This is a genomic window from Streptomyces sp. NPDC012835, from assembly GCF_042900885.1.
Lineage (GTDB): Bacteria > Actinomycetota > Actinomycetes > Streptomycetales > Streptomycetaceae > Streptomyces.
In genome coordinates this window covers 228,838-344,180 of sequence record NZ_JBIBBW010000008.1, presented here as the reverse complement: position 1 = coordinate 344,180, position 115,343 = coordinate 228,838, and the positions used below count along the sequence as shown (strand labels likewise).

Below are 115,343 nucleotides of genomic sequence, written 5' to 3'. Positions count from 1 at the left end.
GACGGGGCCGGGAGCGCGGCTCAGGAGGTCAGCGCGCGGATCGAGTGGTAGACGTCGAAGACCGCGAGGCACAGCGGTACGAGCGTCAGCAGCACGAAGGCTTCCGCGATCTCCAGGAAGCGGCCCCAGAAGGGGGTCACGCCCTTGCGCGGCACGATCAGCCCGATGGCGGTGATCAGCGCGGCCACGGCGACGACCGCCGTGGTCAGCCAGATCGTACGGATGTCCAGTCCGGTGCCGTCACCCCTGAGCGCGCTGTGCACGAGGGCCGCGGGCGGGTTGAGGCACAGCCCGAGGACGAGCAGCACCAGCGCGCCGAGGCCCGCCGCCAGGGCGCAGCCGACCTGGGCCGTGTAGCGGAAGAGATACGCGCGCATCAGCATGGCGACACCGGTGGCGAGGGCGAGCAACTGTCCCCACACACCGTCGGAGAATCCGAGCACCGCGGCGGCGCCCACCGCCACCAGCGCGCAGCCGCCGACCAGGCCGACCAGCAGCTCGTGGCCGCGCCGGGCGCGGGCGGCGACGCGTTCGGCGTCGATCGGTTCCTGCGGCGCGGGCTCGTCGGACCCGTACCCGCCGACGGCGGAGCGCGGGGGTTCGAAGCCGATGGGCAGCCGGGCGAAGCGGGTGGACAGGCCGGGCAGGAAGGCGAGGGCGCCGACGGCGAGCGGCGCGCAGACCGCGGCGGTCTCGGCGGGCGCCATGCCGGTGACGATCGCGACGAAGGTCACCAGCACGCCGATGGCGGCGGCGAAGACGAACGCGACGAAGGGGCCGTCGCCGCCCGGGGCGGCGACGGTGAGGATCACCGAGGCGACCAGCACGGCGACGCAGGCCAGCAGGAACTGGAGCCGGCCGATGCCCTCCCCCGCTCCCAGCGGCAGCAGTCCGGCGCCGGCCACCGCGACATTGGCCAGTGAGCCGACGCCGAGGGCGACGGCCGAGGCACGGTCGTCGTACACCCGGGCCCGTACGCCCGCGAGCGCGAGCAGCAGGACGCCGGCGACGGCGGCCAGGATGCCGGGCAGGCCGTGCATGTCGTGCCGGGGGTCGGCGGTCCACAGGACGAAGGCGACCAGCGACAGCAGGACCGACCCGCCGAAGAGTCCGGCGCCGCGCGTCAGGCTGTCGGTCCACAGCGTGCGGTCCTCGGCGACGGCGGAGGCGACGGCGTCGGAGACGTCGTCGAAGACCGCCGGCGGCAGCGATTCGGCGAAGGGCCGCAGCGAGAGCAGCTCGCCGTCGAGGATGCGCTGCGCGGCCAGTGACCGGGCGCCGTCGAGCACGGTGCCGTCGCGGCGCACCAGGTGGTAGCCGACCGGGGCGCCCTCGGCGGGGCTCTGTCCCGACAGCCGGAGGATCTCCGGGTAGAGGTCGGCGACCGGAATGTCCTCGGGCAACGCCACGTCGACGCGACTGTCCGGCGCCACGACCGTGATCCGGCAGAACCCGGTCCCGCCGCGGGGCGGGGCGGTCGGGCCCGTGTGCCGGGTCTCGGCGACCGCCGCTGGGGCCGTCATACTCACCTGCTGTTCCCCCTTGTGATTCCTGCGATGTCCGCTTCCTGAATGGCCCACCGTTTTGCGGTAGTTCATCGGCGAGCAAACACGTCGCGCCACCCTACCGCCACGTCCTTTCCCCCCGCGCAAGTAGGATCCCTCCCCGCGGATGGAACCCGTCGCCACGGGGGCGCCGATAGGAACATTTCCATCCGGCGAGGGAATTGGTGAGCAGTGAGTCAGATCGTCGTCAAGCGCCCACCACGGGCCCTACCCGCCGAAGTTCCCGCGGAGCAGGTGCAGTTGCAATCCCCTCCAGAACTGCCGCGCGGGCAGCAGGAGGGGGCGATGATGCAGCTGCTGCCGATGCTGGGCATGGGCGGTTCCGTCGTCTTCTTCTTCATGACGCCGAATCCGATCATGCGGATCATGGGCATGGTGATGATCGCCTCGACGGTCGCCATGGCCGTCGCGATGCTGGTCCGCCACCGGCGGGGCAGCCAGGGGCAGCTCGCCGACATGCGGCGCGACTATCTCAAGTACCTGACGCAGACCAGGCGCGCCGTACTGCGGACGGCGCACCTCCAGCGCGACGCGCAGTTCTATCTGCATCCGTCACCCGAGCAGTTGTGGGCGCTGGTCGCCGAGGGCAGCCGGGTCTGGGAGCGGCGTCCGGGCGACGACGACTTCGGGCAGGTACGGATCGGGCTGGGCAGTCAGCAGCTCGCCACCCCGCTCGTGGCGCCCGAGACCGCGCCCGTGGACGAGCTGGAGCCGCTCACCGCGGGGGCGATGCAGAAGTTCATCACCGCGCACAGCACGATCGACGGGCTGCCGATGGCCGTCTCGCTGCGGGCCTTCTACCACCTGACCGTCAGCGGTGAGCCGGAGTCGGTGCGCTCCACCGCCCGCGCGATGGTGGGCTCGCTGGTCTCGACGCACTCCCCGGAGGATCTGGTCGTCGCCGTGGTCGCCGGACCCGAGGCGGCGCCGCGCTGGGAGTGGGTGAAGTGGCTGCCGCACGCCCAGGCGCGGGGCACGGGGGACGGCGCCGGCACCCGGCGTCTGATCACCACGGACGTGCTGGAGCTGGAGGAGCTGCTCGCCGAGCGGCTGGAGGGCCGGCCCCGCTTCCAGGGCGGCGGTCATCCGCTGCTGGACCAGCCGCACATCGTGCTGGTGCTCGACAGCCGGTCCGTGCCTCCCCTGTCGGTGTTCGCCTCCGCCGAGGGGCTTCAGGGCGTGACGGTCATCGAGGTCGTGCCCGGTGAGGAGCAGGGGGCGCGCGGCGGTCTGTCCGTGGTCGTGCACCCCGAGTCGCTGCGCCTGGAGTCCGGGCACGGCCTGGTGTACGACGGGGTGCCCGACCGGCTCAGCGAGGAGGCCGCCGAGGCGCTCGCCCGGCAGCTCGCCCCGCTCCGGGTGGCCTCGGGCGGTGACGACGACGAACCGCTGCTCGCCAATCTGGACTTCACCGATCTGCTGAACCTGGGTGACGCGGCCTCCGTCGATGTGGCACGTACCTGGCGGCCACGCTCCCAGGCCGAGCGGTTGCGGGTGCCCATCGGGGTCGGCGAGGACGGCGCTCCGGTGATGCTGGACCTGAAGGAGGCCGCGCAGGAGGGCATGGGTCCGCACGGTCTGTGCGTGGGGGCGACCGGTTCCGGAAAGTCGGAGCTGCTGCGCACGCTGGTGCTGGGGCTCGCGGTCACGCACTCCTCGGAGACCCTCAACTTCGTGCTCGCGGACTTCAAGGGCGGCGCGACCTTCGCCGGGATGTCGCAGATGCCGCACGTGGCGGCGGTGATCACCAACCTGGCCGACGATCTGACGCTGGTGGACCGCATGGGCGACTCCATCCGCGGTGAACTCAACCGCCGCCAGGAGATGCTGCGCGACGCGGGCAACTACGCCAACATCCACGACTACGAGAAGGCGCGTGCCGCGGGCGCCCCGCTGCGGCCGATCCCCTCGCTGGTGCTGGTCATCGACGAGTTCAGCGAACTGCTCACCGCGATGCCGGACTTCATCGAGATGTTCGTGCAGATCGGCCGCATCGGGCGGTCGCTGGGCGTGCATCTGCTGCTGGCCTCGCAGCGGTTGGAGGAGGGCCGGCTGCGCGGCCTGGAGACGTATCTGTCGTACCGGGTCGGTCTGCGGACGTTCTCCGCGGCCGAGTCGCGCGCGGCGATCGGGGTCCCCGACGCGTACCAGCTGCCCAACGTCCCCGGTTCCGGGTATCTGAAGTTCGGTACGGACGAGATGGTCCGGTTCAAGGCGGCGTACGTCTCCGGGGTGTACCGGACCGGGGCGCACCAGGCCGCGGGGGTAGGCGGGCCGCTGCCGGTGGACCGCAGGCCCGTGCCCTTCACGGCCGCTCCGGTGCCCGTGCGGTACGTCGAGCCGGCCGCCGGGCCGCGCGTGCCCGAGGGGCGCCCGGCGGAGGACGACGCGCTGGCCGATTCCGTGCTCGACGTGATCGTGCGGCGGCTCGAAGGGCGCGGCGCGGAGGCCCATCAGGTGTGGCTGCCCCCGCTGGACAACCCGCCGGCCATGGACGAACTGCTGCCGGGGCTGGCGGGGGTGCCCGGGCGTGGGCTGACCCAGCCAGGCTTCGAGGGGGCGGGGCGGCTGGTCGTACCGCTGGGTGTGGTCGACAAGCCCTTCGAGCAGCGGCGCGACACGCTCTACCGGGACTTCTCCGGAGCGGCGGGCCATATGCAGATCGTCGGCGGCCCGCAGTCGGGCAAGTCCACCCTGCTGCGGACCATCGTGTCGGCGTTCGCGCTGACGCACACTCCGCAGGAGGTGCAGTTCTACGGTCTCGACTTCGGCGGTGGCGGCCTCTCCTCGATCGCCGGGCTGCCGCACGTCGGCGGGATGGCCTCACGCCTCGATCCGGAGCGGGTACGGCGTACGGTCGCCGAGGTCTACGGCGTACTGGCGCGGCGCGAGGAGTACTTCCGTACGTCGGGCATCGACTCCATCGCCACGTACCGCAGGCTGCGGGCGCGCGGGGACATCTCGATGACCGAGCAGCCGTGGGGCGATGTGTTCCTGCTCGTCGACGGCTGGGGCAACTTCCGTACGGACTACGAGGGTCTGGAACAGGCCGTCGTGGACATGGCGTCGCGGGGGCTGGGTTACGGCATCCATGTGATCCTCACCGCCTCGCGCTCGATGGAGGTCCGCGCGAACCTCAAGGACCATCTGATGAACCGGCTGGAGCTGCGGCTCGGCGACACCATGGACTCGGAGCTGGACCGCAAGGTCGCCGTCAATGTCCCGGCGGGGGTGCCGGGACGCGGTCTGACCCCGGAGAAGCTGCACTTCATGGCGGCGGTGCCGAGGATCGACAGCATCAACTCCGACAGCGACCTGTCGGAGGCCACGGCCGCGATGACCCAGGAGGTGTCCCGGCACTGGACCGCCCCCGGTGCCCCCGCCGTACGGCTGCTGCCGCGCGAGCTGCCGGCCTCCGATCTGCCGGGCGGCGCGGCCTTCCCACAGCGCGGCGTCGCGTTCGGTATCGACGAGAACAACCTGGAGCCGGTCTTCCTCAACTTCGACCAGGACCCGTTCCTGCTGGTCTTCGGCGAGAGCGAGTCCGGCAAGTCCAATCTGCTGCGGCTGCTCATCAAGCAGCTGACCGAGCGGTACGACGGCGACACCTGCAAGCTGTTCGTCATCGACAACCGGCGCGCACTGCTGGACGCCACCCCGGCCTCGCACCTGGCCGAGTACATCCCCATGTCCAACAACATGGAACACCACATGGACGCCCTGGCCGACCTGATGCGGCGCCGTACGCCGTCGGAGACGGTCACGGCGCAGGAGTTGCGCGACCGCAGCTGGTGGCGCGGGCCGACGGTGTACGTCGTCATCGACGACTACGACCTGGTCTCCACCTCCAGCGGCAATCCGCTGTCGGGCCTCACGGAACTCCTCCCCTTCGCCCGTGACGTCGGGGTCCGCTTCATCATCGCCCGCAACACGGCAGGCGCGAGCCGGTCCGCGTACGAGTCGTTCATGCAGCGCATGCAGGAACTGGGCGCTCAGGCGCTCATCCTGTCGGGCGACCCGAACGAGGGCGCCATCTTCGGCAACGCCCGCCCGCGCCCGATGCCGGCCGGCCGGGGAGTCTTCATCTCGCGGCGCCGGGGCAACCCGCTGGTGCAGACGGGGCTCCTGCCGGCCGATGACCACTGATATCGAAGACCGGCACAGGTCGTAGAAATCGTAGGAGTTGTGGAGTGTGTGCGGTGACATGGTCGCCGCACACACTCCACAGCTGTTCAGGGCCTGTTGCCGCGATGGGCCGCTTCACAGAAGCAGCCGAGCCGAGGGCCAGGCAGGTCCCCCGTGATCCCACATCCTTCTTCCACGGCCCCCGCGTTGACACCACGGACCGGACGGGCGCTCGTGGGTGGCGGCGCCGCACTGTCCGTCCTGCTGCTGCTGCTGACCGGATGTGCCACGTCTCAGGAGTACACGGTTCCGGACGCTCTCTGCGGACGAGAGGTCTCTCCTGGCCTGGTGGGCCCGTTGCTGCCGCCCGGGGAAGAGATAACCGCCAGGCTGTCCTTGGAGGACGGGGAGATCGACTCACTGAGAAACTTGAAGGGTGGGCACCTCCCGCGCGTGCCCACCCTGTATCAAGCGTCGTCCGTACCCGCATGACCTACATGAAGTTGGCAGCGGCCTTCTTGTCGCCGCCGTGATAGGTGGGACCGGCCTGCTCCACCGCGGCCGCGATGTCCGTGAGATTCTTCTGAATCTCGGTGGCGTCCTTGTTCCACTGCTTCTGGCCCGCGTTGTACGCCTCCCGCGCCTCGCCCTCCCAGAGTTCGGAGATCGATGCGATCTTGGCCGCGATGGCGTCCAGGCTGTTCTGGAGCTTGCCGGCCTGCGTCCGGATCGAGCCGGCCGCTTCGGTGAGGGACGAATACTTGACGATCATGGTGCCGTCGTCGGTCATGGATTCCTCCATTGATCTTCAGGTGAGTGTCTGCGTGCCTGCTGTGTGCATGCGTGCGTGCTGTATGCATGCGTGCCTGCTGTATGCGTTTCTGCCGTGTGAGCGCCTGCCGAGTGCGTGCGCGGATCGGTCGTGGCGTACGGCCGACCCCGACCGCTCAGTAACCGCTGAGGTTCGACGTCCTGCGCTCCGCGTTCGCGTCACCGGAGTAACCGTCGACCACGTCGATTCCACGGAGGGCCGCCTCGACCTCCTTCTCGGTGTTGCCGGAGATCGTACGAGCCGCCTCGATCGCCTCCTGGTACTTGAGCAGCTGCTTGCCCAGGCTCACCATCCGCTCGTTGATGGCGGTCTGCTTCCTGTTGAACTCACCGGCACCGATGCCCTTCCAGGCACCTTCCAGGCTGTCGATGGTCCCCTGAAGCGCCCTCAGCTGCCCTTTGACGCTCTCGAAGTTCTCGGTGAGCTCGTTCTGCAACTTGGCAAGGCTGACTCCATTGACCTTCTGCACTGCCATACGATGAATTTCCCCTCTTGAGATCGGTGAGCGAATGTCTCACCGGGCTGTTCGCGGGACTCGACGATCGGTGCGAACACCGAGGAGTCCCAAGTGCGGGAGGATCCCGCAGAATCCCCGCGAGATCCGGCTTGGTCAGGCGCTACGACGCCTGCGTACGACGGCGAACGCCACGCCGGCCAGGACCGCCACAACGGCCACGCCGCCGATGATCAGGCCCGTGCTGCTGCCACCGGCGTCGTCGGCGGAGCCGGCGGCAGCCGCCTTGTCGCCGTCACCGGACTTGCCGTCCGGGGCCTCGTCCGGGGACTTGGAGGATGCCGAGGAGGCGGGAGAGGGAGTGGACGAGTCCGAGAGGCCGGGGGTCTTCTCATCGGTCAGCGGGTTGATGTCGGGGTCGCCCGGGTCACCCTTGCCGTGCAGGATGTTGACGCCCGGACGGATCAGACCGTTGCCGAGATAGCTACTGCGCTCGCTTTCCTTCCAGGTGCGGCTGGCCGTGTCGAAGAGAACGCGAAGTACCTGATTGGCTGTCCAGTCGCGGTGAGCTGACCAGAGAAGGGCGGCGGAGGCGGAGGCGATGGCGGTTGCGGCGCTGGTGCCGTCACCATCACAGTAGCTCTGGAATTTCTCGTCGCACCAGCGTGGAATATCACTTCCAGGCGAGGCGATGTCTACGCTGCCGCCATACCGAGAATAATCGGCCACATTCCCCTTCTTGTCTGCGGAAGCGACTCCGACGACCTGGGGATATGCGGCCGGATACTCCTTCTTGTTACCTTCTTTAGCATTGTTTCCTACACTGGCAAAGAAGAGTTTGCCCTTGCTCTCAGCATATTTTACCGCCGCCCGCTCCTCCGTAGAGGAATATTCACTACCAAACGACATGCTGATGATTTGGGCATCACTGTCAGCCGCAGCACGGATGGCATCCTCGGCGTCACCCGCCTTAACCGGATTCTCATTCTGGAATTCCGTATTCGAGATCCGCATAGGAATGATCTTCACGCCGGGGGCAAGCCCCTGCAAACCACCACCCTTGCCTGTGCCAGCGATCAACTCTGCCATCGTCGTGCCATGGCCCTTGTAGTCTTCCGTTTCCTTACCGATGCCTGTGGCATCCAGCCCTTTCAGGACTTGTCCCTTGAGTGAAGAAGTAGACGGGTTGACTCCGGTATCGATGACGGCAACTTTGATGCCCTCGCCTGTGGTGACCTCCCACATCTCCTCAGCGCGCATCACATCCAGGTACCACTGCCTCGAGCGCACGTCGCCCTCAGCCACAGCCGCAGGAGCCATACCCGCGACCAGTACGCTCCAGGCCCCGACCGCGGCCAGCGTTCCAAGCGTCCTTCGCCGCACAACGTGAGGCCTCTTGGTGTTCACAGCCTGCCCCGTTTCCGCCGTCATCCCGACTTCCGTACCTTCCCTGTACTTACTCGACAACTGGCGGCACGGCACCACGCCGTCGCCCCGTCCACGTCTTTTCGTCTTCAGTCAGGTAATCGGGCCTCGAAGACTCCGTGGACTCCTGCTCATCTTTTGCGGAACCGCTTCGGCCGGGACCGCGAACAAGCCCTGCGCCACCCTGCGTAAAACCGCCTCCCCGAGACCGCGAGCCCGAAGCAGTCCCACGAGGCGTACCCACCACGCCATTCGAACTGGCCGAACCTCGCCCGCCAGCTCGAACCGAACCCTTCGCAGGGTTTGCGCCGACAACTCCTGACTGGCCAGCTCTTCCCCCGGCCGACCGGCTCGGAGATACGCCTTCTCCGCCAACGACAGTCCCCCGCGGGAGACGGGAACTGGAAGACCCACCGGCAGCACGCGGGCTACCGCCCACCACACCTTCCGCGCGCCCTCCGCGTGGTGCCACCGAGCCACCCGCGCCCGGGCGTCCTGACACGGAACTTCCAGAAGCCGCAGCCCCGCTCCCCTGTCCCCCGGGCCGTCCTACCGCCCTCGACACACCGGACGAGCCCTCAGATCGCGGCGCTTCACCTTGGAAAGGGCTCACCCCGTTACCGGGATAGGACGGTGTGAATCCGGTCCCCGCTGCGGGACTTGTCGGGCCACCAGAAGCGATCGGTCCAGCTCCGGAGCCCTCACGCGGCACAGACGGGGCCGCAACACTGTTGATCTCCAACGACGCATTACGGTCAGGGAGAGCTGCGGAATTACTCGCGGAAGCTCGCCCCGTCCCGCTGTCTGCTGTGCTGACGGTCACGTTACGGTCGGGGCCGGACGCCGATTCGAATCCTTCAGAACGGGATGCCTCACCGATACCACTGGTCCGGTGTGCGACGCTCTGCGGAGTGCCGCCCCCCGACAAGTGCGCGCCTGACGGCGCAGTTTGCCGATTGAGGCCCAATTCATGGTCTGTGGTCGGCCGGGGCACGTTCGGCTTCAGCACTCCATCGAACACCGGCGGTTCCTGCGACGCGAGTCTCTCCTCCGAGACCGCGTAGAACGACGCCAACCGGTACATCTGGTTGATGGCTTCCTGCCGGTCCTTCTCGACCTTCACCGCTGCCGTGTAGTCCGCGTTCCCGTCGATGCGGCCAGGAAGCGGGATGTCCTCGACCTTCTTCTTGATCATCCGACCGTCGCGGGCCGGCATCGAACTGCGGACCGACGCCAAACCCGTGCCGGCCACCGTGATCTGCGTTCCCGCCACATCGGCGAAGTCGGCGAGGCTCACCGCGTGCTTGGTGAGTCTCGTTCCGAAATCCTTGAAAGCGGCGCCCGACTCGCCCTGCCACTCGACCTCGTCGATATAGCCCTTGAGTTCACGTGCGGCTTCCTTGAGGGCGTCCCGCGCCTTCCAGAGCGCGCTTCCCGCGTTCTCCAGGTCCGTGTGGTTCGCGCTGTCGACCAGGTCGATCATCGCGTTCAGCTCACGGCCTTCGAAGCTTGTGCTCCCGAACGGCCCGGCTCCGCCGCCGGCGGACGCTCCCGGAGCCATCGAGGCCGAGATCCGGGAGATCTCGGTCTGACTCATCTGAATCTGAACGCGAGCCTCGTCGTCGGTCAGCGCGGGCTTTTCCCCACCGCTCATCACTTCACCCCCGGGTCGAACGTTCCACCGGCCGTATCGCTCGTACCGCGGCGCTCCGACCTCTCGTGTTCCTGGTCGATACGCGCCTGGATCTGCGCGTACCGCCGACGCACGTCCTCCTCAACGTTGTTGAAGCCGACCGCCGCCGCGTGTACGCCGATGCTCAGGACTTCGATCTGGTCACCGAGCGTCCTGGACAGGGACACCAGCGCCTCATGGACGCGGTTGTACTGCGAGTAGAGGCCGTCCGCCTCCGCGAAGGGGGCGTTCCGTCCGCTGAAGGAGGAGCGGGAGATCGTCTGGGCCGCCACCTTCGTGTTGCCGGCGGCGCCGCCCTCCAGATCGCTCAGCAATACGTCCACATGTGATCGAAACTTCTTCAGCGCCGCGATCTGGAGCTTGAGATCGCCGCTCCCCGCGCCGCTCCCGTTCCCCGATCCAGGATCCGCCATCCCCGTACCTCCCCGTTTACCACCTGTACAACGCGACCGTGACGACACGCACATCACTGGTCACATACATGTCACTCTATCCACTGGTACTGACAGCCCCAAAAGTCTTATTGGTCAAGGGGCTTTGGGTCATACCGATCCGTGGGATGCTATCCGGTTGCTCTCTTTGCCGGGCCTATCCGTCCCATTCCCCCCACGGATCCCGCTCAGGACCCGCTGACGATCTGGTACGCGCTCCCCCGAGCCGATGCCCGTCGTCAGCCGTTCGTTTGGACCGCCGACCGCCTCGTCCTGCGGCGGGCGTCCCGGAGGGCTGTCGCGCAGCCCGCTATGGCCGCCACGAGGACCACGCCGCCAACGACGGTGTACGTCGCGAGGCGCGCGGTGCGTTCCTGGGGGGATTCGCCGAGATGGACCTCGGCCGGAGTCGGTGCTTCCGCCTCGGTCATCCCCTCGTGGGCCACCGGCTGTTCGATCGGCTTGTCGTCCTCCGTGAGGGCGCGTACCGGGTCGATGACGCCCCAGCCGACGAGGCGGTCGTGGCCCGCGACGGAGCGTTCGGCGGTCTGTTGCATCTGGGCGACGATCTGCTTCGGCGTCCAGTCGGGATGCTTGGCCTTGACGAGGGCGGCGACACCCGCGACGTAAGGGGCGGCGAAACTGGTGCCGTTGTCGGCGCAGTGCCCGCCGAGCGGCACGGTGGAGACCATGTCGACGCCGGGCGCGGCGATGCCGACGAAGTCGCCGGACTGGGAGAAGACCGCGCGTTCGTTGTTGCGGTCGGAGGCGGCCACGGCGAGTACCCCGTCGTAGGAGGCCGGGTACGTCTTCTTGACGTTGCCGCCCAGGCCGTCGTTGCCCGCCGAGGCGACGATCACGACGCCGGCGTCCAGGGCGTCGTCCACCGCCTGCTTGAGCGCCGGAAGGGGTTCGACGGCGTTCGCGGTGTCCTGCGAGATGTTGATGACGTCGGCGTCGGCCTGTACGGCGTAGTTGATGGCCTCGACGAGTTTCTCGACGGTGCCGTGCCCCTGTGCGTCGTTCTGCTGGATGGGGATGATGGTGGCGTCCGGCGCGAGGCCGACGAAACCGGTGCCGCTGACGGGACGGGCGGCGATGATCCCGGCGACCTTGGTGCCGTGGCCCACGGTGTCCGAGGTGCCGTTCTCCTTGCCGCGCTCCAGCTTGTCGCCGTTGTCGTCCTTGAGGTCCTCGGGCAGGAAGTTGCGCCCGCTCTTGGTGTCGACGGCCTTGGTGAGCTGCGGGTTCTTGATGTCGACTCCGGTGTCGATGACCGCGACCCGCACCCCCTTTCCGGTGGACCGGGTGCGCAGTTCGTCCAGCAGGACGCGCTGGAGGGACCACGGGCGGCCCTCGTACTTCTTCGAGGGGTAGGTGCACTGCGTGGACGAGTCGGCCGCCGCCAGGGGCACCGGCAGACCGATGAGGGTCAGGGCGGTGGCCGCGGTGGTGGCCGCCGCGGAGGTCAGCAGGCGCGGGAAGCGCTGGGGACGGTACGTGGATGTCATCAGGCCGCGCCCCCTCACGAACCCTGCGGCTGGCGGGCCGAACCCGTCGACAGCCGCGGTCCCGTCGGCAGGAAGGAGGACCACGCGGCCGGGATGGGCGACGGGGTGACGTCCTGGTAGCCGAGCCGGTTCTGGGCCTGCTGGTCCTCCTGCTGCTGCTTCTCTCTCGCCTTGGCCGACGCGGGGGCGCCGATACCGGAGTCGTCCACCGACGTGTCGCCGTTCGCCTGCATGGCGTAGCGCAGTCCGGTGTCGGTGACCAGGAAGACGAACCCCGAACCGGTCGTGGAGCCCTTGAACTGACGGAACAGCTGCCCGGAGCCGGGGGTGACGTACGTGCTGCTCGATCCCGTGGGCAGGGTCGCGGGGAAGTCGGTGCCGGCCCAGGTGCTGAGGGTGGTGGCGCCGCTGTCCTTGTCCACCTTCCGCAGCACGTTGCACACGGTGTTGCGGCTGCCCGCCTCGGTGCCGGCCGTGTTGACGGGCTTGGGGGCGTTCGCCGGCCAGTCGTTCTCGCTTCCGAACGGACGGCCGGGGCGGATCGCGCTGGGGTTGACGGACCTGGCCACGCCGTCCTGCCCGAGGTCGATCAGGTCCTTGCTGCTCAGCAGCAGCTTCGCGGTGAAGTCGGATACGGGGGCGACCCGGCCGGGCAGGACGACGTAGATCTGCTTCTTGGTCCCGTCGGCGGCGGAGAGGATCATCCCGACCTTGTTCACCTCGGGAGCCAGCTCCCCGGGGACTCCGGCGGCCTCCCCCGGAATTCCGTCGATCGTGGGGAAGCTGATGGGATCGCCCTTGTGCAGGGTGTCCAGCCAGGCGGCCGAGACGCGCTGGGGCTTTCGGCCCTGGCCCACCAGCTGGCGCAGCAGCGATTCGTCCTTCGCGACCTCGTACGCCTTGCCGTCGGCGTCGACGACGTAGCGGGTGCGGTCGGGCGCCGGGCCCTCCACGTACATCAGCTCGCCGCCGCGCAGCCGGTCGGCGCCGTCGGTCTTCGCCTGATCGCGTTCGGCGAGGACGAACGCGGCCTTCTGTATGGAGCCGCCGCCCTCCACGGGCCGTTCGCAGACCGCCCAGCGCTTGGCAGCGGCAGCCTCCTTGGCGTCGGGCAGCCGGTCGGGCGCGTAGGGGATGCCGATGGTCGCGCCGTGCGGGATCTCGCCGTTGTCGAGGACGGACTCGCTGACGGTGACGACCTTGCTGTGGGCCCCGTCGAGAAGCAGTTTGGCCGAGGCCATGTTGAGGACGGGATGGAGCTGGGTCTTGCCGTTCGTCTCCAGCACCACGTAGCGGGTGGTGGACTTGCTGGCGATGATGACGTTCTCTTTGGGCTTGTCCCAGTCCTTGGGTGCCACCGGCTTGAACATCCCCCAGGCTCCGAAGCCCGCGAGGATGACCACACCGACGATCGCGCCGGGCAGCACCGCGCGCAGCGGGCGGGGCGCTCCCTCTTCGGAACCGGTCGCGTTCGGTTGTACGAACTGTGCGATCAGCCTTCGCTTCGCGAAGGTGTACGCGTTGAGTTCGTCCCGTCGTGATGCCATCTGTCCGCTGTTCCCTCTCCCCGTGGGCCGACAAGATTGCCACACTCGCCGAGCGGGCCCGCTGTCGTACCGGCCCCCTACTATGCATGCTGGGGTTCGCGACACACTGCTCAGGTAGGGTGAACGCCCCGTCAACAGCCATGGCTGTTCGGTCATTACGGTATGAGGGGGGCAAGGCGGCGATGAGTACGGCGACGCGTGAGCGCGAGCGGCGGAGCACGGCGCGGGTCCCCGGCGCTTCCCGGAAGCGACGCGGCGATGTACCGGCGGCGGGTTCCGGTGGTGTCCCGGCGGCGGCCCCCGCGAAGACCTCGCTGCGGCCCCTGTCGACGACCGGCCGGCTGGGGCCCTTCCCGTTGCGGCAGTTGGTCCTGGTCGAGGTGGCGCTGGCACTGGCACTGGTCGGCGCGGCGCTCGGCGGGCTCTGGCTCGTACCGACGCTGATCGTCGCGTGCGCGCTCGTGCTGCTCGCGGTGGTACGGCGCCGGGGCCACGCGATGCAGGACTGGATGTCCTCGGCCCTGGCCCTGCGCGCGCGCAAGCGTGCTCTCGAGCCGGCCGCGGCGGACGTGGATCCGTCGCTGGCACCCGTCGCGGAGAGTGTGCCGGGCCTGCGCCCGTTCACCCATGTCGACCGGGACCGGCGCACGGTGGGGATGCTGGGCGACGGAAGTTTCCTGACCGCCGTGGTGCGGGTCGAGGCCAGCGGTGACGGGCTGCGCCCGGTGTCCGGGGCGCGCTCGCTGCCGCTGTCGCTGCTGGGCGCTTCGCTGCGGGTGGACGACATCACGCTGGAGTCCGTCCAGTTGGTGCAGCAGGTGCGTTCGGCCCCGGCGCCGCATCTGCCCGAGCAGTCGGTGGCCCGCCTCTCGTACGCGCCGCTCCAGGAGACGACGGGCGCGCCCGCGCTGCGGCTCACCTGGATCGCGGTGAAGCTGGACCCCGAGCTGTGCCGGGAAGCTGTCGAGGCGCGCGGCGGCGGTGTCGAGGGCGCTCAGCGCTGTCTGGTGCGCGCCGCGGACCATGTGGCGAGCCGGATCACCGGAGCCGGCTTCCGGGCCGTGGTGCTGGACCAGCAGGAGCTGAACTCGGCCATGGCGACGTCCGCCTGCGCCAGCCCCGCGCTCTCCGCGCGGGCCGCCCGGCCGGAGGCGGCCACACGGGCGCGCACCGCGGAGACGACCCGGGTCTGGCGGTGCGACGACCGCTGGCACACCACGTACGCGGTGGGCCGTTGGCCGGAGCTGGGCCGCGCCGCCACCCCGCTCCCCCGGCTGGTGGCCCTGCTGACCTCGGCCCCGGCGTATGCCACCACCTTCAGTGTGACGCTGCGCCCCGGCGCGCACCGGGGGTCGATGAAGGTCGCCGGCCATGTGCGGATAACCGGCGGCAGCGATACGGAACTGGTGCGGGTGCGCCGCACATTGGAGGCCGCCGCACGCACGGCGAAGGTCGGCCTGGTGCGGCTGGACCGTGAACAACTGCCGGGTGTGCTGGCGACCCTGCCGCTGGGAGGTGCGCGATGACCGTGGGAATCGGCACGGCGCGTGGGCTGCGCGGACCGCGCCACGCGGGACACACCATGGCCGTCGACCATCTCGGGGCGCTGGCCCTGCCGGTGGGCGACGACGGCGTGGTGCTCGGCGACGACGCCGAGGGCCGTCAGCAGTTGGTCGGCTTCCACCGCTCGACTCCGTACGACGTCCTGCTCATCGGCGGCCTGTGGTCGGCCCAGGTGCTGGCGCTGCGCGCGGCGGGTACGGGTGCGCGGGTGGCGGTCGAGACCGGGCGGCCGCAGGCTTGGACGACGCTGGCGCAGGCCGCGGGCGCGGGTCTGGAGTGCATCACCCTGCACGAGGTGGGGCGCGTCCCCCCGATGGGCGCCACGGTCGGCAGCCCGGTGGTGGTGATCCGGGACTGCGGCATGCGTCCGCCGCGCGGCCGTGTGGTCTCCGCGCCCTGGCAGTCGGTGATGACCCTGCTGCCGTATCTGAGTCCGGTGGCGCCGCGGCTGATGCGGGACTCCACGCTGGTGGGGGTGCAGCGGATATCGCCCCAGGAGGCGGAGCAGACCAGCCGCATTCTGGGGCTGTCCCGGGCCGAGAGCGAGGCCCTGCCCACGCTCGCGGACGGAGTCACCCTGTGGTGCGCCGGGCGGGAACGGCATTGGGTGATGACGAGTCCCACGGATGCCGAGACCGGTCTGCTGGGCGTGGCACGCCGGATGGACTGAGGGACGGACCCGGGCTCCGCGTTTCGGGAGGGCTCCATTTCGGGGAATGGGCTGTCCTGAGGGCTGTCCCGTCATGCCTGGTGGATCAGCGCGCGGCGTCATATGCGGTGCATCGCACGGCGGAGGAGCGTCCGCATACTGAACGTACGCGGATGTTCCGGCAACGCGGCGAGATGGCGTAGCTGTTGTCGCACGCCCGCCGGGCATGACGGGACAGCCCTTAGGATGCCGAAGTGGCTTTGACCGGCATCCAGCGGACTTGCCCCTGTGCCCGTCGCGGAGAATCCACCTTCATCCCGGCCGTTACGAAAGGAATCTTCACCCATGGGGAGCGCACAGGAGAAGGACGAGCTGTACGCCCTCGACATTTCTGGTGTCGAGTGGCACGGTGCCCCCGGCACCAGCCCGGACGAGGAGCGGGTCGAGATCGCCTATCTGCCCGAGGGCGCTGTGGCCATGCGGTCCTCGCTGGACCACGACACGGTGCTGCGCTACACGGAGGCCGAGTGGCGGGCGTTCGTACTCGGGGCGCGTGACGGCGAGTTCGACTTGCAGTGATCCACCGGACGGACGGGGAAGGGGCGCGCTCATGAGGAGCGCGCCCCTTTCGTTCGCGTGAACATATGGTGTTCGGTCTCGTCCGCGCCGCGGCGTCGTGGTGTACTCCGGGATGACGGGCGGTTCGCCGGCGTCGGCCACCCGGCCGAGACCGGATCGTTGGGTGGCGCCCACAGGGCGAACCGATGACCGAATTCCGCAGCGGAATATACGAATTCGACTCCTTCGCCCCGCATACGGGGCCGCTCACGGCCCGCTTGCGCGCGGTCACCGCGCGGCCGGACGGACATCGCGGGCAGTCCGCCCTGACGTGGTGGCGCCGGCGGCGATTAGGGTGGGTGCGGGCGCGGAAGTACGGGACCTACGGGCACGCCGGCCGCGCCGCAAGGGGAAGAGCCGGGCTGACCGGACGGACGGATTCGGTCGCCCCCACCCACCACGGCACAAGGGTGCTCGACCACACCAGGAGGCAAAGTGAACGGCGATCGGGACGAGATCCGGGGAGGCTGGAACAGGCCGGTCGCGGACGATCAGTCCGACGCGGAGCCCGAGATGACGGGTGAGTTCACCATCGACTACACCCCGCCCGCCTGGTACACGCAGAACGCGCCGGGGGACACGTCCGGTGGCGGCGCTTCCGCCGCGCCCACCAACTCGCCCCCGCCGCCGGACGGTACGCCCGTCGCCGTGCCGGGGCTGCCCGCGGGCCCCGGCTACGACCCGAACTGGGCCCGGGGCCGGGCGCCGCAGCCTCCACAACCGGCCTCGCACCCGGCTCCGGAACCGCCCGCCGCGCCGGCACCGCCGTACGGCGCCCCGCCCGTTGGTGTCCCCACACTCGGTGTCCCCCCGGTGAACCCCGCGCCGGACTCGGCTCCGGAGGCACCGTCGTCCTTCGGCGACGGTGGCGCCGATGTGGAGAGCGGCGCGACGATGCGGTTCTCCCCCGCCGCTCTCAAGCGCGAGTTCGCGGCACGTGACGCGGAGAAGGAGCGGGCGGCGCAGGCGGCCAACGGATACGCGGCCCCCACGGCGGCCGACGCTCCCGAGGGAGTCGACGAGCGCGCGGTGACCCCGGCGGCGACGGGAGCCGAGGGGGCCACGCCGCCCGCCGCGACCCCGGACTCGACGTCTGAAGCCGCCGTCGCCGGCGCCACCGCCGACGGCCGCGGCGAGGAAGAGGTTACGGACCGGCCCGAGGCCGCCGAGGTTTCGGACGGCCCGCAGTCAGGTCACAGCCCCCAGGACGCCGACAAGGACTCCGCCCACGCCGAGGAGGGCTCGGAGCCGGCCGCGTCGAGCGAAGGACCGGCGGCAGTCGTGGTACGGGACGAGGAGGACCGGCCCGAGGACGGCAACGCGGCGGCAGCCCCGGAGAACGACGCCGCGTCGGCCGACGCGGCGCCCACGGATCCCGCTCCCGCCGACGCGGCACCGGCCGCTGATCCCCCGGCCGCCGATCCCCGGGACGCTCCCCCGGCCGCCGCGTCGGCGCAACCCTGGTCACCGCAGCAGCCCGCGCCCTACGGAGCCGGACTGCCGCCGCTGCCGCCCGCGTTCCAGCCCGCTCCGCCCGCGTCCGCGCCGCAGTGGCCCGCGCCGCCCCAGCAGCAGCACGAGTCGCAGGGCCCGCCGCAGGCCGCCGGACCGGCCCCGTACGCGTGGCCCCCGCACCCCGCCGCGAGCGGGTACGGCTTCCCCCAGCAGCAGGGGCAACCGGCGGCGCCGGAACCCGCCGCGCAGCAACCGCCCGCGCCCCAGCCCCCCGCCGCCGCACAGCCGCAGCCGGCCCCCGGCCCCAACGCCCCCGGCCCGCTCCCCGGTTACGGCTTCCCCCACCAGCAGGGGCAGCCCGGACCGTACCCGGCCGCGCCCCAGGGCGGATACGGCTTCCCGCAGCAGGGGCAGCCGGGCGCCCGGCCCCCCGTACCCCCGGCCGCCGGAACGCCGCACGTCCCCACGCAGCAGGGCCCCCGGAACCCCGACGCCCCGCAGGCTCCGCAGAACCCCCAGGCTCCGCGATTCCATCAGCCCCAGCCCCATCAGCAGCCCGGCGGCGGCCCCGTGGACCCGCGTACCGGCGCCGGCTGGCCCTCGGCGGTCTCGCACGACCACCGGGAGCGCTCCGTACCGGGCGCTCCGCTCGGCTACACAGCGGCCGTCGAGCTGTCCTCGGACCGGCTGCTGCGCAACAACAAGCCGAAGGCCAAGAGCAGCCGTCCCACGTCAGGGGGTTCGCGCTTCCGGATCGGCGGCAAGGCGGCGGAGGCCGAGCGGCAGCGCAAGCTCGACCTGATCCGTACTCCGGTGCTCTCCTGCTACCGGATCGCGGTCATCAGTCTCAAGGGCGGTGTCGGCAAGACCACGACGACCACCGCGCTCGGCTCGACCCTGGCGACCGAGCGGCAGGACAAGATCCTGGCGATCGACGCCAACCCGGACGCCGGTACGCTCGGCCGCCGCGTACGGCGGGAGACCGGGGCCACCATCCGGGATCTGGTCCAGGCGATCCCGCACCTGCACAGCTACATGGACATCAGGCGGTTCACCTCGCAGGCGCCCTCCGGGCTGGAGATCATCGCCAACGACGTGGACCCGGCCGTCTCGACCTCGTTCAACGACGAGGACTACCGGCGGGCCATCGATGTGCTGGGCAAGCAGTATCCGATCATCCTCACGGACTCGGGCACGGGCCTGCTCTACAGCGCGATGCGCGGGGTGCTGGACCTCGCCGATCAGCTGATCATCATCTCGACGCCTTCCGTGGACGGGGCGAGCAGCGCCTCCACAACGCTGGACTGGCTGTCCGCGCACGGGTACGCCGACCTGGTGCAGCGCTCGCTGACGGTCATCTCCGGGGTCCGCGAGACCGGCAAGATGATCAAGGTCGATGACATCGTGCAGCACTTCGAGACGCGCTGCCGCGGTGTGGTCGTGGTGCCCTTCGACGAACACCTGGCGGCCGGCGCCGAGGTGGACCTCGACATGATGCGACCCAAGACGCGCGAGGCGTACTTCCACCTCTCCGCCCTGGTCGCCGAGGACTTCGTACGGGCCCAGCAGGTGCAGGGGCTGTGGACGGCGGACGGCAACCCTCCGCCGCACCTGGCGCCGCCGATGCCCGGCTACCAGGGCCAGCAGATGCCGGGGCAGCCCATGCCGGGGCGGCCGATGCCCGGCCAGCCGATGCCGGGACAGCCGATGCCCGGTCAGCCGATGCCGGGACAGCCCTACCCGCCCCAGCAGTATCAGCAGCCGCAGCACCCCCAGCAGCAGTACCCGTCCTACCCGTACCCGCCGCAGCAGCAGTACCCCGGACCGGCGCAGCAGGGGTCGGCCGCTCAGCAGGGCTGGCAGCAGGCGCCGCCGCCCGGCCCACCGCAGCATCCCCAGCCGCCACAGCCCGCCCAGGGGCAGGGCGGGCACCAGCCGCCGCACCCGGCCGGTCCCGCGCAGGGTCAGCCGGGGCAACCGAATCAGCCGGGCGGACCGGGCGCCGTACCGCCCGGCGAATGGCCGCCGCGGGGGACCCCACCCGTACCGCCAGCGCCTCAGCAGTAGCGCTTCAGAGGTAGAGACCAATGAGGGGCCGCACCGTCTCCACGGTGCGGCCCCTCGGCGCATTACCGCAGACCACACGGGGTTTGAGCGACCGTTGACTGACCGGACACGCGCTGATAGACCTTCGCTTCACCAGATGGCGAACCAGCAGCAGTCCGGCTTCTCCGTGCGAGTGATAACACGAGGTCACCGTCCCATGGTCGAAAGAGTTCACGCGCGCGCCGCGCGACAGCCCGTCCGGCTCCGCCCCCGCCGCCGTCCGCGCGTCCGGCTCCGTCGGCTGCTGCTGGCCGGTGTCGCCTCCGCCGCGCTGGTGGCCGGCTCCGTGCTCCCGCTCGGCCCACTGCTCCCGGCGCCGCAGGAAGCCCGGGCGGCCGACGGCAAGAGCGTCCTCACCGTGGCGGTCAGTCAGAGCGTCGACTCGCTCAGCCCCTTCCTCGCACAGCGGCTGACCAGCACCAGCGTCCACCGGCTGGCATACGAGTACCTGACCAACTACGACCCGGCGGACGCGCACACCGTCCCCGGCTTCGCCACCGCGTGGAAGCCCTCGGCGGACAAGCTCACCTGGACGTACACGATCCGCGAGGACTCCCTGTGGTCCGACGGACGGCGGGCCACGGCCGAGGACGCCGCCTGGACGTTCAACAAGATGATGACGGACCCGGACGCGGCCACCGCCAACGGCAGCTACACCGCCAACTTCGACAGGGTCACGGCGCCCGACGCGACCACCCTGGTCATCGAGTTGAAGAAGCCGCAGGCGACCATGACGGCGCTCGACGTGCCGATCGTGCCGAAGCACATCTGGGAGAAGGTCGGCGACTTCGCCACGTTCAACAACGACAAGACCTTCCCGATCGTCGGGAACGGCCCGTTCATCATCACGGACTACAAGGTCGACCAGTACCTCAAGCTCAAGCCGAACAAGACCTTCTGGCGCGGCGCGCCCAAGTTCGACGAGCTGGTGCTCAAGTACTACAAAGACGGGGACGCGGCCGTCGCCGCCCTCCAGAAGGGTGAGGTCTCCTTCGCCTCGAACCTCACCCCGGCCCAGGCGTCCGCGCTGAAGAACGCCGAGGACATCAAGGTCAACGACGCGCCCGGCCGGCGCTTCTACGCCCTCGCCACCAACCCCGGCGCCCGCTCCAAGGACGGCCGGACATTCGGCGACGGCGCCGCCTCGCTGCGTGATCCGGCCGTACGCAAGGCGCTTTTCCAGGCGGTCGACCGCCGGGCGGTCGTGGAGAAGGTCTTCCAGGGGCACGCCGTCGAGGGCCAGGGCTACATTCCGCCGCGCTTCGAACCGTATTTCTGGCAGCCGTCGGACAGCCAGCGGATCGCCTACGACCCCGCCGGGGCCGCCCGGACGCTCGACAAGGCCGGCTACCGGAAGAACAGCGCGGGCAAGCGTGTGGGCAAGGACGGCAAGCCCCTCGACTTCCGGATCCTCTGTCACGCCACGGACCCCAACGACAAGTCGATCGGCAAATACCTCCAGGAGTGGTGGGGGAAGCTCGGCATCGGGCTGAAGGTCGAGTGCGTCGACAACGTCTCCGACCCCTGGCTGTCGGGCGACTACGACCTGGCCTTCGACGGCTGGTCCGTCAACCCCGACCCCGATTACGCGCTCTCCATCCACACGTGCGACGCGCTCCCGGCCACGCCCAAGGACACGGGGGCCACCGACAACTTCATCTGCGACAAGCGGTACGACGACCTCTACAAGCGGCAGACGGCGGAGTACGACCCGGCCAAGCGGGCGGATCTGGTCAAGCGGATGGAATCACGGCTGTACGACACGGGATACATGAACGTCATGGCGTACCCGAACGCCGTCGAGGCGTACCGCACCGACCAGATCGAGTCGATCACGACCATGCCGGAGGCCGCCGGCAATCTCTGGGGCCAGGACGGCTACTGGAGCTGGTGGTCGGCCGCGCCCGCCGACCGGGCCGCGGGCGACGGGTCCGGCGGTTCCGCGACGGCGGTACTGATCGGGGCCGGAGCCGTCGTGCTGGTCGGCGCCGCCGCCGGGGCCCTCGTCATGAGGCGCCGCCGCTCCACCGCGGAAGACCGTGAATAGCCCATGAGCAACGCGAGCACCCCCGGGGTGGTACGGGACGCGGCCGGCGGCCCGGGGAGTACCGGCCCGGCCGTCCGCGCCGCCGCCGGCACCAGAAGCGCCTATCCGCTCTATGTGGCGGGCAAGCTGGGCGGAGCGGCCGTCTCGCTGCTCGCCGTCCTCGTCACCAGCTTCTTCCTCTTCCGGATCATCCCCGGCGACCCGGTGCGGGCCATGACCCACGGCACTCCCACCTCCGCCGCGCAGATGGCCACGCTGCGCCGACAGTTCGGCCTCGACCTGCCGCTGTGGCAGCAGTTCACCGACTACTGCGCCAAGGCGCTGACCGGCGACCTGGGCATGTCGTACCAGTTCCACGCCCCGGTCGGCGAGCTGATCGCCGAGAAACTGCCCGCCACACTGCTGCTCACCGGGGTCACCGTGGTGATCTACTCGGCGCTCGGCCTCTGGCTCGGCACCCGCTCCGCCTGGCGCGACGGCAGCCTCGGCGACCGGCTCAACACCGGCGTCGCGCTCACCCTGTGGTCCGTTCCGTCGTTCTGGCTCGGCCTGCTGCTGATCATCTTCTTCTCGGTGGGCATCGGCCCGATCCCCGGCATGTTCCCCACCGGGGGCATGTCGTCGGGTGACTCGAACGGCTTCGGCCACCTGCTCGATGTCGCCCATCACATGGTGCTGCCGGTGCTCACCCTGGTCGCGGTCGGCTACGCGCAGACGCTGCTCGTCATGCGGTCCTCACTGCTGGACGAGATGGGCGGCGACTATCTGACGACGGCCCGGGCGAAGGGGCTGCGGGACGACCTCGTACGCCGCAGACACGCCGTGCCCAACGCGATGCTGCCCACGGTCACCATGGTCTTCATCAATCTGGGCCATGTGGCCGCCGGTTCCATCCTGGTCGAGACCGTCTTCTCCTGGCCCGGCCTCGGCGGACTGTTCTACCAGGCGTTGAGCGTGCCCGACCTGCCGCTCGTCCAGGGCCTCTTCGTGGTCTTCGCCGGCGCCATGATCCTGATGAACCTCCTCGCCGACCTGCTCTATCCGCTGCTCGATCCCCGGGTGGGCCGATGACACTGGAGAACACACCACCGACGCCCGCCGTACCGGCCGTCCCCGCGGCCACACCGCCCCCGAGGTCGGCCGCCGGGCTCGCCCGGGCCCGCCGCCGCGCCTCCGCCGTCCGCTTCTGGCAGCGCTACCGCACCCATCGCGGCGGCCTCCTCGGCCTCGCGGGGCTCTCCCTCATCGCGCTGACCGCGCTGCTCGCGCCGCTGCTCGTCGGCAGTGACGTGCTGAGCGTGACCAACGCGCCCGGCACCGCCCTGGAATCCCCGAGCGCGCGGTTCCCCCTCGGCACCGACCAGTTCGGGCGCTCGCTGCTCGCCCTGCTAATCTGGGGCTCACGGGTCTCGCTGACCGTCGGGCTGCTGGCCGCCGCGCTGTCGGTGGCCATCGGCGCGCTGGTCGGCGTCGTCGCGGGACACTACGGCGGCTGGTTCGCCACCGTGATCATGCGCGTCACCGACTGGTTCCTGGTGATGCCGACACTCGTGCTGGCCATCGTGCTGGCCACGGTGATGTCCCGGTCGATCTGGACGGTGATCGTGGCGATCGGCGTCACCAGCTGGCCGACCACCGCACGGCTCGTACGGGCCCAGACCATCGCTGTCGAGTCCCGCCCCTACATCGAACGCGCACGGGCCCTCGGCGGCGGACACCGGCACATCATGACGCGCCACGTGCTGCCCAACGTGATGCCGCTGGTGCTCGCCCAGACCACGCTCGGCATCTCCGCCGCGATCCTGACGGAGGCGACCCTCGCCTTCCTCGGACTCGGCGATCCGACCGTCATCTCGTGGGGCGGCATGCTCCAGGACGCGCGCGAGGCCGGCGCGGTCTCCTCCGGGCACTGGTGGTACCTGGCACCGCCCGGCATCGCCATCGCCTGCGTCGCCCTCGCCTTCACCCTCTGCGGCCGGGCCGTCGAATCCGTGCTCAACCCGAGACTGGGGGCGTCCCGATGAGTCCACTGCTGGAGATCCGGGACCTGCGGGTGACCTACGGCTCCGGCCCCTCGGCCGTCCCCGCCGTACGAGGTCTCGACCTGACCGTGGAGCCCGGCAGCAAGCTGGGCCTCGCCGGAGAGTCCGGCTGCGGCAAGTCCACGCTGGCCCTCGCCCTGCTCCGGCTGCTGCCCCGCTCGGCCACCCTGTCCGGGGAGATCCTCCTCGACGGCGAGGACATCCTCACCATGAAATGGGGCCGGCTGCGGGCCGTACGGTGGGCGGGCGCGTCCATCGTCTTCCAGGGCGCGATGCACTCCCTCAACGCCGTCCACCGCGTCGGCGACCAGATCGCCGAACCCGTACTGCTGCACCGGCGCACCACCCCGGCCGCGGCCCGCCGACGCGCCGCCGAACTGCTGGAGCAGGTCGGCCTGTCGGCCGCCCGCGCCGACGCCTACCCGCACGAACTCTCCGGCGGCCAGCGCCAGCGCGTGATGATCGCCATGGCGCTCGCCTGCGATCCCCGGCTGATCGTCGCCGACGAGCCGACCACCGCCCTCGACGTGATGATCCAGGCACAGATCCTGCGCCTCATCGAGCAGCTCGTCGCCGACCACGACATCAGCCTGCTCATGATCAGCCACGACCTGGCCGTGCTCGCCGACACCTGCGACCGGCTCGCCGTGATGTACGCGGGCCGCGTCGTGGAGGAGGGGCCGGCGCGCCAGGTGTACGACGCGGCGCTCCACCCGTACGGCCGGGCCCTCTCCGCCGCCTTCCCGCGCATCGGCGACCCGGCCTCGCGCCGCGCCCCGCGCGGTCTGCCGGGCGACCCTCCGGACCCGTCGGCGCTGCCGGACGGCTGTACGTTCCACCCGCGCTGCCCGGTCGCCCTCGACATCTGCGCCGACCAGGACCAGACCCTGCGGGACGCGGCGCCCGGCCGCCGCGCGGCCTGCGTGCTGATCGGCGCGTCCGCCCCGGCGGAACCGCTGTCGTGACCGCCACCCCTCTGGAGCCGTCCATGACCCCCCTCCCCCTGCTCTCGGCGGCCGGAGTGCACGTCACCTTCCCCGGCCGGCGCGGCGCCCCGCCCGCCCGCGCCGTCGACGGCGTCGACCTCGACATCGGCGCCGGGGAGATCGTGGCCCTCGTCGGCGAGTCCGGCTGCGGCAAGACCACCCTCGCACGCACCCTGCTCGGACTGGTCCCGCCCACGTCGGGCCGGGTCACCTTCGCCGGGGAGCCGCTGTCGTACCGCTCGCGCGCCCTCAAGTCGTACCGCAAGCGCGTGCAGTTGGTGCTCCAGGACCCCAGTGGCTCCCTCAACCCCCGGCACACCGTGTACGACGCGGTCGCCGAGGGGCTGCGCATCCACGGTCACCCCGGCGACGAACGCGAGGCCGTCGCCTCGGCGCTGTCCCGGGCGGGGCTGCGCCCGCCGGAACGGTTCTTCCTGCGCTACCCGCACGAGCTGTCCGGCGGCCAGCGCCAGCGCGTCGTCATCGCGGGCGCGCTCGTCCTGGACCCCGAACTCCTCGTGGCCGACGAACCGGTGGCCTCCCTCGACGCGTCCGTGCGCGGCGAGATCCTGGCGCTCCTGCTGTCCCTGCGCGACGAACTCGGCCTGTCCGCGCTGGTCGTGACGCACGACCTCGGGCTCGCGTGGAACATCGCGGACCGGGTCGCGGTGATGTACCTGGGGCGGATCGTGGAGACCGGACCGGTCGAGGAGGTACTGACATCCCCGCAGCACCCCTACACCCAGGCGCTGCTGTCGGTGCTCCCGGAATCCCCCGCCACCCCCGTCGTACTCACCGGCGAGCCCCCGGACCCGTCCCGCATCCCGGCCGGCTGCCGCTTCCACGAGCGGTGCCAGGCCCTGGCGTCGGGCGAGGCGGACCGGGCGGGCGTGGCGGAGAGCTGCCGCGGGGTGGCGCCGGCGGTGCTGGGGGGCGGGGTGGGGGCGGGGGTGGCGTGCCACTTGCGGGGGTAGGGGGGCGTGGGGTCGAGGCGGCGCCCGGGTCTTGCGGCCGGCCGGAAAGGGGCGCACGCAGGGGGTGCGTCCGCGGCAATAAAGCGTGATGTGTGGCGCCTCACGCACCCGTCACCCTCACGACCAGCCGCACCCGCCGCCGCCAGGCGGCCCCGGCGGGAACCCCGGACCCCACCCGCACCCCACCACCGGCCCCCGCCGACAACCCGCAACGGCGGCCCCGCCGCCAAAGGCGGCTACGCCTCCGTCAGGGCCCTCGCCCGTTTGACGTCGTCCGCCATCGCTTCCAGCAGTCCCTCGATCGAGTCGAACTTCCGCTGTCCCCGCACATACGCCTGGAAGTCGACCGTCACGTGCAGCCCGTACAGGTCCAGGCCCACGCGGTCGATCGCGTACGCCTCGACGGTCCGTTCCGTGCCCGCGAACTGCGGGTTCGTGCCTACGGAGATCGCCGCCGGCATGCGTTCGCCGTCGGCTGTGAGCCAGCCCGCGTACACGCCGTCCGCCGGGATCGCGGTGTGCGGGAGGGTCTCGACGTTGGCTGTCGGGAAGCCCAGTTCGCGCCCGCGCTGGGCGCCCCGTACCACCACGCCCTCGACGCGGTGCGGCCGACCGAGGATCTCCGCCGCGCCCGCGACATCGCCCTCGGCGACCAGTCTGCGGGTGAGGGTGGACGAGAAGGGTTCGCCGCCGCCGGCCGCGCCGGAGACGTGGAGGTCGATGACCTCGACCTCGTAGTCGTAGGTCGGGCCCAGCTCCGCGAGGACGGCGACATTGCCGGCGGCCCGGTGGCCGAAGCGGAAGTTGGGGCCCTCGATGACGGCGCGGGCGTGCAACTTGTCGACCAGCACCTTGACGATGAAGTCGGCGGGCGAGAGCTTCGAGAAGGCGACGGTGAACGGCAGGATCAGCAGCGCGTCCACACCGAGGTCCGCCATCAGTTCGGCGCGCCGGTGGTGCGGGGCGAGCAGGGGCGGGTGGCTGCCGGGGCGGACGACCTCGCTGGGGTGCGGGTCGAAGGTCACGACGACGGACGGGACACCCAGTTCCCTGGCCCGCTCCACCGCACGGCCGATGATCAGCTGGTGTCCTCGGTGCACCCCGTCGTAGGACCCGATGGTGACGACGCTGCGCCCCCAGTCCTGGGGGATGTCCTCCAAGCCACGCCAGCGCTGCACTGTGACCGCTCCTCGCCCGAACCCATGTACGTGATTTTCCCGTTGCGCAGCTCTAAGACTGCCATGCCCGGCGCTCAACCCCCTCACCGGCACCGGCGAACCCCGCTCGGAGGGTCGGTGAGCCGGGCACGCCCCTCTGTGCACCTGTCGGACACTCCGTGCGCCCGGCTGACGGGGTGAAGGGGAGGGCCGGGGTGGAGAGACCTCTGTCGGAGGGGGATCGTGGAGCGGGCAGGGGGCCTGCCCGCTCCACGGTGGGGTCCGTGCCGGTCAGCCGAAGACCGCGAGGCTTTTCGCCTTGCCGTGCTGTTCCTCGACCAGGGCGACGAAGCGCCCCGCGGGGTCGAACGCGGCGACGGGGCTGGTGGCGAACGCCGGTATGTCGAGCCGTACGCCGTTGATCAGCAGCTTGGCGCGCTTCTCGTCGACGTCCCAGCGTGCGAACGCCGCGGCGGCGGCGTCGGCGACCGGCATGACGGTCAGCTCCTCCTGGAGCTGGTCGAGCGTCTTCGCGGCGTCCAGCGCGTACGGGCCGACACGGGTCCTGCGCAGCGCGGTGAGGTGGCCGCCGACACCGAGCCCGGCGCCCAGGTCACGGGCGATGGCGCGGACGTAGGTGCCGGAGGAGCAGACGACGGAGACGACCAGGTCGAGGACCGGGGTGCCGTCCTCGGCGACGGCCTCGCGGACGTCGTAGAGCCGGAAGGACGAGATGGTCACCGGCCGGGCCGGGATCTCGAACTCCTCGCCGCCGCGTACGCGCGCGTAGGACCGCTTGCCGTCGATCTTGATGGCGCTGACCTTGGAGGGCACCTGCATGATGGGGCCGGTCAGGGCCGCGATGCCGGCGTCGATGGCTTCGCGTGTGACGGCGGAGGCGTCGGTGGCGGAGGTGATCTCGCCCTCGGCGTCGTCCGTGACGGTGTTCTGGCCGAGCCTGATGGTGCCGAGGTACTCCTTCTCGGTCAGCGCGAGGTGGCCGAGGAGCTTCGTGGCCCGTTCCACACCGAGGACGAGGACGCCCGTCGCCATGGGGTCGAGGGTGCCGGCGTGGCCGACGCGGCGGGTCCTGGCGATCCCGCGCATCTTGGCGACGACGTCGTGCGAAGTGAAGCCCGACGGCTTGTCCACGATGACAAGCCCGTCGGGCGTCCTGTTCTGCTGAGTCATTCCGAGGCAGCGCCGTCCGTGCGGTCGGTCTCGCCGTCGGTGTCACCGTCGGTGTCGGAGACGGCTTCGTCGTCCTTGCGGTACGGGTCGGCCCCGGCCGCGTAGGTCTTGCCGGTCGACACCTCCCGTACCTCCGCGTCCTTGGCGCGCGCCTTGTCGAGGAGGTCCTCGATGGTGCGCGCGTTGTCCGGGAGGGCGTCCGGGACGAAGGCCAGGGTCGGCGTGAAACGGACTCCGGTCTGCCGGCCCACTTCGGAGCGGAGGACACCCTTGGCGCTCTCCAGGGCGGCGGCCGAGGCCGCGCGCTCCTCGTCGTCGCCGTAGACCGTGTAGAAGACCGTGGCCTCCCGCAGATCGCCGGTGACGCGGGCGTCCGTGATGGTCACGAAGCCGAGTCGCGGGTCCTTGATACGCCGGTCCAGGGTCTCCGCGACCACGACCTGGATGCGATCGGCCAGCTTGCGGGCCCGCGCGTTGTCGGTCACCGGTCCGTCACTCTTCCTTCTGGGTTTCTTGTCGTGCAGGTCAGTCTTGTCGCCCGGTCAGTCGTCGGCGCCGTACAGCCGCCGCCGTACGGACAGCAGCTCCACCTCGGGCCGGCCGGCCACCACGCGTTCGCAGCGGTCGAGCACGTCCGTGAGGTGTTCCCAGTCGCCGGACACCACCGCGAGGCCGATCTCGGTTCTGCGGTGGAGGTCCTGGTCACCGGTCTCCGCCACGCTGACCGCGAATTTCCGGTGCAGTTCGGCGACGATCGGCCGGACGACAGAGCGTTTCTCCTTCAACGACCGTACGTCGCCGAGGAGCAGATCGAAGGACAGAGTCCCCACATACATGTATGTCCGGATGTCCCGCCGGTACGGGTTCGGATGGCCCGCCGGTGTTCGGCGGAAGCATCAGAACCGTACACGGAACGGCCGGGGCCGATCGACGGAATTTCGTCCCGTCGACCGGCCCCGGACGGCAGATGTACGTCAGCCTCGCGGCTTCTCGCGCATCTCGTACGTCGCGATGACGTCGTCGATCTTGATGTCGTTGAAGTTTCCGAGGTTGATACCGCCCTCGAAGCCTTCGCGGATCTCGGTGACGTCGTCCTTGAAGCGGCGCAGACCCTGGATGTTGAGGTCCTCCGCGATGACCTTGCCGTCGCGGATGAGCCGGGCCTTGGTGTTGCGCTTGACCTCGCCGGAGCGGATGAGGACACCCGCGATGTTGCCCAGCTTGGACGAGCGGAAGATCTCGCGGATCTCCGCCGTGCCCAGCTCGACCTCTTCGTACTCCGGCTTGAGCATGCCCTTGAGGGCCGCTTCGATCTCCTCGATCGCCTGGTAGATGACCGAGTAGTAGCGGACGTCCACGCCTTCGCGGTCGGCCATCTGCGCGGCACGCCCGGCGGCGCGCACGTTGAAGCCGATCACGATGGCGTCGGAGCCCATGGCCAGGTCGATGTCCGACTCGGTCACGGCACCCACACCGCGGTGCAGGACGCGGATGTCGACCTCGTCGCCGACGTCGAGCTGGAGCAGCGAGGACTCGAGGGCCTCCACCGAACCGGACGCGTCGCCCTTGATGATGAGGTTGAGTTCCTGCACCAGACCGGCCTTGAGGGCCTCGTCCAGGTTCTCCAGGGAGAACCGGACACCCCTGCGGGCGAACGCCGCGTTCCGCTCACGAGCGGCGCGCTTCTCGGCGATCTGCCGGGCGGTGCGGTCCTCGTCGACGACCAGGAAGTTGTCGCCGGCGCCGGGGACGTTGGTGAGACCCAGGACCAGGACGGGCGTCGAAGGCGTCGCCACGTCGACGTTGTTGCCGTTGTCGTCGAGCATCGCCCGGACCCGGCCGTACGCGTCACCGGCGACCATCGTGTCACCGACGCGCAGCGTGCCGCGCTGGACGAGCACGGTGGCGACGGCGCCGCGACCGCGGTCGAGGTGGGCCTCGATGGCGATACCCTGCGCGTCCTGCTCCGGGTTGGCCCGGAGGTCGAGCGAGGCGTCCGCGGTGAGGACCACGGCCTCCAGCAGGCTGTCGATGTTCAGGCCCTGCTTGGCGGAGATGTCGACGAACATGGTGTCGCCGCCGTACTCCTCGGCCACCAGCCCGAACTCGGTGAGCTGACCGCGCACCTTGGTCGGGTCGGCGCCCTCGACGTCGATCTTGTTGACCGCGACCACGATCGGCACGTCGGCCGCCTTGGCGTGGTTCAGCGCCTCGATCGTCTGGGGCATCACACCGTCGTTGGCCGCGACCACCAGGATCGCGATGTCGGTGGACTTGGCACCACGGGCACGCATGGCGGTGAACGCCTCGTGACCCGGGGTGTCGATGAAGGTGATCTTGCGCTCTTCACCGTTCACGTCCGTGGCGACCTGGTACGCACCGATGTGCTGCGTGATACCGCCGGCCTCGCCCGCGACGACGTTCGTCTTGCGGATCGCGTCCAGCAGCCTGGTCTTGCCGTGGTCGACGTGACCCATGACGGTCACGACCGGCGGACGGGAGACGAGTGCTTCCTCGCCGCCCTCGTCCTCGCCGAACTCGATGTCGAAGGACTCGAGCAGCTCGCGGTCCTCCTCCTCGGGGCTGACGATCTCGACGACGTAGTTCATCTCGCCGGCGAGGACCTGGAGGGTCTCGTCGGAGACGGACTGCGTGGCCGTGACCATCTCGCCGAGGTTCATCATCACGGCGACGAGCGACGCCGGGTTGGCGTTGATCTTCTCCGCGAAGTCGGTGAGGGACGCACCGCGCGACAGCCGGACCGTCTGGCCCTGGCCGCGCGGCAGCATCACGCCGCCGACCGACGGGGCCTGCATGGCCTCGTACTCCTGGCGCCTCTGCCGCTTCGACTTGCGACCACGACGGGCGGGCCCGCCGGGACGGCCGAAGGCGCCCTGTGTGCCACCGCGGCCACCGGGACCACCCGGACGTCCGCCGAAGCCGGGACGGCCACCGCCGCCACCGAAGCCACCGCCACCGGGACGACCCGGGGCACCGCCGCCACCGCCGGGACGGCCGGCGAAGCCGCCACCGCCACCGCCGGGACGACCCGCGAAGCCGCCGCCACCGGGACGACCGCCACCGGCACCGGCCGGACGGCCGGGACCGCCGGGACCACGGCCACCGCCGGGGCCGCCACCGGGACGCGGGCCGGCCGCGGGACGCTGCGGCATCATGCCCGGGTTGGGACGGTTGCCACCGGGGCCACCGCCGGGACCCGCGGCCCTGGGGGCCTGCGGACGCGGCATGCCGCCGGGGGTCGGACGACCGCCGCCGGACTGACCGCCGGGACCGGCCTGGGGACGGGGACCGCCACCCTGACCCGCGCCCTGCGGACGCGGGCCGCCGGGGGCACCGGGGCCGCCGGGACGGGGGGCGCCGCCGGGACGGGGCGCCTGGGGGCGCGCCATTCCGGTCGAACCGCCCGAGGTGAAGGGGTTGTTGCCCGGACGCGGGCCCGCGGGGCGGGCGCCGGGACGCGGGGCCTGGCCGGGACGCGCGCCGCCGGAGCGGCCGCCCTGACGCTGGTCACCGCGCTGGTCGCCGCGCTGCTCGTTCTGGCGCTGGTCGCCCTGGCCGCCCGTGGGGCGGGCCGAGGGACGCGGGCCGGGGGTGGCACCGGGCCGGGGACCGGCGGCCGGGGCCGACGGGGGCGCGGTGAACTCCGGGACGGACGGCGCCGCGGGCGCCGGCTTGGCCGCCGGGGCGGGCCGGGGGGCCGGTGCCGGACGCGGGCCGGGGGTCGGCGCCGCGGAGGGGGTGCTGCTCCTGGGTGCCTCGGCGGCGGCCGGCTTGGGGGCCGGGGCGCCGGGCTTCGGAGCGGCGGGACGTGCCGCCTGCGCCGGTGAGGGCGCGGCGGGGCGGGCGGGGGTCGCCTTGCGGGGCGCCCCGGGCTTCGCAGCGGGCTTGCCGGCGTTGCCGCCGGGCCCCTGGAGAGCGTCAGTCAATTTGCGTACAACCGGCGCCTCGATGGTCGAGGAAGCCGAACGGACGAATTCACCGAGTTCTTGGAGCTTGGCCATGACGACCTTGCTCTCGACGCCGAACTCCTTGGCGAGTTCGTATACCCGGACCTTAGCCACTTCGCTCCTTTTAGGTCCGGGTTACCGCCGGACCGTCGCTACTTCATGGGCGTACTCATCGCGTACTCATCGAGTGCTCATCGCAATCTCGACCTACTTCCAACTCGCGAGGTACCTGAACCGCACGGGGTTCCGTGCCGTACTTCTTCTTACGACGCTGTGTGCGCCGCGTCTGTCCCGATGGCCGTGCTCGTCCCGAGGGCCCGGCGCACTTCCGCGCTGTCGAGCGGTCCCTGGACCCGGAAGGCCCGTGGGAACGCCCGGCGGCGGACCGCCAGATCGAGACAGTTCAAGGCGGGGTGTGTATACGCACCCCGGCCGGGCAGCGTACCGCGTGGATCGGGAACGCACTGTTCACCGATCAGCACGATGCGCAGCAGATCGCTCTTGGCCGCTCGCTTCCGGCAGCCCACGCAGGTTCGCTCAGGGCAGGCTCGGTCGTTCGTCCGGCCAGACATGTTCAAGTCTACCTCCCCTCGTCGAGCTCACCCCTTCGGGGCAACGTTCGAACGCTTGCAGGGCATGCGAGCGTCCGGAGATCACTGCCGGATCGTTACCGACGAGTACTCTCGTCGCGGTTCTCGCCGGGCTGCTCGGTGTCCGGACGGATGTCGATCCGCCAGCCGGTGAGCCGCGCGGCGAGCCGGGCGTTCTGCCCTTCCTTCCCGATGGCCAGCGACAGCTGGTAGTCCGGGACGGTCACCCGCGCGGAGCGGGCCCCGAGGTCGACCACCTCGACCTTGCTGACCCGCGCGGGGGACAGGGCGTGCGCCACCATGTCGGCCGGGTCGTCCGACCAGTCGACGATGTCGATCTTCTCGCCGTGCAGCTCGGCCATGACATTGCGCACACGCGCGCCCATCGGGCCGATGCAGGCGCCCTTGGCGTTGAGACCGGACCGGGTGGAGCGTACGGCGATCTTGGTGCGGTGACCGGCCTCGCGGGCGATCGCCGTGATCTCGACCGAACCGTCCGCGATCTCCGGGACCTCCAGCTCGAAGAGCTTCTTGACCAGGTTGGGGTGGGTACGGGAGAGCGTCACCGACGGACCGCGCACCCCTCGGGCCACCCGGACGACATAGGTGCGCAGCCGCAGCCCGTGGACGTACTCCTCGCCGGGCACCTGCTCCTGCACCGGCAGGATGGCCTCCAGCTTGTCGTCCAGCTTGACCAGGACGTTCTTCGGGTCCTTGCCCTGCTGGACCAGGCCGGCGACGATGTCGCCCTCCCGGCGGGCGTACTCGCCGAAGGTCACGTCGTTCTCGGCGTCGCGCAGCCGCTGCTGGATGACCTGGCGGGCGGTGGTGGCGGCGATCCGGCCGAAGTCCGACGGGGTGTCGTCGAACTCCTTGGGCTCCTGCCCCTCCTCCAGGTCCGCCGGGTCCTCCTTGGCCCAGACCGTGACATGACCGTTGTCCCGGCCGATGACGGCGCGGGCGCGCCGGTGGCTGCCGTCCGTGCGGTGGTAGGCGATGAGGAGGGCGGATTCGATCGCCTCGACCAGCAGATCGAAGGGAATCTCCTTCTCTTGTGCCAAGCCCTTCAGGAGCTTCACATCGATGTCCACGGCTACGCCTCCTCTTCCTTCTTGTCCTTGCGGTTGAACTCGATCTCCACGCGCGCCTTGGCGATCTGCGCGAACTCGATCCGGCGCGCGGTGGGCTTGCGCCCCTTCACACCCGGTACCTCCAGGTCGAGTCCGGTGTCGTCCACGGCCATGACGCGGGCCACCAGTTCGTCGCCCTCGACCGGCTGGATCCTGGCCAGCCGGGAGACGGCGCGCACATAGTGGCGGTGCTCGGTCAGCGGGCGCTCGGCCCCGGGGGAGGTCACTTCGAGCTGGTACTCGTCCTCGCCCATCGCGTCCGTCTCGTCCAGCTTCTCGGAGAGGGAGCGGCTCAGCTCGGCGCACTCGTCGAGGTCCACGCCCTCGTCGGAGTCCACCACGATCCTCAGTACGCGACGCCTGCCCGCCCGGGACACCTCGATCTCTTCCAGATCCAGGTCCTTCGCGCTGACCAGCGGTTCCAGCAGTCCGCGCAGCCTCTCGCTCTGGGTGGTGCTCATCCGGGTGACTCCTCGGCCGCGTGTGCTGTTGTGGGATCGTCGCGTGTCAGATCGGTGTGGGTCGGATCAAAGGGTATCCGGTCCCGAGGGGTGTTGCCGTCCACGTACGGGTGACCCGCGGGTACGCTCGCCTGCGGTGATCATGGCGAGCCCGAGGAGAGACGCGTGGGGCGCACGGGGACGACACGCAGGCACGCGCTCATGGTGGCGGGCGCGACGGGGGCCGGGCTGCTGACCGCCTGCTCCTCGGACGCCGCCACGGACGGGACGCTGTCGCCGAACGCGGTGGCGCGGGCCGCCCGTGCCCAGAGCGCGCTGCGGCGGCGCTCGGCGGAGACCAGCGAGGCGTTGCTGCGCCAGTACGACGCGGTGCTGGCCCGTCATCCGGGGCACCGGGAGCGGCTGGCCCCGCTGCGGGCGGCGGTCGCGCGCCATGTGTCGGCGCTGGGGCCCGGGAAGCGTGAACGGGAGCCGGGCGAGGAAGCGGAAAAACCTTCCGCCTCGCCCTCCCCCTCCGTCTCCTCCAGCCCGCCCTCATCTCCCACGACTTCCGTCACGCCTTCCCCGTCGTCCACGCTCGCGGGCGCGCCGGCCGTCCCGCCCGAGCCCGCTGAGGCGCTCCGGGCGCTGGCCGCCGCCGAGCGCCGTACGGGCGACGCGCACACCGACGCGCTGGTGACGGCCTCCCCCGAACTGGCCAGGCTGCTGGCCTCGGTGGCCGCGGCGAACGCCGCCCACGCCTATCTGCTGACCGAAGGAGCCCGCTCGTGACCACCCGTGCGCTGGCCGCAGCGCAGGCGGCGCTCGCCGCGGAACACGCCGCCGTGTACGGGTACGGCGTGGTCGGCGGCCGGATCGGCGACGCCCGCCGCTCCGAGGCCACCGCCGCGTACGCGGCCCACCGCGCCCGGCGTGACGCGCTGGCCAGGACCGTACGCGATCTGGGCGGCAGGCCCGGCGCAGCGGCGGCGGCCTACGCCCTGCCGTTCGCGGTGCCGGACGGGCCCGCCGCCGTCCGGCTGGCCGCCGAGTTGGAGGACCGGGTCGCGGGCGTCTACTCCGATCTCGTCCGGGCGGCCGAGGGGCCGCTGCGCCGGGAGGCGGCAGGCGCGCTGCGGGAGGCGGCGGTGCGGGCGGTGCGCTGGCGCGGTGGCGGCGTAGCCTTTCCTGGGCTCGCCGAGCGCGCGTGAGCCCGTGAACGGTGAAGGGGAACGACGCACGTATGGCTTTCGAACCGCCGCGACGACTGGTGCGCTCGCTCTCCGAGAAGTACGGGGAGCCGGCCGCCGCCGAGTGGCTCGGGCGGCTGTCCGGGACCGCTGCCGATGCGGTGGCGCGGCGCGGCCTGGCGGTCGAGCGGGTCGTCGCGCCGGGCGGCAGGAGCGGTCTGCTGCTCCTCGTACGGCGGTCCGACGGCTCCCCCGCCACCCTCAAGATCGCGCCGGCTTTCGCGGGCTCCGCCGCTGAGCGGGCCGCGCTGGCGTGCTGGCGGGGGTGGGGCGCGGCGCTGCTTCTGGACGACGCGCCCGCGGCGCCGGACGACGCCCTGCTGCTGGAGCGGCTGCATCCCGAGATCTCGCTGCGCTCCCTGCCGGAGGCGAAGGCCCTGCTGGAGGCCGCCGACACCGTGCGCAAGCTCTGGGTCGAGCCACCGGCCGGCCACGCCTTCGAAACGGTGGCCGAGCGGACTTCCCGGCAGGCGCTGGCCCTGCGGGGCACGTCGGACGACGAGCCCTTCGCGCCGCTCGTCTCGGCCGCGCTGGCGGCCCGTGACGAGCTGTGCGCCGACGCTTCGGCGGAGGCGCTGCTGCTGCACGGCGCGTTCCGCCAGGGCAAGGTCCTGGCCGGTGACCGCGCGCCCTGGCTCGCGGTGGGCCCCGAGCCGGTGGTGGGCGAGCGCGCCTACGACCTGGCCCGGCTGGCCCGGGACCGGGTGGAGGATCTGGTGGCCTCCGACGCGGGTGCCTCCTCGGCCCGCCGTCGCCTCAACCGGCTGGCCGACTCGCTGGATCTGGACCGGGAGCGGCTGCGCGGCTGGACGCTGTTCCGCGCGGTGGAGTCGGGCGTCAGGGCGTGGCGCGCGGAGCGTGCGCAGAGCGCGGAACTGCTGCTGGAGTACGCGGGCTGGCTGTGACGGACAGCGCGGGGGCGGGGTACGGCGTGCGACGCCGTACCCCGCCCCTCGTTCCGCTGTGTCAGGCGGTCAGGCGCGCGACGGCCTCCGCGACCGTCAGCTCCTCGCGCTCACCGGTACGGCGGTCCTTCAGCTCCACCACGCCGTCGGCGGAGCGGCGGCCGGCGACCAGGATCTTGGGGACCCCGATCAGTTCGGCGTCCGTGAACTTCACGCCCGGCGAGACACCGGGGCGCTCGTCGACCAGCACCCGCAGGCCCGCCCCCGCGAGCTGCTCGGACACGTCGAGCGCCAGCTCCGTCTGGAGCGCCTTGCCCGCCGCGACGACATGGACGTCGGCCGGGGCGATCTCCCGGGGCCAGCACAGGCCCTGCTCGTCGGCGGTCTGTTCGGCGAGCGCGGCGACGGCGCGCGAGACGCCGATGCCGTACGAGCCCATGGTCACGCGGACGGGCTTGCCCTGCTGGCCGAGGACGTCGAGCTGGAAGGTGTCGGCGTACTTGCGGCCGAGCTGGAAGATGTGGCCGATCTCGATGGCGCGGTCGAGCTTGAGCCCCGCCCCGCAGGCCGGGCAGGGGTCGCCCGCCTCGACGACGACCACGTCCAGGTAGTCGTCGACCTCGAAGTCCCGGCCCACGACGACGTTACGGGCGTGCGTGTCGGGCTTGTTGGCGCCGGTGACCCAGGCCGTGCCGGACGCCACGCGCGGGTCGGCGATGTAGCGGATCTTGAGGCCCTGGGGGCCGACGTAGCCCCGTACCAGGTCGGGACGGTCCACGAAGTCCTCGGCCGTGACCAGCTCCACGACCGCCGGCGCGAGGTGCTCCCCGAGCTTGCCGAGGTCCACTTCGCGGTCGCCGGGCACGCCCACGGCGGTGATCTCGCCGTCGACCTTGACGAGCAGGTTCTTCAGCGTGGCGGAGGCGGGGACGCCGAGGTGGGCGGCGAGCGTCTCGATGGTCGGCGTGTCGGGGGTGTCCAGCTCCTCGACCGGTCCGTGCTCGACGGCCTGCGCGGCGGGTGCCGTGAAGGTCACGGCCTCGGTGTTGGCGGCGTAGTCGCAGTTGGGGCAGTCCACGAAGGTGTCCTCGCCCGCCCCGGCCGGGGCCAGGAACTCCTCGGACGCCGAGCCGCCCATCGCGCCGGAGACCGCGGAGACGATCCGGTAGTCGAGGCCGAGGCGGGCGAAGATCTTCTGGTACGCGGCGCGGTGCAGCGCGTACGACTCGGCGAGGCCCTCGTCGGTGGTGTCGAAGGAGTACGAGTCCTTCATCTGGAACTCGCGGCCGCGCAGCACGCCGGAACGGGGGCGGGCCTCGTCGCGGTACTTCGTCTGGATCTGGTAGAGCATCACCGGCAGGTCCTTGTAGGACGTGCACTGGTCCTTGACGACCAGGGTGAAGATCTCCTCGTGGGTCGGGCCGAGCAGGTAGTCGGCGCCCTTGCGGTCCTGGAGGCGGAACAGCAGGTCGCCGTACTCCTCCCAGCGCCCGCTGGCCTCGTACGGCTCCCTGGGCAGCAGCGCGGGCAGCAGCACTTCCTGCGCGCCGATCGCGTCCATCTCCTCGCGGACGACGCGGGAGATGTTGTCGAGGACCTTCTTGCCCAGCGGCAGCCAGCTCCAGAGGCCGGCGGACGTACGGCGGACATATCCGGCGCGGACGAGCAGCTTGTGGCTGAGGGTCTCGGCGTCCGCCGGGTCGTCGCGCAATGTCTTGGCCATCAAACGGGACATGCGCTGGACCTGGGACATGGGGAGCACTCCTGCGTTCTGCGTTCTCTCGGCTGTTGTGTGGAGGTTAGCCGGGGCGCGGGGGCAGGCGGAAATCAGATTCCCGCCGCACCCGCGCCCGGCCTGCGCAGCGGGAGGGGCGCGCCCATCACGGCGTACGGCCGGGGCGCGCTGGGGAAGTGGACGCGGCGGGCGAGATCCTGGTAGCCGAGCGACCGGTACATCCGGCGGGCCGGGCTCTCGATGTCGATGGCGGACAGGATCGAGCGGGGCCGGTCGGCGCTGTCCGTGATCATGGTGATCAGGGCGCGGCCGATGCCGCGCGCCTGGAAGGCGGGGTGGACGTGCAGTTCGGTGATCACGAAGGAGTCGTCCAGCCAGCCGTCGGCGCCGGTGACCCGCAGATACGGTTCGACGACCGTGGACCACCAGTGGGCGCGGTCGTTGGGCATCCCGTACACGAATCCGACGAGCCGGCCCTCCTCGGTGGTCGCGCCGAGGGCGCGGCAGCCGGGCTGGAGGAGGTGGCGCAGGACGATATGGCGGCGTACGTCGATCTCCTCCTCGCTGAGCCCGAAGGCGAGGGCCTGCACGGCGAGCGCCTCGTCCACGCGGGCGGCGAGATCGACGGGGCCCATCCGTACGTCGGGGGTTCCGGGTCTGTCCCCTGGAATGCTCGGCATGGGCGGAACCCTACGACGGGAACGGTCAGAACAGCACGCTCATGAAGGCACCCACTTCGCGGAAGCCGACGCGGTGGTAGGCGGCCCTGGCGGGGGTGTTGTAGTCGTTGACGTACAGGCTCACGACGGGGGCGACATCGGCCAGCGCGTACCGTACGACGGCCGCCATGCCGGACTCGGACAGGCCCTGTCCCCGGAAGGCGGGGTCGACCCACACGCCCTGGATCTGGCACGCCTGCCGGGTGGCGGCGCCGATCTCCGCCTTGAAGAGGACCCGGCCGTCCTCGATGCGCGCGAACGACCTGCCCGCGCCGACCAGTTCCGCCACGCGCGCCTGGTAGAGGAGTCCGCCGTCCCCGGCGAGGGGCGAGACGCCGACCTCCTCGGTGAACATGGCCACGCAGGCGGGCATGATCACTTCCAGTTCGTCCTTGCGGATGCGGCGGACGAAGGGGTCGGGTGCTATCTCGGGGGAGAGCTGTTCCGTGACCATCAGCGGCTGCTGGGCGCGGACCTCGCGCGCCGGGCCCCAGGTGGGCTCCAGCAGCCGCCAGAGCTGGGCGGTGGGCTCGGCGGGGCCGACGATCGAGGAGCAGCGGCGGCCGGTCCTGCGGGCGCGGTCGGCGAAGGCGCGGACGGCTTCGGGGGTGGCGCAGATGGGGACGAGGTTGGCTCCGGCGTAGCAGAGCGAGCGCAGCCGTCCGTCCGCGTACCAGCCCCACATCTCGCCGCCGAGACGCCATGGGTCGAGCCCCGCGGCCTGCACGCGGGCCGTCACAAAGGCGTTGGCGACGGGTTCGCTCTCCAGGATGGCGAGCGCGGCGCCGAGTTCGCTGGGTTCGAGGACCCGGGTGGTGGTCTGCGTCAACACGTGGGGGCCTCACCGTACGGCTGCTGATCTCCGCACTGTACCTGCCGATTCTGTGGTACGCCGCTCGCGGGAGCCCGGACCGGATCCGCCGGGGCCGGGACCGGCCCGGCGCGGGCGGGTGCGGAACGGGGCGGGTCCCGGGGCCGGTGCCCGGAGGGGCGGTGGCCGCGGGACCCTGCTGTCCGTGCCGGGGCCGGGAACGGGGTGGCCGGCCGCCGGACGGGGTGGTCAGCTGACGGAGACCTCGGGCTCGCCGGAGGCGATGCCGTCCTTCTCCATCTGCTCGGCGATCTTCATGGCCTCGTCGATGAGGGTCTCCACGATCTTCGACTCGGGAACGGTCTTGATGACCTCTCCCTTCACGAAGATCTGGCCCTTGCCGTTGCCGGAGGCGACCCCGAGGTCGGCCTCACGCGCCTCGCCCGGACCGTTCACGACACAGCCCATGACGGCCACCCGCAGCGGGACCTCCATGCCTTCGAGGCCCGCGGTGACCTCCTCCGCGAGCTTGTACACGTCCACCTGTGCCCGGCCGCAGGACGGGCACGAGACGATCTCCAGCCTGCGCGGCTTCAGGTTCAGCGACTCCAGGATCTGGATGCCGACCTTGACCTCCTCGGCGGGCGGCGCCGACAGCGAGACCCGGATGGTGTCGCCGATGCCCTCGCTCAGCAGCGCGCCGAACGCGACCGCCGACTTGATCGTGCCCTGGAACGCGGGACCGGCCTCGGTCACGCCAAGGTGCAGCGGATAGTCGGACTGCGCGGCGAGCTGGCGGTACGCGTTCACCATGATCACCGGGTCGTTGTGCTTCACCGAGATCTTGATGTCGCGGAAGCCGTGCTCCTCGAACAGCGACGCCTCCCACAGGGCGGACTCCACGAGCGCCTCGGGCGTCGCCTTTCCGTACTTGCGCAGCAACCGCGCGTCCAGCGATCCGGCGTTCACCCCGATACGAATCGGCGTCCCCGCGTCTCCCGCCGCTTTCGCGATCTCCTTGACCTTGTCGTCGAACTGCTTGATGTTTCCCGGATTCACCCGGACCGCCGCACATCCCGCGTCGATCGCCGCGAAGACGTATTTCGGCTGGAAATGAATATCCGCGATCACCGGGATCTGTGACTTCCGCGCGATCACCGACAGGGCGTCCGCGTCGTCCTGCGTCGGGCACGCCACGCGCACGATCTGACAGCCCGACGCCGTCAGCTCGGCGATCTGCTGCAACGTCGCACCGATGTCCGACGTCCGCGTCGTCGTCATCGACTGCACCGAAACCGGCGCGTCCCCGCCGACCGCCACCGACCCGACCTGGATCTGGCGGCTGACCCTTCGGTCTGCGAGCTTCGTCGGAACGGACGGCATTCCGAGAGAAATTGCGGTCATCTGCTGTGCAACCCCAAGGTGTGGATCGAGGTCCCGAGATCGGCGGGCTCCAGCCTCCGAGATTACGCCACCGTGCGCGAACGGAGCACATCCGCGCGGAAACTCCGGCCAAAGGTGAGCGGCCGGACACGAATGGTGTCCGGCCGCGGCGAACCGGGAGGAGTCAGCGGGAACCGCCCGCCATCAGCTGATCTTGACAGGATTGAAGACGTCGGCGACGAGCACGAGCAGGGTGAAGCAGATGAAGATCCCCGCCACCACATACGCGACCGGCATCAGCTTCGCGACGTCGAAGGGGCCCGGGTCGGGTCGCTTGAAGACCCGGGCGAGCCTGCGCCGCAGCGACTCCCAGAGGGCGCCGGCGATATGACCGCCGTCGAGGGGCAGCAGCGGCAGCATGTTGAAGAGGAAGAGGGAGAGGTTGAAGCCGGCGAGCAGGAACAGCATCATCGCGATCTGGTTCTGCGCCGGGATGTCCAGGGACATCACCTCGCCGCCGATGCGCGCGGCGCCGACCACGCCGACCGGCGAGTCGTCCTTGCGGGGTCCGTCGCCGAACGCGGCGCTCCAGAGATCCGGGATCTTGGAGGGGAGCGCGACGATCGAGTCGACACCGTTCTCGATCATGTCGCCCATCCGGCCGACGGAGTCGCCGAAGGAGAGCGGGACGATCTCGGTGGCGGCAGCGAAGCCGAGGTAGCCGGCGGGCACGTACTTGTCCGGGACGACCTCGCCCTTGGAGTCCTTCTGGGCGACCATGTTCTTCGCGAGGGTGGCGTGCAGCACCTGCTCGGTCCCGTCGCGGTCGACGGTGATGGTGGCCGGGCCGATCGTCCTGCGGATGAGGTCGGAGAGCGTCGACCAGTCGGCGACGCGCTGCCCGTTGAAGGCGACGATCCGGTCGCCCTTCTCCAGCCCGGCGGCCCGCGCGGGCGAGACCGGGTCGCCCTTGTCGCAGGTGTCGCGCTTCTCGCTCTGCGCGATCACGCACTTCTGCACACCGGCGACCTGGGTGGTCTGGGTCTGGAACCCGAAGCTCATCGCCACGCTCATGAAGATCACGGTGGCGAGGATGAGGTTCATGAAGGGGCCGGCGAACATCACGATCACGCGCTTCCACGGCTTGCGCGTGTAGAAGAGACGCTTCTCGTCCCCGGGCTCCAGCTCCTCGAAGGCGGCGGAGCGCGCGTCCTCTATCATTCCGCGCCACGGCGAGGTGGACCGTGCCTCGATCCGGCCGTCCGCGCCGGGCGGGAACATGCCGATCATCCTGATGTAGCCGCCGAGCGGGATCGCCTTGACCCCGTATTCCGTGTCGCCCTTCTTGCGTGACCAGATGGTCGGTCCGAAACCGACCATGTACTGGGGCACGCGGATGCCGAACATCTTGGCCGTGGAGAGATGGCCGAGTTCGTGCCAGGCGATGGAGAAGAGCAGCCCGACGACAAAGACCAGAATGCCGAGGACCGTCAACAGAATCGTCATGCGCGAGCCTCCGCTGGCTGTTCTTCAGTGAATTTCGCTGCCGTCTCGCGGGCCCGGGCCCGCGCCCAGGTCTCTGCTTCCAGGACGTCCGACACGGTGAGCGAGGTTCCCGTCCGAGGAGTGCCGTGTGCGGCGACGACCTCGGTGACCGTATCCATGATGCCGTTGAACGGAAGCCGGCCCGACAGGAACGCGTCGACGCATTCCTCGTTCGCGGCGTTGAACACCGCAGGGGCCGTACCGCCGAGCGCGCCGACGTGCCGGGCGAGTCCCACAGAGGGGAACGCCTCGGTGTCGAGCGGGAAGAACTCCCAGGCCGACGCCTTGGTCCAGTCGAAGGCGGGCGCGGCGGCCGGCACGCGCCGGGGCCAGCCGAGACCGATGGCGATCGGTCCGCGCATGTCGGGCGGGGTCGCCTGGGCCAGGGTCGAGCCGTCGCTGAATTCCACCATCGAGTGAACATACGACTGAGGGTGGACGACCACCTCGATCCGTTCGAAGGGGATGTCGTAGAGAAGATGGGCCTCGATCACTTCGAGGCCCTTGTTGACGAGGGTCGCGGAGTTGACCGTGATCACCGGACCCATGGCCCAGGTGGGGTGCGCGAGGGCCTCCTCGCGGGTGACCGCCGCCAGTTCGGCGCGGGTACGGCCCCGGAAGGGCCCGCCGGAGGCCGTCACCACCAGCTTGCGCACATCGGCGCGGGTCCCGGCGGCCAGCGCCTGGAAGAGCGCGGCGTGCTCGGAGTCGACCGGGATGATCTGGCCGGGCCGCGCGAGGGCCTTCACCAGCGGGCCCCCGACGATCAGCGACTCCTTGTTGGCGAGCGCGAGCGTACGGCCGGCCCGGAGGGCGGCCAGGGTGGGCGCGAGTCCGATGGAGCCGGTGATGCCGTTGAGCACGGTGTGGCAGTCGGAAGCGGCCAGCTCGGTGGCGGCGTCGGGGCCGGCGAGGATCTCGGGGAGCGGCTCCCCCGCCCCGTAGTGCGCCCCGAGCGCCTCCCGCAGCTCGGGCACCGTGTCCTCCCGCGCGACCGCGACGGTACGGACCCGTAGCCGCCACGCCTGCTCGGCGAGCAGGGCGACGCGTCCGCCGGCGGCGGAGAGCGCGGTGACACGGAAACGGTCGGGGTTGCGCAGGACCAGGTCGATGGCCTGCGTGCCGATGGATCCGGTGGAGCCGAGGACCACGATGTCCCGGCGGCCTTCGGCGGGATCGAAGGCGATGTGCGGATCGGCGAGAGGGGCTGGGCTGTCGCTCATGCCTCCATTCTCGCCTCATCCGCGAGGCGTGAGGACAGCGCGCCCCCTCGGATGTCCCGGTGCGCCGTCCGTCGCGTCCGTCGGCAGGGCCGGTGCGCCGCATCGGCTCACCTCGGCGGCTCGCTCCGGGATTCACTCCGGCGGCTCGCTCCGGGGCTCAGCGCTCCGGGCGGAACTTCTCCCACTGGGCGCGGACGATCTCCTCCGGTACCCCGCCGACGTCCCCGGTCCCGGTGGTCTCGGCCCGGAAGGACAGCGTGGCGGAGCCCGACCGTACGACGGTCAGGTACTCGTGGAGTCTCAGCTCCTCCTTCACGTCCAGGACCGTGAAGCGGTACGCGGCGCTCTCGTCCCCCAGCCGGGGCGCGTTGACCGGCTCGGCCTTCAGATACTTCGCGCGCGCCACCGCCCGCTCCTCGGTGAATCCGCCCGCGCAGTCGCGCCCCGCCCGGCCGAGGGCCCGCATGACCCCCTTCGCCCCCTGGCCGGGGTACGAACGCAGTTGTACGGCGACGGTCGGGCCCGGTGTCCCGCCGTCCGCGTCGACCCTGCGGTTGACCTCGGCCGCGGGGGTGAACGCGGTGGCGCCCGCGGTCAGGCTGACGAAGGGCTGGCAGCGCGCGGGATCGGCGGTGTAGTCCTCGCCGAGCGGGACGCCGAGGGCGTAAGCGGAGGCCGTGTACGTCCCGATCCGCTCGCCGTGCGTGAAGGAGGCGGCGGTGAGCCGGGCCCGGGCCAGCGGGGTGACGTCGGAGGCGGAGGGCGGGCCCGCCTTGCCGTCGTCGCCGCCGCCTCCCCCGCAGCCGGCCGCCCCCAGCAGCAGCAACGCCCCGGCCACCACCGGCGCCGCCCCGCCCCGGCGTCCGCGCGCCTGCTCCCCGTACCCGAACATCCTTGCCCCTGTGCCGAGTTCACCGCGGCGCGCGATCGCGCCCGAGGTGACGATTGTGCGCCACGAGGTGCGTGAAGTCATTGACACACCTCCCGCGTGGCCCGATTCTGAGAGCGCTCTCAGAAGCCTGATTCCATCCCCACTGGAACCACTGGAAGCACCTCCCGAGGAGGAGAGCCGTGCCCCCCATCAGACAGTTGCTGTCATCCCTGGCCGCCACCGCGGTCCTCGCGACCGCGTTCGCGGGCGCGGGACCCACGGCCACCGCGCGGGCCGCGCAGGCCCCCGTACAGCCGGTCGCGCCGAAGGCCGCCGTGGACGCGACCATCCCGCTCACCCTGAAGAACAACTCCGCCCGCGGCGAGCAGGTGTACGTCTACAACATCGGAACGCTGCTCTCGACCGGCCAGCAGGGCTGGGCCGACGCGAGCGGGACGTTCCACCCCTGGCCGGCCGGCGGCAATCCGCCGACGCCCGCGCCGGACGCGTCGATCGCCGGACCCGCCAACGGGCAGTCGAAGACCATCCGGATGCCGCAGTTCTCCGGCCGGGTCTACTTCTCGTACGGGCAGAAGCTGGACTTCCGGCTGACCACCGGCGGACTCGTGCAGCCCGCCGTGCAGAACCCGTCCGACCCGAACAGGAACATCCTGTTCAACTGGACGGAGTACACGCTCAACGGCGCCGGGCTGTGGATCAACAGCACGCAGGTGGACATGTTCTCGGCGCCGTACGCCGTCGGCGTCAAGGCCCCGGACGGCACCACCAAGACGACGGGCCACCTCAAGGCGGGCGGCTACAACGGCTTCCTCAACGCGCTCAGGAACCAGTCGGGCGGCTGGGGCAACCTGATCCAGACCCGGGCGGACGGCACCGTCCTGCGCGCCCTCGCCCCGGGCCACGGCATCGAGTCGGGCGCGCTGCCGGCCTCGGTGATGAACGACTACATCAACCGTGTGTGGACCAAATACGCGAGTTCGACGCTGACGGTGACGCCGTTCGGCGACCAGCCGAACACCAAGTACTTCGGCCGCGTCTCCGGCAACACCATGAACTTCACGAACAGCGCGGGCGCGGTCGTCACCTCGTTCCAGAAGCCCGACGCCGACAGCGTCTTCGGCTGCTACAAGCTGCTGGACGCGCCGAACGACCTCGTGCGCGGCCCCATCTCCCGCACGCTGTGCGCGGGTTACAACCGCTCCACACTGCTGTCCAACGCGAACCAGCCCGACACGAGTTCCGCGAACTTCTACCAGGACGGCGTGACCAACCACTACGCGCGGGCGATCCACGCCCAGATGGCCGACGGCAAGGCGTACGCCTTCGCCTTCGACGATGTCGGCAACCACGAGTCGCTGGTGCACGACGGTGACCCGCGCGAGGCGTTCATCACGCTCGACCCGTTCAGCTGAGCCGCTTGACGCACAGCCCCGACTGGCCCTCGGCCCAGTACTCGGGGTGGAGGAGATAGTCCGTGGTGGCGCACGCCTCGCCGTCCGCCACCCGGTACTGGGCCCGGCCGGAATCGCAGCTCACCGCTTCGATCTCCTGGCCGGGCCACTCCCGCGCGTTGCGCACGCAGTCCCCGACCGAGACACGGTCGGGCCCGCTGTCGCCGGCCACCACGCCGATCACGAACAGCGCGGCGACGGCGAGCACCAGCAGCGCGAAGGGCGTCAGGAACAGCAGGGCGGGCGCCCGGAGCAGGACCCTTCGGCCCGGGTCGAGGGGCGGGCGCCACCCTCCTCGCGGCGGGGGCAGCTTACGGAACCGGGAGCGCGCCTCCACCACATTGAGCAGCACGACGAACGGCGTGATGAAGAAGGAGAACAGCCCCCACCAGCCCGCCGCGAGGGTGTGCGAGGTCATCCGGCGGTACGTGGCGAGCCCGCACGAGCGGCAGAAGAGGCCGCGGCTCCTGAGCGAGCGCATCATGATGATCATGCCCTCGTGGCCCCGGACCGTGGCCTCCACCGCCGGGCCGGCGCCGCAGATCCCGCACAGCGCAGCGGGGCCGTACGGCTGCTGCTGCCCGTACGGCGCCTGCGGTCCGTAGGACGGTCCGTACGGCGCCTGCGGTCCGTACCCCTGGCCGTACGACGGTCCGTACGGCGCCTGCGGATGCTGCGGCGGGTACGGCTGCTGCGGGGGCTGCGGGTGCGGGAACTGCTGCTGGTACGGGCCGGGTGGCGGCGGCGTCGTCATGATGATCTTTCCCCCTGTGTGTACGACGGTCGCACTGTAGCCCGTCCCCGCGGCACCTCCGCGCGGGCCCCGAGGCCGGGGTCAGGGGACCGACCGGTGGACGTCCGCCCGCTCGGACGGGCCCGGTGAGGCGTCCGCGATCCAGGGCCCTTCGCCGCTCGGGTCCACGACGCCCTCCTCCAGCCACCGGTACGCGCCGGCCAGCACCCCGTCGACGACCTTGCGGTCCAGGTCGTCCGTGTTGGACCACAGACGGGTGAAGAGTTCCTCGACCCGGATGCGGGACTGCCGGCAGAAGACGTCGGCGAGTTGGTACGCCTCGCGGCCGTGGTCCCCGTTCGCCCGCAGCAGTTCGGCCCGTACGCACGCCGCGCTCATCGCGAACAGCTCGGCGCCGATGTCGACGATCCGGCCGAGGAAGCCCTGCTTGGTCTCCATCCGGCCCTGCCAGCGCGACATGGCGTAGAAGGTGGAGCGGGCGAGTTTGCGCGAGGTCCGTTCGACATAGCGCAGATGCGGCGACAGATCGCGGTGCCCGGAGGGATGGAACTGCGCGTAGGAGGTGGGGAGCCGGCCAGGGCCCACGACCAGCTTCGGCAGCCAGCGGGCGTAGAAGCCGCCCGCCCGCACGCCCGCCTTCGCCTTGTCGGAGAGGGACGTGTCCGGGTCGATGATGTCGCCCGCCACCGCGAGGTGCGCGTCGACCGCCTCGCGGGCGATCAGCAGGTGCATGATCTCGGTCGAGCCCTCGAAGATGCGGTTGATCCGCAGATCGCGGAGCATCTGCTCGGCGGGGACGGCGCGTTCGCCCCGGGCCGCCAGGGAATCGGCGGTCTCGAAGCCGCGGCCACCGCGGATCTGGACCAGTTCGTCGGCCATCAGGCAGCCCATCTCCGAGCCGAACAGCTTGGCGAGGGCGGCCTCGATCCGGATGTCGTTGCGGTCCTCGTCCGCCATCTGGGAGGAGAGGTCCACGACCGCCTCCAGCGCGAACGTGGTGGCGGCGATGAACGAGATCTTGGCGCCGACCGCCTCGTGCCGGGCCACCGGCCTGCCCCACTGCTCGCGCGCGGCCGACCACTCGCGGGCGATCTTCAGACACCACTTGCCCGCCCCCGCGCACATGGCGGGCAGGGAGAGCCGCCCGGTGTTGAGGGTGGTGAGGGCGATCCTGAGCCCAGCGCCCTCGGGCCCGATACGGTTCGCGGCGGGGACGCGGACCTGGTGGAAGCGCGTGACGCCGTTCTCCAGGCCGCGCAGTCCCATGAAGGCGTTGCGGTTCTCCACGGTGATGCCCGGGGAGTCCGCCTCGACGACGAAGGCGCTGATCCCGCCCCGGGAACCCGGCGTGCGCGGCACCCGGGCCATCACGACGAGCAGATCGGCGACGACACCGTTGGTCGTCCACAGCTTCACGCCGTCGAGTACGTACGTGTCGCCGTCCGGCACGGCCGTGGTGGCCAGCCGGGCCGGGTCGGAGCCCACGTCCGGCTCGGTCAGCAGGAAGGCGGAGATGTCCGTACGGGCCAGACGGGGCAGGAAGGTGTCCTTCTGCTCGCGCGTGCCGAAAATCTTGAGCGGCTGCGGTACGCCGATCGACTGATGGGCCGAGAGCAGCGCGCCGACCGCCGGGCTCGCCGAGCCGACCAGCGCCAGGGCCTTGTTGTAGTACACCTGGGTGAGGCCGAGCCCGCCGTACCCGGTGTCGATCTTCATGCCGAGCGCGCCCAGTTCCTTGAGGCCCTTGATGACCTCGTCGGGGATGCGGGCCTCGCGTTCGATCAGCGCGCCGTCGATCTTCGTCTCGCAGAACGCGCGCAGCTTCGCGAGGAACTCCTCACCGCGCGCGACGTCCTCGGGCGCCGGCACGGGGTGGGGGTGGATGAGGTCGAGGCGGAAGCGGCCGAGGAACATCTCCTTGGCGAAACTGGGCTTGCGCCAGCCCTGTTCACGGGCGGCTTCCGCGACCTGGCGGGCCTCCCGCTCGGAGACCGTGGGCCTGCCCTGCGGTTCCTGCGGTGTGGGTGCTGCTGAGGGGGCGGATGGAGCGGACATGAGGAACTCACCTCGCCGCGGCGTCGGGTCCGATGACGGTTGTGCCGGCTGGGACTACCTGTCCGTATCTACCGGAACAACGCGGCCCGCACCAGTCGTGGCACGACGGGTGCGGGCCGCGGGAACGGCGGGCGGGGGCGGGGCCGGGGGGGCCGACGGCGGGTCGGGAATCCGGCGCCGGAGGTCCGGACCGGGGCGGGGTGTCAGAGGTCGAGACCGGTGAGGACCATGACGCGCTCGTACGTGTAGTCCTCCATGGCGAACCGCACGCCCTCGCGGCCGACGCCGGACTTCTTCACACCGCCGTACGGCATCTGGTCGGCGCGGTACGAGGGGACGTCCCCGACGATCACACCGCCGACCTCCAGGGCGCGGTGGGCGCGGAAGGCGGTCTGGAGGTCGTGGGTGAACACACCGGCCTGGAGTCCGTACTTCGAGTCGTTCACCGCCTCGAACGCCTCGGTCTCGGTCTCGACGCGGCGCAGCGTGAGGACGGGGCCGAAGACCTCCTCGCGGGCGAGGGTGGTGCCGGCCGGAACGTCGGCGAGGACGGTGGGCGTGTAGCTCGCCCCGTCCCGCTTGCCTCCGGTGAGCAGCTGGGCGCCGGCGCGCACCGCCTCGTCCACCCACTCCTCGACCCGCTTGGCGGCTTCCTCGTTGACGAGGGGACCGACATCGGTGGCGTCGTCGGAGGGGTCTCCGGTGGTCTGGGCCTCCACGGCGGCGACGATCCTGGGCACCAGTCGCTCGTACACGGAGGCGTCCGCGATCACGCGCTGCACGGAGATGCAGGACTGGCCGCCCTGGTAGTTCGAGAAGGTGGCGATCCGGGTCGCGGCCCAGTCGAGGTCCTTGTCGCTCGCGTAGTCGGCGAGGACGACGGCCGCGCCGTTGCCGCCCAGCTCCAGGGTGCAGCGCTTGCGCGGGACCGAGTCCATGATGGCGTAGCCGACCTTGTCGGAGCCGGTGAAGGAGATCACCGGCAGCCGCTCGTCCTGGACGAGGGCGGGCATCCGGTCGTTCGCCACCGGCAGGACGGACCAGGAGCCGGCCGGCAGGTCGGTCTCGGCGAGCAGCTCGCCGAGCAGCAGCCCGGAGAGGGGCGTCGCGGGGGCGGGCTTGAGGATGATCGGGGCGCCGGCCGCGATGGCGGGCGCGATCTTGTGGGCGCAGAGGTTGAGCGGGAAGTTGAACGGCGCGATGCCGAGGACGGCGCCGTGCGGGAAGCGGCGGGTCAGGGCGAGCCGGCCGGCGCCGCCCGCGTCGGTGTCGAGCCGCTGGGCGTCGCCGGAGTTGAAGCTGCGGGCCTCCTCGGCGGCGAACCGGAACACCGAGACGGCCCGGCCGACCTCGCCGCGTGCCCACTTGAGCGGCTTGCCGTTCTCGGCGGAGATCAGCCGGGCGATCTCCTCGGTGCGCTCGGTGAGCCGGCGCGAGACGTGGTCGAGGGCGGCGGCCCTGACGTGCGCGGGTGTGGCGGCGAACTCCGCCAGTACGGCGTGGGCCGCCGCGACGGCCTCCTCGACCTGGGCATCGGTCGGCACGGCGACGGTGCCGACGAGCCGGCCGTCCCAGGGGGAGGTGACGTCGAAGGTGTCCTCGCCGGTGGCCTGGCGGCCGGCGAGCCAGAAAGCGTGGGTGGAAGTCATGACGAGTCCGGGCCCTTCCGAGTAGACGGCTGTGTGGGTCCACGGTAGGGGGACGGGGAGCCGTGCGGAGTTGTCCGGGGTGGAGTGGTGGGGCGCGGACGGGTGCCGCATTGGCGAAGGGAAGGCGCGGCGGGACCGGCCGCCGATCGTGGCGTGTTCGGTCGGGCCGGCGTGGCGGTCCGGCCGGTGTGACGGTCCGGCCGGTGTGACGGTCCGGCCGGTATGGCGGGACGCGGTCGGCTCAGGGGGTGGGTGGCGGGCCCGCCGCCGTCGTCTTCAGCGCGAGCCACAGCTCCATCCGTACGTCCGCGTCGTCCAGGGAGCGGCCGAGGATCTCCTCCACCCGGCGCATGCGGTAGCGCAGCGTGTGGCGGTGGACGCCCAGGTCGGCCGCCGCCGCGTCCCACTGGCCGTGGTGGGAGAGCCAGGCGCGCAGGGAGGCCACCAGGTCGCCGCGGCCCTTGGCGTCGTGTTCGCGCAGGGCGCGGAGCATCCCGTCGGCGAAGGCGCGGACGGCGTCGTCCGCGAGGAGGGGAAGGATGGAGCCGGTCGCCAGTTCCTCGTGCTCGACCAGGGCCCTGCCGCGTCGGCGGGCCACGGAGAGCGCCTGATCGGCCTGTTTGTAGGCGCCGGCCGTCGCGATGGGGCCGGCGGGCGCGGAGAGGCCGATGACGACGCCCGCCTCGTCGGACTCCCGGAGCGCGTACGCCGTGCAGGCGGTGGCGACGGCTCCGCCGTCGGTCGCGAGGACGGCGAGTCGGTCCTCGCCGTCCGGCACGGCGAGGACCGACTCGCCCGCACGCGCGGCGGCCGCCTCCAGTTCCTCGGCGAGGACGTGCAGCGGATGATCGGGCGGGTCGGGGGCGGCGGTTCCCGTCGTGGTCTCGGCGATCAGCAGCCGGAAGGGGGCGTCCAGCAGTTCGCCGTAGAGGTCGCCCGCCACGGCCCGGGCGTGGTCGGGCTGGCCGGAGAGCAGCATCCGCAGGACGGCGGCGCCGAGGCGCTGTTCCGCCGCCTGAAGGGTGCGGGAGCGTTCGGTGGTGAGGGTCAGGAGAGCTATGGCGGAGTGCACGGCGTACCGCTCCGCGGTGCCCAGGGCGGCGCCGGTGCCGACGGCGAGCGCGCCGCGCACGCGTCTACCGGTGCCGAGGGACTGGAGTTCGACGCGGTCCTCGGCGCAGGTGTCCCGGTCCGCGTCCGGGCCGGTGTCCGGGGGCGCGTCCATCACGCCGCCCGCCGCGGCGTCCGGGCCGGTGCCGGAGGCGCCGCCGACCACCACGCTGGCGGGCGCGGGCCGCTCGCGCAGCCGCCGCACCTCGGCGCTCAGCCGGGCGGCGCGGCGCGCGGCCCACTCCGGCGCCGCGGCGACGACGGCGCCCGACGCGTCGTACAGCGCGGCCCAGCCCTCCACGTGCGCGGCGAGCCTGGTCAGCAGCGCGGCGGGCCCGTCGGCGAGCGCGGCGCGGGTCAGCTCGCGCTGGACCTCGAAACCGGCGGTCACCGCGCGGTACTGGTCGGCCGCGATGGCCGCCGACACGGCCTTGCTGATCGCCAGGAACGGTGTGCGCCGGGGCACCCCCAGCAGCGGCAGCCCGGCCTCCCGCGCCGCCGCGACGAGCGCCTCGGGGACGTCCTCGTAGTTCACGCCCACCGCGAACCCGAGCCCGGCCACTCCGGCGCCGGTCAGCCGCCGTACGTAGCGCCGCATCGCCTCGGGGTCCTCGGCGTCCAGCGTGGTCGCCGTGATGAGCAGCAGTTCGCCGCCCTCCATGTACGGCACGGGGTCGACCAGCTCGCTCGCGTGCACCCAGCGCACGGGCGTCCGCAGCCGGTCCTCCCCGGCGCGCACCGTGAGGTTGAGCGCCGAGTGCTGGACGAGGGAGGCGAGGGTGGGCGGCATGGCGGAACCGTAGGACCTTCGGGAGATTTACGACGTCCCGTATGAACGGCGTCCCTCGATTCTGCCAGCTTGTACGGGCCCGCGAGCCGGGGAAGGCGCCTCGCGGGCCCCGGTCAGCCCCGCAGGTCCACCAGGAGCGGCGGGGCGTGCTCGCCCGTGACGGTGCGCAGCGAGAGGACGGCGTGCCCGGCGGGTACGGAGTAGGCCAGCTCGGAGGCCGACCAGCGTTCCCGCTCGACCTTGCGCACGGTCACGGCGTCCGTCGTCACGGCCTTGCCCGTGACGAGTTTGCGCAGCGCGTGGATCGCCCGGGTGAAGGGCTGGTCGGCGAAGACGGTGTGCTGGGCGACCTCCCGGGTCTCCACCCACTCCTTGCCCCACACCTCGGCGAAGCGCTTGCCGTCCCAGGTGGTGACGCCGGAGAAGGCCATGCAGCAGCCGACCGCGCCGAGCAGCGGGGTGTGCAGCCCTTCCGCGACATCGTCGATGGTGCGCAGCGCGAGGACCGCGCCCGCGTTCACCGAGCGCAGCCGCCGCACGCCCCGGACCGATTCGGGGGTGAGGGTGTGGGTGGCGTCGTCGAGGACCAGGCACATGAAGAGCGAACGGTCCGCGCGGGCCGCGGCGACGGCGGTGAACTGGGCGAGGACGAGCCGGGCGAGCAGCCGGGACGCCTCGGCGTGGCCGCGTTCCGGCAGATCGATCCGTACCCGTACGGGCAGTTGTTCCACGGAGCGCAGCGAGAAGGGGCGCGCCTCGGGCCCGGTGCCGAAGAACTCCGCGAAGGCGGGCCGGTCGAGCAGGGCGAGCCGGTCGGTGAGCAGCGGGCCGGGGTCGCCCGCGCTCCCCGCCTGCCGGGCGCGCGCGTCGAGTTCGCGGAGCATCGCGTGGTGTTCCCGGGGGTCGAGCGCCTCCCGCAGCCGGGTGAGGGCGGACGGCACGCCGTCGAGCAGCTCGCGGAGCGCGGCCACCGGGGGGAAGTGGCCGTGGGCGGCGCGGTACGGGCCGAGCAGCTGGGCGAGGACGGCGGCCGCCCGGCGGCTGTCGAGGGTGGGGATGTCCCCGGCCAGTCCCTCCGCGAGCAGGGCCGCCGCCTCGTCGGGGTCGGTGGTGCCGCCGTACAGGTCGAAGTCGTGGCGGGAGGCCGGGTCGCCGATCCTGATGACGACGTCGTACGCCTGGTCGGGGCCGAGCGGGGTGCCGGTGGCGCAGACCGTGACCACGGAGCACCGGCCGGCGAGCGCCTGGAGGGCGAGGGACTCGACCACGGGCCGGACCAGCAGACCGGACTTGCCCGCGCCGGGCGGTCCGACGGCCAGCAGTGAGGTGCCGAGGAGCGCGGGGTCCAGGGCGACCCCGGAGCCGCGGCGCTCGTAGGGGTTGTGGGGGTCGTCCGCGCACCGGCCGATGCGGACCTGCCCGGTGAGCAGATCGTGCGGTGCGGTGCGGTGCGGCAGGTCCCGCTCGCCGGAGGGGTGCGGGCAGGCGGCGGCTCCCCGGCGCAGTACGGCGTCGGTGAAGGGGCCGGCGCGTCCCGGCCCGGTGCCGGCCTCGGTCCAGGCGTGCCGCAGCCGTGCGACGTCCACGTCGTTCATCGCGCCGGTGCGCGCTTCGGCGGCCAGGATGTCGGCGGCGTCCGGGTGTCCGGCCGCCCGCAGCTCCGGCCAGTCGGCGGGGGAGGCGGCGGCGTCCCGCCGGTCGGGTGCGGAGGCGACGGCGCCGGGTGTGGCACCCTGCCCGCCCCCGGCGTACCGCGCCGCGAGCGCGCGCCACCGGCCCAGGCGGGCGAAGGGCCACAGCACGCCCACGCTGATCAGGACGTAGATCACGTTCACGACGCCCTGGCTCTGGAACACCTCGCCGCCCGCGATCCAGGCCACCACGATCAGCACCGGCCGGGCGACGGGCAGCGCGTCCCGCCAGACGAGCGTCAGCACCAGGGCGCCCGCGACCGCCGAGGCGACGCCGAGGAAGGGCTGCCCTCGGCGGGCGACATGGCGCCGGAACAGTTCGGCCCAGTTCCCCAGGCGGGCGCAGGTATGGACGAGCAGCCCGAAGAGGAGCGCCTCGTAGACCGTGACCGCCTGCTCCGCCTCGCGCGTCCGGGGGCCGCCGAAGCTACCGGCGAACCACCAGTCGGCGGGGGTGAAGAGTTTCAGCGGGACCAGCCGGTACGGGATGTAGCCGTGCCGCCACAGCGTCCAGACGAGCGTCCCGGAGAGCAGGGAGATCAGCAGGCCGACGACGAGCGCGCGGTCGGGCACCCCTTCGGGCTTCTCCGGTGGCCTCGGGACATGGCCGTAGCGCCAGAGCCCGGGTGCCTCCCCCCGCCTCGGGGTGCGCAGCCAGGCGTCGAGCGAGGAGGCCGGGGCGGCGGCCTCGGTCGGCGCGGGACCCGGGGGCGCGTACGCCGGGCGGGGCGGGGCGTACGCCGGGCGCGGCGGTGGCGGCGCGGACCGCGGCGGTGGCGGGGTGGGTGTGGTCGGTGCGTCCTGTGTGCCGTCGGTGTCCATGAAACCCCTGCCCCCTGAGCCGTCTCCGCCCTGTGCACCCGTCAATCTAGTGCCCCCGCAAGCCGTTCAGCGGGTAGCTCACCGGCCGGCCGGCTCGCGCACCGGCGCGGACCGTGGCCCTCGCCCGCGCCGTCCGGGGGGCCGCTATGTCCGTCGCGGACAACGACACGCGCGTACCACTCCCGAACGGCGCATGCCTGTCTCCGCCGCTCCCCCCTAGCCTGCGAGGAAAGCCGGGTCATGCCGGAGAGAGTCCCGGTACGCCCCCGGAGACGTCCCGCCGTAGCGACACCTACCCCCGCGGATCCCACAGATCCCCAGATCCCACAGGAGCCCCTCATGACCGCTGTTCCGCAGGAGCGCCGCATCGTCACCCCCATTCCCGGGCCCAAGTCGCGGGAGTTGCAGGCCCGCCGTACGGCCGTGGTCGCCGGTGGGGTCGGGTCCGTGCTGCCGGTCTTCGCCGCCCGCGCGGACGGCGGGATCGTCGAGGACGTGGACGGGAACCGCCTCATCGACTTCGGTTCCGGTATCGCCGTGACCTCGGTGGGCGCCAGTGCCGAGGCCGTGGTGCGCCGGGCCTCCGCCCAGCTGGCGGACTTCACCCACACCTGTTTCATGGTCACGCCGTACGAGGGGTACGTCGAGGTCTGCGAGCGGCTCGCCGAGCTGACGCCGGGCGACCACGCGAAGAAGTCCGCCCTGTTCAACTCGGGTGCCGAGGCGGTCGAGAACGCCGTGAAGATCGCCAGGTCGCACACCGGGCGCCAGGCGGTCGTGGTCTTCGACCACGGCTACCACGGCCGTACCAACCTCACCATGGCGCTGACCGCCAAGAACATGCCGTACAAGAACGGCTTCGGGCCGTTCGCCCCGGAGATCTACCGGGTTCCGGTCGCCTACGGCTACCGCTGGCCGACCGGTGCCGAGAACTGCGGCGCGGAGGCGTCCGCGCAGGCCATCGACCAGATCAGCAAGCAGATCGGCGCCGAGAACGTCGCCGCGATCGTCATCGAGCCGGTGCTCGGCGAGGGCGGCTTCATCGAGCCGGCCAAGGGCTTCCTGCCCGCCCTGGCGAAGTTCGCGCGGGACAACGGGATCGTGTTCGTGGCGGACGAGATCCAGTCCGGCTTCTGCCGTACCGGCCAGTGGTTCGCCTGCGAGGACGAGAACGTCGTCCCGGACCTGATCACCACCGCGAAGGGCATCGCCGGGGGGCTGCCGCTCGCCGCCGTCACCGGACGCGCGGAGATCATGGACGCCGCGCACTCGGGCGGGCTCGGCGGCACGTACGGCGGGAACCCGGTGGCCTGCGCCGCCGCGCTCGGCTCCATCGAGACGATGAAGGAGCTGGATCTCGTCGGGAGGGCGCGCCGCATCGAGACGGTCATGAAGGGCCGGCTCTCCGCCCTCGCCGAGAAGTACGAGGTCATCGGCGACGTCCGGGGCCGGGGCGCGATGATCGCCGTCGAGCTGGTGAAGGACCGGGAGACCAAGGAGCCCGCGCCGGAGGCGACCGCCGCGCTCGCCAGGTCCTGTCACGCGGCGGGGCTGCTCGTCCTCACCTGCGGTACGTACGGCAATGTGCTGCGCTTCCTGCCGCCGCTGGTGATCGGCGAGGACCTGCTGAACGAGGGCCTCGACATCGTCGAGCAGGGGTTCGCCGCGCTCTGAGCCGCCGCCGCTCGCCGTGCGCCCGCGCACGCCCGCGCACGCCCCCCCTGGACCACGCCACCGCCGACCGGATCGGGACCATCGCCGGACGGGTGGGCGGGCGGAACGGTGAACCCCGCCGTCACAGGTGTCAGGGGCTGTGAAGAAGGTGTGCGAGGGCCATGGCGGGTGGCCGTTGTGGCTGTCGGAGCCCGCGCCCCTGACGTACGGTTTTCCCAGATGAGAGATACACCCCGCTCGCAGGGAACTGCGGGCGACGCCGAAGCGGGGCATCCCCAGCGTCGCTTTGGTCGTGCCTTCGCGCACACCACTGGAGCCTCTGGCTCCGGATCTCCTCACCGATCGGATGGCCGCCCGCCCCAAACCCCCCGGGGCGTGCGGCACACCGGTCCTCACGGCCGCCCCGGAACTCCCCCCCCTGTTCCCGGGCGGCCGTTCTCCCGTTCTCGCTCCTTCCTCACACGGGCCCTCGGCTCCCCCGCGCGCTCGGCCGCCTTCGCGCTGTGCGCGGTCCTCTTCGCGCTCGTCACCTGGCAGGCCACGGCCGACGGGCCGCTGCGCCACGCGGACGAACGGCTCGGCCGGGCGCTCGCCGGGCGCGGTCCCGAGCCGCTGACGCAGGTCCTCGCCGATCTCGGCGGGGTGCCGGTCGCGCTGCCCGTGCTGGCCGTGGTGATCGCGTATGTGGTCCGGCGCGGCGGGCGGGGCCCGGTACTGGCGGTCTGCGTCACGATGGCGGCGGTCCCCGCCCTGGTCGTCCCGCTCAAACTGTGGACCGACCGGCAGGGACCGCTCACCGACGCCACCGGCTACTACCCGTCCGGGCACACGGCCACGGCGATGGTCGCGTACGGCGGGGCCGCGCTGCTGCTCGTCCCGTACGCGGGCCGGCGCGCGACGCTGCCCGTCGCGGTGGCGCTCACCCTGGCGACGGGCGCGGGACTGGTCCTGCGCGGCTACCACTGGCCGCTGGACGTGCTGGGCAGTGTGCTGCTGTGCGGGATGCTCCTGCTGGTGCTGGCGCGGGTCCTGGACCGGTGCCGGGAGCGCGCGGTCCGGCGCGCGGCGGAGTCCGCGCCGGACCGGGAGGCGGCCCGTCAGCCCCACCCGCCGTCGTCTTCCTGACCCTCTTCACCGCCCCGGTCCCTTCCGCCCGCGCCGCCCCTGGTCCCCGGCCCCTGCGTGCCCGTCCGCGCCGTCCGCCCCGCCGCCTCGTGCATCGCCAGCTCCAGCAGCGCGGGATCGGTGAGCGTCCCGGAGCCGTCCGGGGGGATCAGCCAGCGCACTCCGCCGCCGACCCGCCCGGGACAGGGGACGACGATCCAGGTGCCGCGCCCGGCGCCGCGCACCCCCGTACCGAGCCAGCGGGCCACGGTGTCCGGGGGGACGAAGAAGCCCATCCGCGCGTCGCCGAAGCCGACCAGCACCGGTCCCGGCCGGTCCACCAGCCTGGTCAGCACGTCCAGGGTCGGGTAGCCCAGCTCCCCCGGCAGGATCAGGACGTCCCAGCGCCGGCCGGCGGGCAGCAGGGTCACCCCGAGCGGGTCGCGTGCCCATTCCCTCCGGCAGGTTTCCGGGTCGGGCGCCACCGACGCCAGCCACTCCACCGCGTTCTTCTCCCCCGAGCCGCTCATTTGCCCGGCCTCCTTCCGGTCCGGGACCGTCCGCCTTGCCGGACGGTCCGTCACAGGAGGGACAGCGCCGGGGCCGCGGGATGACGCGGGTTCACCGCCTTCCTGTGGTGATCCGGGTCACAACACGCGTCCGGGCCGCGCCCCCTGCCGGCGGCGCGGCGGGGCACGCCGCGCCCCTGTTCAGCTGTCGAACCCGAGTCCCAGCCGGTCCAGGGTCCGCAGCCAGGCGTTGCGCCGGCCGCCCCGGGCGTCCGCGCGCGCCAGCGACCACTGGGTGAGGGCGATGCCCGCCCAGGCGGCCGGTTCGGGCGGGAACGGCACCGGTCTGTCGCGCACCATCGCCAGCTCCGTACGCCGCCCGCGCTCCCCCGCCAGCAGATCGAGCATCACCTCGCCGCCGAACCGGGTCGCGCCGACGCCGAGTCCGGTGTACCCGGCGGCGTAGGCGACCCGGCCGCCGTACGCCGTGCCGAAGAAGGGCGAGAAGCGGGTGCAGGTGTCGATCGCGCCTCCCCAGGCGTGGCTGAAGCGCACCCCCTCCAGTTGCGGGAAGCAGCGGAGGAAGTGGGCGGCCAGGGTGCGGTACGTGCGCGGCCGGTGGTCGCGCCCGGCGCTGAGCCGGCCGCCGAACGGGTACACCGCGTCGTAACCGCCCCACAGGACACGGTGGTCGGCGGTGATCCGGAAGTAGTGGAACCGGTTGGCGCTGTCCGCGAGCCCCTGGCGGTGGTGCCAGCCGATCGCGCTCAGCTGCCCGGGCGTCAGCGGCTCGGTCATCAGGGCGTAGTCGTAGACCGGGACGGTGTAGGGGCGCACCCGTCTGACGAGCGACGGAAAGACATTGGTGCCGAGTGCCACCTGCCGGGCGAAGACCCTGCCCCGCCCGGTGCGGACGGCCATCCCGGCGCCGTGCCGGGCCAGTTCCAGGCCCCGGGTGTGCTCGTGGATCCGTACGCCGAGATCCGAGCAGACCCGCTTGAGGCCCCAGGCGAGCTTGGCGGGGTGCAGCATGGCGACGCCGCGCCGGTCCCACACGCCGCCCAGGAAGGTCGGGGAGTCGACCTCGGCGCGTACCGCGTCCCGGTCGAGCAGTTCGAGGCCGGTGAGGCCGAGGGCGGTCGCCCGCTCGTACATCTCCCGGAGTTCGGCGAGCTGGTGCGGTTCGGTGGCGAGGTCGATCTCGCCGGTGCGCTCGAAGTCGCAGTCGATGGAGTGGCGCGCGACGGTCTCCTCGATGGCGTCGAGGTTGCGCCCGCCCAGCTCCTCCAGCTCCGCCAGCTCGTCCGGCCAGCGGGCCAGCCCGTTGGCGAAGCCGTGGGTGAGGGAGGCGGCGCAGAATCCGCCGTTGCGGCCCGAGGCCGCCCAGCCCACCTCGTTGCCCTCGATCAGGACGACGTCGCGGTCCGGATCGCGTTCCTTGGCGAGCAGCGCGGTCCACAGCCCGCTGTAGCCGCCGCCGATGACGAGCAGGTCGCCGTGCTCGTCGCCGGTGAGGGCGGGCAGCGCCGCCGGTCTGCCGGGGTCGTCCAGCCAGTACGGGAGCTGCCGGACGTCGGCGAGCGCGGCGGCGACCGCGCGGGGGGCGGCTGGGGCCATGGCTTCCCACTCCTTGAACGAGGGTCGTCGGTACGGGGGTCATCGGGCGGCGGCGGACTTCCTGCGCCGGTTGCCGGCCAGTTGGCCCGCGACCACCAGCAGCACGGCGACGGCGAACATCGCCGTGCCGATGACGTTGATCTGCACGGGGGTGCCGCGCTGCGCCGATCCCCAGACGAACATCGGGAAGGTCACGGTGGAGCCGGCGTTGAAGTTGGTGATGATGAAGTCGTCGAAGGAGAGCGCGAAGGCGAGCAGCGCGCCCGCCGCGATGCCGGGTGCGGCGATGGGCAGGGTGACCCGCAGGAAGGTCTGCGCCGGTCCCGCGTAGAGATCGCGTGCCGCTTCCTCCAGCCGTGGGTCCATGGACATGACGCGGGCCTTGACGGCGGTCACCACGAAGCTGAGGCAGAACATGATGTGCGCGATGAGCACGGTCCAGAAGCCGAGCCGCGCGCCGAGGTTGAGGAAGAGTGTCAGCAGCGAGGCGGCCATGACCACCTCGGGCATCGCCATCGGCAGGAAGATCAGCGAGTTGACGGCCCCGCGTGCCCGGAACCGGTAGCGGACCAGCGCGAACGCGATCATGGTGCCGAGCACGGTGGCGCCGAGCGTCGCCCAGACGGCGATCCGCAGCGAGAGCGCCAGCGATCCGCACAGGTCGGCCACGCCGCACGGGTCCTGCCAGGCGTCCGTGGAGAAGCGCTGCCAGGAGTAGTTGAACCGCCCGTTCGGCCGGTTGAACGAGAAGACCATCACGACGATGTTGGGCAGGATCAGATAGGCGAGGGTGGCCAGTCCCGCGATGACCACGAGGTTGCGTCGGAGCAGGCGCATCAGAGAAGGTCCTCCGTCCCGGCTCGGCGGATGTAGACGGTGACCGTCGCCAGGACGACGGCCATCAGGATGAAGGAGAGCGCGGCGGCCGTCGGGTAGTCGAGGACCCGCAGGAACTGCGTCTGGATGACGCTGCCGACCATTTTCGTGTCGGTCGACCCGAGCAGTTCGGCGTTGACGTAGTCGCCGCTCGCCGGGATGAAGGTGAGCAGGGTGCCGGAGACGACACCCGGCAGGGAGAGCGGGAAGGTCACCTTGCGGAAGGTGGTCCACGGCCGGGCGTAGAGGTCGCCCGCCGCCTCGTGGAGCCGTCCGTCCACCCGCTCCAGGGAGGTGTAGAGCGGCAGGATCATGAAGGGCAGGAAGTTGTAGGTCAGCCCGCAGACCACCGCCATGGGGGTGGCCAGCACGCGGCTGCCCTCGGTCCAGCCGAGCCAGCCGGTCACATCGAGGACGTGGAGGGAGTTCAGGACGCCGACGACCGGACCGCCGTCGGCGAGGATCGTCTTCCAGGCGAGTGTGCGGATCAGGAAGCTGGTGAAGAACGGCGCGATGACGAGGACCAGCAGCAGATTGCGCCAGCGGCCCGCTCTGAACGCGAGGAGATAGGCCAGCGGGTAGCCGAGCAGCAGGCACAGGGCCGTGGCGGTGCCCGCGTACAGCAGGGAGCGCACGAACTGCGGGTAGTACTCGCCGAGCGCCTCCCCGTATGTCGCGATGTGCCAGGTGACCTGGAAGCCCTCCTCCAGGGAGCCGGTCTGCACGGAGGTCGACGCCTGGTAGACCATCGGCAGCGCGAAGAAGACCAGCAGCCAGAGGATGCCGGGCAGCAGCAGCCAGTACGGTACGAGCCGCCTGCGCGCGGACGTCTTGCGTACGGGGGGACCGGGCGGCGGGGCGGCGGGGGCGGCGGGCGGCGCCTCGGTGGCGGTCACGACGTCTCCTTGCCGGCCGCCCCGGTGGCCGCGGTGCCCGTGGCGTCCGTCGTACCGGCGAGCGCGGACTGCCCGGCGTCCAGGCCGAAGGTGTGCGCGGGGTTCCAGTGCAGGACGACCTCGGCGCCGGGCACGAGGCGGCCGTCGCGCTCGATGTTCTGCGCGTACACCTCAAGGCCGGGGCAGCCGGGGGCGTCGATCACGTACTGGGTGGAGACGCCGATGAAGCTGGAGTCGGCGATGCGGCCGGCTATCCGGTTGCGCCCTTCGGGCACGGTGTCCGCGTCGTCGGCGTGGGTCAGGGAGATCTTCTCGGGGCGTACCCCGACCAGCAGTTCGCCGCCGCAGCGCACCGGCGCCGGACATCGGGCGGCGGGCAGCCGGAGCGCGGCTCCGCCGGCCGTGACGGTGATGTGGTCCCCGTGGACCCCGGCGACCTCGGTCCCGATGAGGTTGGAGGTGCCGAGGAAGTTGGCGACGAAGGTGGTGCCGGGGTTCTCGTAGAGATCGGCGGGGCTGCCGAGCTGCTCCACCCGCCCCGCGTTCATCACCGCGACGGTGTCGGCCATCGTCATGGCCTCCTCCTGGTCGTGCGTGACATGGATGAAGGTGATGCCGACCTCGGTCTGGATGCGTTTGAGCTCCAGCTGCATCTGGCGGCGCAGCTTGAGGTCGAGCGCGCCGAGCGGTTCGTCGAGGAGCAGGACGCGGGGGTGGTTGATGAGCGCGCGGGCCACGGCGACGCGCTGCTGCTGGCCGCCGGAGAGCTGGTGCGGCTTGCGCCGGGCGAACTCCCCGAGCTGGACGAGGTCGAGCATGTCGCCGACCTGCCCGCGTACGGACTTGATGCCGCGCCGGCGCAGGCCGAAGGCGACGTTCTCGTGGATGTCGAGGTGCGGGAAGAGCGCGTAGCTCTGGAAGACGGTGTTGACGGGGCGCTTGTACGGGGGCAGCGCGGTGACGTCCTTGTCGCCGAGGTGGACCGAGCCCGTGGTCGGCTCCTCCAGGCCGGCGATCATCCGCAGGGTGGTGGTCTTGCCGCAGCCCGACGCGCCGAGCAGGGCGAAGAAGGAGCCCTGCGGCACGGTGAGGTCGAGCGGCCGGACCGCGTGGAAGGAGCCGTATGTCTTGCTGATCCCGGTGAGGCGGACGTCGCCGCCGCCCCGGCTGGTGGATGCGGTCTCTGTCATGGATCACGGTCCCGGGGAGGAGAGGGGCGGACGGGCGGGGCGGTCGGCCGGGCGGGGCGCTACGCGCCGATGAGCTTGGCGAACTTCCGCTCGTACGCCGTCTCTTCGTCGGCGCCGAGGGAGCGGAAGGCGTGCGAGGCGGTGGCCATCGCCGCGTCGGGGAGGATCAGCGTGTTGTCGGCCATCGACTTGTCGATCCTGGTGAGTTCGGCGCGCACGCCGTCGACGGGACAGACGTAGTTGATGTACGCGGCCAGCCGGGCGGCGATCGGCGGCCGGTAGTAGTGGTCGATGAGCCGCTCGGCGTTGGTCTTGTGCCGTGCCTTGGCCGGGACCAGCAGATTGTCGCTGGCGAGCATGTAACCGGCCCGGGGAACGGCGTACTTGATGTCCGGGTTGTCGTGCTGGAGCTGGACGATGTCACCGGCCCAGGCGACGCAGGCGGCGATGTCGCCCTTGTCGAGGTCCGCGGTGTAGTCGTTGCCGGTGAAGCGGCGGACCTGCTTGCGGTCGACGGCCCGCTGGATACGGGCGACGGCCGCGTCGAAGTCGTCGTCGGTGAACGTCGCCGGGTCCTTGCCGAGGTCGAGGAGGGTCATCCCGACGGTGTCGCGCATCTCGGAGAGGAAGGCGACGCGGCCCTTGAGCTTGGGGTCGTCCAGCAGCTGGGAGACGGAGTCGACCGTACGTCCGCCGGTGGCCCGGGAGTTGTACGCGATGACGGTGGGGATGCCGGTCCACGGGTAGCTGTAGGAGCGCCCCGGATCCCAGTCGGGCGAGCGGAACTGCGGGGAGAGGTTGGCGAAGGCGTGCGGCAGGTTGGCCGGATCGAGTTTCTGCGCGTAGCCGAGCCGGATCATGCGGGCGGCGAGCCAGTCGGTGACGCAGATCAGGTCGCGTCCGGTGTCCTGTCCGGCGGCCAGCTGCGGCTGGATCTTGCCGAAGAACTCGACGTTGTCGTTGATGTCCGCCGTGTACTTGACCGCGATCCCGGTGCGCCGGGTGAACGCCTCCAGCGTCGGGTAGTGCTTCTCGTCGTCGCTGACGTCCATGTACTCGGTCCAGTTGGAGAAGACCACCCGCTTCTCCTCCGCCGAGTGGTCGGACGACGCCCGGCCCCCGTCCGCCGGCTTCGCGGGCGGGATGCCGCAGCCGCTCAGAGCGGCGAGCCCGCCGATCGCGAGCGTGCCGGCGCCGGTGGCGCGCAGCAGGGAGCGGCGGGTGAGGGCGCCCCCGCCGCTGGTGACGCCGCGCCGCAGGGCGGCCGGCGGGGCGGTGGGGAGCCGGTCGGGCTCGTACTGCTCCATGCGCTGTGCCCTTTCGGGTGGACGGTTAGGGGCGGTGCCTGTCGCCGAAGACCGTGCGGTGCCAGTCCTTCTCCGCGACCGCCGTGTTGTCGTACATCACATGCTTGACCTGTGTGTACTCCTCGAAGGAGTACGCCGACATGTCCTTGCCGAAGCCGCTGGCCCGGTATCCGCCGTGCGGCATCTCGCTGACGATCGGGATGTGGTCGTTGATCCAGACGCAGCCGGCCCGGATCTCCCGGGTGGCCCGGCCCGCGCGGTAGACGTCGCGGGTCCAGGCGGAGGCGGCGAGGCCGTAGGGGGTGTCGTTGGCGAGCCGGATGCCTTCGTCGTCGGAGTCGAAGGGCAGGACGACGAGGACCGGGCCGAAGATCTCGGACTGGACGATCTCGCTGTCCTGGGCGGCGTCCGTGATGAGCGTGGGACGGTAGTAGGCGCCGTTCCGCCGGTCGCCGCCGGGCGCCGCGCCGCCGGTGACGATCCGGGCGTGGCCGCGGGCGCGGTCGACGAGCGCGGCGACGCGGTCGCGGTGGGCGTGCGAGACGAGCGGGCCGAGGTCGGTGGCGTCGTCGAAGGGGTCCCCGAGCCGTACGGTGCCCATGAGGTCGGCGACGCCGCTCACGAAGTCGTCGTACAGCGGCCGTTGCACATAGGCGCGGGTGGCGGCGGTGCAGTCCTGGCCCGCGTTGATGAGGGACCCGGCGACCGCGCCGTGGACGGCGGCCGTCGGATCGGCGTCGTCGAAGACGACGAAGGGGGCCTTGCCGCCGAGTTCGAGGTGGAGGCGTTTGACGGTGGCGGTGGCGATCCGCGCGACACGCCGTCCGACCGGGGTGGACCCGGTGAAGGAGACCATCGCGACATCGGGGTGGCCGACGAGGTGTTCACCGGCGTCGGGGCCGGCTCCGGCGACGATGTTGACGACCCCGTCGGGGATCCCGGCCCGCTGGGCGGCCCGGGCGAACATCAGCGAGGTGAGCGGGGTGATCTCGGCGGGCTTGAGCACGATCGTGTTGCCCGCGGCGATCGCCGGGAGGATCTTCCAGGCGGCCATCTGGAGCGGGTAGTTCCAGGGCGCGATCGAGCCGATGACACCGACCGGTTCGCGGCGTACGTAGGAGGTGTGGTCCCCGCTGTACTCGGCGGCCGAGACGCCGTCGAGGCGGCGGGCGGCACCGGCGAAGAAGGCGGTGTTGTCGACGGTGCCCGGGACGTCGAACCCGGCGGAGAGCCTGATCGGTTTGCCGCACTGGAGCGACTCGGCGTGGGCGAACTCCCCGGACCGGTCGGCCAGCACCTCGGCGAACCGGTGCAGGGCGTCCGAGCGCTCGGCGGGCGTGGCCCCGGCCCAGCCGGGGAAGGCGGCGTGCGCGGCGGCGACGGCGTCGTCGATGTCGCCGGGGCCCGCGAGTTCGTAGCCGAGGACGTCCTCGCCGGTGGCCGGATCCACGACGGTGTGCGTACGGCCCGAGGTGCCGGCCCGTGCCCGGCCGCCGATGAACTGCGCCCCGCTCGCGAAGCGGTCGCGCATCCGGACGTGGTCACCCATGACGCTCTCCGATGGTGCAGTTGTTGCCCCGGGTCCAATTGAGTGCCGATCCTGACAGGGAACTCCCACCCCAACAAGGGATTCCGTTGTTGCCTTTTGGTTACGCGACGGATTCGGTCGCCCCTGGGCCGCGTGCCGGCGAAAAAGGCAAGGAGACGGTCAGGGGCGGAGGACAGACTCGCCCGCGTGACGGAGAACGGGGTGAACAGGCCGGAAAGCGGCCCGGATCAGCGGGCCTCCGCGGTCGGCGGGGCCGACGCCGCCGGGGCGACGGCCCGCCGGATCGCGCGGGGCGAGCGCGTGAAATTCCTGCACTTCTGGGGGCACGGCGCGCGGCGGGACGGCACGCTGGGGGCGAGTTGTCTCAGCCAGTGGTGGCCGGCGCCGTTCACGGTCGACGGCGTGGTGTACGCGACGGCGGAGCACTGGATGATGGCGCGCAAGGCCCGTCTCTTCGGCGACGAGGAAGCGGAGCGCCGGGCGGTGTCCGCGGCCGGTCCGGCTCTCGCCAAGCGGGCGGGGCGGCTGGTGCGCGGTTTCGACGAGAGCGTCTGGGAGCGCGAGCGCTACGGGATCGTGGTGGCAGGCGGTGTCCACAAGTTCGGACAGGACGCCGCGCTGCGGACGTACCTGCTGGCCACGGGGGACCGTGTCCTGGTCGAGGCCAGCCCGATGGACCGGATCTGGGGAATCGGACTGGCCGCGGCCGACGAGCGTGCCCACGACCCCGCCCGCTGGCGGGGGCTCAACCTGCTGGGCTTCGCGCTGATGGAGGCGCGGGAGCGGCTCCGGAACGGGACGGCGGGAGAAGGGCCGAGGCGTGGGGGCGGCGGGGCGGGCAGGGACTGAGACGGGGGACGGTCAGCGCCCGGCGCCGACTGTCAACGACGTGGCGAACGGGTCCTCGCTGTCGCTGACACCGCTCTCCTCGCCGTACGCCACCCCGAGGATGATCAGGGCGAGGGCCGCGGCGCCGATCACCGCGCCGACCGCGCCGAGGATGATGCCCGCGAGCGCCATACCGCCGTTGTCGGCCTCGCCCCGGCCCGCCCGGCGACGGCCGATGATGCCGAAGATCAGCGCCAGGACACCGAGGACGACACTCAGGCCCCAGAAGCAGAAGCCCACCACGGAGATGATCCCGAGCACCAGCGCGGCGATACCCATGCCGTTGGCCGGCGCCTGCTGCCAGCCGCCCCGGCCGTACCCCGGATAGCCGGGGACCGCCCCCGGCGGATAGCCGTAACCGGCGCCCGCGCCGGGAAAGGCGGCGTACGGCGAAGCCGGCTGCTGGAAGCCCGGGGCGGACTGCTGGGGCGGGACACCGGGATAGCCGTAGGCTCCCGGCGCGCCCCCGGCCGGTGTGCCCGGAGCGGGCGGCGGGGGCGGTACGGAGGCGGATGCGCTCCCCGGCCCTGCGTCCGCGCCGGGACCGGGCACCGGGCCCGGCATACCGATGACCGTCGGCTGGTCGTGCACGGACGGGGCCTGCGGCCGCGGCGGCCGGGCCTCCGCGCCGTCCGGCTTCGCCCGGTGCTCCGGCGGAGCCCAGGGGTCGTTCGGCTCGTGGCCGCCCGACGACTGCCCGCTCTTGTCCGACATGGTCCTCCCCCGTAGTGACTGCCGTTCATGCTACGGCCTGCGTCGTCGGGCGGGCCTTGCGGCCTACGATGGCCACGGCCGCCGTAAGGTCCCGGGCGGGCAGTGGGCCCCCGCCCGGTATCCGCACGCCCGGCGGCCCCTCACCGCACATCGGGGCAGCCGCCCCAGCACCCGAAGGATCCTGATGACCGATCCGCACCCGTTCATCGCGGGACTGCCCAAGGCCGAACTCCATGTCCACCATGTCGGTTCCGCCTCGCCCCGCATCGTGGCCGAACTGGCCGCCAGGTACCCGGACTCCAAGGTGCCCACCGACCCCGAGGCACTCGCCGACCTCTTCACGTTCACCGACTTCGCGCACTTCATCGAGGTCTACCTCTCCGTCGTGGAGCTGCTCCGCACCCCGGAGGACATCCGGCTGCTGACGTTCGAGATCGCCCGGGACATGGCGCGGCAGAACATCCGCTACGCGGAGCTGACGCTCACCCCGTTCAGCTCCATGAGCCGGGGCATCCCCGAGCAGGGGTACATGGAGGCCATCGAGGACGCGCGCAAGGCGGCCGAGGCCGAGCTGGGCGTGGTGCTGCGCTGGTGCTTCGACATCCCCGGCATGGCCGGGTTGCAGGCCGCCGAGGAGACCACCAGGTACGCGGTGGACCTGCGCCCCGACGGGCTGGTCTCGTTCGGGCTCGGCGGGCCCGAGATCGGCGTGCCCCGGCCGCAGTTCAAGCCGTACTTCGACCGGGCGATCGCCGCGGGCCTGCACTCCGTGCCGCACGCCGGTGAGACGACCGGGCCCGAAACCGTCTGGGACGCGCTGCGCGAGCTGCGCGCGGAACGCGTCGGCCACGGCACCAGCTCCGTACGGGACCCGGAGCTGCTGGCGTACCTCGCCGAGCACCGCGTCCCGCTGGAGGTCTGTCCCACCTCCAACATCGCCACCCGCGCGGTCGCCGATCTGGCGGAGCACCCGATCAAGGAGATGGTCGCGGCCGGGGTGCTGGTGACGGTCAACAGCGACGACCCGCCGATGTTCGGCACGGACCTCAACCAGGAGTACGCGGTCGCCGCCCGGCTGCTCGCCCTGGACGAACGCGGGATCGCCGAGCTGGCGAAGAACGCCGTGGAGGTCTCCTTCCTCGACACGGCGGGCAAGAAGGAGCTGGCCGCGCAGATCGACACGTACACCGACGAGTGGCTCGCGCAGCGGTGACGGCCGACGACCGCGACCTCAAGGGCCCGCGGCGCGCTGTCGTCGCCGTGGGCCACCGGGGCGATCCCTACCGCGTCCGCGAGAACACCCTCGCCTCGGTCCGCTCGGCGCGGGAACGCGGCGCCGACGCGGTCGAGATCGATGTCCGGCTGACCCGCGACGGGGTGCCCGTACTGCTGCACGACTCCTCGCTGAAGCGGCTCTGGGGCCGGGACCTGCGCCTCGCGGACCTGACGCACGCCGAGGTGCGCGAGGTGACCGGCGGCGGGGTGCCGACGCTGCGGGACGCGCTGTCCCCGGCGGACGGGCGGGCCGGGAGCGGGGAGAGCGCCGGCCGGCTGATGATCGATCTGCCCGGCGCCTCCGCGGCAGCCGTCCGTACGGTCGTCGGCACGGTGCGCGCGTGCGGGGCCGCCGAGCGGGTGTACTACTGCGGGGGGCCGGACACGATGCTCGCCGTACGGGCGGCCGATCCGGCCGCCGAGATCGCGATGACCTGGACCCGGTCGGCCCCGCCGCGCCCGGTGCTGCTGGCCGCCGTGGGACCGCGCTGGCTCAACTACCGCTTCGGGCTGGTCAGCAGGGAGCTGGCCGACAGCAACCACCGCGACGGGCTGCTGGTCTCCGCCTGGACGGTGGACACCCGGCGCGCCATGCGCCGGCTGATCGCGCGCGGCGTCGACTCGATCACCACCAACCGGATCGAGGTGCTGGCCGGGCTGACGGCCCGGACCCGGGACCTCTCCGGGACGCTCTAGGGGTCCGGCGGGGTGAGGACCTGTTCCGCCCAGATGGTCTTGCCCGACGCGGTCTGCCGGGTGCCCCAGCTCTGGGTGAGCTGGGCCACCAGCAGCAGACCGCGTCCGCCCTCGTCGAAGGCGTGCGCGCGGCGCAGGTGCGGGGCGGTGCTGGAGGCGTCGGAGACCTCGCAGATGAGGGTGCGGTCACGGATCAGCCGGAGCTGGATGGGCTCGGCGCCGTACCGGATGGCGTTGGTGACCAGCTCGCTCACGACGAGTTCGGTGACGAACGCGGCCTCCTCCAGCCCCCAGGCGGCGAGTTGCGCCGAGACGTTGTCCCGGGCGTCGGCCACCTGGGCCGGGTCGCCGGTCAGTTCCCAGGAGGCCACCTGGTCGGAGTGGAGCGCGCGGGTACGGGTGATCAGCAGCGCGGCGTCGTCGGTGGGCCGGCCGGGCAGCAGTGTCGACATCACCCGGTCGCAGAGGGCCTCCAGCGAGTCCGCTTCCGGTGCGCCGGGCTCGCGCCCCGGACCGGTCCCGTCCGGCGCGTCCGAGGACGGCTCGCCGTCCGGGCGGGCGGCCAGCACTTCGCACAGCCGCGCCAGCCCCGCGTCGACATCGCGGTCCCGGCCCGTGATCAGTCCGTCGGTGTAGAGCGCGAGCACGCTTCCTTCGGGCAGTTCCCGTTCGGCGACCTCGAAGGGCACGGCCCCCACGCCCAGCGGCGGGCCAGGCACGATGCCGAACAGCTCGACCGTGCCGTCCGGCAGCCGGACCGCGGGCGGCACATGGCCGGCGGAGGCCATCAGGCAGCGCCGGGAGACCGGGTCGTAGACGGCGTACAGACAGGTGGCACCGAATTCGCCGGTCGCCTCGGCGGCCGAGACCGCCGCGTCGTCGTCCTCGGCGAGGTGGCTCACCAGGTCGTCCAGATGGGTGAGCAGCTCGTCGGGGGGCAGGTCCACGTCGGCGAGGGTGCGTACGGCCGTGCGCAGCCGCCCCATGGCGGCGGAGGCGTGGATTCCGTGGCCGACGACATCGCCGACGACGAGGGCGACGCGGTTCCCGGAGAGCGGGATGACGTCGAACCAGTCGCCGCCGACTCCGGCGCGGGAACCGGCGGGCAGATAGCGGGAGGCGACCTCCACCGCGTTCTGGCCGGGCATCCGCTGGGTGAGCAGGCTGCGTTGCAGGGCCAGGGCCGTGGTGTGCTCGCGGGTGTAGCGGCGGGCGTTGTCGATGCAGACGGCGGCGCGGCCGGCCAGTTCCTCGGCGAGGACGACATCGTCCTGCTCGAAGGGGTCCGTGCGCTGCGCGCGGGTGAAGACGGCCACGCCGAGGGTGATGCCCCGGGCCCGGAGCGGGATGGCCATCAGGGAGTGCACCCCGCGGTCCCTGACCATGGCGGCCCGTGCCTCGTTGGCCCCGGTCCACAGCGTGAATCCGGGATCGCCCAGCCGGCTGAGCGCCGGGCGGCCGGTGGTGAGGCAGCGGGCGGGCGGCGAGGACTCCGGGTAGGTCTCGACGCCGCCCAGGGCGACCGCCGCGGTGGTGATGCTCGGGTCGGCGGCCCTGTGCGAGACGCGCCGCAGCCGTACGTCCGTGTCCACGGGTCCTTCGGTGGGCTCCTCACCGCGCATGACGGAGTCGAGGAGGTCGACGGTGCCGAAGTCGCCGAGGATCGGCACGGACAGCTGGGCGAGTTCCTCGGCGGTGCGCACCACGTCCAGGCTGGTCCCGATGGCGGTGCCCGCCTCCTTGAGCAGCAGCAGCCGCTGTCTGGCCCAGTACTGCTCGCTGTTGTCGAAGGCCAGCACGGCGACACCGCGCTGCTGATCGTCGGCGTCGCGCACGGGCCACATGTGGATGTTCCAGGCGTGGACGCGGGACGAGGCCGGCAGGGCGGTGCGGCTCTCGTAGTGCAGCGGCCGCCCGGTCCTGTTCACCCTGCGCAGATGGTCGAGGAAGTCCTGGCTGTCGTAGTTCCCCGCGGCGGTCGTGTCGCTGAAGAAGTGCCCGCGCAGTTCCTCCTCCGACCGGCCCAGGGCCGCGCAGGCGGCGGAGTTGAGCCGGACGTAGCGCTCCTGGGTGTCGACGGCGGACATGCAGACGGGCGCCTGGGCGACCGCCGCCTCCACGGTCAGCGCGTCGGCGTCCGGCGGCTGGGCCATCGCGCTGACGGTGACCACGAATCCCCTGATCCCCTCGGCCGCGTCCAGCAGCGGGCTGGCCACCAGGCCGAGTTGGAGCCGGCCGCCGTTCCGGTGCCGTACGGCGGCGGTCCCGCGCCACACGTCCGCGCGGCGCAGCGCGGCCACGGCGGCCGCGGTCTCGGCGGGGTCGGACGCCAGGAGGCGGGCGGCGGGACGGCCGACCGCCTGCGCCGCCCGGTATCCGAGAAGGGAAGCGGCGCCTTTGCTCCATCCGGTGACGATCCCGCGCACGTCCACGGTGACGACGGCGGCCGACTCCCGCTCCCGGCGGCCGCTTCGCCCCTCGTGAGAAGTGTTGCCACCAGTGCTCATCGCTCTCGATTCGCCTTCGCGGTCCCCTCACCACCCAGAATGCCCGTATCGCCGATCGCCAACAAACGCAGGCGGTGGGCCGGGGGGCGGGGGGCGTTCCCCGGCCGGGGAACGCGAAGGCGGGCCGTGGACAGGAGATCCACGGCCCGCCGTGCGCCGGACCGGACGCGAGCGGCGCGTCCGGTCCGAGCGGCCGGTCGGCCGGTGAGCAGGCCAGCCCGTCAGCCCGTCAGCCCGTCAGCCGTCGAGGGACGTCATCACGTGCTTGATCCGGGTGTAGTCGTCGAAGCCGTACGCCGAGAGGTCCTTGCCGTAGCCGGACTTCTTGAAGCCGCCGTGCGGCATCTCCGCGACCAGCGGGATGTGCGTGTTGATCCACACGCAGCCGAAGTCCAGCGCCTTCGACATCCGCATCGCGCGCCCGTGGTCCTTGGTCCACACCGAGGAGGCGAGCGCGAACTCGACCCCGTTGGCGTACTCCAGGGCCTGCGCCTCGTCGGTGAAGGGCTGGACGGTGATGACCGGCCCGAAGACCTCGTTCTGGATGATCTCGTCGTCCTGCTTGAGCCCGGAGACGACGGTCGGGGCGTAGAAGTAGCCGGTTTCACCGACCCGGTGGCCGCCGGCCTCCACCCGGGCGTGCGCGGGCAGCCGCTCGACGAAGCCGGCGACCCGCTCCAGCTGGGCCGCGTTGTTGAGCGGCCCGTACAGCACGTCCTCGTCGTCCGCCGCGCCGGTCTTCGTGGCGGTCGCGGCCTTGGCGAGCGCCGCGACGAAGTCGTCGTGGACCGACTCGTGGACGAGGACGCGGGTGGCGGCCGTACAGTCCTGGCCCGCGTTGAAGTAGCCCGCGACGGCGATCTCCTCGGCCGCCTTCGTGAGGGCTTCGCCGTCGAGGTCGTCGAAGACGACGACGGGCGCCTTGCCGCCCAGCTCCAGATGGACCCGCTTGACGTCCTTGGCGGCCGACCCGGCGACCTCGATCCCCGCCCGTACGGAGCCCGTGATGGAGGCCATCGCGGGGATACGGTGCTCGACCATGGCCCGGCCGGTGTCGCGGTCGCCGCAGATGACGTTGAAGACGCCCTGGGGGACGATCGCACCGATGATCTCGGCCATCAGCGTGGTCGAGGCGGGGGTGGTGTCCGACGGCTTCAGGACGACGGTGTTCCCGGCGGCGAGGGCCGGCGCGAACTTCCACACGGCCATCATCATCGGATAGTTCCACGGCGCGACCTGCGCGCAGACACCGATCGGCTCGCGGCGGACGATGGAGGTGAGGCCCTCCATGTACTCCCCGGCCGAGCGCCCTTCGAGCATCCGGGCCGCGCCCGCGAAGAAGCGGATCTGGTCCACCATCGGCGGGATCTCGTCGGTGCGGGTCAGCCCCAGGGGCTTGCCGGTGTTCTCGGACTCGGCGGCGATCAGGTCCTCGGCGCGCTCCTCGAAGGCGTCCGCGATCCGCAGCAGCGCCTTCTGGCGCTCGGCGGGCGTCGTGTCGCGCCAGGCGGGGAACGCCGCGGCGGCCGCCTCCATGGCGGCGTCGACGTCGGCCGGACCCGAGAGCGGCGACGTGGCGTACGCCTCGCCCGTGGCCGGGTTGACCACCTCGATGGTCCGCCCGTCGGCGGCGTCCCGGAATTCCCCGTTGATGTAGTTACGCAGCCGGCGCAGCTCGGTGGTCACTGCCATCCCTCCTGTCAGATGTCCGATGGGTGAGACGCCCACCTTAATCGGTCGGTCGACGCATTCGACAGGCCCGACCCCCCACAACTTCGGATTCGGTGTTATTTGATCGCCTGGACAACGAATTTCATCGATTGCGGGTTGCGAGACAGACGAGTCGCGGTGCACAGTGAACCGCGTGGCCAGTCGTGACGCAGACTCCAGAACACCTTCCGGGCCGGGCAGCAGGTCCGGTGCGAGGGCGGACCCCAAGCCGGACTCCAGGGCCCCCGACTCCAGGGTTCCCGACTCCAGGGCCCCGGACTCCAGGGCCAACGGGTCGTCCCCGACGCTCGACTCGGTGTCCCTCGCCATCATCGAGCAGCTCCAGCAGGACGGACGGCGCCCGTACGCCGCGATCGGCAAGGCCGTCGGCCTCTCCGAAGCGGCGGTGCGCCAGCGCGTGCAGAAGCTGCTCGACCAGGGCGTGATGCAGATCGTCGCCGTCACCGATCCGCTCACCGTCGGCTTCCGGCGCCAGGCGATGGTCGGCGTCAACGTCGAGGGCGACACGGACCCGGTCGCGGAGGCGCTGGCGGCCATGGACGAGTGCGAGTACGTGGTGATGACCGCGGGCTCCTTCGACCTCATGGTGGAGATCGTCTGCGAGGACGACGACCATCTGCTGGAGGTCATCAACAAGCGGATCCGCGCGCTCCCCGGCGTGCGTTCCACCGAGAGCTTCGTCTATCTCAAGCTGAAGAAGCAGACCTACATGTGGGGAACCCGATAGCCGTGAGCAAGGACCTCTCCAAGACCGCGTACGACCACCTGTGGATGCACTTCACCCGCATGTCGTCGTACGAGAACGCGCCCGTGCCCACCATCGTGCGGGGCGAGGGCACCTACATCTACGACGACCGGGGCAAGCGCTATCTGGACGGGCTCTCCGGGCTGTTCGTGGTCAACGCCGGCCACGGCCGGCACGAGCTGGCCGAGACCGCCTACAAGCAGGGCCAGGAGCTGGCCTTCTTCCCGGTGTGGTCCTACGCGCACCCGAAGGCCGTCGAACTCGCGGAGCGGCTCGCCCACCACGCGCCCGGCGACCTCAACAAGGTCTTCTTCACCACCGGTGGGGGCGAGGCGGTCGAGACCGCCTGGAAGCTCGCCAAGCAGTACTTCAAGCTGACCGGCAAGCCGACCAAGTACAAGGTCATCTCACGCGCCGTCGCCTACCACGGCACCCCGCAGGGCGCGCTGTCCATCACCGGTCTGCCCGCCCTGAAGGCGCCGTTCGAACCGCTCGTCCCGGGCGCCCACAAGGTCCCCAACACCAACATCTACCGCGCGCCGCTGTACGGGGACGACCCGGAGGCGTTCGGCCGCTGGGCCGCCGACCAGATCGAGCAGCAGATCCTCTTCGAGGGCCCCGAGACGGTCGCCGCGGTCTTCCTGGAGCCGGTGCAGAACGCGGGCGGCTGCTTCCCGCCGCCGCCCGGCTACTTCCGGCGGGTCCGCGAGATCTGCGACCGGTACGACGTACTGCTCGTCTCCGACGAGGTCATCTGCGCCTTCGGCCGGCTCGGCACGATGTTCGCGTGCGACAAGTTCGGCTACGTACCGGACATGATCACCTGCGCCAAGGGCATGACCTCGGGCTACTCCCCGATCGGCGCGTGCGTCATCTCCGACCGGCTGGCCGAGCCGTTCTACCAGGGGGACAACACCTTCCTGCACGGCTACACCTTCGGCGGCCACCCGGTCTCGGCGGCGGTCGGCCTCGCCAATCTCGACATCTTCGAACGCGAGGGCCTCAACCAGCACGTCCTCGACAACGAGGGCGCGTTCTTCGCGACCCTGAACAAGCTGCGCGACCTGCCGATCGTCGGCGACGTCCGGGGCAACGGCTTCTTCTACGGCATCGAGCTGGTGAAGGACAAGGCCACCAAGGAGTCCTTCACCGACGAGGAGACCGAGCGCGTCCTGTACGGCTTCCTCTCCAGGAAGCTGTACGACAGCGGGCTGTACTGCCGCGCCGACGACCGGGGCGACCCGGTGGTGCAACTGGCGCCGCCGCTGATCTCCGATCAGTCGACGTTCGACGAGATCGAGGGAATCCTGCGCTCGGTCCTGGCCGAGGCGTGGACGAAGCTCTGACCCGGCCCCCCTGCCTGCGGAGGCGTGGACGAAGCTCCGACCGGCCCTGATCCGGCCCACCCGCCCGACGGCCCGGGTGCCCCCCTTTCGAGTGAGAAGGGAGGCATTCGGGCCGCGTGCTGTCGCGCACCCGTCGCGGCGTCCCTAGCGTGCCCTGTGACCGATCGCCGCCGTCTTCCTTCCCCGGACGGGGACGGTACGTCAGATCAGAACCGAGGTGTTCGCCATGGTGGCCCCGCCGGACAACGACGTGCTCTGGGCGCGTTCCCTGACCTTTTCCCACAACGGATCCCCGGCGCTCGACGGCGTCTCGCTCGGTGTGCGGGAGGGTGAGATCCTCGCCGTGACCGGTCCGCGCGGGAGCGGCAAGACGACGCTGCTGCGGTGTCTGTCGGGCCAGTTGGTCCCGAGCCGCGGAGAGGTCTGGTTCAACAGCTCGCCCGTGCACACCATGAGCGCGCTGCTGCGTGAGAGGCTGCGCCGCGACCGCTTCAGCTGGATCGATCCCGAGCCGTCCCTCGTACCCGAACTGAGCGCCTGGGAGAACGCGGCCCTGCCGCTGCTGATGCGCGGCGCCTCCCACCGGGCCGCCAAGACCGCCGCGATGGAGTGGCTGGAGCGCCTCGACGTCGGCGCGTACGCCCGTAAACGCCCCGGCGCGCTGCTCCAGTCGCAGCGCCAGCGGGTCGCCGTGGCCCGCGCCCTGGTCACCGAGCCGTCGGTGCTCTTCGCCGACGAGCCGACCGCCCCGCTGCACCGCAACGACCAGGCGCTGGTGCTGCGCACGCTGACCACGGCGGCCCGTTCGCACCGCATCACCGTCGTGCTGGCCACGCTGGACACGGAGGTCGCGACGCTCGCGGACCGTACGGTGCCCCTGCTGGACGGCCGCCGCGTGAACGCGCCGCTGCCCTCCGAGGCGGAAGGCCGGGCCGCGTGCTCGCTCTCCGTCTAGGCCGCCGCACCCACCTCCTGGCCCAGTTCCGCCGGCTACTGGTCGCCGCCGCCTCGGCGGGCGTCGGATTCCTGCTGCTGTGCACGCTGGGCTGGGCCATGGGCCATCCCGCCGGCTCCACGGTGCGCCTGCTCTGGTGTCTGATCCCCCTGGCGGCGACGGTGCAGTTCGCCGTCGCCGTGGCCCGTACGGATCCGAGCGTCCGGCCGCGCGCCGGTCTGTCGGCGGTGGGCCTCGGCCCGGCCCGGCTGGCGGCGCTCGCCGCCACGTCGACCGCCGTGTCCTGCACGCTGGGCAGCGCGGTGGCGCTGCTCCTCTTCCTGCATCTGCGCGGTGATCTGACCGGGATGCCGTTCGACGGGGAGGCGTCGGAGCTGCTCGCGGCCGACCGCTCGCTGCCGCTGGGCGCCGCGCTGACGCTGCTCGCCGTGGTGCCCGTCCTCGCGACGGCGGCGACGGCACTGGCGCTGCGCAACCGGGGCGGCGCCGAACCCGGTGCGGCGCACGCCGACGCGCCGGAGGCGCCGGTGGACCCGGCGGCGGATTCCGCTCCCGGCCGCGCGCCGGCCGCGCCCCTCCCGCACTCCGACCCGGCGCCGGGCGGACTGCCCTGGGGCGTCGCCCTGACGGCGGCGGGGCTCGCGGTCGAGACGTACGCGAGCCGCAGCGGCGCGGGGTCGGTGCTGCCGCTGCCCGGTCACTTCGACGGCAGTCCGGCCGGAGTGCTGGCGGGCTGGGCGCTGACGGCTCTGGGGCTCGCGCTGGCGGGCCCCGGGATCACCCATGTGTGCGGCTGGCTGCTCCAGTCCCTGCGCCCGGGCGCGATCCGGCTGCTGGCGGGGCGCACGCTGATGGCCGAGGCCCGGCGTATCGGCCGTCCCCTGGGCGTGCTGTGCGCGGTGCTCTCGGGGGTGCTCGCCGCGAACTCGCTGTACGGTCCCGGCGACGAGCGCCCTTTCGGTCCGCTCACCGCCCTGGGCGCGGCCCTGGTGATCGGCTGTACGGTCGCCACGCTTCTGACGGCGACCGTGGAGGCCCGGCAGGTACGGGCCGCGACGACCCGCACGCTGCGGCTGGCGGGCGCCCCGGCCGCTCTCGTCCGTACCGCCGCTGCGGTCAGGGCGACCACCGTGCTGGCCGTGTTCACCCCGCTGACCTGGGCGGTGGCCTCCCTGGCGGCGATTCCGCTGTCCGCCTGAGCCCCTGAGCCTCTGAGCCCCTCCGCCCGGCCGCACCACCCGCGCCCTCGCCCCAGGGGCCCGGCCGCAGGGACGGCCGGGCCCCCGCACGCCTCAGCGGGATGCCGCCGCCCGCGCCCCGTCGGGACGGACCCGGTCCTCGCGGTCCGGCAGCACCACCACCTCGGCCGCCGCGAAGGTCACCCCCACCGCCTGGCCCTCGGCCGGCGCGTCCCGCAGGCCGCACTCGGCCTCCAGCGGAGGCGCCTCGCCCGCTCCGGCCGGGCGCAGCAGGACGGCGACCCGGCCGGAGCGGAACGTCCGCGCCCCGACCGTGCAGCGCAGCCCCTCGGCGGGGTCGCCCAGCCGGACCCCGGCGGGGCGTACCAGCAGTGTCCGCTCCCCCTGCGGGGAGCCGTCCGGTACGGGGACGGGGCCCCAGACCGTGTCGGCGGACGCGCCCTTCACCGTCGCCGTCACGACATTGTCGAAGCCGAGGAACCGGGCCACGAAGGCGGAAGCGGGCCGCTGCCAGACCTCCAGCGGGGTGCCGGTCTGGGCCACCCGTCCGTCGCGCATCACCACGACCCGGTCGGCGAGCGCGAACGCCTCGCCCTGGTCGTGGGTGACGGCGAGCACCGTCGTACCGAGCCGTCCGAACAGGCCGCGCAGCTCGACCACGAGCCGTTCGCGCAGACCGCGGTCGAGCTGGCCGAGCGGTTCGTCGAGCATCAGCAGCCGGGGACTCGGCGCGAGGGCCCTGGCCAGGGCGACGCGCTGCTGCTCGCCGCCGGACAGCGCGGCGACGGCTCGCGGGCCGGCGTCCGGCAGTCCGACGAGGTCGAGCAGCTCCGCCACCCGGGCCGTCCGCCCGGCGCGGTCCGTCCCGCGCATCCGCAGCCCGAAGGCGACATTGCCGGCCACGTCCCGCTGCGGGAACAGCTGGTGGTCCTGGAACATCAGCCCGACGCCGCGCCGATGGACGGGCACCCCCGCCTGGTCGGCGCCGTCGAGGAGCACCCGCCCGCCGTCCGGGTGCTGGAGCCCGGCGACCACCCGCAGGAGCGTGGACTTGCCGCTGCCGCTGGGGCCGAGCACACAGACGATCTCGTGCTCGGCGATGCTCAGATCCACCGCGTCGAGAGCGGTCCGCCCGTCCGCGCGGGCCCCGAACCGTACGGTCACGTCCGACAGGGTCAGCAGGGTCATCAGAACTCTCCGGAGCGGTCGGTACGGATACGTTCGAGCACCAGCAGCGACACCGCGCACACCACCATCAGGACCGTGGACAGCGCCATCGCCTGGCCGTAGTTCAGCTCGCCGGGCCGCCCCAGCAGCCGGGCCACGGCCACCGGCAGCGTCGGCCGGTCCGGGCGGGCGATGAAGACCGTCGCGCCGAACTCGCCGAGCGAGACGGCAAAGGCGAACCCGGCGGCGACCAGCAGCGCCCGCCGCACCAGCGGCAGATCGACCTCACGCCAGACGCGCGGCGGGGACGCCCCGAGGACCGCCGCGGCCTCGCGCAGCCGGCCGTCCACGGCCCGCAGTACGGGAAGCATGGTCCGTACGACGAACGGGACGCCCACCAGCGCCTGGGCGAGCGGCACCAGAATCCAGGAGGCGCGCAGGTCGAGCGGTGGCTTGTCGAGGGTGATCAGGAAGCCGAAGCCGACGGTGACGGCGGAGACCCCCAGCGGCAGCATCAGCAGGGCGTCGAAGCCCCGCACCAGCCGTCCCGCGCGCCGGGTCAGAGCGGCGGCGGCCAGCCCGCCCACCACCAGCGCGATCACGGTCGCGGCGAGCGCGTACCGCAGTGAGTTGCCGACGGCCTCCAGTGGAGGCACGAGAAAGGTGCCGCCGCTCGCCTCGGCCGAGCCGAGGGCCCGGTAGAAGCCGAACCCGTATCCGCCGGGCCCGTCCAGGGAGCGTTCGACCAGCACCCCGAGCGGCAGCAGGATCAGCAGCAGGACGGAGGCGAGGACTCCGCCGAGCAGCGCCCACTGCCCCCTTCCGCGCGGCCGGGCCGCCGTCAGCGCGGGGTCCACCAGCCGCAGCGCCGTCTCGCGCCGCCGTACGGTCCGCGCGTGCACCGCCAGGATCGCGCCGACGGCGGCGAACTGGACCAGCGTCAGCACGGCGGCGGTGGGCAGGTCGAAGATCTGCGCGGTCTGCCGGTAGATCTCCACCTCCAGCGTGGAGTAGGCGGGACCGCCGAGGATCTGCACGACGCCGAAGGAGGTGAACGTGAACAGGAAGACCATCAGCGCGGCGGCGGCGACGGCGGGGCCGAGGGCGGGCAGCGTCACCCGCCGCCAGGCCGCGAGGCGGCCCGCGCCGAGCACCCGCGCGGCCTCCTCCTGACGCGGGTCGAGTTGCGACCACAGTCCGCCCACGGTCCTGACGACGACCGCGTAGTTGAAGAAGACATGCGCGAGGAGGATCGCCCAGACGGTGGTGTCGAGGCGCACGCCCCACAGCTCGTCCAGCAGCCCGCCCCGGCCGAGCAGCGCCAGGAAGGACGTGCCGACGACGACGGTCGGCAGCACGAACGGCACGGTCACCACCGCGCGCAGCACCCCCTTGCCCGGAAAGTCGAAGCGCGCGAACACATAGGCGCCGGGCAGCGCGATCAGCAGGGTGAGCGCGGTCGACACGAGCGCCTGCCAGGTGGTGAACCACAGGACACCGAGGATGTCGGGGCGGCTCAGCACACCGGTGATCCGGCCGAACTGCCAGCCCTCGCCGGTCCTCAGCCCGCGCCCGACGATCGCGGCGACGGGGTAGGCGAAGAAGACCGCGAAGAACGCGAACGGCACGGCCATGAGGGCGAGCCGGACGGCGGTCGCCCGCCGTGCGGCCCCTCCGGCCCGCCCTGCCGGCCTCTTCGCCGTTACTTCACTACGAGCGAGGACCACGACTGGACCCACTGCTCACGGTTGGCGGCGATCTTCGCCGGCGCGACGGTCTCGGGCCGCTCGACGGTGGCGCCGAACTCGGTGAAGAGGGCGGGCAGCGCGACCTTCTCGACCACCGGGTTCACGAACATGTTCAGCGGCATGTCCGCCTGGAACTTCTCGCTGATCAGGAAGTCCAGCAGCGCCTTGCCGCCCGCCTCGTTCTTCGCGCCGGTGAGCAGCCCGGCGAACTCGGTCTGCCGGAAGCAGGTGCCGGTGGCCACCCCGGTCGGAGCCGTCTTGGGCCGCGGCTTCGCGTACAGCACCTCGACCGGCGGGCTGGAGGCGTACGAGACGACGAGCGGGCGCTCGGCCCCGGCCTTCCTGCCGCCGGCCGAGCCGGAGAAGTTCTCGTTGTACGCCTGCTCCCAGCCGTCGACGACCTGGACGCCGTTGGCCTTCAGCTTCTTCCAGTAGTCCTGCCAGCCGTCGTCGCCGTAGCGCCCGACCGTGCCGAGGAGGAAGCCCAGCCCCGGCGAGGACGTGGCGGCGTTCTCCGTCACCAGCAGGTTCTTGTAGGCGGGCTTCACCAGGTCGTCGAAGGACGCGGGGGGCGCGAGCTTCTTGTCGGCGAAGTACTTCTTGTCGTAGTTGACGCAGATGTCACCGGTGTCGACGGGCGTGACCCGGTGCCGGTCCCCGTCGAGGCGCGCCGCCGGGTCGACCCGGTCCAGGTTCTTCGCCTCGTACGGCGTGAACAGGCCGTTGTCGAGCGCGCGGGAGAGCAGGGTGTTGTCGACGCCGAAGAAGACGTCGCCCTGGGGCGCTCCCTTGGTGAGGATCTCCTTGTTGAGGGCCTCGCCCGCGTCGCCGCTCTTGAGCACCTTGACCGTGTAGCCGGTCTCCTTGGTGAACTCCTTCAGCACGGAGGGTGAGGCGTTGAACGAGTCGTGGCTGACGAGGGTGACGGTCCGGGACTTCGTACCGCCGGATCCGCCGTCCGCCGCTTCGCCCGCGCCGTCGGAGCCGCCGCAGGCGGCGAGTGTCGAGACCCCGAGCGCGGTGGTGATCGCGACGGCGGCCAGTCCGGCGGCCCGGTTACGGGTGGTGCTCACTGGTTTTCCTCCTGGGATGTCCAGGAGAAGACGCGGCCCCGCCCCGGCATCCGGGCGACCGGAACCGGGGCAGGGCGCAACAGCTTGAGTGGTGTCCGAACTTCCTACCCAGAATGACCTGGGCAAGGTTCAGAGGGTCTGCGGCCGCTGCCCGCTCTCACGGACATGTGCCGCACTCTCAGCGCTGTGGCGCTCCCCTGTCGGAAATCGAGTGGTGCTTTCCGGCCCAGGCTACAGGTGTACGGTCTCAGCGCTCCGAGGCGGCCAGCTGTCCGCACGCGCCGTCGATCTCCTGACCACGGGTGTCGCGTACGGTCACGGGCACTCCGTGGGCGGCGATGGCCTCGACGAACTTCTTCTCGTCCTCGGGGCGCGAGGCGGTCCACTTGGACCCCGGGGTCGGGTTGAGCGGGATCAGGTTGACGTGCACCCGCTTGCCCTTGAGCAGCCGGCCCAGCCGGTCGCCGCGCCACGCCTGGTCGTTGATGTCGCGGATCAGGGCGTACTCGATGGAGATGCGACGGCCGGACTTCTCCGCGTACTCCCAGGCGGCGTCGAGCACCTCCCGGACCTTCCAGCGGGTGTTGACCGGGACGAGGGTGTCGCGCAGCTCGTCGTCGGGGGCGTGCAGCGACACGGCGAGGCGGCATTTGAAGCCCTCGTCGGCGAACCGGAGCATCGCCGGGACCAGACCGACGGTGGAGACGGTGATCCCGCGCTGCGAGAGGCCGAGTCCGTCGGGCTCCGGGTCGGTGAGCCGGCGGATCGCCCCCACGACGCGCTTGTAGTTGGCCAGCGGCTCGCCCATGCCCATGAAGACGATGTTGGAGAGCCGGGCGGGACCGCCGGGCACCTCTCCGTCGCGCAGCGCCCGCATGCCGTCGACGATCTGGTGCACGATCTCGGCGGTGGAGAGGTTGCGGTCGAGGCCGGCCTGTCCGGTGGCGCAGAACGGGCAGTTCATCCCGCATCCCGCCTGGGACGAGATGCACATGGTGACGCGGTCGGGATAGCGCATCAGCACGGACTCGACCAAGGTGCCGTCATGCAGCCGCCAGAGCGTCTTGCGGGTGGTGTCGTCGTCGCAGGAGATGTGCCGCACCACCGACATCAGGTCGGGCAGCAGCTCGGTCGCGAGCTTCTCGCGGGCGGCGGCCGGGATGTCGGTCCACTGCTCGGGGTCGTGGGCGTACCGCGCGAAGTAGTGCTGCGACAGCTGCTTGGCGCGGAACGCCTTCTCACCGATCGCGGTGACGGCCTCGCGGCGCTCGTCGGGGCTGAGGTCGGCGAGATGGCGCGGGGGCTTCTTGGCTCCGCGCGGCGCGACGAAAGTGAGTTCTCCAGGTACAGGCATGGTGGATCCAGTGTCGCAGACATGCCGAAGGGGGTGCGCTGCCCTGTGGACAACGGACCCCCTTCGGACGAAAGCCCTGATCAGGACCCTACGAAGAGCACCACCAGCAGCCAGACCACCGGAGCCGTCGGCAGCAGGGAGTCCAGCCGGTCCATGATCCCGCCGTGGCCCGGCAGCAGCGTGCCCATGTCCTTGATGCCGAGGTCCCGCTTGATCATCGACTCGCCCAGATCGCCGAGCGTGGCACTGACCGCTACGGCCAGCCCCAGCAGCAGCCCCTGCCACCAGTGCCCGCCGTCGATCATGAATTCCATGCAGAGCGCCCCGGCCACCATGGCGAAGAGGACGGCTCCGCCGAGCCCCTCCCTGGTCTTGCCGGGGCTGATGCGCGGCGCGAGCTTGTGGGTGCCGAAGCGCCAGCCGACGGCGTACGCGCCGGTGTCGCTGACGACCGTCAGCAGCAGGAACATCAGCACGCGCAGCGGGCCGTCGTCCGCCGTGAGCAGCAGCGCGACGAAGGTGGCCAGGAACGGTACGTAGAAGGCGGCGAATACCCCCGCGGTCACGTCCCTCAGATAGCCATCGGGCGGCTGTGTCATCCGCCAGACCAGCACCGCGAGGGCGGTCAGGGCGGTGGCGACCCAGGCGCCCTCGGGACCGCCCGCGTATCCGGCGACGACCATCGCCGCGCCGCCCACGGCCAGAGGCACGAGCGGGGCCTTGATGCCCTTCTTCTCCTCCAGCCGTGAGGTCAGCTCCCACAGCCCGATGACCACCGCGACCGCTATGACGCCGACGAACACGGCCTTGACGATGAAGAGCGACGCCGCGACCACCGCACCGAGTCCGACACCGACCCCTATGGCCGCTCGCAGGTCACGGCCGGCCCGCTTCTTCTGGGGCGGCGGCGGAGGGGCGGCCATGGGCTCCTGCGGAGTGTCGTCACGGAATTCGTCGCCGAATCCGTCGGGCGCGATGGGCATGGGCCGAGTCTGCTGTGCGGAGCGCTCGTCGAAGGCGGGACCCGCCGGGATGGCCCCCTGGTCGGTCGGTCCCCAGTAACCGGCTGTCGGTGGGGCCCCCCGGGATGAGTCGTTCATCAGACCTCTAGCAGCTCGGCTTCCTTGTGCTTGAGCAGCTCGTCCACCTGCGTGACGTACTTCGCGGTGGTGTCGTCGAGCTCCTTCTCGGCGCGACGGCCCTCGTCCTCGCCGACCTCGCCGTCCTTGACCAGCTTGTCGATGGTCTCCTTGGCCTTGCGGCGCACGGCGCGGATGGAGATCTTCGAGTCCTCGGCCTTGGTCTTGGCGACCTTGATGAACTCCTTGCGGCGGTCCTGGGTCAGCTCGGGGAAGACCACCCGGATGATGTTGCCGTCGTTGCTGGGGTTGACGCCGAGGTCGGAGTCGCGGATCGCCTGCTCGATGTTGCGCAGCGCGCTCTTGTCGAACGGGGTCACCACGGCCATCCGTGCCTCCGGCACGGCGAACGAGGCGAGTTGGTTGATCGGGGTCAGGGCACCGTAGTAGTCCGCCACGATCTTGTTGAACATCGCCGGGTGCGCGCGCCCGGTACGGATCGCGGCGAAGTCGTCCTTGGCGACCAGGACGGCCTTCTCCATCTTCTCCTCGGCCTCGAGGAGGGTCTCTTCGATCACCACTTGCTCCTGCGTGTCTTGAGTGGCCCGGCACGTTGACCGGCCGGCGGAACCTGCGTCGCGTCTTCTTCCTGCACGGTGTCCGACCGGCAGGGCTTTGTCCATCCCCGTGCGGGGCCGTCCGGGGTCAGTCCCGGGTGCCCTGGTCGCTCACGAGTGTGCCGATCTTCTCACCCTTGACCGCACGCGCGATATTGCCCTCGGTGAGCAATTCGAAGACGAGGATCGGCAGTTTGTTGTCCTGGCACAGCGTGATCGCGGTCATGTCGGCGACACGGAGATCACCGGCGATGACCTCGCTGTACTCCAGCGCGTCGAACTTCACCGCGTTCGGGTTGGTCTTGGGGTCGGAGTCGTACACCCCGTCCACCCCGTTCTTCCCCATCAGCAGCGCCTCGGCGTCGATCTCCAGGGCCCGCTGGGCGGCGGTGGTGTCGGTGGAGAAGTAGGGCATGCCCATGCCGGCACCGAAGATGACGACGCGGCCCTTCTCCAGGTGGCGTACGGCGCGCAGCGGGATGTACGGCTCCGCGACCTGGCCCATGGTGATGGCGGTCTGGACGCGGGAGTCGATGCCCTCCTTCTCCAGGAAGTCCTGGAGGGCCAGGCAGTTCATGACCGTACCCAGCATGCCCATGTAGTCGGAGCGCGCCCGGTCCATGCCGCGCTGCTGGAGTTCGGCGCCGCGGAAGAAGTTGCCGCCGCCGATGACGACCGCGATCTGGGCGCCGTCCCTGACGACGGCGGCGATCTCGCGGGCCATGGCGTGTACGACATCGGGGTCGACACCGAGCGCGCCCCGGCCGGCGAACGCCTCACCGGACAGCTTCAGCATGAAACGTCCGTGCTTCGTGCCGCTCTTCGTGCCGTCGTCGCTGTGATCGGCCTGATTCATGGAGATCTCCTCGTGCACATACGAAGAAGGCCATTGCCGGGGGTCCTTGCGGTTCCCTGTACGGCAATGGCCTCCTCGTCAGATCTGCGGTCGCCCGGCGCGTGACGCGGGCGACTGCCTCAGACCCTATCGGGGTCCATGGTTGATCGCGTACGGACTCAGACGCCGACCTTGATGCGCGTGAAGCGCTCCAGGGCCACGCCGGCCCCGTCCAGGACCTTCTGGACGGACTTCTTGTTGTCCTTGGCGAACGCCTGCTCCAGGACGACGACGTCCTTGAAGAAGCCGTTGACGCGACCTTCGATGATCTTCGGGAGGGCGGCCTCGGGCTTGCCCTCCTCGCGGGAGGTCGCCTCGGCGACGCGGCGCTCGTTCTCGACCGTCTCGGCCGGGACCTCGTCGCGGTTCAGGTACTTCGGCGCGAAGGCGGCGATGTGCTGCGCGACGTCCTTGGCGACCTCGGCGTTCTCCTTGTCCAGCTGGACGAGGACGCCGACCTGCGGCGGGAGGTCGGGCATGGTGCGGTGCATGTACGCCGCCACGTAACCGCCGGTGAACTGCGCGAAGCGGTCCAGGACGATCTTCTCGCCGAGAGTGGCGTTGGCCTCGTCGACGTACGCCTGCACGGTCTTGCCGGCCTCGATCTCGGAGGCGAGCAGCGCCTCCAGGTCGGCCGGGGAGGTCGCGGCGACGTGCGCGACGAGCGCGTTGGCCACGGCCTGGAACTTGTCACCCTTGGCGACGAAGTCCGTCTCGCACTTCAGCTCGAGGAGGACGCCGGAGGTGTTGTCGTCGGCGATGAGGGCGATGACCGCGCCGTTCTCGGCGGAGCGGCCCTCGCGCTTGGCGACGCCCTTCTGGCCCTTGACACGGAGCAGCTCGACGGCCTTGTCGACGTTGCCGTCGGCCTCGTCCAGCGCCTTCTTGCAGTCCATCATGCCGACGCCGGTCAGCTCGCGGAGCTTCTTGACGTCAGCGGCGGTGAAGTTCGCCATGATCTGTAATTCTCTTTCGGAGGTCTGAAAGATCTACGGGTGAACGGCGGGGGCCGGTGGGCCCCCGCCGTCGACTGCCGAACCTGGTGAAGGTCAGGCCTGCTCGGCGTCCGCGGCCGGGGCGGCGGGGGCGTCGGCCTCGGCGGCCGGGGCGTCGGCAGCGGCCTCGGCCGGCTTCTCGGCCTCGGCGGCGGCCGGAGCGGCCTCGGCGGGCTTCTCGGCGTCGTCCTTCTTCTCACCTTCGAGAAGGTCGCGCTCCCACTCGGCGAGGGGCTCGCCGGCGGCCTTCTCGCCCGGCTTCGAGTCACCGGTGGCGACGCCGGAACGGGCGATGAGGCCCTCGGCGACGGCGTCGGCGATCACGCGGGTGAGCAGGGTGACGGAGCGGATCGCGTCGTCGTTGCCCGGGATCTTGTAGTCGACCTCGTCGGGGTCGCAGTTGGTGTCGAGGATCGCGACGACCGGGATGTGGAGCTTGCGCGCCTCACCGACGGCGATGTGCTCCTTCTTGGTGTCGACGATCCAGACGGCGCTGGGCACCTTCTGCATCTCGCGGATACCACCGAGGGTCTTCTCCAGCTTGGCCTTCTCGCGGGAGAGGACCAGCAGCTCCTTCTTGGTGAGGCCGGAGGCGGCCACGTCCTCGAAGTCGATGAGCTCGAGCTCCTTCAGACGCTGAAGGCGCTTGTAGACGGTGGAGAAGTTGGTGAGCATGCCGCCCAGCCAGCGCTGGTTGACGTAGGGCATGCCCACGCGCGTCGCCTGCTCGGCGATCGCTTCCTGCGCCTGCTTCTTGGTGCCGACGAACATGATGGAACCGCCGTGGGCGACGGTCTCCTTGACGAACTCGTAGGCGCGGTCGATGTACGACAGCGACTGGAGCAGGTCGATGATGTAGATGCCGTTGCGCTCCGTGAAGATGAAACGCTTCATCTTCGGGTTCCAGCGACGGGTCTGGTGACCGAAGTGGACGCCGCTTTCCAGCAGCTCCCGCATCGTGACGACGGCCATGGCCGTACTCCTTGAGATACTCGGTTGTCGCGTCCGCCGGACGGCAGTCGCGCCTGACGCCCCGGCCGCGCTGTGCCACGGAGGACCGAGAAGCGCTGACACCGGCTTCAGAAGGCCGATGGCGGGGCGTGCGAAGTCGATCCGGTGGCCCGGATCGCCACATGAAGTGTACGGGACCTTCGCACCTCCGGGTGACGGAGCTGTCCACAACCGGTCGGTACTCCACAGATACGACGCGTGCTCGGCGCGCTCACGGAAATCCGCGCGAGAGTGCGGGCATGGTCACTCTCCGCGTTCTCGCTCTCGCCCTCGCCCTGTTGTTCCTCGTCTCGCCCGGCCGGTCCGCCGACGGCGCGGTCGCCGCTCCGGTCGGCGCCCTCGTCGCGCACCCCGCCCGGGAGGACGTCCCCGACGGCGGCCGGGCCTGGCCACTGGGCGCGCGCCCGGCGGTGGAGCGGGGCTGGCAGCCACCGGCCTCGGCGTACGGGCCCGGTCACCGGGGCGTGGATCTCGCCGCGCCCGCCGGTGCGACGGTCAGGGCGGCGGCGGCCGGACAGGTCTCCTTCTCGGGCCGGGTGGCGAGGCGCGGGGTCGTCTCGATCACCCTGCCGGACACCGGGGAGCCCGCGCTGCGCATCACGTACGAGCCGGTGGACCCGCTGGTCGGGAAGGGCGGGCGGGTGGTCGCGGGGCAGCCGGTGGCGACGCTGGCGGCCGGCCCCTGGCACTGCGCGACGGGTTGTCTGCACTGGGGGCTGCGGCGGGGCGGCACGTATCTGGACCCGCTGTCCCTGCTGCCGGCCGAACCGCTGCGCCGAAGGCCGTCACGGCTGCTGCCGGTCCTGGGCGTCCCCGAACCGGTCCCGGCCGCGGGACCGGCGGCCCGGCACCGGTAGCGGACGGGGCCGGGTCAGCCGCGTACGCCGCGCAGGGCCATGGACACGGCGGCTTCGACGATCTCCGGGGGCACCTCGGCGGCGCCGAGTTCGATGCGCCGGACCGCGGCGTCCACGATCCCCTGGAGGAGCATCGCGGCCAACCGGGGATGTTCGTGCCCCAGCTCCGCGAGGGCCTCCACGATCATTGCGATCAGGCCGCCGTGAGCGGCGCGGATCTTCTCCCTGGCGCCCGCGTCGAGCTCACTGGCCGAGATGGCGACGACAGCGCGGTGACGCCGGTCGCCGACCAGCGCGAGCTGCCGTCGCACATACGCCTCGATCTTGCCCTCGGGGGTGTCGGCGCCGTCCATGGCGGCCTCGACCTCGGCCGCCCAGACCGGGAAGTCGACCGCGCACAGCTCCTCGACGACAGCCGCGCGCGAGCGGAAGTACTCGTAGACGGAGGACCGCGCGAGACCCGTGCGCTCGGCGAGGGCGGGGAAGGTCAGCGCCTCCGTACCGCCCTCGGACAGCAGGGAGCGCGCGGCGTCCAGCAGGGCGCCGCGTTGCATGGTCCGGTGCTCGGCCACGGAGGCCGCTCGAATCCTGGGCACCCCACCACTCTACGGATGGGGCGGTCGCGGCACAGCGTCAGCGTCCGACGTCGGCCAGCTTCGCCCGCAGCTGGAGCACGGATTTGGTGTGGATCTGGCTGACCCGGCTCTCGGTCACACCGAGGACATTGCCGATCTCGGCGAGGGTGAGGCCCTCGTAGTAGTAGAGCGTGACCACGGTCTTCTCCCGGTCGGGCAGGGTGTTGATGGCGCGGGCCAGCAACCGCCGCAGCTCCCGGTCCTCGGCGACCTCCACCGGATTGTCGGCGGCGGTGTCCTCCAGGGTGTCCATCAGGCTGAGCCGGTCGCCGCCCTCACCGCCGACATGGAGCAGCTCCTCCAGCGCCACGACGTTCGCCAGGGACAACTGGCTGAAAACCGCGTGCAGTTCCTCCAGGGCGATGCCCATCTCGGCGGCCACCTCGCTCTCCGATGGGGTACGCCGCAGCTGCGCCTCCAGCGTGGCATAGGCGCGTTCGACGGCTCTCGCCTTCTGCCGTACGGAGCGCGGGATCCAGTCGAGGGCCCGCAGTTCGTCGATCATCGCGCCACGGATCCGGGTGATCGCGTATGTCTCGAATTTGATCGACCGCTCGATGTCGAACTTCTCGATGGCGTCGATGAGCCCGAAGACACCGGAGGAGACGAAGTCGGCCTGCTCGACGTTGGACGGCAGACCGACGCTCACCCGGCCGGCGACATATTTCACCAGCGGCGAGTAGTGCAGGATCAACTGCTCGCGCAGCCGTCCGTCGCCCGTGGTCTTGTACGAACGCCACAGCTCGTCGAGTGACGAGGGCGCGGGGGGCCGCACACCGCTCCGGGCAGCCGGGGGCGCTGCCGCGCGGTCAGACCCGGAGGTGTGCTGGGGCATGCGTCGCCTTGAGCCGTTCTGCGTGAGTGCCGGGGGAGCGGGCGGGGAGGAGGGTGCGGGCGGGGAGGGTTCTGTCGGAGCCGGAATGCAGGTGAGCGTAGCGTGACTACGGGATCGCTCTGCGCGAGGGCAGGCGGCGGCGCCCGCCCCGGCACCCTCCGTCGGCCGCACCTTCGAGCAGGGGCCGACGTGGGTCGCGCCGGCCCTCCGGGTGCCGCCGGCGGAGGAGCGAGGATCATCCGCCTCCACCCTTTCACCCGAATGCCCCGGGTCAAGTACCGCCTCGCCGCACGGCACCGGCCGGTGTCGGCCGGGCCGTCAACTGCCAGCCGTCGCCGCACCGTTCGACGAACCCCAACGAGTGGAGTTCGTACAGCCTGCCGAGGGCCTCGTCCGTGGTCGTCCCGGCGCTCCGGGCCACCTCCCGTCCTCCGGCGGCGCCCCGGGCCGGCAGCGCCTCCAGCACCCGGGCGCTGGCCGGGTCCAGCAGGTCCCTGGCGAGTACGGGGCCACGCCGCGACGGGGCGAGTTCACCGATGTCACCCACCAGTTCCACCACTTCGGCCGCGTCGGTGACCAGCACGGCTTCCCCGCGCAGCAGTTCGTGCACCCCGGCCGACAGCCCGCTGGTGGCGGGTCCCGGCACGCCCATCGTGAAGCGGCCGAGCCGCTGGGCGCACCGCGCGGTGACCAGGGATCCGCTGCGGTACTCGGCCTCCACCACGACGGTCCCCCTGGTGAGGGCGGCGATCACCCGGTTGCGCAGGACGAACCTGCTGCGGGTGGGATGGCCGCCGGGCGGCAGCTCCGCGACCAGCAGGCCCTGTTCGGCGATGCGTCCGATCAACTCGGCGTGGCCGGGCGGATATGCCCTGTCCGCTCCGCCGGCCAGTACGGCGACGGTGGCCCCGCCGGCCGACAGCGCGCCCCGGTGGGCGGCGCCGTCGACTCCGAAGGCGGCACCGGACGTGACCACCCAGCCGCGCTCGGCCAGACCGGAGCCCAGAGTCGCCGCCATACGTGCCCCGTACGGAGTACACGCCCTGGCGCCCACGACGGCGACGGACCGCAGCGACCAGATCCGCAGATCCGGCCGGCCGCGCACCCACAGGCCGATGGGGCGGGCCGCTTCGAGGTCGTCGAGCTGGCTGGGCCACTCCGGGTCACCCGGGCAGACGAACCGCCCGCCGAGCGCCGCGATCGCGGCGAGATCGCGCTCGGGTACGGCCGTCTCGGCCCGGATCCGGTAGCCGCCGAGCCGTTCTCCGGTGACGCCGGTGAGCCGCTCCCGTCGGGCGTCGGGCGAGGTGATCAGCTCCAGCAGCGCGACGGCACCGAACCGCCGCAGCCACCGGCCACCACGCTCGTCCCCCGGCTCGAACACCCGGGTGAGTGCCGCTCGCGCCAGCCTCTCGTCCGCGCCGACGGACGTCATGACACGCCCCCGGCCACCGCGGTCGCGCCGCGCGCGACACCGGTACGCAGCTCCAGGGCGACCGCCACATCACGCGCCGCCGGGCGATCGCGCCCGGCCAGGTCGGCGACCGTCCAGGCCACCCGCAGCACCCGGTCCATACCACGCGCGGTCAGCAGCCCGCGCTCCAGATCCCGTTCGGCCGCGGCGAGCGCCCCCGGAGCGACCGGCCAGCGGGTGCGCAGCTCATGGCCGGGAAGCTCGCTGTTGACCGACCAGGGAGTGCCGTCCAGCCGCGCCGCCGACCGCGCCCTGGCCTCCCGCACCCGTTCCGCGACCAACGCCGTCGACTCCCCCCGGCCGGACCGTCCCAGCAGGTCCGCCCGGTTGACGGGCCGCACGTCGACGCGCAGATCGACCCGGTCGAGCAGCGGGCCCGACAGCCGTGACTGGTAGCGGCGGACCGCCGAGGGCGGGCATTCGCACCCGGCGCCGTGCAGCGTGTGCCGCCCGCACGGGCAGGGGTTGGCCGCCAGGATCATCAGGAAGCGCGCCGGCAGGCGCACCACCCCGGCGCTGCGCGCGACCACCACATGTCCGGACTCCAGCGGCTGGCGCAGCGCGTCCAGAGCGCGTACCGAGAACTCGGGCGCCTCGTCCAGAAAAAGTACGCCGCGGTGTGCCAGCGAGACCGCTCCCGGTCTCGGCAGTCCGTTCCCGCCGCCGACCAGCGACTGCATGGTGGCCGAGTGGTGCGGCGCGCAGTAGGGCGCGGTGCGCACGAGAGGCTCCCCCGGTGGCAGCATCCCGGCGACCGAGTGGACGGCGGTGACCTCCAGGGACTCCTGGTCGCTCAGCGGCGGCAGGAGGGCGGGCAGCCGCTCCGCCAGCATGGTCTTGCCCGCGCCCGGCGGGCCGTGGAGCAGCAGATGGTGCCCGCCCGCCGCTGACACCTCCAGAGCGGCACGGGCCGCCTCCTGCCCGGCCACGTCCGCCAGATCGGGCCGGTGTTCCCCGGCCCCGGTGCGGACGGAGAGACCGGTGCCCACTCCCGCGCCCGGGACCAGCAGCCCGGCGAGCGTCGGATCGGGGCGGCCCGGTTCGGATTCCGTCGGTTCCTCCGGCACCGGCTCGTCGGTCAGCACCGCGATCAGCTGCCGCAGGCTGCGTACCCCGAGGACCGACACCCCCGGCACGAGGGACGCCTCGCCCGCCGTCCGCTCCGGGACGACCACCTGCCGGTAGCCGGCCTCGGCCGCGGCGAGCACGGCGGGCAGCACCCCGCGCACCGGCCTGACCCGGCCGTCGAGCCCCAGCTCGCCGATCAGCACCAGGTCGGCGATGGTCGCGGGATCGATCCGTTCGGCGGCGCCGAGCACGGCGGCCGCGACAGCGAGGTCGAAGCCGCTGCCGCCCTTCGGCACGGAGGCGGGACTCAGTCCGACCGTGAGTTTCCTCTGCGGCCACTCCCCTCCCGAGTTCACGACCGCAGCCCTGACCCGGTCCCGGCTCTCCACCAGGCTCTTGTCCGGCAGCCCGACCAGGGTGAAGGCGGCGACGCCCGGCTCCAGATCGGCCTGGACCTCGACCACCACGCCCTCGACCCCGACGAGCGCCACCGAACACGCGCGGGCGAATCCCATCAGGCCACCCCCCGCACGTGCTCGACCACCGGGGCGCCCCTGCCGGGCAGCACCACTCCGATCAGATCGATGCGCACTCCGCCGGGCGGCGGGCCGCCGCACCGCTCCAGCCAGCAGGCGGCGAGCCGTCTGAGCCGGTCGGCCTTGGCGGGCGTGACCGCGGCCATGGGATGCTCGAACGAGGCGGCCCTGCGGGTCTTGACCTCGCAGACGACCAGCACCTCCCGGCCCCGGGACTCGACATCCCTGGCCACGATGTCGATCTCACCGGTCCTGCCGCAGCGCCAGTTGCGGGCCACCACCGTCATCCCCGCCGCGACCAGCCGCCGCGCCGCCAGATCCTCGCCGTACCGCCCGAGCGCACCCGTAGCGTTCATATCGGCACCACCTCCGGCACCGACTCTGACGCGGTTCCCCGGAGTCAGTGGATCTTGGTGGACAACTCCGGAGTTGTGGACAACTCGCTCATCCCTCGGGGTGAACGAGGCCCGGCCTCGGCCCGCTCATCCGCCGGGCATTTCGAGGTCGCTCTTGTTCAGCTCCTCGATATTCACGTCCTTGAACGTGAGCACGCGAACCTGTTTGACGAACCTGGCCGGCCGGTACATGTCCCAGACCCAGGCATCGGCCATCGTGACCTCGAAGAAGACCTCACCCTGGACGGAGTGCACCTGCATCTCGTAGTCGTTCGTGAGATAGAAACGCCGCTCGGTCTCGATCACGTACTTGAACAGACCGACGACATCTCGATACTCCCGGTAGAGCTTCAGCTCCATCTCGGTCTCGTATTTTTCGAGGTCCTCGGCGCTCATGGCATGTTCCCCTTCAGCCGTACGTCCCCCCATTGTGCTCCGGCCGCCGCGTCCCCCAGACGTTTTCGGGGGCGAGGACCACCGGCGCACCGGGCGGACCCTCGTCGAGCAGCGTGCGCAGCAGCCCGGCGAGCCTGGTCGGATACACCGTCTCACGCGCCGCCGACAGTTCGGCGGAGGTCCACCACCTCGCCCCGGCGACACTGCGCAGCTCCAGCTCGGTGAGCCCCGCCGGGGCGATCTCGGTCTGTGCCGTACGGGCCAGGAAGTACCATTCGTCCTGATCCCAGCGGCGCCCGTCGAACGGAAACGAGCAGGTCCGCTGCCAGAGCACCGGCCCCAGCTCCACCTGAGTGATCCCCGTCTCCTCGGCCAGCTCCCGCAGAGCGGCCTCCGCCCGGGTCTCGTGCCCCTCCAGACCGCCGCCGGGCGTGAACCACCAGTCGTCGCCCGGGTCGTCCGGCTCGTGGCCGTGCATCAGCAGAATCCGGTCCCGCGGGTCCAGCAGCACCACCCGGGCCACCTTGCGCGGCGCCCCGCCGCCCTCCGCACCCGGCCCGCGGGGCGGCCCGCCGCTCTCATCCGGCGTCATGCGCCGACACCTCCCCCTTGCGCCGGCCGGCGCCCCGCGAGCGGGCAACGAGCCCCGCGACCGGCCCGTACAGCGCACCGCCGAAGATCAGCACCACGCCCGCCGGCACCGCCACGGCGATCGTCCTCAACGGGCCCGGCGAGGAGATGCCGCCCGGCAGCGCCGCGAAGCCGTCCGGCCGGGCGATCGGACCGCCCCACGGCCACACCACGGCGTCCACGCGCGCGTCCACCGCCGAGCGCGGCACCGAGCCCTGTCCGGCGTCCTGGAGGTGGCCCCGCGAGTCCAGCGAGACGCCGCGTTCATCACCGAGCAGGAACAGCTGGCCCTCGGGCACCGTCGCGTCGAAGTCGCCGCTGGAGGCCCGGCCGCCGATCATGTCCTGGACGTACGGTTCCTCGACGGGCTCACCGTTGACGGTGAGCCGGCCGCCGGCGTCGCAGCAGGCGATCTTGTCGCCGCCGACACCGACCACCCGCTTCAGCATCGGCATGTCGCCCCACTGCTCGTCGGTGAAGACCACCACGTCGCCCCGGCGTACCTCGCCGCCGGATATCCGCTGGGCCAGCACCCGGTCACCGGCCTTGACGGTCGGGTCCATCGAGTTGGTCGGCACGGCGTACGGCCGGTACTCGACGGCGGCCCAGACGAATCCGCCGAGGAAGAGCACACAGCCGACGGCCACGGCCAGCCCCGACAGCACACTGCCGAGACGGCCGCGGCCGTCGTTCCCGCGCCCTGTCGCGCTCATCCCAGCACTCCCCCGGTCTTCCGGAGAACGGCCACCCCGCGCGGCGGAGCGTGTTCCCCGGACTTGGACGATCCGGGACGGCACCCTACCCGTCGGTCCGGGGGCGGGTCAGCCTCCTCCTGCGCCACAGGACGAGCGGGACCGCTCCGGCGAGGCCGAGGGCGCCCGGCACCGCGGCCGGGGCGACCGCGGCGGCGGCGCTCAGCCCCGACTGGTCGAAGGTGCCCGGCACCGGCAGCGTCGACCAGCGGTTGACGGGCCAGGCCACCACGAAGGCCCGGCCGACCACCTTGTCGTTGGGGACCGTGCCATTGCCGTCCAGCTCCTGGTGGTAGCGCGAGTCCAGCGAGTTCTGCCGGTGGTCGCCCATCACCCAGATCCGCTCCTTGGGCACCTTGATCGGCCCGAACGGCTTGTCGTCACAGGGGGTGTTGCCCGGGTAGATGAAGTCCGTCTCGTCGAGCGCGTGCCCGTTGACCGTGACCTTGCCGCCCTTCTTGCACTCCACCGTGTCGCCGCCGACCGCGATGACCCGCTTGATCAGGTCCTTCTCCTCGGCGGACGGCATCAGCCCGATGAAGCTCAGGAAGTGCTGCACCACGTTCGGCTCCACCGTCGGGGTGTCCCCGAGCCAGCTGTCCGGGTCGTGGAAGACCACGACCTCACCGCGCTGCGGCTCCGCCCCGAACCAGGGGGTCAGCTTGTCCACCAGCACCCGGTCGCCCCGCTGCAAGGTGTCCTGCATGGAGTCCGAGGGGATCGAGAACGCCTGCACCAGGAAGGTCTTGATCACCAGCGCGAGCGCCAGGGCGATCAGGACCAGGAGCGGCAGCTCCTTCCAGAACGACCGGGGCTTGGCCGCCGCGGGCGCGCCCTCCCCGCCGTCCCCGCTTTCCGCACCGTCCGCGCCCCGTCCGGCGGCGCCCGGTCCGCCGCCGCTCCGTTCACCGTCGTCGTCACCGAATCGCGCTGTCCGGTCCGTCACGGTTTCGGGCGACTCGGCGAGCTGCTCGCGTCCCTCCTCGGGATCGTCGTGTCCGGATCGTGCGCCGACCGCCACATCCCCCACATCCACTCCTTACTCCGTGCGAATACTCCGTGAGATCGCCTGCCCCGGAGACGGGACAGGCCCACCACTCCCATAACGAGCGGGAGTTCCGCAGGGCTCGGGAGCCGCGGCAATCCGTTCAGATCTCGCGGGGACACACTATTCGACAGCGCGGGCACCGGCGTCGGCGCGGGACTCGCGTCCGGGACGGAGGCGTAGGTGTCGCGCTGTTCGAGACCGGTCCAGTGGCTGAAGGGCCAGGCGATGTAGACGGCCCGGCCGACGACCTCGTCCTGGGAGACCGTACCGCTGTACTCCTCCTGGAGATGGAAGCGGGAATCGGCCGAATTGGACCGGTGGTCGCCCATCACGAAGTAGCGGCCGGGTGGCACGCTCACCTCGAAGGTGATGGTGGAGGGCGCGTCGCCCGGCTGGATGTACGGCTCGGTGAGCGGCATGCCGTTGACGGTGAGCCTGCCGTCCTGGTCGCAGCACTTGACGGTGTCACCGCCGACCGCGACGACCCGCTTGATCAGGTCCTGCTCGTCGGCGGACGGCAGCAGGCCGATGGAGGTGAGCAGCTGCTTGGCGCCCTTGATCACCGCCGGGGAGTCGTCCGGCGGTGGCTTCTCGTCGTCCAGCCAGCCGCCGGGGTCCCTGAAGACCATGACATCGCCGCGCTGGGGCTTCGAGCCGAACCAGGGCGTCAGCTTGTCCACCAGCACCCGGTCGCTGATCCTGATCGTCTGTTCCATGGAACCCGACGGAATGACGAACGCCTGCACCAGGAACGTCTTGAGGACGACCGCTATGACCAGCGCCACCGTGATGAGGATCGGGATCTCCTTCATCGCGCTCCGCTGGCGGCGCGCCTTGACCCGGCGGGCGAGTCTGCGCCGCTCGGCGCGCCCCGGCAGCGCCCGGCCCGTCGTGGGCCTGCTGCCGGTCGGGAGCCGGGTGTCGGCCCCGTGGGCCCCGGTGCGCCGCCGCCTACCCATGGACGCCTCCCGGGGCCGGGATATCCCGGAAGGTGTCCGTACGCCCCGGAGCCGTCCAGCGGGCCGGCGGCCAGCCGATCCAGTCGGCCCTGCCGATCACCCGGTCCACCGGCACCATGCCGCCGCCGGGCTCGCCGAGATGGTCGCGGGAGTCCCGTGAGTTGCCGCGGTGATCGCCCATGACCCAGAGCTTTCCCGCGGGTACGACGATGTCGAAGGGGACGGCGGAGGGCTCGTCCCCCGGATACAGATAGCGCTCCACGACCGCACGGCCGTTCACCTCGACCCTGCCCCCCTTGTCGCAGCAGACCACCCGGTCGCCTCCCACCCCGACCACCCGCTTGACGAAGTCGGTCTCGGCGGGCTCGGCGAGGCCGAGGGCCGCGGCCGCCCCGCGCAGCAGACCGGTGACGGGGTTCTCCCCCGGAGGCTCCCGCACGAAGGACCCGGTCCCGTCGAACACGACCACATCACCGCGCTCCGGCTCGGTACCGAAACGGTACGCCAACTTGTTGACGAGCACCCGGTCCCCCACTTGGAGGGTCGGCTCCATCGAGCCGCTGGGGATCAGGAAGGGCTGGAGCACGAAGGTGCTGAAGAGGAGTACGAGAACGGCGCAGGCAAGACTCAGCACACCGGCGCGCCGCCAGGACATCCCGGCGAGCCGCCGGGCCGCCGGGCCCTCTCCGGGACGCCCGGAAAAGCGCACGGAGCGCGACCGGTCTCCCTCCCCCTCGGGGGACGGGGACGAGCGGTCACGCTCCGTGTGCTGTGCTTCGGTGTCCATCGGGGCCAGATCTTATCCGGCGGCCCTGTGGACCCGGGCGGGAGTGGAACTCCGCGCCCTGTCGCGACGTGCTTACCTGTCGCGCTTCTCCTTGATCTTCGCGGCCTTGCCGCGCAGCTCACGGAGGTAGTAGAGCTTGGCGCGACGGACGTCACCGCGGCTCACCAGCTCGATCTTCTCGAAGATCGGGCTGTGGACCGGGAAGGTGCGCTCGACGCCGACGGAGAAGGAGACCTTGCGGACCGTGAAGGTCTCGCTGACGCCCGAACCCTGACGGCGGATGACGACACCCTTGAACTGCTGGATACGCGAGCGGTTGCCCTCGATGACGCGTACGTGGACGTTCACCGTGTCGCCGGGGCGGAAGGCGGGCAGGTCGCTGCGGAGCGACGCGGAGTCGACGGTGTCGAGCAGGTGGGACATGTGGGTCTGCTTCCTCGCTGATGCCACAGGTCATCAACGGATGATCGAGAGAGATTCGGGGTGCCGCTCACGTCGGGCGGGCGTCGTTCCCCCTGTGGCAGGGGCGCACGCCGGACGTACGGCAGCGGCCTATTCTTCCACGCCGTCCGGCCTGCGCCAAAATCGGCCGCCGGGCTCGGGCGACCAGCCCAGGATGGAGAGCGTCTCGCGGTCCTTCTTGTCGAAGGCCGCCGGGTCGCAACGCTCGATCAGATCGGGCCGGTTGAGCGCCGTACGGCGGAACGCCTCGTCCCGCCGCCACCGCGCGATCCTGCCGTGGTGGCCGCTGAGCAGGACGTCCGGAATGCCCCGCCCGCGCCACTCGGGCGGCTTGGTGTAGACGGGCCCCTCCAGCAGATCGGCCATGGCGCCGGGGGCGAAGGAGTCGTCGCGGTGCGACTCGGCGTTGCCGAGGACCCCGGGCAGCAGCCGGGCCACGGCCTCGGTGATCACGAGTACGGCCGCCTCACCGCCCGCGAGCACATAGTCCCCGATGGACACCTCCACGACCGATATCCGGGTCGCGTACTCCTCCACCACCCGGCGGTCGATGCCCTCGTAACGGGCGGGCGCGAAGATCAGCCAGGGGCGTCCGGACAGTTCGACGGCGAGTTCCTGGCCGAAGGGGCGTCCGCTGGGGGTGGGGACGACCAGGACCGGGCCCCGGGCGCCCGCCTCGTAGCCGTCGGCCAGCACCTCGTCCAGCGCCTCGCCCCAGGGCCCGGTCTTCATGACCATGCCGGGACCGCCGCCGTACGGGGTGTCGTCCACCGTGTTGTGCCGGTCGTGGGTCCAGCTCCGGAGGTCGTGCACATGGACGTCGAGCCGGCCGCTCGCGCGGGCCTTGCCGACGAGCGAGACGTGCAGCGGGTCCAGATACTCCGGGAAGATCGTGACGACGTCGAGCCTCATCGGTCGCCGGCCCCTTCGCGCCCTTCGCCCGCGCGCTCGGCGCCCTCGTCGGCGGTGTCCGTGCCGGCGGCGATCTCCGCGCGGTCGTCGATCAGCCCGGGGGGTGGGTCGATGACGGCCCGCTGCTCCTCCAGGTCGATCTCGGTGACGATCTCCTCGACGAAGGGGATCATCACCTCGCTGCCGTCGGGGCGCTCCACGATGAACAGGTCCTGCGAGGGCAGATGAGAGATCTCGGTGATCCGGCCGATCTCCGTACCGTCGGCCAGCACCACGTCGAGGTCCATCAGCTGATGGTCGTAGAACTCCTCCGGGTCCTCGGGGAGTTCCTCCGGGTCGACCTCGGCGATCAGCAGGATGTTGCGCAACGCCTCGGCGCCGGTGCGGTCGCGTACGCCGGCGAAGCGCAGCAGCAGCCTGCCGCTGTGCACCCGGCCGGTCTCGATCGTCAGCGGCCCGGCCGAGGCCGGCTCCGTGGCGAGTACGGCGCCGGGTCCGAGCCGCAGCTCGGGCTCGTCCGTGCGCACCTCGACGGTGACCTCACCCTTGATGCCATGAGCGCGGCCGATCCGCGCGACAACCAACTGCACGCTGCGCTGCTCCTTTTGCGGGCCGGACCGCCGTCCGCTGGCGCGGGGGGGGGTCCGTCCGCCGTGGTGGTTCCTCGATGGGTCACGGGCCGGGTCGGCCGATCACAAGCCGTCCGGCACCGGAAACGGACACGGGCCGGGGAGGGCCGCTGTGGCCTTCCCCGGCCCGTGCCGGTGTTCAGCGGTGTCAGCGGACCTGGTCCACGTCGACGAGGTCGACGCGGATGCCGCGGCCGCCGATGGCGCCCACGACCGTCCGCAGAGCACGTGCGGTGCGGCCGTTGCGACCGATCACCTTGCCGAGGTCGTCGGGGTGCACCCGGACCTCCAGCACCCGGCCGCGACGCAGGTTGCGCGAGGCGACCTGCACTTCGTCCGGGTTGTCGACGATGCCCTTCACGAGGTGCTCAAGAGCCTCCTCGAGCATGCTCAGGCCTCGGTCGACTCGGCGGCGGCCGAGGTCTCGGCCTCGTCCGTCTTCTTGTCGGCCTTCTTCGCCTTCGGGGTGATGGCCTCACCCTTCGGCTCGTCGCCGTCCTTGGCGAGCGCCTCGAAGAGGGCACGCTTGTCGGCCTTCGGCTCCGGCTGGAGCAGCGGCGCGGGGGCGGGCAGGCCCTTGTGCGCCTGCCAGTCACCGGTCAGCTTGAGGATCGCGAGAACCGGCTCGGTCGGCTGGGCGCCGACGGACAGCCAGTAACGCGCGCGGTCCGAGTCGACCTCGATCCGCGAGGGGTTCTGCACCGGGTGGTACAGACCGATCTCCTCGATGGCCCGGCCGTCACGGCGGGTACGGGAGTCGGCGACGATGATGCGGTAGTGAGGCGAACGGATCTTGCCCAGACGCTTCAGCTTGATCTTGACTGCCACTGGAGTGGTGTCTCCTGGTCTTGACGTGGTTGGGCACACCGGGATGCCGCGTGGGGTTGCGGTACCCGATCCGCCCGATGGACGCGTCAGCCGGAGGAGAGAGGGGTCCTGTGCGACTGTCGAGTACAGCTGGCCATTCTGCCACACCCGGGGCCGGGGCCTGACCCGGCCCCGGGCGGGGCGTATCCGTGCGTATCCGTGACGCTCAGCTCGCGGCGGCGACCGTTTCCGGGATGCGGAAGGGCTTGCCGCAGCCGCCGCAGACGATCGGCGCCTGGGCGAGGACCGACGGGACGACCCGTACGTTCCGCCCGCAGTCGCAGACCGCTTTGACGCGCACCCCTCCGCCGGAGGAGCCGTGCCGGGCGGCCGGCCCCCGGAAGCTGCGCTTGGTGTCGGCGGCCGTGGCGACGGTGTGCGCCTTGAGGGCGCGCTGGAGCCGCTCGATGGTCGGGCGATATCGGCGCTTGGCCTCGGGGCTGAGCGCGACCAGCGAGAAGCCGCTGCTGGGATGCGGCTCGTCGGGGTGGTCGAGACCCATCTCCTCGGCGATCGCCAGGAATCGGCGGTTGTGGTAGCGGCCCGCGCGCGAGGTGTCACGGACACCTCTGGCCGCGGCGATGCCGTGGACCGCTTCGTGAAGCAGTCGTTCGAAGGAGAGCTCGGCGCCACAGGCGGACGACGACTCTCCGATCAGGGACTCTGGCGCGGCAAGATCCGGCAGCTCGGGGTGGGACCGCTGAATGTCGGCCCACGCCTGTGCCAGCTCTGCGGCGAGAACAGGTGGTGTCGTGCTCACGTCGTGAACAACGAGCCGGAAGCCTCCCGGGTTCCATTACGGGGCATCCCAAATAATTTGCACGTACCCGTCAGTTGCCCTTGATGCGTCCCGACGAGGGCGGGTGCGTCGATCTGCGGAGAAAGCCGCGCAGCCCGCCGCAAGCCGGTACGTAGCGCCGGGTACGCGGCGGCGCGTAGACGATCTACGTCCAGTGGCGCCGGCGGCGGGCGGCGCGGGGCCGCGTGGGCGCCGCCGCGACGGGTCGGACGCGCGCCTCCGGCGGGCACGGCTCCCCACGGCGACAGTACCGGTGGCGGCATCCGTTTCGCGCACCGCCCCGCCCCCGGACACCCGGCCCCGCACCGGTGACCGGCCCGATGATCCTCACCCATTCGGCCTATTTCCATCGCTCCGGCGAGCGGCTTCGGCAGAGTCGGGCCCACGACCTCGGCACTTGTCGCACACCGGAGTCGCGCGCCCCTCCCGAGGCGACGGGAACAGGCCATTCGATGGGGGGCGCACGCCCGCAGCGCGCCCCCCGTGGCACCCGCCGTGCCCCGTCACCCACTGGACGCGGGCGCGGATGCGGAGTTCTCTGGCTTACAGGGGATGCGAGCGCACACACGGGGGGCCGGCACGCGGGCACGGCCAACACCTCTCGGCGGATTGGGGCGCTATCCATGACACGTACCCTCACCCAGCACCACCAGCGGCCGTCGCGTACGGCTCCGGCGCCCGTCGCGGACGCCGTCGGACGCGCCCGGGACTGGGCGGAGATCCAGGAACGGATGCTCGTGCCGCTCTACGAGGCGGTGTACGAACGCCTGGAGGTGCGCGCCGGGACCCGGGTGCTCGGGCTCGGCTGCGGCACCGGACTCGCCCTGCTGCTCGCCACCACCCGGGGCGCGCGGGTGACCGGGGTGGACTCCGACACGGAACGCCTCGCGCTGGCCCGGGAGCGGCTGGCCGCCGGCACGGACCGGGACGGGCCCGCCGCGCCGTCCGCAGACGCCGGGACGCTGCTGCCCGAGGAGCGCATGGCCGACGCCGGTGCGGAGCCGGGGCGTGCGCCGTACGACCTGATCACCGCGTTCCAGCCGATCGGCAGCGCGGCGGACGACGTCAAGGGGCTCGGTCCGGCCCTGCGGACGGCCATACCGCTGGCCGGTCGTGGCACCCCGGTGGTGCTGGCCGGCTGGGGGCCGCCGGAGCGCTGCGCCATGGACGCGGTCCTGCGGGTCGCGGGCCGGCTGACCGACCGGCTGCGCAAGGGCGGCTGGCGCCCGGCGCACCGGGACGACCTGGAGGACGTCGCGGCGCGCGCCGGTCTGAACCCGGACGGCTCGGGCCGGGTGGCGTGCCCCTTCGGGTACGCGGACCAGGACAGCGCCGTACGCGGACTGCTGTCGACCGGGGTGTTCGACGGAGCGATCCGGGCGACGGACCGGCGGCAGGTGGAGAAGGAGATCGGTGAGGCTCTCCATCCCCATCTGCGCCGCGACGGCACGGTGTGGATGCCCAATGTCTTCCGGTACCTGATCGCCAGAACGCCCTGACGGGAGCCCCGAACGTCACCGCCCCCGGCGGAGGTCCGGCCGGCGGCCGCCACCGGTGGCCCCGGCGCGCGGGGTACGGACCCCGTTCAGCCCATGAACTTCTTGAACTCGTCCGGCAGCTCGAAGGACTTGTCCGGCTCCGCCGCCGGCAGGGCGCCGCCCTCCGCGCGACGTGCCGCCGCCGCCTGCTCCTCGGCCTTGCGCTTCATCGGGTTGCCCGAGCGCTGCTTGCCCTTCGCCTGCTTCGTCTTCTTCTTCGTACGGCCGGGGCCGCCGCCCATTCCCGGGACGCCCGGCATTCCCGGCATGCCGCCGCCCTGGGCCATCTTGGACATCATCTTGCGGGCGTCGAAGAAGCGCTCGACGAGGTTCTTGACGGCGCTGACCTCGACACCGGAGCCCCGGGCGATACGGGCCCGGCGGGAGCCGTTGATGATGACCGGGTCCTGGCGCTCGGCCGGGGTCATCGACTTGATGATCGCGGCGGTGCGGTCCACGTCCTTCTCGTCGATGTTGTTGATCTGGTCCTTGATCTGCCCCATGCCGGGCAGCATGCCGAGCAGCTTGGAGATGGAGCCCATCTTCCTGACCTGCTCCATCTGCGCCAGGAAGTCGTCCAGGGTGAAGTCCTTGCCACCCTTGCTGCTCGCCAGCTTGGAGGCCATCTTCTCGGCCTCGGCCTGGCTGAACGTCTTCTCGGCCTGCTCGATGAGGGTGAGCAGGTCACCCATGTCGAGGATGCGGGACGCCATCCGGTCCGGGTGGAACGCGTCGAACTCGTCCAGCTTCTCGCCGTTGGACGCGAACATGATCTGCTTGCCGGTGACATGGGCGATCGAGAGGGCCGCGCCGCCCCGGGCGTCGCCGTCGAGCTTGGAGAGGACGACGCCGTCGAAGCCGACGCCGTCGCGGAACGCCTCCGCCGTGTTGACGGCGTCCTGGCCGATCATCGCGTCGACGACGAAGAGGACCTCGTCGGGGCTGACGGCGTCGCGGATGTCCGCGGCCTGCCGCATCAGCTCCTGGTCGATGCCGAGCCGGCCCGCCGTGTCGACGATGACGACGTCGTACTGCTTGCTCCTGGCGTACTCGACGGAGTCCTTCGCGACCTTGACCGGGTCACCGACCCCGTTGCCCGGTTCGGGGGCGTACACCGCGACGCCCGCGCGGTCGGCGACCACCGAGAGCTGGGTGACGGCGTTGGGGCGCTGGAGGTCACAGGCGACGAGCAGCGGGGTGTGGCCCTGGCCCTTGAGCCAGAGGCCGAGCTTTCCGGCGAGGGTGGTCTTACCGGCACCCTGGAGACCGGCGAGCATGATCACGGTCGGCGGCTGCTTGGCGAGGCGCAGGACGCGGGTCTCGCCGCCGAGGATGCCGATCAGCTCGTCGTTGACGATCTTGATGACCTGCTGGGCCGGGTTCAGCGCCTGGGAGACCTCGGCGCCGGCCGCGCGCTCCTTGACCTTCGCGATGAAGGCCCGGACGACGGGCAGCGCCACGTCCGCTTCGAGCAGGGCGATGCGGATCTCACGGGCCGTGGCGTCGATGTCCTCCGGGCTGAGGCGCCCTTTGCCCCGGAGGCTCTTGAATGTGGCTGCGAGGCGGTCGGAGAGAGTATCGAACACGGCGGTCGCGAATCCTCGGTGTCGGGAGCGGGTGGGGGCCCGTTCCGCGCGCTGCGGGACAGACCGTCCCCCAGGGTATCCGGCCGCGCGCGGTGCGGTCTGCCCCGTGGGTGGGTGGAGCGTACGACGGGGACGGGCGGGCGCCCTCCCCGGGTCGTACGGAGCGTGCCGGGCCGGGCCGGGCGGCGGTGCGTGGCACGGCGCCGCCCGGCACGGTACGCGTTCAGCCGCGCAGCGCCGTCTCGACCGCGCGCGCCAGCTCGGCGGCGTCCGCCGCCGGCAGGGGGCGACCGCGCCCGGTGGTGACGTAGAAGGCGTCGACGGCGTTGGCGCCCCGTGTGGAGACGTGCGCGCTGCGCACCCGTACCGCCGCCGTCTCCAGGGCGTGGCCGATGCGGTGCAGCAGCCCCGGCGCGTCCTGGGCGCGCACCTCGATGACGGTCGCGTGCCGGGAGGCGGTCGGGGCGACCGTGACGCGCGGCGGCGGGGCCGTCACGCCCCGGCGGCGGGGGTAGGCCGCCTCGCGCTCGGCCAGTCTGGCGCGGATGTCCAGGGAGCCGTCCAGGGCGCGTACGAGATCGGCGCGCAGCCGCGCCGCCTGGGGCAGGGAGCCGTACGCGGCGGCCACCCGCCAGCTCAGCAGCAGCACCTCGGCGGTGCCCAGCCCGGTGGGGAGTTCGACGGCGCGCAGATCGGCCGCGCGCACGGTGAGCCGGTGCAGGGCCAGCACCCCGGCGGCGGCGGGCAGCACGCCGGGCCGGTCGGGCAGGGCGATGAGCAGTTCGACGCCGACGGGCTCGGGCGCGGTGTCCGGTCCCCCGTCGTCCGCCGCCGGGTCCTTCGGCGGCTCGGTCTGGGCGTGCAGTGCCAGTACGGGACCGCCGGTGCGCAGCGCCTCGACGGCGAGGCGTTCCTGTTCCGCGCTGGGGGCGGCGGCCTCCGGTTCGGCGGGGTCGTCGCCCGCGAGGACGGCGGCGACCCGGGCGACGAGGTCGGTGACGAGCGAGGCGCGCCAGGACGACCAGGCGGCGGGGCCGGTGGCGAGGGCGTCCGCCTCGGTGAGGGCGTGCAGGAGTTCCAGCGTGGTGAGCGAGCCGACCCGGGCGGCGACCGAGCCGACGGTGGCGGGGTCGTCCAGGTCGCGCCGGGTCGCGGTGTCGACGAGCAGCAGGTGGTGGCGGACCACGGTGGCGACGACGGCCACGTCCTCGCGGTCGAAGCCGATCCGGGCGGCGACGTCGCGGGCGATGACCTCACCGGCCACGGAGTGGTCGCCGGGCCAGCCCTTGCCGATGTCGTGGAGGAGCGCGCAGACGAGCAGGAGGTCGGGGCGGCCGACGCGGCGGGTCAGGGCGGACGCCTGGACGGCGGTCTCGACGAGGTGCCGGTCGACGGTCCAGGTGTGCACGGGGTTGCGCTGGGGGCGGCAGCGGACCCGCTCCCAGTCCGGCAGCAGCCCGCTGATCATTCCCTCGGCTTCGAGCGCCTCCCAGACGGGGACGGTCGACTCGCCGGCGCCGAGCAGCGTGACGAGTTCCTCGCGGGCCTCGGCGGGCCAGGGCACCGGCAGCGGCTTGGCCGCTGCGGCGAGCCGGCGTACGGCGTGCGGGGAGAGGGGCAGCCCGGCCTGCGCGGCGGCGGCCGCTGCGCGCAGGGGCAGCACGGGGTCCCGCTCGGGCCGCGCGGCACGGGCGAGGACGACCTCGCCGTCCTGTTCGACGACGCCCTCGGCGAGCGGGGTGCGCTCGGGTGCGGGCTTGCCGCCGAGCATGGCCCGCAGCCGGGGGCGGACGGATCTGGAGCGCAGCACCCGGTTCACCTCGCGCCAGGTGACGTCGGAGGCGTACGAGACGGTGCGCGCGGCCTCGTACACCTGGCGCAGCAGGGCGTCGGCGTCGAGCAGGCCGAGTTCGGTGGCGACGGTGTCCTGCTCCTGGAGGGCGAGCCGGTCGGTGGCGCGTCCGGTGGTCAGGTGCAGGGCGTCCCGGACGTCGAGGAGCCGGCGGCGGGCGTCGGCGAGCCCTTCGCGGGGTGCGTCGGCGAGCCAGGAGGCGGCGACGGCGCGCAGCGCGGTGGCGTCGCGCAGGCCGCCTCTGGCCTCCTTGAGGTCGGGTTCCAGCAGGAATCGCAGCTCGCCCTGGCGCTCGGCGCGTTCCCGGCAGAGTTCGTCCAGGGCGGGGAGGCGTTTGGCGGCGGTGTTGCGCCAGTCGGCGAGGATCGCGGTGCGTACGCCGGTGACGAGGCCGAGATCGCCGGCGAGGTGCCGGGCGTCGAGGAGTCCGAGCTGCACCTTGAGGTCGTCGGCGGCGGCCCTGCGCACCTCGGCGGGGGTGCGGACGGAGTGGTCGAGGGCGAGGCCGAGGTCCCAGACCGGGTACCAGACCCGGTCGGCGAGGGCCGCGACGGCGGCCGGGGCCGATGTGCCGTCGTGCAGGAGCAGCAGGTCGAGGTCGCTGCGCGGGGAGAGTTCCCCGCGTCCGTAGCCGCCGACGGCGACGAGGGCCGCGCCGGGCACGGAGACCTCCCGGGCGGCGGTGGTGAACAGGGCGTTCAGCCAGTCGTCGGTGAGGCGGGCCAGCGCGGCACGGCGCGGCGGCCCGGACCGCGCCTTCTCCTGGAGGAGGCGCAGCCGGGCCGCCGCGTAACCGCTGGGTCCCGAGTCCGTCTGTTCGGTCGTCTCTTCGAGGCTCGTCACCCGGTCGTTCCCGTCTCTAAAGTGCGTCCGGGCCGCGTTCGCCGGTCCGGACCCGGACCGCCGTCTCGACCGGCACGCTCCATACCTTCCCGTCACCGATCTTGCCGGTGCGGGCGGCCTTGACCACCACATCGATGAGCTGTTCGGCGTCGTCGTCCTCGACCAGTACCTCGATACGGATCTTCGGTACGAGGTCGACGGTGTACTCCGCACCCCGGTAGACCTCGGTGTGGCCGCGCTGCCGGCCGTATCCGCTGGCCTCCGTGACCGTGAGCCCCTGGATGCCGAAGCCCTGGAGGGCTTCCTTGATCTCGTCCAGCCGGTGCGGCTTCACGACTGCGGTGATGAGCTTCATGCGTCCACCTTCTTGCTCGTCGCGCCGGCGACGGTTCGGTCCTGGGCGGGGGCGGCGACGCTACTACGGCCGGACGGGGAGCCCCCGACCGCGCTGTAGTCGTAGGCCGATTCCGCGTGGTACGCCATGTCGACGCCGCTGGTCTCGTCGTCCTCCGAGGCACGGAAGCCGATGGTGGCGTCGACGATCTTGGCGAGGATCCAGGAGACGACGAAGGAGTACGCCATGACGGAGAAGGCTCCGACGGCCTGCTTGCCGAGCTGGGTGAGACCGCCGTCGCCGCCGGTGGCGAGGAGGCCGACCAGCAGGGTGCCGATGACACCGCCGACGAGGTGGACGCCGACGACGTCGAGGGAGTCGTCGTAACCGAGCTTGTACTTGAGGCTGACGGCCCAGGAGCAGATCGCACCGGCGACGACACCGATGAGGATGGCGCCGAAGGGGCTGACGTTGGCCCCGGAGGGCGTGATCGCGACGAGACCGGCGATGGCGCCGGAGGCGGCGCCGAGCGTGGTGAAGGCGCCGTGCCGGATCCGCTCGTAGGCGAGCCAGCCGACCATCGCGGCGGCGGTGGCGATCTGCGTGTTGAAGGCCATGAGCGCGGCGGTGCCGTCGGCGGCCAGCTCCGAGCCGGCGTTGAAGCCGAACCAGCCGAACCACAGGAGGGCCATGCCGAGGACGACGAGCGGCAGGCTGTGCGGCCGCATCGGGTCCTTCTTGAATCCGATGCGCTTGCCGACCACGAGGACCGCGGCGAGGGCGCCGACACCGGCGTTGATGTGGACCGCCGTGCCTCCGGCGAAGTCGATCACACCGAGGCTGTGCAGCCAGCCGTCGCTGCTCCAGACCCAGTGCGCGACCGGGAAGTACACCACGGAGACCCAGAGGGTGATGAACAGCGCCCAGGCGCTGAACTTCACGCGGTCGGCGAGCGCGCCGCTCATCAGCGCCGGGGTGAGGATGGCGAACATCATCTGGAAGAGGGCGAAGGCGAAGACCGGGATTCCGGTCTTGCCGTCGGTCAGGAGGTCGACCGAGATGCCCTTGAAGCCGATGTGGTCCAGGTTGCCCAGGAGGCCGCCGCCGATGTCGTCGCCGAAGGTCAGTGAGTATCCGTACAGGACCCACACGACGCTGACGATCGCGAGCGAGATCAGGGACATCATGAGCATGTTGAGGGCGCTCTTCACCCGCACCATGCCGCCGTAGAAGAATGCCAGGCCGGGCGTCATCAGCATGACGAGCGCGGCACTGATCAGTACGAATGCGGTATCTGCGCCATTCAAGGCCAGCGTCTCCTCGTGGGTCGGAACGGCCCGTGCGGATGCTCAGGGTTGGGGCCGACTGTGCTGAGGAGATTGGCGCAGCGCGGTTTCGGCCAATGCCGCTCGTTGTTTCGCGGCAGTGACGAAGGCGTCCCGTGTGTTACGTGCCGGTGAACCCGCGGGTCCGGCCCGGTGTCGGCGCCTACCATCGGCGGGCGTCACCGGAACATCGAAAACCGGCCGCGGCCGTCACCCTGCTGTCCTGGCGGCGGGGGAGCCGTGTCGGGCTGTACGGGGTGAGGGCCGCGGCCGGAGCCTGGGGCGGGCGCGGGCGGCGCGAGGGGCGGGCCAGCGGTTCAGACGGCCTCCGCGGATTCGGGCAGCCGGGCGGCGATCCGCTCGGTGAGGTCACTGACCTCCCCGACGTGGCCGAAGTCCCTGGCGGCCGTGGAGAGCGTCTTGCGGAGCCGGGTGTTGACGCGCTCGGAGCGCACCTTGGCGGCCACCTCCATGGCCTGTTCCGCGAGGGCCGTGGACTGCTCGGGCTCCTTCTTGAGGAGGTGGACGGTGGCCATGCCGATGAGGTTCAGCGCATACGACCGCTGGTGCTCCTTGTCCTTGCCGAACAGCTCGACGGCGCGCCGCATGACCGGCTCGGCGAGGGAGGCGTAGGTGGGACTGCGGCCCTCGACGTAGGCCAGGTCCCGGAACGAGTGGGCGTTCTCCCCGTTCAGCTCGGCCTCGGAGAAGAAGCGGATCCAGTCGGGCTCGGGCTCGCCGTGCGGGTCGATGTCGCAGAAGGTGTCCTCGGCCATCCGGACGGCGCGCTTGGCCCTGCTGGGCCGGCCCAGATTGGCGTATGCCCGCGCCTCCATCGCATACAGCATGGCCTGCGTCCTGGGGGTGGCGCTGTCGCGGCTGCCGTACTGCGCGAGGTGGATCAGCTCCAGCGCGTCGTCGGGCCGGCCCAGGTGGATCATCTGGCGGCTCATGGAGGAGAGGATGTACGAGCCGAGCGGCTTGTCCCCGGCCTCCTTGGCGGCGTGCAGGGCGAGCACGAAGTACTTCTGCGCGTTGGGCTGGAGCCCCACGTCGTAGCTCATCCAGCCTGCCAGCTCGGCGAGTTCCGCCGCGCACCGGAACAGCCGCCTGGAGGTGGCCTCCGGCTGCGGTTCCTGGAGCAGGTCGGTCAGCTCGTGCAGCTGGCCGACGACGGCCTTGCGGCGCAGTCCGCCGCCGCATTTGGCGTCCCACTGCCGGAACATCGCGGTGGTGGACTCCAGCAGGTCCAGCTCGGGGCCGGAGAGCCGGGTGCCGCGGGGCAGCGGCTCCGGCCGCGCCTCGCCGCGGGCCGGGTCGCCGCCCGGCGTGGGCACCAGCCAGCGCTGCATGGGCTCCACCAGCGCGGGCCCCGCGGCCAGCGCCAGCGAACTGCCGAGGAAGCCGCGCCGCGCCAGCATCAGATCGCTGCGGGAGAAATCGCTGATCAGGGCGACCGTCTGCGGGCCCGACCACGGCAGGTCGACCCCGGACACCGAGGGCGAGCGGTGCGCGGAGCGCAGCCCGAGGTCCTCGACGGCGATCACGGCGCCGAACCGCTCGGAGAACAGCTCGCCGAGGATGCGCGGGATCGGTTCGCGCGGCTGTTCGCCGTCGAGCCAGCGGCGTACGCGGGAGGTGTCCGTGCTGATGTGGTGCGCGCCCATCTGGCGCGCCCGTCGGTTGACCTGACGTGCCAGTTCGCCCTTGGACCAGCCACTGCGCAGGAACCACGAGCCGAGTTGCCCATTCGGGCGCTTGCCGGTGTTCGTACCGTCCGCGCCACTGCCGTCCACCGGAAAGCCCCCATCCACCGAAAACCTGTGATGCCCTGCCGCGCCGAAAGGTGTCCCCGCGCGGAGTCGACACTGTCACCGCGCGAACGGGTATCAGAATGCCGCGAGTGATGGCCCCGTGTCCGGAGCTTGCACCCCTTCGAACAGGAAACCGAGTTGCCGTTGGCATACCCACGGGCGTGTCGGTCCCGCAACCCGTGCACCGAAAGTAATCCTACGATCACCCGTCCAGCGAGGGTGGCGGCACAATCGCCACCATTCGCCACCCCTTCGAATGAACTGGCCCCCGACAAGGCGCGATTGACTTGACACACCACGATCAGGGACGGCGCACAGTGGCATTCCGGGGCGCACGAGACGCGCAACACCCCCTCGGTACTTCTTCGCGCCGCCCGGATCACCCCGGTGGCGACGGAGTGTAACGGGCACACTGCGACACGTAACCACCGGCGAGTCCAACCCGTTGGAGGGGGCATGGTCTTCACGATCGGCGGTATCCGGACGATGAGCGGCATCCGGGAGACGCGCTCCGGCTCACGCCGCCGCGCACGCGCCTTTGAGTGCACCGAGGTGGCGGAGTACACCGGGCTCTGGGGGTGGGACGTGACCCCCGGCGCCCCGGGCACGGCCGGGAGATGCTCCTGCGGCCGTACGGGCTGCGCCGCGCCCGGCGCCCATCCGCTGGGCCGGGACGAGATCCCGGCGGGTTCGACGCTCGGGGAGGTCAACGCGGCGTGGTCCCGGGTGCCGGGTGCGACGGTGCTGCTCCCGGTGGGCCGGAGCTTCGACGTCATCGATGTCGCGGAACCGGCGGGCAGCCGGGCCCTGGTCCGGCTGGAGCGGATGGGGCTGCCCGTGGGCCCCGTCCTGGCGACCCCGGCCGGGAGGGCGCACTTCTTCGTCGCGCCGGGAGCCTCGGCGGAGCTGCCCGAGCTGCTCTACCGCATGGGCTGGGACGACGCGGACCTCGATCTGCACGCCCTGGGCCCCGGTACGCACATCGCGGCCCCGCCGTCGCGGGTGGCCGGCCTGGGCCCGGTCCGCTGGCTGCGCCCGCCGTCCCTCGACACGGCGGCCGGACCGCCGCAGGCCCGGCTGCTGCTCGGCACTCTGGCGTACATCTGCCACCGCTCGGCCGCCAGGTAGCGCCGCCGGACAGCGCCGCCAGACAGCACCACCGGGCAGCGTCACCGGGCCCGCGGCACCGCCCGGTACGCCGAGCGCACCGGGCGTACGGCGGGGGACGGGACCGGAACAGGCCCCGTCCCCCGCCGTGTCACGGTCCCGCTTCGCGCCGCGCCCCGGTCCGTACCTCAGTCGCCGATCAGCGCGTCCACGAACGCCCCGGGCTCGAACGGCGCCAGATCGTCGGGCCCCTCCCCCAGACCCACCAGCTTCACCGGCACGCCCAGCTCCCGCTGGACCGCGATCACGATGCCGCCCTTGGCCGTACCGTCCAGCTTGGTCAGCACGATGCCGGAGATGTCCACGACCTCCGCGAACACCCGCGCCTGCACCAGCCCGTTCTGCCCGGTGGTGGCGTCCAGGACGAGCAGCACCTCGTCCAGCGGACCGTGCTTCTCCACGACCCGCTTGACCTTGCCCAGCTCGTCCATCAGACCGGTCTTGGTGTGCAGCCGGCCCGCCGTGTCGATGAGGACGACGTCCGCGCCCTCGGCGATGCCCTCCTTGACCGCGTCGAAGGCCACCGACGCCGGGTCGCCGCCCTCCGGACCGCGCACCGTCCGGGCCCCGACCCGTTCGCCCCAGGTCTGGAGCTGGTCGGCGGCGGCGGCGCGGAAGGTGTCCGCCGCGCCGAGCACGACCGAGCGCCCGTCCGCGACCAGCACCCGCGCCAGCTTGCCGGTCGTCGTGGTCTTGCCGGTGCCGTTGACCCCGACGACCATGACGACGGCCGGGGTGTCCAGTCCGCTCTCGGTCTTCACCACCCGGTCGAACTCCGGGTCGAGCAGCTGGACCAGTTCCTCCCTGAGCAGGGTGCGCAGCTCCAGCGGGGTGCGCGTGCCCAGCACCCGCACCCGCTCGCGCAGCCGCTCCACCAGCTCCTGGGTGGGCGCGACACCGACGTCGGCGGTCAGCAGGGTCTCCTCGATCTCCTCCCAGGTCTCCTCGTCCAGGTGCTCACGGGAGAGCAGGGTGAGCAGCCCCTTGCCGAGGGAGTTCTGGGAGCGGGCGAGCCGTGCGCGCAGCCGGACCAGCCGGCCCGCCGACGGCTCGGGGACCTCGATCTCCGGCGGCGCCGCGGCGGGCGGTTCCTCGACGACGACCGGCGCGCCGCCGGAGTCCGGGAGGCCGACCTCCTCGATGGTGCGGCGCGGTTCGTCGCGCGGGGTCTCCGCCTCGTCGCCGACGTGCGGCTCGGCGGGCGGAGCGGTGATGGTCGGCGTGCTCGACGGCGCCGAGGGCGGCAGCTTCTTCTTCTTGCGGCTGCCGACCACGAGTCCGCCGATGGCGCCGATGGCGACCAGGGCGATGACTACAACAAGGATGACGGTTTCCATAACCCACCCAGTATCAGCCACGGCCGCCCCGGGCCCCGGATTCGGCGGATCGAACAGGAATCCCGGTCGCGATTTGGACCTTTTGCCCCATACATACGATGCTGGTGGTTCTGGGCATCGCCCGGACTCCGCTCCCCCCAGGAGCCCCCACCTCTGTACGGAGCCTTGTCATGCCCCACGCCTCCTCCTCCGAAGGCGCGATAGAGACCCGCGGTCTGGAGCCCGTCCCCGACGACGAGCGCACCGGACACGTCCGTGAACTCTTTCCCACCTGGGTCGCCGCGAACATCAGTGTGCTGCTGCTCACGATGGGGGCCGGTCTGATCGTCTACAACGGTCTGAACCTGTGGCAGGTGCTGGCCGTGGCGCTGGCGGCGCCCGTCGTCTCGTACGGCATCGTGGGGCTGATCTCGGTGGCCGGAAAGCGCGGCGGGGCGCCCGGCATGGCGCTCTCGCGCGCGGTCTTCGGCCAGCGCGGGAACCTCTTCCCGGGGACGCTGATCTGGGTGGCCCGCTGGGGCTGGGAGACGATCAACGCGGTCACCGGCGCCTACGCGATGCTGTCGGTGCTGGACCTGCTCTTCGGGGTACGGCGCAGCACGCCGTTGATCGTGGTGACGCTGCTGCTCTTCGTGGCGTGCACCTTCCTCGTCTCCGGGCTGGGCATCAACGCGCTGCGGGTGTGCAGCAAGTGGTCCGCTTATCTCTTCGGGGCGTTCAGCGTGCTGGTGCTGATCCATCTCGTCACGCACACGGACTGGGCGGCCGTCTTCGCGCGGCCGGCGGGGTCGACCGCCATGATGATCGCCGGTATCGGCACCATCGCGGCGGGCGGGATCAGCTGGGTGCCCTCGGGCCCGGACTTCACCCGCTATCTGCCGCGCGCCGCCTCGGGGCGGGCCATGGTGGGCTCGACGATCGGCGGCGCGGGGATCGTGGTGGTGCCGATGGTGCTGATGGGTGCGGTGATGGCGGTCGCCACGCCGGATCTGGCCGCCGCGCAGGACCCGGTGTCCTTCATCGGGGAGCTGCTGCCGACCTGGATCTCGGTGCCGTATCTGCTGATCGCGCTGATCGGCATGGTGCTGATCAACTCGATGTCGATGTACTCGGCGGGCTTCACGGCGCAGACGCTGGGCATCAAGGTGCCCCGCGCGTGGGCGGTGAGTGTCAACGCGGTGATCAGCCTGGTTCTCGGCTTCCTGCTGATGGTGGTGGCCACCAGCTTCATCGGCTCGTTCATCTCGTTCCTGACGCTGCTCGCCGTGGCGTTCTCGGCGTGGATCGGCGTGTTCGGCGTGGACATGCTCCGGCGGCGTACCTACGACGGCGCGGCGCTGATGGACACGGGGCGCACCAGCGGCTACTGGTACCGGGGCGGCTTCGCGCCGTCGGCCATGGTGTCCTGGGGTACGGCGCTGGTGGTGGGCCTGCTCTTCACGGAGGTGGAGTGGTTCGCCGGCCCGTTCGCCGGGACCTGGATCGGGCGGAACGGGCTGGGCTGG

The 115,343-nt window shown here is 71.8% G+C and carries 95 protein-coding genes, 1 pseudogene and 1 riboswitch (1 of these 97 running past the window's edge); of the genes and pseudogenes, 27 read left to right on the top strand and 69 right to left on the bottom strand.

Translation table 11 applies throughout. The features are described from left to right. Positions 1–20: 20 nt before the first annotated feature. Positions 21–1,523: a type VII secretion integral membrane protein EccD gene (gene eccD, locus ACFY6S_RS28740; protein WP_388814424.1), complete on the bottom strand. Its 1,503-nt coding sequence runs from the start codon at positions 1,521–1,523 to the stop codon at positions 21–23. Positions 1,524–1,736: 213 nt separating this feature from the next. On the opposite strand from eccD, the gene eccCa reads away from it, so the two are divergent. Further along, a complete protein-coding gene (gene eccCa, locus ACFY6S_RS28735; protein WP_388814426.1) occupies positions 1,737–5,711 on the top strand; it encodes a type VII secretion protein EccCa in 3,975 nt (1,324 codons plus the stop codon). A 472-nt stretch (positions 5,712–6,183) separates the two neighbouring features. On the opposite strand, the gene ACFY6S_RS28730 is transcribed toward eccCa, so the two are convergent. The 6 genes from ACFY6S_RS28730 to eccB form a co-directional block, all read right to left on the bottom strand. Beyond that, the gene (locus ACFY6S_RS28730; protein ID WP_388814428.1) at positions 6,184–6,480 is read right to left on the bottom strand and encodes a WXG100 family type VII secretion target; all 297 of its coding nucleotides are present in this window, start codon (positions 6,478–6,480) and stop codon (positions 6,184–6,186) included. A 157-nt stretch (positions 6,481–6,637) separates the two neighbouring features. Beyond that, positions 6,638–6,997 carry a WXG100 family type VII secretion target gene (locus ACFY6S_RS28725; protein WP_388814429.1) on the bottom strand — a complete coding sequence of 120 codons (360 nt, stop codon included), beginning with the start codon at positions 6,995–6,997 and terminating at the stop codon, positions 6,638–6,640. Positions 6,998–7,132: 135 nt separating this feature from the next. After that, positions 7,133–8,407, bottom strand: coding sequence for a S8 family serine peptidase (locus tag ACFY6S_RS28720; RefSeq protein ID WP_388814431.1), 1,275 nt, complete (start codon positions 8,405–8,407; stop codon positions 7,133–7,135). Between the two features lie 1,647 nt (positions 8,408–10,054). Beyond that, a complete protein-coding gene (locus tag ACFY6S_RS28715; protein ID WP_388814432.1) occupies positions 10,055–10,507 on the bottom strand; it encodes a hypothetical protein in 453 nt (150 codons plus the stop codon). A gap of 257 nt (positions 10,508–10,764) precedes the next feature. Further along, complete coding sequence (mycP, locus tag ACFY6S_RS28710; protein ID WP_388814434.1) at positions 10,765–12,036, bottom strand: type VII secretion-associated serine protease mycosin; 1,272 nt, start codon at positions 12,034–12,036, stop codon at positions 10,765–10,767. A 14-nt stretch (positions 12,037–12,050) separates the two neighbouring features. Beyond that, positions 12,051–13,583 (bottom strand): type VII secretion protein EccB, encoded by a 1,533-nt coding sequence (gene eccB, locus ACFY6S_RS28705; protein ID WP_388814436.1) that lies wholly within the window; start codon positions 13,581–13,583, stop codon positions 12,051–12,053. A 182-nt stretch (positions 13,584–13,765) separates the two neighbouring features. On the opposite strand from eccB, the gene eccE reads away from it, so the two are divergent. The 9 genes from eccE (at position 13,766) to ACFY6S_RS28660 (ending at position 26,023) form a co-directional block, all read left to right on the top strand. After that, positions 13,766–15,109 (top strand): type VII secretion protein EccE, encoded by a 1,344-nt coding sequence (eccE, locus tag ACFY6S_RS28700; RefSeq protein WP_388814438.1) that lies wholly within the window; start codon positions 13,766–13,768, stop codon positions 15,107–15,109. Then, the gene (locus ACFY6S_RS28695) at positions 15,106–15,816 is read left to right on the top strand and encodes a hypothetical protein (RefSeq protein ID WP_388814439.1); all 711 of its coding nucleotides are present in this window, start codon (positions 15,106–15,108) and stop codon (positions 15,814–15,816) included. The genes eccE and ACFY6S_RS28695 overlap by 4 nt, the downstream gene beginning before the upstream one ends. Positions 15,817–16,140: 324 nt before the next feature. After that, a complete protein-coding gene (locus tag ACFY6S_RS28690) occupies positions 16,141–16,374 on the top strand; it encodes a DUF397 domain-containing protein (protein ID WP_388814441.1) in 234 nt (77 codons plus the stop codon). A gap of 474 nt (positions 16,375–16,848) precedes the next feature. Further along, complete coding sequence (locus ACFY6S_RS28685) at positions 16,849–19,935, top strand: SCO5717 family growth-regulating ATPase (RefSeq protein WP_388814443.1); 3,087 nt, start codon at positions 16,849–16,851, stop codon at positions 19,933–19,935. Between the two features lie 196 nt (positions 19,936–20,131). Then, entirely contained in the window at positions 20,132–22,021 is a 1,890-nt protein-coding gene (locus ACFY6S_RS28680) for an ABC transporter substrate-binding protein (RefSeq protein WP_388814445.1), read from the top strand. A gap of 3 nt (positions 22,022–22,024) precedes the next feature. Beyond that, positions 22,025–23,092 carry an ABC transporter permease gene (locus ACFY6S_RS28675; RefSeq protein WP_388814447.1) on the top strand — a complete coding sequence of 356 codons (1,068 nt, stop codon included), beginning with the start codon at positions 22,025–22,027 and terminating at the stop codon, positions 23,090–23,092. After that, entirely contained in the window at positions 23,089–24,045 is a 957-nt protein-coding gene (locus ACFY6S_RS28670; protein WP_388814449.1) for an ABC transporter permease, read from the top strand. Before ACFY6S_RS28675 ends, ACFY6S_RS28670 begins: the two co-directional genes overlap by 4 nt. Then, positions 24,042–25,028, top strand: a complete 987-nt coding sequence (locus ACFY6S_RS28665) for an ABC transporter ATP-binding protein (protein ID WP_388814451.1) — start codon at positions 24,042–24,044, stop codon at positions 25,026–25,028. Before ACFY6S_RS28670 ends, ACFY6S_RS28665 begins: the two co-directional genes overlap by 4 nt. Before the next feature lie 23 nt (positions 25,029–25,051). Further along, positions 25,052–26,023 (top strand): ABC transporter ATP-binding protein, encoded by a 972-nt coding sequence (locus ACFY6S_RS28660; RefSeq protein ID WP_388814453.1) that lies wholly within the window; start codon positions 25,052–25,054, stop codon positions 26,021–26,023. 236 nt (positions 26,024–26,259) lie between these two features. Here ACFY6S_RS28660 and ACFY6S_RS28655 read toward each other — a convergent pair whose 3' ends face one another. From ACFY6S_RS28655 to rimP, 8 genes are all read right to left on the bottom strand, one after another. After that, a complete protein-coding gene (locus ACFY6S_RS28655) occupies positions 26,260–27,201 on the bottom strand; it encodes a bifunctional riboflavin kinase/FAD synthetase (RefSeq protein WP_388814455.1) in 942 nt (313 codons plus the stop codon). A gap of 270 nt (positions 27,202–27,471) precedes the next feature. Beyond that, complete coding sequence (truB, locus tag ACFY6S_RS28650) at positions 27,472–28,371, bottom strand: tRNA pseudouridine(55) synthase TruB (RefSeq protein WP_388814457.1); 900 nt, start codon at positions 28,369–28,371, stop codon at positions 27,472–27,474. Continuing rightward, positions 28,368–28,856 (bottom strand): 30S ribosome-binding factor RbfA, encoded by a 489-nt coding sequence (gene rbfA, locus ACFY6S_RS28645; RefSeq protein WP_388814459.1) that lies wholly within the window; start codon positions 28,854–28,856, stop codon positions 28,368–28,370. Before rbfA ends, truB begins: the two co-directional genes overlap by 4 nt. A gap of 57 nt (positions 28,857–28,913) precedes the next feature. Continuing rightward, a complete protein-coding gene (locus ACFY6S_RS28640; protein ID WP_388814461.1) occupies positions 28,914–29,207 on the bottom strand; it encodes a DUF503 domain-containing protein in 294 nt (97 codons plus the stop codon). Positions 29,208–29,345: 138 nt separating this feature from the next. Beyond that, the gene (gene infB / locus ACFY6S_RS28635; protein WP_388814463.1) at positions 29,346–32,453 is read right to left on the bottom strand and encodes a translation initiation factor IF-2; all 3,108 of its coding nucleotides are present in this window, start codon (positions 32,451–32,453) and stop codon (positions 29,346–29,348) included. Between the two features lie 149 nt (positions 32,454–32,602). After that, entirely contained in the window at positions 32,603–32,911 is a 309-nt protein-coding gene (locus ACFY6S_RS28630) for a YlxR family protein (RefSeq protein WP_388817772.1), read from the bottom strand. Between the two features lie 95 nt (positions 32,912–33,006). After that, the gene (gene nusA / locus ACFY6S_RS28625) at positions 33,007–34,020 is read right to left on the bottom strand and encodes a transcription termination factor NusA (RefSeq protein ID WP_388814465.1); all 1,014 of its coding nucleotides are present in this window, start codon (positions 34,018–34,020) and stop codon (positions 33,007–33,009) included. A gap of 2 nt (positions 34,021–34,022) precedes the next feature. Then, on the bottom strand, positions 34,023–34,520 hold the full coding sequence (gene rimP / locus ACFY6S_RS28620) for a ribosome maturation factor RimP (protein WP_388814467.1): 498 nt from the start codon (positions 34,518–34,520) through the stop codon (positions 34,023–34,025). Positions 34,521–34,685: 165 nt separating this feature from the next. Between rimP and ACFY6S_RS28615 the strand changes: the two genes are divergently transcribed. Genes ACFY6S_RS28615 through ACFY6S_RS28605 form a run of 3 tightly spaced genes read left to right on the top strand, consistent with a single transcriptional unit; the run spans position 34,686 to position 36,654 of the window. Then, positions 34,686–35,291 carry a hypothetical protein gene (locus tag ACFY6S_RS28615; RefSeq protein WP_388814469.1) on the top strand — a complete coding sequence of 202 codons (606 nt, stop codon included), beginning with the start codon at positions 34,686–34,688 and terminating at the stop codon, positions 35,289–35,291. Then, entirely contained in the window at positions 35,288–35,710 is a 423-nt protein-coding gene (locus ACFY6S_RS28610) for a ferritin-like domain-containing protein (RefSeq protein WP_388814471.1), read from the top strand. Before ACFY6S_RS28615 ends, ACFY6S_RS28610 begins: the two co-directional genes overlap by 4 nt. A 32-nt stretch (positions 35,711–35,742) precedes the next feature. Beyond that, the gene (locus ACFY6S_RS28605) at positions 35,743–36,654 is read left to right on the top strand and encodes an aminoglycoside phosphotransferase family protein (protein WP_388814472.1); all 912 of its coding nucleotides are present in this window, start codon (positions 35,743–35,745) and stop codon (positions 36,652–36,654) included. Between the two features lie 61 nt (positions 36,655–36,715). On the opposite strand, the gene ACFY6S_RS28600 is transcribed toward ACFY6S_RS28605, so the two are convergent. The 7 genes from ACFY6S_RS28600 to ACFY6S_RS28570 all read right to left on the bottom strand — a co-directional run bounded on the left by ACFY6S_RS28600 (position 36,716) and on the right by ACFY6S_RS28570 (position 45,043). Further along, positions 36,716–38,407, bottom strand: a complete 1,692-nt coding sequence (locus tag ACFY6S_RS28600; RefSeq protein ID WP_388814474.1) for a proline--tRNA ligase — start codon at positions 38,405–38,407, stop codon at positions 36,716–36,718. A 74-nt stretch (positions 38,408–38,481) separates the two neighbouring features. After that, complete coding sequence (locus ACFY6S_RS28595; protein ID WP_388814476.1) at positions 38,482–39,069, bottom strand: GNAT family N-acetyltransferase; 588 nt, start codon at positions 39,067–39,069, stop codon at positions 38,482–38,484. Between the two features lie 25 nt (positions 39,070–39,094). Continuing rightward, entirely contained in the window at positions 39,095–39,937 is an 843-nt protein-coding gene (locus ACFY6S_RS28590; protein WP_388817775.1) for a GNAT family N-acetyltransferase, read from the bottom strand. A gap of 231 nt (positions 39,938–40,168) precedes the next feature. Beyond that, positions 40,169–41,323, bottom strand: a complete 1,155-nt coding sequence (ispG, locus tag ACFY6S_RS28585) for a flavodoxin-dependent (E)-4-hydroxy-3-methylbut-2-enyl-diphosphate synthase (RefSeq protein ID WP_114626605.1) — start codon at positions 41,321–41,323, stop codon at positions 40,169–40,171. A gap of 183 nt (positions 41,324–41,506) precedes the next feature. Further along, entirely contained in the window at positions 41,507–42,808 is a 1,302-nt protein-coding gene (locus tag ACFY6S_RS28580; protein WP_388814478.1) for a M50 family metallopeptidase, read from the bottom strand. After that, positions 42,805–44,070, bottom strand: coding sequence for a 1-deoxy-D-xylulose-5-phosphate reductoisomerase (dxr, locus tag ACFY6S_RS28575; protein WP_388814480.1), 1,266 nt, complete (start codon positions 44,068–44,070; stop codon positions 42,805–42,807). Before dxr ends, ACFY6S_RS28580 begins: the two co-directional genes overlap by 4 nt. Positions 44,071–44,227: 157 nt before the next feature. Continuing rightward, on the bottom strand, positions 44,228–45,043 hold the full coding sequence (locus ACFY6S_RS28570; RefSeq protein ID WP_388814482.1) for a hypothetical protein: 816 nt from the start codon (positions 45,041–45,043) through the stop codon (positions 44,228–44,230). Positions 45,044–45,141: 98 nt separating this feature from the next. Here ACFY6S_RS28570 and ACFY6S_RS28565 point away from each other — a divergent pair, with 98 nt between their 5' ends. Beyond that, a complete protein-coding gene (locus ACFY6S_RS28565) occupies positions 45,142–46,374 on the top strand; it encodes a glycoside hydrolase family 64 protein (RefSeq protein WP_388814484.1) in 1,233 nt (410 codons plus the stop codon). Here ACFY6S_RS28565 and ACFY6S_RS28560 read toward each other — a convergent pair. The 5 genes from ACFY6S_RS28560 to ACFY6S_RS28540 form a co-directional block, all read right to left on the bottom strand. Beyond that, positions 46,367–47,167: a hypothetical protein gene (locus tag ACFY6S_RS28560; protein ID WP_388814485.1), complete on the bottom strand. Its 801-nt coding sequence runs from the start codon at positions 47,165–47,167 to the stop codon at positions 46,367–46,369. The genes ACFY6S_RS28565 and ACFY6S_RS28560 overlap by 8 nt on opposite strands. Before the next feature lie 81 nt (positions 47,168–47,248). After that, a complete protein-coding gene (locus ACFY6S_RS28555) occupies positions 47,249–49,222 on the bottom strand; it encodes an acyl-CoA dehydrogenase family protein (RefSeq protein ID WP_388814487.1) in 1,974 nt (657 codons plus the stop codon). Positions 49,223–49,425: 203 nt separating this feature from the next. Beyond that, positions 49,426–50,871, bottom strand: coding sequence for an aldehyde dehydrogenase family protein (locus ACFY6S_RS28550; protein ID WP_388814489.1), 1,446 nt, complete (start codon positions 50,869–50,871; stop codon positions 49,426–49,428). A 241-nt stretch (positions 50,872–51,112) separates the two neighbouring features. After that, a complete protein-coding gene (locus tag ACFY6S_RS28545) occupies positions 51,113–52,771 on the bottom strand; it encodes a PucR family transcriptional regulator (protein WP_388814491.1) in 1,659 nt (552 codons plus the stop codon). A 113-nt stretch (positions 52,772–52,884) separates the two neighbouring features. Beyond that, positions 52,885–55,284 (bottom strand): ATP/GTP-binding protein, encoded by a 2,400-nt coding sequence (locus tag ACFY6S_RS28540; protein ID WP_388814493.1) that lies wholly within the window; start codon positions 55,282–55,284, stop codon positions 52,885–52,887. Between the two features lie 339 nt (positions 55,285–55,623). Between ACFY6S_RS28540 and gabT the strand changes: the two genes are divergently transcribed. Both gabT and ACFY6S_RS28530 read left to right on the top strand, forming a co-directional pair. Then, positions 55,624–56,958: a 4-aminobutyrate--2-oxoglutarate transaminase gene (gabT, locus tag ACFY6S_RS28535; protein WP_388814495.1), complete on the top strand. Its 1,335-nt coding sequence runs from the start codon at positions 55,624–55,626 to the stop codon at positions 56,956–56,958. A 219-nt stretch (positions 56,959–57,177) separates the two neighbouring features. Next, positions 57,178–58,083 carry a phosphatase PAP2 family protein gene (locus ACFY6S_RS28530; protein ID WP_388814497.1) on the top strand — a complete coding sequence of 302 codons (906 nt, stop codon included), beginning with the start codon at positions 57,178–57,180 and terminating at the stop codon, positions 58,081–58,083. On the opposite strand, the gene ACFY6S_RS28525 is transcribed toward ACFY6S_RS28530, so the two are convergent. The 7 genes from ACFY6S_RS28525 to ACFY6S_RS28495 form a co-directional block, all read right to left on the bottom strand. After that, the gene (locus tag ACFY6S_RS28525; protein WP_388814498.1) at positions 58,056–58,592 is read right to left on the bottom strand and encodes a hypothetical protein; all 537 of its coding nucleotides are present in this window, start codon (positions 58,590–58,592) and stop codon (positions 58,056–58,058) included. The genes ACFY6S_RS28530 and ACFY6S_RS28525 overlap by 28 nt on opposite strands. Positions 58,593–58,772: 180 nt before the next feature. Beyond that, entirely contained in the window at positions 58,773–60,188 is a 1,416-nt protein-coding gene (locus tag ACFY6S_RS28520) for an NAD(P)/FAD-dependent oxidoreductase (RefSeq protein WP_388814500.1), read from the bottom strand. A gap of 39 nt (positions 60,189–60,227) precedes the next feature. Next, positions 60,228–61,025, bottom strand: a complete 798-nt coding sequence (locus ACFY6S_RS28515) for an ABC transporter permease (protein ID WP_388814501.1) — start codon at positions 61,023–61,025, stop codon at positions 60,228–60,230. Then, complete coding sequence (locus tag ACFY6S_RS28510; protein ID WP_388814503.1) at positions 61,025–61,960, bottom strand: ABC transporter permease; 936 nt, start codon at positions 61,958–61,960, stop codon at positions 61,025–61,027. Before ACFY6S_RS28510 ends, ACFY6S_RS28515 begins: the two co-directional genes overlap by 1 nt. Further along, positions 61,957–63,150, bottom strand: a complete 1,194-nt coding sequence (locus ACFY6S_RS28505) for an ABC transporter ATP-binding protein (RefSeq protein ID WP_388814505.1) — start codon at positions 63,148–63,150, stop codon at positions 61,957–61,959. Before ACFY6S_RS28505 ends, ACFY6S_RS28510 begins: the two co-directional genes overlap by 4 nt. A gap of 59 nt (positions 63,151–63,209) precedes the next feature. Further along, positions 63,210–64,457 (bottom strand): PotD/PotF family extracellular solute-binding protein, encoded by a 1,248-nt coding sequence (locus tag ACFY6S_RS28500; protein ID WP_388814507.1) that lies wholly within the window; start codon positions 64,455–64,457, stop codon positions 63,210–63,212. A 25-nt stretch (positions 64,458–64,482) separates the two neighbouring features. After that, a complete protein-coding gene (locus ACFY6S_RS28495; protein WP_388814509.1) occupies positions 64,483–66,006 on the bottom strand; it encodes a gamma-aminobutyraldehyde dehydrogenase in 1,524 nt (507 codons plus the stop codon). 282 nt (positions 66,007–66,288) lie between these two features. Between ACFY6S_RS28495 and ACFY6S_RS28490 the strand changes: the two genes are divergently transcribed. Beyond that, positions 66,289–66,855 carry an NADAR family protein gene (locus ACFY6S_RS28490; RefSeq protein WP_388817778.1) on the top strand — a complete coding sequence of 189 codons (567 nt, stop codon included), beginning with the start codon at positions 66,289–66,291 and terminating at the stop codon, positions 66,853–66,855. Positions 66,856–66,867: 12 nt separating this feature from the next. Here ACFY6S_RS28490 and ACFY6S_RS28485 read toward each other — a convergent pair whose 3' ends face one another. After that, on the bottom strand, positions 66,868–67,608 hold the full coding sequence (locus ACFY6S_RS28485) for a DUF4190 domain-containing protein (RefSeq protein ID WP_388814511.1): 741 nt from the start codon (positions 67,606–67,608) through the stop codon (positions 66,868–66,870). Between the two features lie 184 nt (positions 67,609–67,792). On the opposite strand from ACFY6S_RS28485, the gene ACFY6S_RS28480 reads away from it, so the two are divergent. Together ACFY6S_RS28480 and ACFY6S_RS28475 are read left to right on the top strand one after the other, a co-directional pair. Further along, positions 67,793–68,821 (top strand): adenosine deaminase, encoded by a 1,029-nt coding sequence (locus ACFY6S_RS28480; protein ID WP_388814513.1) that lies wholly within the window; start codon positions 67,793–67,795, stop codon positions 68,819–68,821. After that, positions 68,803–69,579: a glycerophosphodiester phosphodiesterase gene (locus ACFY6S_RS28475; RefSeq protein WP_388814514.1), complete on the top strand. Its 777-nt coding sequence runs from the start codon at positions 68,803–68,805 to the stop codon at positions 69,577–69,579. The genes ACFY6S_RS28480 and ACFY6S_RS28475 overlap by 19 nt, the downstream gene beginning before the upstream one ends. Here the strand turns inward: ACFY6S_RS28475 and ACFY6S_RS28470 are convergent. Together ACFY6S_RS28470 and ACFY6S_RS28465 are read right to left on the bottom strand one after the other, a co-directional pair. Next, the gene (locus ACFY6S_RS28470; RefSeq protein ID WP_388814516.1) at positions 69,576–72,086 is read right to left on the bottom strand and encodes a SpoIIE family protein phosphatase; all 2,511 of its coding nucleotides are present in this window, start codon (positions 72,084–72,086) and stop codon (positions 69,576–69,578) included. The two genes, ACFY6S_RS28475 and ACFY6S_RS28470, sit on opposite strands and share 4 nt — an antisense overlap. Before the next feature lie 237 nt (positions 72,087–72,323). Continuing rightward, entirely contained in the window at positions 72,324–73,772 is a 1,449-nt protein-coding gene (locus ACFY6S_RS28465) for a gamma-aminobutyraldehyde dehydrogenase (protein ID WP_388817781.1), read from the bottom strand. A gap of 340 nt (positions 73,773–74,112) precedes the next feature. On the opposite strand from ACFY6S_RS28465, the gene ACFY6S_RS28460 reads away from it, so the two are divergent. From ACFY6S_RS28460 to ACFY6S_RS28445, 4 genes are all read left to right on the top strand, one after another. Then, positions 74,113–74,544, top strand: coding sequence for an Lrp/AsnC family transcriptional regulator (locus ACFY6S_RS28460; protein ID WP_388814518.1), 432 nt, complete (start codon positions 74,113–74,115; stop codon positions 74,542–74,544). After that, on the top strand, positions 74,529–75,908 hold the full coding sequence (locus ACFY6S_RS28455; protein ID WP_388814520.1) for an aspartate aminotransferase family protein: 1,380 nt from the start codon (positions 74,529–74,531) through the stop codon (positions 75,906–75,908). Before ACFY6S_RS28460 ends, ACFY6S_RS28455 begins: the two co-directional genes overlap by 16 nt. A gap of 226 nt (positions 75,909–76,134) precedes the next feature. Continuing rightward, positions 76,135–76,863 (top strand): ABC transporter ATP-binding protein, encoded by a 729-nt coding sequence (locus tag ACFY6S_RS28450; protein ID WP_388814522.1) that lies wholly within the window; start codon positions 76,135–76,137, stop codon positions 76,861–76,863. Further along, positions 76,845–78,062, top strand: a complete 1,218-nt coding sequence (locus ACFY6S_RS28445; RefSeq protein ID WP_388814524.1) for a hypothetical protein — start codon at positions 76,845–76,847, stop codon at positions 78,060–78,062. The genes ACFY6S_RS28450 and ACFY6S_RS28445 overlap by 19 nt, the downstream gene beginning before the upstream one ends. Before the next feature lie 93 nt (positions 78,063–78,155). Here ACFY6S_RS28445 and ACFY6S_RS28440 read toward each other — a convergent pair whose 3' ends face one another. The 9 genes from ACFY6S_RS28440 to rpsB all read right to left on the bottom strand — a co-directional run bounded on the left by ACFY6S_RS28440 (position 78,156) and on the right by rpsB (position 87,962). After that, the gene (locus ACFY6S_RS28440; protein WP_388814526.1) at positions 78,156–79,250 is read right to left on the bottom strand and encodes an ABC transporter ATP-binding protein; all 1,095 of its coding nucleotides are present in this window, start codon (positions 79,248–79,250) and stop codon (positions 78,156–78,158) included. Continuing rightward, positions 79,250–80,863: an ABC transporter permease gene (locus ACFY6S_RS28435; protein WP_388814528.1), complete on the bottom strand. Its 1,614-nt coding sequence runs from the start codon at positions 80,861–80,863 to the stop codon at positions 79,250–79,252. Before ACFY6S_RS28435 ends, ACFY6S_RS28440 begins: the two co-directional genes overlap by 1 nt. Before the next feature lie 68 nt (positions 80,864–80,931). Then, complete coding sequence (locus ACFY6S_RS28430; protein WP_388814530.1) at positions 80,932–82,050, bottom strand: thiamine ABC transporter substrate binding subunit; 1,119 nt, start codon at positions 82,048–82,050, stop codon at positions 80,932–80,934. A gap of 83 nt (positions 82,051–82,133) precedes the next feature. Beyond that, a riboswitch (TPP riboswitch) is annotated at positions 82,134–82,259 on the bottom strand. Positions 82,260–82,297: 38 nt separating this feature from the next. Then, positions 82,298–83,404, bottom strand: coding sequence for a 23S rRNA (adenine(2503)-C(2))-methyltransferase RlmN (gene rlmN, locus ACFY6S_RS28425; protein WP_388814531.1), 1,107 nt, complete (start codon positions 83,402–83,404; stop codon positions 82,298–82,300). Positions 83,405–83,484: 80 nt separating this feature from the next. After that, a complete protein-coding gene (locus tag ACFY6S_RS28420; protein ID WP_388814533.1) occupies positions 83,485–84,504 on the bottom strand; it encodes a phosphatidate cytidylyltransferase in 1,020 nt (339 codons plus the stop codon). Further along, positions 84,504–85,061: a ribosome recycling factor gene (frr, locus tag ACFY6S_RS28415; protein ID WP_388814535.1), complete on the bottom strand. Its 558-nt coding sequence runs from the start codon at positions 85,059–85,061 to the stop codon at positions 84,504–84,506. The genes ACFY6S_RS28420 and frr overlap by 1 nt, the downstream gene beginning before the upstream one ends. 127 nt (positions 85,062–85,188) lie before the next feature. Further along, the gene (gene pyrH, locus ACFY6S_RS28410) at positions 85,189–85,956 is read right to left on the bottom strand and encodes a UMP kinase (RefSeq protein ID WP_388814537.1); all 768 of its coding nucleotides are present in this window, start codon (positions 85,954–85,956) and stop codon (positions 85,189–85,191) included. Positions 85,957–86,114: 158 nt separating this feature from the next. Continuing rightward, entirely contained in the window at positions 86,115–86,951 is an 837-nt protein-coding gene (gene tsf / locus ACFY6S_RS28405) for a translation elongation factor Ts (protein ID WP_388814539.1), read from the bottom strand. 93 nt (positions 86,952–87,044) lie between these two features. Next, a complete protein-coding gene (gene rpsB / locus ACFY6S_RS28400; protein WP_388814540.1) occupies positions 87,045–87,962 on the bottom strand; it encodes a 30S ribosomal protein S2 in 918 nt (305 codons plus the stop codon). Positions 87,963–88,240: 278 nt separating this feature from the next. Here rpsB and ACFY6S_RS28395 point away from each other — a divergent pair, with 278 nt between their 5' ends. Further along, positions 88,241–88,858 carry a M23 family metallopeptidase gene (locus ACFY6S_RS28395; protein ID WP_388814542.1) on the top strand — a complete coding sequence of 206 codons (618 nt, stop codon included), beginning with the start codon at positions 88,241–88,243 and terminating at the stop codon, positions 88,856–88,858. Between the two features lie 14 nt (positions 88,859–88,872). Here ACFY6S_RS28395 and ACFY6S_RS28390 read toward each other — a convergent pair whose 3' ends face one another. The 17 genes and pseudogenes from ACFY6S_RS28390 to ACFY6S_RS28310 form a co-directional block, all read right to left on the bottom strand. Continuing rightward, complete coding sequence (locus tag ACFY6S_RS28390) at positions 88,873–89,412, bottom strand: TetR/AcrR family transcriptional regulator (RefSeq protein ID WP_388817785.1); 540 nt, start codon at positions 89,410–89,412, stop codon at positions 88,873–88,875. A 79-nt stretch (positions 89,413–89,491) separates the two neighbouring features. After that, a complete protein-coding gene (gene whiG / locus ACFY6S_RS28385; protein WP_365383810.1) occupies positions 89,492–90,328 on the bottom strand; it encodes an RNA polymerase sigma factor WhiG in 837 nt (278 codons plus the stop codon). Positions 90,329–90,599: 271 nt separating this feature from the next. Next, the gene (gene dprA / locus ACFY6S_RS28380; RefSeq protein WP_388814545.1) at positions 90,600–91,763 is read right to left on the bottom strand and encodes a DNA-processing protein DprA; all 1,164 of its coding nucleotides are present in this window, start codon (positions 91,761–91,763) and stop codon (positions 90,600–90,602) included. Beyond that, the gene (locus tag ACFY6S_RS28375) at positions 91,760–93,385 is read right to left on the bottom strand and encodes a YifB family Mg chelatase-like AAA ATPase (protein ID WP_388814547.1); all 1,626 of its coding nucleotides are present in this window, start codon (positions 93,383–93,385) and stop codon (positions 91,760–91,762) included. Before ACFY6S_RS28375 ends, dprA begins: the two co-directional genes overlap by 4 nt. Then, the gene (locus ACFY6S_RS28370; RefSeq protein WP_388814548.1) at positions 93,385–93,762 is read right to left on the bottom strand and encodes a YraN family protein; all 378 of its coding nucleotides are present in this window, start codon (positions 93,760–93,762) and stop codon (positions 93,385–93,387) included. The genes ACFY6S_RS28375 and ACFY6S_RS28370 overlap by 1 nt, the downstream gene beginning before the upstream one ends. Positions 93,763–93,888: 126 nt before the next feature. Next, positions 93,889–94,197, bottom strand: a complete 309-nt coding sequence (locus ACFY6S_RS28365; RefSeq protein WP_114621795.1) for a DUF2469 domain-containing protein — start codon at positions 94,195–94,197, stop codon at positions 93,889–93,891. A gap of 13 nt (positions 94,198–94,210) precedes the next feature. Beyond that, positions 94,211–94,789: an NUDIX hydrolase gene (locus ACFY6S_RS28360; protein WP_388814550.1), complete on the bottom strand. Its 579-nt coding sequence runs from the start codon at positions 94,787–94,789 to the stop codon at positions 94,211–94,213. Next, positions 94,776–95,540, bottom strand: coding sequence for a signal peptidase I (gene lepB / locus ACFY6S_RS28355; protein ID WP_388814551.1), 765 nt, complete (start codon positions 95,538–95,540; stop codon positions 94,776–94,778). Before lepB (ACFY6S_RS28355) ends, ACFY6S_RS28360 begins: the two co-directional genes overlap by 14 nt. Before the next feature lie 85 nt (positions 95,541–95,625). Then, the gene (gene lepB / locus ACFY6S_RS28350) at positions 95,626–96,600 is read right to left on the bottom strand and encodes a signal peptidase I (protein ID WP_388817788.1); all 975 of its coding nucleotides are present in this window, start codon (positions 96,598–96,600) and stop codon (positions 95,626–95,628) included. Continuing rightward, positions 96,497–97,586 (bottom strand): annotated as a pseudogene (gene lepB, locus ACFY6S_RS28345) (signal peptidase I). The gene lepB (ACFY6S_RS28350) and the pseudogene lepB (ACFY6S_RS28345) overlap by 104 nt, the downstream one beginning before the upstream one ends. After that, entirely contained in the window at positions 97,579–98,373 is a 795-nt protein-coding gene (gene lepB / locus ACFY6S_RS28340; protein ID WP_388814553.1) for a signal peptidase I, read from the bottom strand. The pseudogene lepB (ACFY6S_RS28345) and the gene lepB (ACFY6S_RS28340) overlap by 8 nt, the downstream one beginning before the upstream one ends. A gap of 72 nt (positions 98,374–98,445) precedes the next feature. Continuing rightward, positions 98,446–98,796 (bottom strand): 50S ribosomal protein L19, encoded by a 351-nt coding sequence (rplS, locus tag ACFY6S_RS28335; protein WP_388814555.1) that lies wholly within the window; start codon positions 98,794–98,796, stop codon positions 98,446–98,448. A gap of 129 nt (positions 98,797–98,925) precedes the next feature. Further along, positions 98,926–99,747: a tRNA (guanosine(37)-N1)-methyltransferase TrmD gene (trmD, locus tag ACFY6S_RS28330; protein ID WP_388814556.1), complete on the bottom strand. Its 822-nt coding sequence runs from the start codon at positions 99,745–99,747 to the stop codon at positions 98,926–98,928. Then, positions 99,744–100,337, bottom strand: coding sequence for a ribosome maturation factor RimM (gene rimM / locus ACFY6S_RS28325; RefSeq protein WP_388814558.1), 594 nt, complete (start codon positions 100,335–100,337; stop codon positions 99,744–99,746). The genes trmD and rimM overlap by 4 nt, the downstream gene beginning before the upstream one ends. Positions 100,338–100,524: 187 nt before the next feature. Further along, a complete protein-coding gene (locus ACFY6S_RS28320) occupies positions 100,525–100,764 on the bottom strand; it encodes an RNA-binding protein (RefSeq protein WP_020868149.1) in 240 nt (79 codons plus the stop codon). Between the two features lie 2 nt (positions 100,765–100,766). Next, entirely contained in the window at positions 100,767–101,204 is a 438-nt protein-coding gene (rpsP, locus tag ACFY6S_RS28315; protein WP_388814560.1) for a 30S ribosomal protein S16, read from the bottom strand. 205 nt (positions 101,205–101,409) lie between these two features. Further along, positions 101,410–102,003 (bottom strand): hypothetical protein, encoded by a 594-nt coding sequence (locus ACFY6S_RS28310; protein WP_388814562.1) that lies wholly within the window; start codon positions 102,001–102,003, stop codon positions 101,410–101,412. Positions 102,004–102,665: 662 nt separating this feature from the next. Here ACFY6S_RS28310 and ACFY6S_RS28305 point away from each other — a divergent pair. Then, positions 102,666–103,541 carry a class I SAM-dependent methyltransferase gene (locus tag ACFY6S_RS28305; protein WP_388814563.1) on the top strand — a complete coding sequence of 292 codons (876 nt, stop codon included), beginning with the start codon at positions 102,666–102,668 and terminating at the stop codon, positions 103,539–103,541. A gap of 86 nt (positions 103,542–103,627) precedes the next feature. On the opposite strand, the gene ffh is transcribed toward ACFY6S_RS28305, so the two are convergent. The 5 genes from ffh to ACFY6S_RS28280 form a co-directional block, all read right to left on the bottom strand. Next, complete coding sequence (gene ffh, locus ACFY6S_RS28300; RefSeq protein ID WP_388814565.1) at positions 103,628–105,166, bottom strand: signal recognition particle protein; 1,539 nt, start codon at positions 105,164–105,166, stop codon at positions 103,628–103,630. A gap of 223 nt (positions 105,167–105,389) precedes the next feature. Beyond that, positions 105,390–107,861 carry a [protein-PII] uridylyltransferase gene (locus ACFY6S_RS28295; protein ID WP_388814567.1) on the bottom strand — a complete coding sequence of 824 codons (2,472 nt, stop codon included), beginning with the start codon at positions 107,859–107,861 and terminating at the stop codon, positions 105,390–105,392. A gap of 16 nt (positions 107,862–107,877) precedes the next feature. Beyond that, a complete protein-coding gene (locus ACFY6S_RS28290) occupies positions 107,878–108,216 on the bottom strand; it encodes a P-II family nitrogen regulator (RefSeq protein WP_388814569.1) in 339 nt (112 codons plus the stop codon). Further along, positions 108,213–109,502, bottom strand: a complete 1,290-nt coding sequence (locus ACFY6S_RS28285) for an ammonium transporter (RefSeq protein ID WP_388814571.1) — start codon at positions 109,500–109,502, stop codon at positions 108,213–108,215. The genes ACFY6S_RS28290 and ACFY6S_RS28285 overlap by 4 nt, the downstream gene beginning before the upstream one ends. A 335-nt stretch (positions 109,503–109,837) precedes the next feature. Beyond that, a complete protein-coding gene (locus tag ACFY6S_RS28280; protein ID WP_388814573.1) occupies positions 109,838–111,316 on the bottom strand; it encodes a hypothetical protein in 1,479 nt (492 codons plus the stop codon). 474 nt (positions 111,317–111,790) lie between these two features. Between ACFY6S_RS28280 and ACFY6S_RS28275 the strand changes: the two genes are divergently transcribed. After that, positions 111,791–112,462 carry a bifunctional DNA primase/polymerase gene (locus tag ACFY6S_RS28275; protein WP_388814575.1) on the top strand — a complete coding sequence of 224 codons (672 nt, stop codon included), beginning with the start codon at positions 111,791–111,793 and terminating at the stop codon, positions 112,460–112,462. 167 nt (positions 112,463–112,629) lie between these two features. Here the strand turns inward: ACFY6S_RS28275 and ftsY are convergent, their stop codons facing one another. Continuing rightward, positions 112,630–113,838: a signal recognition particle-docking protein FtsY gene (gene ftsY / locus ACFY6S_RS28270; protein ID WP_388814576.1), complete on the bottom strand. Its 1,209-nt coding sequence runs from the start codon at positions 113,836–113,838 to the stop codon at positions 112,630–112,632. 170 nt (positions 113,839–114,008) lie between these two features. On the opposite strand from ftsY, the gene ACFY6S_RS28265 reads away from it, so the two are divergent. Beyond that, a protein-coding gene (locus ACFY6S_RS28265) for a purine-cytosine permease family protein (protein ID WP_388814578.1) crosses the window boundary here: on the top strand, positions 114,009–115,343 show its 5' portion. The gene runs 132 nt beyond the window's last position; only the first 1,335 of its 1,467 coding nucleotides appear in the window; the start codon lies at positions 114,009–114,011; its stop codon lies off the right edge, out of view.

Bases quoted from the DNA above. Each gene is read 5' to 3' on its own strand.
- dprA (WP_388814545.1), bottom strand. From the start codon at position 91,763: ATGACGTCCGTCGGCGCGGACGAGAGGCTGGCGCGAGCGGCACTCACC.
- ACFY6S_RS28365 (WP_114621795.1), bottom strand. From the start codon at position 94,197: ATGAGCGCCGAGGACCTCGAAAAATACGAGACCGAGATGGAGCTGAAG.
- ftsY (WP_388814576.1), bottom strand. From the start codon at position 113,838: ATGGAAACCGTCATCCTTGTTGTAGTCATCGCCCTGGTCGCCATCGGC.
- trmD (WP_388814556.1), bottom strand. From the start codon at position 99,747: ATGAGGCTCGACGTCGTCACGATCTTCCCGGAGTATCTGGACCCGCTG.
- tsf (WP_388814539.1), bottom strand. From the start codon at position 86,951: ATGGCGAACTTCACCGCCGCTGACGTCAAGAAGCTCCGCGAGCTGACC.
- gabT (WP_388814495.1), top strand. From the start codon at position 55,624: ATGACCGCTGTTCCGCAGGAGCGCCGCATCGTCACCCCCATTCCCGGG.
- ACFY6S_RS28485 (WP_388814511.1), bottom strand. From the start codon at position 67,608: ATGTCGGACAAGAGCGGGCAGTCGTCGGGCGGCCACGAGCCGAACGAC.
- ACFY6S_RS28395 (WP_388814542.1), top strand. From the start codon at position 88,241: ATGGTCACTCTCCGCGTTCTCGCTCTCGCCCTCGCCCTGTTGTTCCTC.
- ACFY6S_RS28275 (WP_388814575.1), top strand. From the start codon at position 111,791: ATGGTCTTCACGATCGGCGGTATCCGGACGATGAGCGGCATCCGGGAG.
- rplS (WP_388814555.1), bottom strand. From the start codon at position 98,796: ATGTCCCACCTGCTCGACACCGTCGACTCCGCGTCGCTCCGCAGCGAC.
- lepB (WP_388814553.1), bottom strand. From the start codon at position 98,373: ATGGACACCGAAGCACAGCACACGGAGCGTGACCGCTCGTCCCCGTCC.
- ACFY6S_RS28580 (WP_388814478.1), bottom strand. From the start codon at position 42,808: ATGACGATTCTGTTGACGGTCCTCGGCATTCTGGTCTTTGTCGTCGGG.
- ACFY6S_RS28660 (WP_388814453.1), top strand. From the start codon at position 25,052: ATGACCCCCCTCCCCCTGCTCTCGGCGGCCGGAGTGCACGTCACCTTC.
- ACFY6S_RS28375 (WP_388814547.1), bottom strand. From the start codon at position 93,385: ATGGGATTCGCCCGCGCGTGTTCGGTGGCGCTCGTCGGGGTCGAGGGC.
- ACFY6S_RS28640 (WP_388814461.1), bottom strand. From the start codon at position 29,207: ATGTATGTGGGGACTCTGTCCTTCGATCTGCTCCTCGGCGACGTACGG.
- whiG (WP_365383810.1), bottom strand. From the start codon at position 90,328: ATGCCCCAGCACACCTCCGGGTCTGACCGCGCGGCAGCGCCCCCGGCT.
- rpsB (WP_388814540.1), bottom strand. From the start codon at position 87,962: ATGGCCGTCGTCACGATGCGGGAGCTGCTGGAAAGCGGCGTCCACTTC.
- ACFY6S_RS28320 (WP_020868149.1), bottom strand. From the start codon at position 100,764: ATGCTCGAGGAGGCTCTTGAGCACCTCGTGAAGGGCATCGTCGACAAC.
- ACFY6S_RS28570 (WP_388814482.1), bottom strand. From the start codon at position 45,043: ATGACTTCACGCACCTCGTGGCGCACAATCGTCACCTCGGGCGCGATC.
- ACFY6S_RS28550 (WP_388814489.1), bottom strand. From the start codon at position 50,871: ATGACTTCCACCCACGCTTTCTGGCTCGCCGGCCGCCAGGCCACCGGC.
- ACFY6S_RS28715 (WP_388814432.1), bottom strand. From the start codon at position 10,507: ATGGCGGATCCTGGATCGGGGAACGGGAGCGGCGCGGGGAGCGGCGAT.
- rlmN (WP_388814531.1), bottom strand. From the start codon at position 83,404: ATGCCTGTACCTGGAGAACTCACTTTCGTCGCGCCGCGCGGAGCCAAG.
- ACFY6S_RS28290 (WP_388814569.1), bottom strand. From the start codon at position 108,216: ATGAAGCTCATCACCGCAGTCGTGAAGCCGCACCGGCTGGACGAGATC.
- ACFY6S_RS28630 (WP_388817772.1), bottom strand. From the start codon at position 32,911: ATGTCTGGCCGGACGAACGACCGAGCCTGCCCTGAGCGAACCTGCGTG.
- ACFY6S_RS28440 (WP_388814526.1), bottom strand. From the start codon at position 79,250: ATGACCCTGCTGACCCTGTCGGACGTGACCGTACGGTTCGGGGCCCGC.
- ACFY6S_RS28480 (WP_388814513.1), top strand. From the start codon at position 67,793: ATGACCGATCCGCACCCGTTCATCGCGGGACTGCCCAAGGCCGAACTC.
- ACFY6S_RS28540 (WP_388814493.1), bottom strand. From the start codon at position 55,284: ATGGACACCGACGGCACACAGGACGCACCGACCACACCCACCCCGCCA.
- ACFY6S_RS28595 (WP_388814476.1), bottom strand. From the start codon at position 39,069: ATGCCGAGCATTCCAGGGGACAGACCCGGAACCCCCGACGTACGGATG.
- ACFY6S_RS28605 (WP_388814472.1), top strand. From the start codon at position 35,743: ATGGCTTTCGAACCGCCGCGACGACTGGTGCGCTCGCTCTCCGAGAAG.
- ACFY6S_RS28390 (WP_388817785.1), bottom strand. From the start codon at position 89,412: ATGCAACGCGGCGCCCTGCTGGACGCCGCGCGCTCCCTGCTGTCCGAG.
- eccD (WP_388814424.1), bottom strand. From the start codon at position 1,523: ATGACGGCCCCAGCGGCGGTCGCCGAGACCCGGCACACGGGCCCGACC.
- ACFY6S_RS28525 (WP_388814498.1), bottom strand. From the start codon at position 58,592: ATGAGCGGCTCGGGGGAGAAGAACGCGGTGGAGTGGCTGGCGTCGGTG.
- ACFY6S_RS28675 (WP_388814447.1), top strand. From the start codon at position 22,025: ATGAGCAACGCGAGCACCCCCGGGGTGGTACGGGACGCGGCCGGCGGC.
- ACFY6S_RS28600 (WP_388814474.1), bottom strand. From the start codon at position 38,407: ATGTCCCAGGTCCAGCGCATGTCCCGTTTGATGGCCAAGACATTGCGC.
- ACFY6S_RS28690 (WP_388814441.1), top strand. From the start codon at position 16,141: ATGGGGAGCGCACAGGAGAAGGACGAGCTGTACGCCCTCGACATTTCT.
- ACFY6S_RS28695 (WP_388814439.1), top strand. From the start codon at position 15,106: ATGACCGTGGGAATCGGCACGGCGCGTGGGCTGCGCGGACCGCGCCAC.
- ACFY6S_RS28360 (WP_388814550.1), bottom strand. From the start codon at position 94,789: ATGACGCCGGATGAGAGCGGCGGGCCGCCCCGCGGGCCGGGTGCGGAG.
- dxr (WP_388814480.1), bottom strand. From the start codon at position 44,070: ATGAGCGACAGCCCAGCCCCTCTCGCCGATCCGCACATCGCCTTCGAT.
- ACFY6S_RS28555 (WP_388814487.1), bottom strand. From the start codon at position 49,222: ATGTCCGCTCCATCCGCCCCCTCAGCAGCACCCACACCGCAGGAACCG.
- ACFY6S_RS28505 (WP_388814505.1), bottom strand. From the start codon at position 63,150: ATGACAGAGACCGCATCCACCAGCCGGGGCGGCGGCGACGTCCGCCTC.
- ACFY6S_RS28470 (WP_388814516.1), bottom strand. From the start codon at position 72,086: ATGAGCACTGGTGGCAACACTTCTCACGAGGGGCGAAGCGGCCGCCGG.
- truB (WP_388814457.1), bottom strand. From the start codon at position 28,371: ATGACTCAGCAGAACAGGACGCCCGACGGGCTTGTCATCGTGGACAAG.
- ACFY6S_RS28560 (WP_388814485.1), bottom strand. From the start codon at position 47,167: ATGACGACGCCGCCGCCACCCGGCCCGTACCAGCAGCAGTTCCCGCAC.
- ACFY6S_RS28420 (WP_388814533.1), bottom strand. From the start codon at position 84,504: ATGAACGACTCATCCCGGGGGGCCCCACCGACAGCCGGTTACTGGGGA.
- pyrH (WP_388814537.1), bottom strand. From the start codon at position 85,956: ATGAATCAGGCCGATCACAGCGACGACGGCACGAAGAGCGGCACGAAG.
- ACFY6S_RS28530 (WP_388814497.1), top strand. From the start codon at position 57,178: ATGAGAGATACACCCCGCTCGCAGGGAACTGCGGGCGACGCCGAAGCG.
- ACFY6S_RS28665 (WP_388814451.1), top strand. From the start codon at position 24,042: ATGAGTCCACTGCTGGAGATCCGGGACCTGCGGGTGACCTACGGCTCC.
- ACFY6S_RS28720 (WP_388814431.1), bottom strand. From the start codon at position 8,407: ATGACGGCGGAAACGGGGCAGGCTGTGAACACCAAGAGGCCTCACGTT.
- mycP (WP_388814434.1), bottom strand. From the start codon at position 12,036: ATGACATCCACGTACCGTCCCCAGCGCTTCCCGCGCCTGCTGACCTCC.
- ACFY6S_RS28495 (WP_388814509.1), bottom strand. From the start codon at position 66,006: ATGGGTGACCACGTCCGGATGCGCGACCGCTTCGCGAGCGGGGCGCAG.
- eccB (WP_388814436.1), bottom strand. From the start codon at position 13,583: ATGGCATCACGACGGGACGAACTCAACGCGTACACCTTCGCGAAGCGA.
- ACFY6S_RS28670 (WP_388814449.1), top strand. From the start codon at position 23,089: ATGACACTGGAGAACACACCACCGACGCCCGCCGTACCGGCCGTCCCC.
- ACFY6S_RS28515 (WP_388814501.1), bottom strand. From the start codon at position 61,025: ATGCGCCTGCTCCGACGCAACCTCGTGGTCATCGCGGGACTGGCCACC.
- ACFY6S_RS28500 (WP_388814507.1), bottom strand. From the start codon at position 64,457: ATGGAGCAGTACGAGCCCGACCGGCTCCCCACCGCCCCGCCGGCCGCC.
- ACFY6S_RS28730 (WP_388814428.1), bottom strand. From the start codon at position 6,480: ATGACCGACGACGGCACCATGATCGTCAAGTATTCGTCCCTCACCGAA.
- ACFY6S_RS28520 (WP_388814500.1), bottom strand. From the start codon at position 60,188: ATGGCCCCAGCCGCCCCCCGCGCGGTCGCCGCCGCGCTCGCCGACGTC.
- ACFY6S_RS28450 (WP_388814522.1), top strand. From the start codon at position 76,135: ATGGTGGCCCCGCCGGACAACGACGTGCTCTGGGCGCGTTCCCTGACC.
- ACFY6S_RS28725 (WP_388814429.1), bottom strand. From the start codon at position 6,997: ATGGCAGTGCAGAAGGTCAATGGAGTCAGCCTTGCCAAGTTGCAGAAC.
- ispG (WP_114626605.1), bottom strand. From the start codon at position 41,323: ATGACCGCAATTTCTCTCGGAATGCCGTCCGTTCCGACGAAGCTCGCA.
- ACFY6S_RS28680 (WP_388814445.1), top strand. From the start codon at position 20,132: ATGGTCGAAAGAGTTCACGCGCGCGCCGCGCGACAGCCCGTCCGGCTC.
- ACFY6S_RS28370 (WP_388814548.1), bottom strand. From the start codon at position 93,762: ATGAACGCTACGGGTGCGCTCGGGCGGTACGGCGAGGATCTGGCGGCG.
- lepB (WP_388814551.1), bottom strand. From the start codon at position 95,540: ATGAGCGCGACAGGGCGCGGGAACGACGGCCGCGGCCGTCTCGGCAGT.
- ACFY6S_RS28435 (WP_388814528.1), bottom strand. From the start codon at position 80,863: ATGGCCGTGCCGTTCGCGTTCTTCGCGGTCTTCTTCGCCTACCCCGTC.
- ACFY6S_RS28545 (WP_388814491.1), bottom strand. From the start codon at position 52,771: ATGCCGCCCACCCTCGCCTCCCTCGTCCAGCACTCGGCGCTCAACCTC.
- rimP (WP_388814467.1), bottom strand. From the start codon at position 34,520: ATGAGCACCACCCAGAGCGAGAGGCTGCGCGGACTGCTGGAACCGCTG.
- ACFY6S_RS28305 (WP_388814563.1), top strand. From the start codon at position 102,666: ATGACACGTACCCTCACCCAGCACCACCAGCGGCCGTCGCGTACGGCT.
- eccE (WP_388814438.1), top strand. From the start codon at position 13,766: ATGAGTACGGCGACGCGTGAGCGCGAGCGGCGGAGCACGGCGCGGGTC.